The organism is Pseudoxanthomonas sp. 68-E7, from assembly GCF_057773145.1.
Map to the genome: position 1 here is coordinate 244285 of NZ_JBYMTI010000004.1, position 112062 is coordinate 356346.

Annotated in this window: 106 protein-coding genes, 1 tRNA gene and 1 pseudogene (2 of these 108 cut by a window edge); 67 read left to right on the forward strand and 41 right to left on the reverse strand. The window is 66.0% G+C overall.

Features of this window, described 5'->3' with window-relative positions; translation table 11 throughout:
- The 7 genes from AC3DE2_RS11970 to AC3DE2_RS12000 all read right to left on the reverse strand — a co-directional run.
- Positions 1 to 129, reverse strand: the 5' portion of a protein-coding gene (locus AC3DE2_RS11970) for a VOC family protein (RefSeq protein WP_295377943.1). It extends 255 nt beyond the left edge of the window; only the first 129 of its 384 coding nucleotides appear in the window; it begins with the start codon at positions 127 to 129; its stop codon lies beyond the left edge, outside the window.
- A gap of 41 nt (positions 130 to 170) precedes the next feature.
- Entirely contained in the window at positions 171 to 554 is a 384-nt protein-coding gene (locus AC3DE2_RS11975; protein ID WP_295377940.1) for a VOC family protein, read from the reverse strand.
- Positions 555 to 619: 65 nt separating this feature from the next.
- Complete coding sequence (locus AC3DE2_RS11980; RefSeq protein ID WP_488426357.1) at positions 620 to 1975, reverse strand: dihydrolipoamide acetyltransferase family protein; 1356 nt, start codon at positions 1973 to 1975, stop codon at positions 620 to 622.
- Positions 1972 to 2340: an SH3 domain-containing protein gene (locus tag AC3DE2_RS11985; RefSeq protein ID WP_295377937.1), complete on the reverse strand. Its 369-nt coding sequence runs from the start codon at positions 2338 to 2340 to the stop codon at positions 1972 to 1974. Before AC3DE2_RS11985 ends, AC3DE2_RS11980 begins: the two co-directional genes overlap by 4 nt.
- Positions 2340 to 3371 carry an alpha-ketoacid dehydrogenase subunit beta gene (locus tag AC3DE2_RS11990; RefSeq protein ID WP_488426505.1) on the reverse strand — a complete coding sequence of 344 codons (1032 nt, stop codon included), beginning with the start codon at positions 3369 to 3371 and terminating at the stop codon, positions 2340 to 2342. Before AC3DE2_RS11990 ends, AC3DE2_RS11985 begins: the two co-directional genes overlap by 1 nt.
- Before the next feature lie 8 nt (positions 3372 to 3379).
- The gene (gene pdhA, locus AC3DE2_RS11995; protein ID WP_295377935.1) at positions 3380 to 4456 is read right to left on the reverse strand and encodes a pyruvate dehydrogenase (acetyl-transferring) E1 component subunit alpha; all 1077 of its coding nucleotides are present in this window, start codon (positions 4454 to 4456) and stop codon (positions 3380 to 3382) included.
- Positions 4457 to 4793: 337 nt separating this feature from the next.
- Positions 4794 to 7991 (reverse strand): lamin tail domain-containing protein, encoded by a 3198-nt coding sequence (locus AC3DE2_RS12000; protein WP_488426358.1) that lies wholly within the window; start codon positions 7989 to 7991, stop codon positions 4794 to 4796.
- A 247-nt stretch (positions 7992 to 8238) separates the two neighbouring features.
- On the opposite strand from AC3DE2_RS12000, the gene AC3DE2_RS12005 reads away from it, so the two are divergent.
- Together AC3DE2_RS12005 and AC3DE2_RS12010 are read left to right on the forward strand one after the other, a co-directional pair.
- A complete protein-coding gene (locus tag AC3DE2_RS12005; protein ID WP_295377931.1) occupies positions 8239 to 9111 on the forward strand; it encodes a tryptophan 2,3-dioxygenase in 873 nt (290 codons plus the stop codon).
- Between the two features lie 181 nt (positions 9112 to 9292).
- The gene (locus tag AC3DE2_RS12010) at positions 9293 to 10798 is read left to right on the forward strand and encodes a peptide MFS transporter (protein WP_488426359.1); all 1506 of its coding nucleotides are present in this window, start codon (positions 9293 to 9295) and stop codon (positions 10796 to 10798) included.
- A gap of 82 nt (positions 10799 to 10880) precedes the next feature.
- Here AC3DE2_RS12010 and AC3DE2_RS12015 read toward each other — a convergent pair whose 3' ends face one another.
- Complete coding sequence (locus AC3DE2_RS12015; protein WP_488426361.1) at positions 10881 to 11408, reverse strand: MarR family winged helix-turn-helix transcriptional regulator; 528 nt, start codon at positions 11406 to 11408, stop codon at positions 10881 to 10883.
- Positions 11409 to 11507: 99 nt separating this feature from the next.
- Between AC3DE2_RS12015 and hppD the strand changes: the two genes are divergently transcribed.
- The 4 genes from hppD to AC3DE2_RS12035 all read left to right on the forward strand — a co-directional run bounded on the left by hppD (position 11508) and on the right by AC3DE2_RS12035 (position 15735).
- The gene (hppD, locus tag AC3DE2_RS12020; protein ID WP_488426362.1) at positions 11508 to 12602 is read left to right on the forward strand and encodes a 4-hydroxyphenylpyruvate dioxygenase; all 1095 of its coding nucleotides are present in this window, start codon (positions 11508 to 11510) and stop codon (positions 12600 to 12602) included.
- A gap of 106 nt (positions 12603 to 12708) precedes the next feature.
- On the forward strand, positions 12709 to 14004 hold the full coding sequence (gene hmgA / locus AC3DE2_RS12025) for a homogentisate 1,2-dioxygenase (protein WP_488426363.1): 1296 nt from the start codon (positions 12709 to 12711) through the stop codon (positions 14002 to 14004).
- A 62-nt stretch (positions 14005 to 14066) separates the two neighbouring features.
- Positions 14067 to 14705, forward strand: a complete 639-nt coding sequence (locus tag AC3DE2_RS12030) for a lectin (RefSeq protein ID WP_295382417.1) — start codon at positions 14067 to 14069, stop codon at positions 14703 to 14705.
- Positions 14706 to 14787: 82 nt separating this feature from the next.
- Positions 14788 to 15735, forward strand: coding sequence for a sodium:calcium antiporter (locus tag AC3DE2_RS12035; RefSeq protein WP_488426364.1), 948 nt, complete (start codon positions 14788 to 14790; stop codon positions 15733 to 15735).
- A gap of 39 nt (positions 15736 to 15774) precedes the next feature.
- Here the strand turns inward: AC3DE2_RS12035 and AC3DE2_RS12040 are convergent.
- The 6 genes and pseudogenes from AC3DE2_RS12040 to AC3DE2_RS12065 form a co-directional block, all read right to left on the reverse strand.
- A pseudogene (locus AC3DE2_RS12040) lies at positions 15775 to 16098 on the reverse strand (Na+/H+ antiporter subunit G); the annotation flags it as partial.
- Positions 16095 to 16379, reverse strand: coding sequence for a K+/H+ antiporter subunit F (locus tag AC3DE2_RS12045; protein ID WP_295382420.1), 285 nt, complete (start codon positions 16377 to 16379; stop codon positions 16095 to 16097). The gene AC3DE2_RS12045 and the pseudogene AC3DE2_RS12040, both read right to left, overlap by 4 nt.
- Positions 16376 to 16861: a Na+/H+ antiporter subunit E gene (locus AC3DE2_RS12050; RefSeq protein WP_488426365.1), complete on the reverse strand. Its 486-nt coding sequence runs from the start codon at positions 16859 to 16861 to the stop codon at positions 16376 to 16378. The genes AC3DE2_RS12045 and AC3DE2_RS12050 overlap by 4 nt, the downstream gene beginning before the upstream one ends.
- Complete coding sequence (locus AC3DE2_RS12055; RefSeq protein ID WP_488426366.1) at positions 16861 to 18399, reverse strand: monovalent cation/H+ antiporter subunit D; 1539 nt, start codon at positions 18397 to 18399, stop codon at positions 16861 to 16863. Before AC3DE2_RS12055 ends, AC3DE2_RS12050 begins: the two co-directional genes overlap by 1 nt.
- Positions 18396 to 18791 carry a Na+/H+ antiporter subunit C gene (locus AC3DE2_RS12060; RefSeq protein WP_295382423.1) on the reverse strand — a complete coding sequence of 132 codons (396 nt, stop codon included), beginning with the start codon at positions 18789 to 18791 and terminating at the stop codon, positions 18396 to 18398. The genes AC3DE2_RS12055 and AC3DE2_RS12060 overlap by 4 nt, the downstream gene beginning before the upstream one ends.
- Complete coding sequence (locus AC3DE2_RS12065) at positions 18791 to 21625, reverse strand: monovalent cation/H+ antiporter subunit A (RefSeq protein ID WP_488426367.1); 2835 nt, start codon at positions 21623 to 21625, stop codon at positions 18791 to 18793. Before AC3DE2_RS12065 ends, AC3DE2_RS12060 begins: the two co-directional genes overlap by 1 nt.
- Before the next feature lie 124 nt (positions 21626 to 21749).
- On the opposite strand from AC3DE2_RS12065, the gene AC3DE2_RS12070 reads away from it, so the two are divergent.
- The gene (locus tag AC3DE2_RS12070) at positions 21750 to 22619 is read left to right on the forward strand and encodes an NAD-dependent epimerase/dehydratase family protein (RefSeq protein ID WP_488426368.1); all 870 of its coding nucleotides are present in this window, start codon (positions 21750 to 21752) and stop codon (positions 22617 to 22619) included.
- A gap of 16 nt (positions 22620 to 22635) precedes the next feature.
- Here AC3DE2_RS12070 and AC3DE2_RS12075 read toward each other — a convergent pair whose 3' ends face one another.
- The 3 genes from AC3DE2_RS12075 to AC3DE2_RS12085 form a co-directional block, all read right to left on the reverse strand.
- A complete protein-coding gene (locus AC3DE2_RS12075; protein ID WP_295382426.1) occupies positions 22636 to 23115 on the reverse strand; it encodes an Mpo1 family 2-hydroxy fatty acid dioxygenase in 480 nt (159 codons plus the stop codon).
- 92 nt (positions 23116 to 23207) lie between these two features.
- Positions 23208 to 23543, reverse strand: coding sequence for a DMT family transporter (locus AC3DE2_RS12080; protein ID WP_295382427.1), 336 nt, complete (start codon positions 23541 to 23543; stop codon positions 23208 to 23210).
- Between the two features lie 101 nt (positions 23544 to 23644).
- Positions 23645 to 24571, reverse strand: coding sequence for a phosphoribosylaminoimidazolesuccinocarboxamide synthase (locus AC3DE2_RS12085; RefSeq protein WP_295382428.1), 927 nt, complete (start codon positions 24569 to 24571; stop codon positions 23645 to 23647).
- Between the two features lie 188 nt (positions 24572 to 24759).
- Here AC3DE2_RS12085 and AC3DE2_RS12090 point away from each other — a divergent pair, with 188 nt between their 5' ends.
- From AC3DE2_RS12090 to AC3DE2_RS12135, 10 genes are all read left to right on the forward strand, one after another.
- Positions 24760 to 25086, forward strand: coding sequence for a J domain-containing protein (locus AC3DE2_RS12090; protein ID WP_295382429.1), 327 nt, complete (start codon positions 24760 to 24762; stop codon positions 25084 to 25086).
- A 39-nt stretch (positions 25087 to 25125) separates the two neighbouring features.
- Positions 25126 to 25797 (forward strand): ribulose-phosphate 3-epimerase, encoded by a 672-nt coding sequence (rpe, locus tag AC3DE2_RS12095; RefSeq protein WP_295382430.1) that lies wholly within the window; start codon positions 25126 to 25128, stop codon positions 25795 to 25797.
- Positions 25798 to 26025: 228 nt separating this feature from the next.
- Positions 26026 to 26955, forward strand: coding sequence for a lipid kinase YegS (gene yegS / locus AC3DE2_RS12100; RefSeq protein WP_488426369.1), 930 nt, complete (start codon positions 26026 to 26028; stop codon positions 26953 to 26955).
- 571 nt (positions 26956 to 27526) lie between these two features.
- Complete coding sequence (trpE, locus tag AC3DE2_RS12105) at positions 27527 to 29002, forward strand: anthranilate synthase component I (RefSeq protein ID WP_488426370.1); 1476 nt, start codon at positions 27527 to 27529, stop codon at positions 29000 to 29002.
- Between the two features lie 28 nt (positions 29003 to 29030).
- Positions 29031 to 29798 (forward strand): SIMPL domain-containing protein, encoded by a 768-nt coding sequence (locus AC3DE2_RS12110; RefSeq protein ID WP_488426371.1) that lies wholly within the window; start codon positions 29031 to 29033, stop codon positions 29796 to 29798.
- Between the two features lie 40 nt (positions 29799 to 29838).
- Positions 29839 to 30417, forward strand: a complete 579-nt coding sequence (locus AC3DE2_RS12115; protein WP_295382434.1) for an anthranilate synthase component II — start codon at positions 29839 to 29841, stop codon at positions 30415 to 30417.
- A gap of 52 nt (positions 30418 to 30469) precedes the next feature.
- Entirely contained in the window at positions 30470 to 31510 is a 1041-nt protein-coding gene (gene trpD, locus AC3DE2_RS12120; protein ID WP_488426372.1) for an anthranilate phosphoribosyltransferase, read from the forward strand.
- 2 nt (positions 31511 to 31512) lie between these two features.
- On the forward strand, positions 31513 to 31854 hold the full coding sequence (locus AC3DE2_RS12125; protein ID WP_295382436.1) for an antibiotic biosynthesis monooxygenase family protein: 342 nt from the start codon (positions 31513 to 31515) through the stop codon (positions 31852 to 31854).
- Positions 31855 to 31901: 47 nt separating this feature from the next.
- Positions 31902 to 32696: an indole-3-glycerol phosphate synthase TrpC gene (gene trpC / locus AC3DE2_RS12130; RefSeq protein WP_488426374.1), complete on the forward strand. Its 795-nt coding sequence runs from the start codon at positions 31902 to 31904 to the stop codon at positions 32694 to 32696.
- Positions 32693 to 33415 (forward strand): haloacid dehalogenase-like hydrolase, encoded by a 723-nt coding sequence (locus AC3DE2_RS12135; RefSeq protein ID WP_488426376.1) that lies wholly within the window; start codon positions 32693 to 32695, stop codon positions 33413 to 33415. Before trpC ends, AC3DE2_RS12135 begins: the two co-directional genes overlap by 4 nt.
- 24 nt (positions 33416 to 33439) lie before the next feature.
- Here the strand turns inward: AC3DE2_RS12135 and AC3DE2_RS12140 are convergent, their stop codons facing one another.
- The 3 genes from AC3DE2_RS12140 to crp all read right to left on the reverse strand — a co-directional run bounded on the left by AC3DE2_RS12140 (position 33440) and on the right by crp (position 35421).
- Positions 33440 to 33814, reverse strand: a complete 375-nt coding sequence (locus AC3DE2_RS12140) for a TFIIB-type zinc ribbon-containing protein (protein WP_488426378.1) — start codon at positions 33812 to 33814, stop codon at positions 33440 to 33442.
- A gap of 65 nt (positions 33815 to 33879) precedes the next feature.
- Positions 33880 to 34629: a sulfite exporter TauE/SafE family protein gene (locus AC3DE2_RS12145; protein WP_488426380.1), complete on the reverse strand. Its 750-nt coding sequence runs from the start codon at positions 34627 to 34629 to the stop codon at positions 33880 to 33882.
- A gap of 105 nt (positions 34630 to 34734) precedes the next feature.
- Positions 34735 to 35421 (reverse strand): cAMP-activated global transcriptional regulator CRP, encoded by a 687-nt coding sequence (gene crp, locus AC3DE2_RS12150; RefSeq protein ID WP_447103380.1) that lies wholly within the window; start codon positions 35419 to 35421, stop codon positions 34735 to 34737.
- 182 nt (positions 35422 to 35603) lie between these two features.
- On the opposite strand from crp, the gene speD reads away from it, so the two are divergent.
- Together speD and sugE are read left to right on the forward strand one after the other, a co-directional pair.
- On the forward strand, positions 35604 to 36398 hold the full coding sequence (speD, locus tag AC3DE2_RS12155) for an adenosylmethionine decarboxylase (RefSeq protein WP_141455567.1): 795 nt from the start codon (positions 35604 to 35606) through the stop codon (positions 36396 to 36398).
- Between the two features lie 180 nt (positions 36399 to 36578).
- Positions 36579 to 36899, forward strand: coding sequence for a quaternary ammonium compound efflux SMR transporter SugE (gene sugE / locus AC3DE2_RS12160; RefSeq protein ID WP_488426382.1), 321 nt, complete (start codon positions 36579 to 36581; stop codon positions 36897 to 36899).
- Between the two features lie 205 nt (positions 36900 to 37104).
- On the opposite strand, the gene coq7 is transcribed toward sugE, so the two are convergent.
- Positions 37105 to 37749 (reverse strand): 2-polyprenyl-3-methyl-6-methoxy-1,4-benzoquinone monooxygenase, encoded by a 645-nt coding sequence (coq7, locus tag AC3DE2_RS12165; protein ID WP_488426384.1) that lies wholly within the window; start codon positions 37747 to 37749, stop codon positions 37105 to 37107.
- 223 nt (positions 37750 to 37972) lie between these two features.
- Here coq7 and rplM point away from each other — a divergent pair, with 223 nt between their 5' ends.
- From rplM to maiA, 6 genes are all read left to right on the forward strand, one after another.
- The gene (gene rplM, locus AC3DE2_RS12170) at positions 37973 to 38401 is read left to right on the forward strand and encodes a 50S ribosomal protein L13 (RefSeq protein WP_141455570.1); all 429 of its coding nucleotides are present in this window, start codon (positions 37973 to 37975) and stop codon (positions 38399 to 38401) included.
- A 2-nt stretch (positions 38402 to 38403) separates the two neighbouring features.
- Positions 38404 to 38796, forward strand: coding sequence for a 30S ribosomal protein S9 (gene rpsI / locus AC3DE2_RS12175; protein WP_447103377.1), 393 nt, complete (start codon positions 38404 to 38406; stop codon positions 38794 to 38796).
- Between the two features lie 21 nt (positions 38797 to 38817).
- Positions 38818 to 38892, forward strand: a tRNA-Gln gene (locus AC3DE2_RS12180).
- Positions 38893 to 38985: 93 nt separating this feature from the next.
- Positions 38986 to 39723 carry a 2OG-Fe dioxygenase family protein gene (locus AC3DE2_RS12185; RefSeq protein WP_488426386.1) on the forward strand — a complete coding sequence of 246 codons (738 nt, stop codon included), beginning with the start codon at positions 38986 to 38988 and terminating at the stop codon, positions 39721 to 39723.
- A gap of 58 nt (positions 39724 to 39781) precedes the next feature.
- On the forward strand, positions 39782 to 40771 hold the full coding sequence (locus tag AC3DE2_RS12190; protein WP_488426387.1) for a fumarylacetoacetate hydrolase family protein: 990 nt from the start codon (positions 39782 to 39784) through the stop codon (positions 40769 to 40771).
- Between the two features lie 99 nt (positions 40772 to 40870).
- Positions 40871 to 41530: a maleylacetoacetate isomerase gene (gene maiA / locus AC3DE2_RS12195; protein WP_488426388.1), complete on the forward strand. Its 660-nt coding sequence runs from the start codon at positions 40871 to 40873 to the stop codon at positions 41528 to 41530.
- Positions 41531 to 41570: 40 nt separating this feature from the next.
- Here maiA and AC3DE2_RS12200 read toward each other — a convergent pair whose 3' ends face one another.
- Positions 41571 to 42713 carry a PilT/PilU family type 4a pilus ATPase gene (locus AC3DE2_RS12200; protein WP_488426389.1) on the reverse strand — a complete coding sequence of 381 codons (1143 nt, stop codon included), beginning with the start codon at positions 42711 to 42713 and terminating at the stop codon, positions 41571 to 41573.
- 97 nt (positions 42714 to 42810) lie between these two features.
- Here AC3DE2_RS12200 and AC3DE2_RS12205 point away from each other — a divergent pair, with 97 nt between their 5' ends.
- The 11 genes from AC3DE2_RS12205 to AC3DE2_RS12255 all read left to right on the forward strand — a co-directional run bounded on the left by AC3DE2_RS12205 (position 42811) and on the right by AC3DE2_RS12255 (position 56480).
- Entirely contained in the window at positions 42811 to 43206 is a 396-nt protein-coding gene (locus AC3DE2_RS12205) for a DUF4398 domain-containing protein (RefSeq protein WP_488426507.1), read from the forward strand.
- On the forward strand, positions 43203 to 44102 hold the full coding sequence (locus tag AC3DE2_RS12210; protein WP_488426390.1) for an OmpA family protein: 900 nt from the start codon (positions 43203 to 43205) through the stop codon (positions 44100 to 44102). Before AC3DE2_RS12205 ends, AC3DE2_RS12210 begins: the two co-directional genes overlap by 4 nt.
- Before the next feature lie 356 nt (positions 44103 to 44458).
- Positions 44459 to 44677, forward strand: a complete 219-nt coding sequence (locus AC3DE2_RS12215) for an HP1242/YdcH family protein (RefSeq protein WP_183639152.1) — start codon at positions 44459 to 44461, stop codon at positions 44675 to 44677.
- Between the two features lie 115 nt (positions 44678 to 44792).
- Complete coding sequence (locus tag AC3DE2_RS12220; protein WP_488426391.1) at positions 44793 to 46163, forward strand: pyridoxal-phosphate dependent enzyme; 1371 nt, start codon at positions 44793 to 44795, stop codon at positions 46161 to 46163.
- A 99-nt stretch (positions 46164 to 46262) separates the two neighbouring features.
- Positions 46263 to 47456 carry a cystathionine gamma-synthase gene (locus AC3DE2_RS12225; protein ID WP_488426392.1) on the forward strand — a complete coding sequence of 398 codons (1194 nt, stop codon included), beginning with the start codon at positions 46263 to 46265 and terminating at the stop codon, positions 47454 to 47456.
- On the forward strand, positions 47410 to 48255 hold the full coding sequence (locus AC3DE2_RS12230) for an ABC transporter permease (RefSeq protein ID WP_488426393.1): 846 nt from the start codon (positions 47410 to 47412) through the stop codon (positions 48253 to 48255). The genes AC3DE2_RS12225 and AC3DE2_RS12230 overlap by 47 nt, the downstream gene beginning before the upstream one ends.
- The gene (locus AC3DE2_RS12235) at positions 48256 to 49506 is read left to right on the forward strand and encodes an ABC transporter ATP-binding protein (protein WP_488426394.1); all 1251 of its coding nucleotides are present in this window, start codon (positions 48256 to 48258) and stop codon (positions 49504 to 49506) included.
- Positions 49507 to 49514: 8 nt separating this feature from the next.
- Positions 49515 to 52745 (forward strand): glycosyltransferase, encoded by a 3231-nt coding sequence (locus AC3DE2_RS12240; protein WP_488426395.1) that lies wholly within the window; start codon positions 49515 to 49517, stop codon positions 52743 to 52745.
- A gap of 77 nt (positions 52746 to 52822) precedes the next feature.
- Complete coding sequence (locus tag AC3DE2_RS12245; protein WP_488426509.1) at positions 52823 to 54265, forward strand: UbiA family prenyltransferase; 1443 nt, start codon at positions 52823 to 52825, stop codon at positions 54263 to 54265.
- A 38-nt stretch (positions 54266 to 54303) separates the two neighbouring features.
- The gene (locus AC3DE2_RS12250; RefSeq protein ID WP_488426396.1) at positions 54304 to 54678 is read left to right on the forward strand and encodes an EamA family transporter; all 375 of its coding nucleotides are present in this window, start codon (positions 54304 to 54306) and stop codon (positions 54676 to 54678) included.
- Positions 54679 to 54680: 2 nt separating this feature from the next.
- Positions 54681 to 56480 (forward strand): hypothetical protein, encoded by a 1800-nt coding sequence (locus tag AC3DE2_RS12255; protein WP_488426398.1) that lies wholly within the window; start codon positions 54681 to 54683, stop codon positions 56478 to 56480.
- 24 nt (positions 56481 to 56504) lie between these two features.
- Here AC3DE2_RS12255 and wecB read toward each other — a convergent pair whose 3' ends face one another.
- From wecB to AC3DE2_RS12275, 4 genes are all read right to left on the reverse strand, one after another.
- Positions 56505 to 57653, reverse strand: a complete 1149-nt coding sequence (wecB, locus tag AC3DE2_RS12260; RefSeq protein ID WP_488426399.1) for a non-hydrolyzing UDP-N-acetylglucosamine 2-epimerase — start codon at positions 57651 to 57653, stop codon at positions 56505 to 56507.
- Positions 57654 to 57716: 63 nt separating this feature from the next.
- On the reverse strand, positions 57717 to 58655 hold the full coding sequence (locus AC3DE2_RS12265; RefSeq protein ID WP_488426400.1) for an electron transfer flavoprotein subunit alpha/FixB family protein: 939 nt from the start codon (positions 58653 to 58655) through the stop codon (positions 57717 to 57719).
- Between the two features lie 94 nt (positions 58656 to 58749).
- Complete coding sequence (locus AC3DE2_RS12270; RefSeq protein WP_488426401.1) at positions 58750 to 59496, reverse strand: electron transfer flavoprotein subunit beta/FixA family protein; 747 nt, start codon at positions 59494 to 59496, stop codon at positions 58750 to 58752.
- Between the two features lie 77 nt (positions 59497 to 59573).
- On the reverse strand, positions 59574 to 60506 hold the full coding sequence (locus AC3DE2_RS12275) for an ATP-grasp domain-containing protein (protein WP_488426402.1): 933 nt from the start codon (positions 60504 to 60506) through the stop codon (positions 59574 to 59576).
- 111 nt (positions 60507 to 60617) lie between these two features.
- Between AC3DE2_RS12275 and AC3DE2_RS12280 the strand changes: the two genes are divergently transcribed.
- The 3 genes from AC3DE2_RS12280 to AC3DE2_RS12290 all read left to right on the forward strand — a co-directional run bounded on the left by AC3DE2_RS12280 (position 60618) and on the right by AC3DE2_RS12290 (position 64489).
- On the forward strand, positions 60618 to 61358 hold the full coding sequence (locus tag AC3DE2_RS12280) for a CoA transferase subunit A (RefSeq protein ID WP_488426403.1): 741 nt from the start codon (positions 60618 to 60620) through the stop codon (positions 61356 to 61358).
- Complete coding sequence (locus AC3DE2_RS12285; RefSeq protein WP_488426404.1) at positions 61358 to 61990, forward strand: CoA transferase subunit B; 633 nt, start codon at positions 61358 to 61360, stop codon at positions 61988 to 61990. Before AC3DE2_RS12280 ends, AC3DE2_RS12285 begins: the two co-directional genes overlap by 1 nt.
- Positions 61991 to 62134: 144 nt before the next feature.
- Positions 62135 to 64489 carry a reprolysin-like metallopeptidase gene (locus AC3DE2_RS12290; RefSeq protein WP_488426406.1) on the forward strand — a complete coding sequence of 785 codons (2355 nt, stop codon included), beginning with the start codon at positions 62135 to 62137 and terminating at the stop codon, positions 64487 to 64489.
- 144 nt (positions 64490 to 64633) lie between these two features.
- On the opposite strand, the gene AC3DE2_RS12295 is transcribed toward AC3DE2_RS12290, so the two are convergent.
- Positions 64634 to 66259, reverse strand: a complete 1626-nt coding sequence (locus tag AC3DE2_RS12295) for an electron transfer flavoprotein-ubiquinone oxidoreductase (RefSeq protein WP_488426407.1) — start codon at positions 66257 to 66259, stop codon at positions 64634 to 64636.
- An 82-nt stretch (positions 66260 to 66341) separates the two neighbouring features.
- On the opposite strand from AC3DE2_RS12295, the gene AC3DE2_RS12300 reads away from it, so the two are divergent.
- Positions 66342 to 66965, forward strand: coding sequence for an alpha-ketoglutarate-dependent dioxygenase AlkB family protein (locus AC3DE2_RS12300; RefSeq protein ID WP_488426408.1), 624 nt, complete (start codon positions 66342 to 66344; stop codon positions 66963 to 66965).
- 28 nt (positions 66966 to 66993) lie between these two features.
- Here the strand turns inward: AC3DE2_RS12300 and AC3DE2_RS12305 are convergent, their stop codons facing one another.
- The 5 genes from AC3DE2_RS12305 to AC3DE2_RS12325 are packed head-to-tail and all read right to left on the reverse strand — an operon-like array spanning position 66994 to position 71353.
- Positions 66994 to 67620 (reverse strand): ABC-type transport auxiliary lipoprotein family protein, encoded by a 627-nt coding sequence (locus tag AC3DE2_RS12305; RefSeq protein WP_488426409.1) that lies wholly within the window; start codon positions 67618 to 67620, stop codon positions 66994 to 66996.
- A complete protein-coding gene (locus AC3DE2_RS12310; protein ID WP_488426411.1) occupies positions 67617 to 68543 on the reverse strand; it encodes an MlaD family protein in 927 nt (308 codons plus the stop codon). Before AC3DE2_RS12310 ends, AC3DE2_RS12305 begins: the two co-directional genes overlap by 4 nt.
- Before the next feature lie 3 nt (positions 68544 to 68546).
- On the reverse strand, positions 68547 to 69341 hold the full coding sequence (locus AC3DE2_RS12315; RefSeq protein ID WP_488426412.1) for an ABC transporter ATP-binding protein: 795 nt from the start codon (positions 69339 to 69341) through the stop codon (positions 68547 to 68549).
- A 3-nt stretch (positions 69342 to 69344) separates the two neighbouring features.
- Complete coding sequence (locus tag AC3DE2_RS12320; RefSeq protein WP_295379391.1) at positions 69345 to 70460, reverse strand: ABC transporter permease; 1116 nt, start codon at positions 70458 to 70460, stop codon at positions 69345 to 69347.
- Positions 70457 to 71353: a DMT family transporter gene (locus AC3DE2_RS12325; protein WP_488426413.1), complete on the reverse strand. Its 897-nt coding sequence runs from the start codon at positions 71351 to 71353 to the stop codon at positions 70457 to 70459. Before AC3DE2_RS12325 ends, AC3DE2_RS12320 begins: the two co-directional genes overlap by 4 nt.
- A gap of 90 nt (positions 71354 to 71443) precedes the next feature.
- Here AC3DE2_RS12325 and AC3DE2_RS12330 point away from each other — a divergent pair, with 90 nt between their 5' ends.
- Positions 71444 to 72688 carry a threonine/serine exporter family protein gene (locus tag AC3DE2_RS12330; protein WP_295379396.1) on the forward strand — a complete coding sequence of 415 codons (1245 nt, stop codon included), beginning with the start codon at positions 71444 to 71446 and terminating at the stop codon, positions 72686 to 72688.
- Between the two features lie 114 nt (positions 72689 to 72802).
- On the opposite strand, the gene AC3DE2_RS12335 is transcribed toward AC3DE2_RS12330, so the two are convergent.
- The 3 genes from AC3DE2_RS12335 to AC3DE2_RS12345 all read right to left on the reverse strand — a co-directional run bounded on the left by AC3DE2_RS12335 (position 72803) and on the right by AC3DE2_RS12345 (position 75538).
- Positions 72803 to 73183, reverse strand: coding sequence for an H-NS histone family protein (locus AC3DE2_RS12335; RefSeq protein ID WP_295379398.1), 381 nt, complete (start codon positions 73181 to 73183; stop codon positions 72803 to 72805).
- 147 nt (positions 73184 to 73330) lie between these two features.
- Positions 73331 to 75025 (reverse strand): proline--tRNA ligase, encoded by a 1695-nt coding sequence (locus tag AC3DE2_RS12340; RefSeq protein WP_488426414.1) that lies wholly within the window; start codon positions 75023 to 75025, stop codon positions 73331 to 73333.
- A 126-nt stretch (positions 75026 to 75151) separates the two neighbouring features.
- Entirely contained in the window at positions 75152 to 75538 is a 387-nt protein-coding gene (locus AC3DE2_RS12345) for a DUF4124 domain-containing protein (protein ID WP_295379402.1), read from the reverse strand.
- 106 nt (positions 75539 to 75644) lie between these two features.
- On the opposite strand from AC3DE2_RS12345, the gene pssA reads away from it, so the two are divergent.
- From pssA to rimI, 3 genes are read left to right on the forward strand one after another with little or no spacing between them, the layout of a single operon-like run.
- On the forward strand, positions 75645 to 76421 hold the full coding sequence (pssA, locus tag AC3DE2_RS12350; RefSeq protein WP_295379404.1) for a CDP-diacylglycerol--serine O-phosphatidyltransferase: 777 nt from the start codon (positions 75645 to 75647) through the stop codon (positions 76419 to 76421).
- On the forward strand, positions 76418 to 76894 hold the full coding sequence (locus AC3DE2_RS12355; RefSeq protein WP_488426416.1) for a hypothetical protein: 477 nt from the start codon (positions 76418 to 76420) through the stop codon (positions 76892 to 76894). Before pssA ends, AC3DE2_RS12355 begins: the two co-directional genes overlap by 4 nt.
- Positions 76891 to 77403 carry a ribosomal protein S18-alanine N-acetyltransferase gene (rimI, locus tag AC3DE2_RS12360; protein ID WP_295379408.1) on the forward strand — a complete coding sequence of 171 codons (513 nt, stop codon included), beginning with the start codon at positions 76891 to 76893 and terminating at the stop codon, positions 77401 to 77403. Before AC3DE2_RS12355 ends, rimI begins: the two co-directional genes overlap by 4 nt.
- Before the next feature lie 27 nt (positions 77404 to 77430).
- Here rimI and AC3DE2_RS12365 read toward each other — a convergent pair whose 3' ends face one another.
- The 3 genes from AC3DE2_RS12365 to AC3DE2_RS12375 form a co-directional block, all read right to left on the reverse strand.
- Entirely contained in the window at positions 77431 to 80334 is a 2904-nt protein-coding gene (locus tag AC3DE2_RS12365; protein ID WP_488426417.1) for a valine--tRNA ligase, read from the reverse strand.
- Positions 80335 to 80431: 97 nt separating this feature from the next.
- Positions 80432 to 80854, reverse strand: a complete 423-nt coding sequence (locus AC3DE2_RS12370) for a DNA polymerase III subunit chi (RefSeq protein ID WP_295379412.1) — start codon at positions 80852 to 80854, stop codon at positions 80432 to 80434.
- A gap of 97 nt (positions 80855 to 80951) precedes the next feature.
- On the reverse strand, positions 80952 to 82424 hold the full coding sequence (locus AC3DE2_RS12375) for a leucyl aminopeptidase (protein WP_488426418.1): 1473 nt from the start codon (positions 82422 to 82424) through the stop codon (positions 80952 to 80954).
- A gap of 127 nt (positions 82425 to 82551) precedes the next feature.
- Here AC3DE2_RS12375 and lptF point away from each other — a divergent pair, with 127 nt between their 5' ends.
- Both lptF and lptG read left to right on the forward strand, forming a co-directional pair.
- The gene (gene lptF, locus AC3DE2_RS12380) at positions 82552 to 83631 is read left to right on the forward strand and encodes an LPS export ABC transporter permease LptF (RefSeq protein WP_488426420.1); all 1080 of its coding nucleotides are present in this window, start codon (positions 82552 to 82554) and stop codon (positions 83629 to 83631) included.
- Complete coding sequence (gene lptG / locus AC3DE2_RS12385) at positions 83628 to 84728, forward strand: LPS export ABC transporter permease LptG (protein ID WP_295381880.1); 1101 nt, start codon at positions 83628 to 83630, stop codon at positions 84726 to 84728. Before lptF ends, lptG begins: the two co-directional genes overlap by 4 nt.
- Before the next feature lie 190 nt (positions 84729 to 84918).
- Here the strand turns inward: lptG and AC3DE2_RS12390 are convergent, their stop codons facing one another.
- Entirely contained in the window at positions 84919 to 85395 is a 477-nt protein-coding gene (locus AC3DE2_RS12390) for an RDD family protein (RefSeq protein ID WP_295381898.1), read from the reverse strand.
- Positions 85396 to 85484: 89 nt separating this feature from the next.
- On the opposite strand from AC3DE2_RS12390, the gene xerD reads away from it, so the two are divergent.
- From xerD to def, 21 genes are all read left to right on the forward strand, one after another.
- Complete coding sequence (gene xerD, locus AC3DE2_RS12395; RefSeq protein WP_295381877.1) at positions 85485 to 86438, forward strand: site-specific tyrosine recombinase XerD; 954 nt, start codon at positions 85485 to 85487, stop codon at positions 86436 to 86438.
- Between the two features lie 88 nt (positions 86439 to 86526).
- Positions 86527 to 87339, forward strand: a complete 813-nt coding sequence (locus AC3DE2_RS12400; RefSeq protein WP_488426422.1) for a thioredoxin fold domain-containing protein — start codon at positions 86527 to 86529, stop codon at positions 87337 to 87339.
- A 167-nt stretch (positions 87340 to 87506) separates the two neighbouring features.
- Positions 87507 to 91418, forward strand: a complete 3912-nt coding sequence (gene purL, locus AC3DE2_RS12405; RefSeq protein ID WP_488426423.1) for a phosphoribosylformylglycinamidine synthase — start codon at positions 87507 to 87509, stop codon at positions 91416 to 91418.
- A 154-nt stretch (positions 91419 to 91572) separates the two neighbouring features.
- Positions 91573 to 92859 (forward strand): M24 family metallopeptidase, encoded by a 1287-nt coding sequence (locus tag AC3DE2_RS12410; RefSeq protein WP_488426424.1) that lies wholly within the window; start codon positions 91573 to 91575, stop codon positions 92857 to 92859.
- A gap of 29 nt (positions 92860 to 92888) precedes the next feature.
- The gene (locus tag AC3DE2_RS12415) at positions 92889 to 93533 is read left to right on the forward strand and encodes a CerR family C-terminal domain-containing protein (protein ID WP_488426425.1); all 645 of its coding nucleotides are present in this window, start codon (positions 92889 to 92891) and stop codon (positions 93531 to 93533) included.
- Positions 93534 to 93687: 154 nt separating this feature from the next.
- Entirely contained in the window at positions 93688 to 95355 is a 1668-nt protein-coding gene (gene gspE, locus AC3DE2_RS12420; protein WP_295381896.1) for a type II secretion system ATPase GspE, read from the forward strand.
- Between the two features lie 256 nt (positions 95356 to 95611).
- Positions 95612 to 97456, forward strand: a complete 1845-nt coding sequence (locus AC3DE2_RS12425) for a family 43 glycosylhydrolase (RefSeq protein ID WP_488426427.1) — start codon at positions 95612 to 95614, stop codon at positions 97454 to 97456.
- 57 nt (positions 97457 to 97513) lie between these two features.
- Positions 97514 to 98731, forward strand: coding sequence for a type II secretion system protein XpsF (gene xpsF / locus AC3DE2_RS12430; protein ID WP_488426428.1), 1218 nt, complete (start codon positions 97514 to 97516; stop codon positions 98729 to 98731).
- A gap of 102 nt (positions 98732 to 98833) precedes the next feature.
- Complete coding sequence (gspG, locus tag AC3DE2_RS12435; RefSeq protein WP_488426429.1) at positions 98834 to 99277, forward strand: type II secretion system major pseudopilin GspG; 444 nt, start codon at positions 98834 to 98836, stop codon at positions 99275 to 99277.
- Positions 99278 to 99292: 15 nt separating this feature from the next.
- Positions 99293 to 99778 (forward strand): type II secretion system protein XpsH, encoded by a 486-nt coding sequence (gene xpsH / locus AC3DE2_RS12440; protein WP_488426430.1) that lies wholly within the window; start codon positions 99293 to 99295, stop codon positions 99776 to 99778.
- A complete protein-coding gene (gene xpsI, locus AC3DE2_RS12445; protein WP_488426431.1) occupies positions 99775 to 100197 on the forward strand; it encodes a type II secretion system protein XpsI in 423 nt (140 codons plus the stop codon). The genes xpsH and xpsI overlap by 4 nt, the downstream gene beginning before the upstream one ends.
- Positions 100194 to 100838, forward strand: coding sequence for a prepilin-type N-terminal cleavage/methylation domain-containing protein (locus AC3DE2_RS12450; protein WP_488426432.1), 645 nt, complete (start codon positions 100194 to 100196; stop codon positions 100836 to 100838). The genes xpsI and AC3DE2_RS12450 overlap by 4 nt, the downstream gene beginning before the upstream one ends.
- The gene (locus AC3DE2_RS12455) at positions 100835 to 101686 is read left to right on the forward strand and encodes a type II secretion system minor pseudopilin (protein ID WP_488426433.1); all 852 of its coding nucleotides are present in this window, start codon (positions 100835 to 100837) and stop codon (positions 101684 to 101686) included. The genes AC3DE2_RS12450 and AC3DE2_RS12455 overlap by 4 nt, the downstream gene beginning before the upstream one ends.
- Entirely contained in the window at positions 101683 to 102822 is a 1140-nt protein-coding gene (locus tag AC3DE2_RS12460) for a PilN domain-containing protein (RefSeq protein WP_488426434.1), read from the forward strand. Before AC3DE2_RS12455 ends, AC3DE2_RS12460 begins: the two co-directional genes overlap by 4 nt.
- Positions 102803 to 103456, forward strand: coding sequence for a type II secretion system protein GspM (gene gspM / locus AC3DE2_RS12465; RefSeq protein ID WP_295381808.1), 654 nt, complete (start codon positions 102803 to 102805; stop codon positions 103454 to 103456). Before AC3DE2_RS12460 ends, gspM begins: the two co-directional genes overlap by 20 nt.
- The gene (locus AC3DE2_RS12470; protein ID WP_488426436.1) at positions 103446 to 104237 is read left to right on the forward strand and encodes a type II secretion system protein XpsN; all 792 of its coding nucleotides are present in this window, start codon (positions 103446 to 103448) and stop codon (positions 104235 to 104237) included. Before gspM ends, AC3DE2_RS12470 begins: the two co-directional genes overlap by 11 nt.
- Before the next feature lie 9 nt (positions 104238 to 104246).
- Positions 104247 to 106451 (forward strand): type II secretion system secretin GspD, encoded by a 2205-nt coding sequence (gene gspD, locus AC3DE2_RS12475; protein ID WP_488426438.1) that lies wholly within the window; start codon positions 104247 to 104249, stop codon positions 106449 to 106451.
- Positions 106452 to 106462: 11 nt separating this feature from the next.
- On the forward strand, positions 106463 to 107293 hold the full coding sequence (locus tag AC3DE2_RS12480; protein ID WP_488426511.1) for a glycosyltransferase family 2 protein: 831 nt from the start codon (positions 106463 to 106465) through the stop codon (positions 107291 to 107293).
- The gene (locus AC3DE2_RS12485) at positions 107277 to 108134 is read left to right on the forward strand and encodes a glycosyltransferase family 2 protein (protein WP_488426439.1); all 858 of its coding nucleotides are present in this window, start codon (positions 107277 to 107279) and stop codon (positions 108132 to 108134) included. The genes AC3DE2_RS12480 and AC3DE2_RS12485 overlap by 17 nt, the downstream gene beginning before the upstream one ends.
- A gap of 93 nt (positions 108135 to 108227) precedes the next feature.
- Entirely contained in the window at positions 108228 to 109412 is a 1185-nt protein-coding gene (pncB, locus tag AC3DE2_RS12490) for a nicotinate phosphoribosyltransferase (RefSeq protein ID WP_488426513.1), read from the forward strand.
- Entirely contained in the window at positions 109409 to 109936 is a 528-nt protein-coding gene (def, locus tag AC3DE2_RS12495) for a peptide deformylase (RefSeq protein WP_488426440.1), read from the forward strand. The genes pncB and def overlap by 4 nt, the downstream gene beginning before the upstream one ends.
- Positions 109937 to 109952: 16 nt before the next feature.
- Here def and AC3DE2_RS12500 read toward each other — a convergent pair whose 3' ends face one another.
- Together AC3DE2_RS12500 and ettA are read right to left on the reverse strand one after the other, a co-directional pair.
- A complete protein-coding gene (locus tag AC3DE2_RS12500; RefSeq protein ID WP_488426441.1) occupies positions 109953 to 111266 on the reverse strand; it encodes an NCS2 family permease in 1314 nt (437 codons plus the stop codon).
- A gap of 206 nt (positions 111267 to 111472) precedes the next feature.
- Positions 111473 to 112062: the 3' portion of an energy-dependent translational throttle protein EttA gene (ettA, locus tag AC3DE2_RS12505; RefSeq protein WP_440471273.1), read on the reverse strand. It continues 1075 nt past the right edge of the window; 590 of the gene's 1665 nt are visible here — the last part of the coding sequence; the start codon falls outside the window, past its right edge; it ends in the stop codon at positions 111473 to 111475.

Consider the following 112062-nt stretch of genomic DNA (forward strand, 5'->3'; position numbering starts at 1 on the left):
GCCGACCCCTCCATCATCGGCGCTGACCACGGGCAGGCCCAGGGCGCGGCTCCAGAACGAGGAGGCGGCGCCGAGATCGTCGGCCTGGCAATCGATGATGAAGCCGGCAAGGCGGCTGTGATGGGCCATGTCGATGCTCCGGGAAGTGCGTTCCCGCGTGCGGTGGAGGATCAGTCCCAGTGGTTCGGTTCGACGCCGCGCTCGGGGTGGCGCATGCGCACCACGCAGAAGCGTTGTCCGGTCGGCGCTTCCATCACCCACCAGCGTTTGACGAAACCGATGCGCCTGGCGCCCAGTTTCTCCAGCCGATCCGCTTCCGCGTCCACGTCGTCGGCTTCGATGTCCAGGTGCACGCGCGAGGCATGCGCGACCTGCTGCACTTCCACATGCAAGCCGCCCGGTGCGCCTTCCAGTTCGGCGTAGTGGGCTTCGCCATCCTGGTAGGTTTCACCGCGCGGCAGGCCGAGCGCCTGGCTCCAGAACTGCGCGGCGGCCTCGTGATCGTGGGTCTGGCAATCGATGATGAAACCGGCGAGGCGACTGCGGTGCGCCATGTGCGTACTCCGCGGATGGAGGAGGACCCAGGCCCGCCGCCGGTGGGCGGCGGGCGCGTGCCGGCCTACGCCGGCAGGGCCAGATCGTCGATCAGGGTCTTGAGGAAACGCGCGGCCTCGCCGCCGGTGCAGGCGCGGTGATCGAAGGTGACCGACAGCGGGATGACCTTGTGCGACTCGAAACCGCCCATCACCGGGGTGACCTGGTGGCGGGCGCGGCCGGCGGCGACGATCGCCACGCACGGCGGCACCACCACCGGCGTGGCGTAGCGGCCGGCGAACATGCCGAAGTTGGACAGCGAGATGGTGTAGCCGCTGAGCTCCGAGGCGGGGATGCTGCGATCCTCGACCTGCGAGCGCAGGCGGTTGATGCCCTCGCGCACGCCGCGCGCGTCGAGGATGTCGGCGTTGCGCAGGGCCGGCACGAACAGGCCGTCATCGGTGTCCACCGCGATGCCGATGTCCACGTGCGGATGCAGGGTGCGGGTGAGCTTGTCGCCGTCGAACCAGGCGTTCATCGCCGGCACCGCCTTGCAGGCGCTGACGATGGCGCGGATCAGGCGCACGGTGACGTCGTTGCCCGGCGTCCAGGCGTGCACGTCGGCATCGTCGCTGAGCGTGGTCGGCACGACCTTGGCGTGCGCGTCGGCCATCACCCGCGCCATGTTGCGGCGGACGCCCTTGAGCTGTTCCGGCTGGCCGCTGACCGCCACGCCCGGCGGCTGGGTGCGCATGGGCTTGCCGGAGGCGGACAGCGCGGTGCGCTGCGGCGCCGCCACGGGCGCGGAGGCGACCACCGCGCGGGCCGGCGCGGCGGCGGCGGGTGCCGCGCCCGGACGGGCGGAACCGTCCGCGGCGGCCTGCTTCACGTCGGCCATGGTGACCGCGCCGTCGGCGCCGGTGGCGCGCACGCGGGCCAGGTCCACGCCCAGTTTCTTCGCCATCGCGCGTACCGCCGGCATCGCCTTGACGCCGCCGACGGCGACCGCCTGTTCCGTATGCACGGCGTTGGAGCTCTGCATCGCGCCGACCACGGTGCCGGCGTCATCGCGTTCGGTTTCGGCGGCGACCGCGGGAGCAGGCGCGGCGGCGGCCGGCGCGGGCTCGGGCGCCTGCGGCTTGGCCGGACCGTGATGGTGGCCGGTGTCCTGGCCTTCCGCGCGCTGCGGCAGGTTGGGATCGGGCTGGAACACCGCCAGCATGCTGCCGGTGACGACCACGTCGCCCGCGCCGCCGGCCAGCTTCAGCACCTTGCCGGAGACCGGCGACGGCACTTCCACGACCGCCTTGGCGGTTTCCATTGACACCAGCGGTTCGTCCAGCCGGATCACGTCGCCTTCCTTGACGAACCATTCGACGATGGTGGCGTCGGGCAGGCCTTCGCCCAGGTCGGGAAGATTGAAGGTCTTGCTGTCGCTCATTCGGGTTTCTCTTGTGCAGGTGTTGCTTGGAAAGGTTCCAGGTTGCGCGCGGGAATCCAGCCGGTCTGGCCGTGCGCGTTCTCCGCCCACCACCAGTCCGCCATTTCATGGTGCAGGGTCAGGATCTCGCCTTCCTCCGCATCCAGTTCGCGCGTGTCGTATTCATCCGTCGCCGTGGCCGCGCCGTGCTCGGCGTCGAACAGGGCGACCGGGATCCAGCCGCCGAGTCCGCTCGCCAGGCTGGTCCAGACGAACTGCGGCCAGTCGGTGTCGCGTTCACCCAGCGTCACCGGATCGCCGGCGGCGATCCGGATGGCCGGTCGTTCCGGCGCGCGGTGCCTGGCGATGACCCGCGCGCGTTCCATCAGCCGTTGGCCAGGGCGCGCTTGGCCGCGGCGACGATCTTGTCGACGCTCGGCAGGTACTTCATCTCCAGGCGGAACAGCGGGATGTGGGTGTCGTAGCCGGTGACGCGCTCGACCGGCGAGAGCAGGTCGTACATCGAATGCTCGGCCAGGCGGGCGGCGATCTCCGCGCCGAAGCCGGCGGTGCGCGGGGCCTCGTGCACGATCACGCAGCGGCCGGTCTTGGACACCGATTCGGCGATGGTGTCGAAGTCGAGCGGACGCAGCGTGGCCACGTCGATGACCTCGGCGCTGATGCCTTCGGCGGCCAGCTTGTCGGCGGCTTCCAGCGCTTCCTTGACCTGCGCGCCCCAACTCACCAGGGTCACGTCGGTGCCGTCGCGCAGCACGAAGCACACGTCCAGCGGCAGCGCCTCGCCGTCGTCGGCGACCACTTCCTTGTACTGGCGGTAGATCCGCTTGGGTTCCATGTAGATGACCGGATCCGGATCCCGGATCGCCGCCAGCAGCAGGCCGTAGGCGCGCTGCGGGGAGGACGGCAGGACCACGCGCAGGCCGGGTACGTTGGTGAAGATCGCTTCGTTGGCCTCGCTGTGGTGTTCCGGCGCGCGGATGCCGCCGCCCCACGGCACGCGCAGCACCATCGGGCAGTGCAGGCGGCCACGGGTGCGGTAACGCATGCGCGCGGCGTGGCAGATGATGTGATCGACCATCGGGTAGACGAAGCCGTCGAACTGCGCCTCGGCGACCGGCTTCATGCCCTGCACGGCCAAACCGACGGTGAGGCCGGCGATGGTGGTTTCGTCCAGCGGGGTGTCGAGGATGCGATCGGCACCGAAGCGCTGCTGCAGGCCGGCGGTGGCGCGGAACACGCCGCCGTTCACGCCGACGTCCTCGCCCAGCACGATGACCGAGTCATCGTGCGCGATCTCCCAGGCCAGCGCCTGGGTGATCGCTTCAATCAGGGTGATCGCGGTCGGGGTTGCCACGGTGTCGGCCGTCTTGTGGGTCGCGGCGTTCTTGGTTTCCATCACGGTGCTCATGAGCGGCCCTCCGCGGCAAGCGCGGCGGCCCGTTGCGCCAGCAGTTCCGGCGGCGGATCCGCGTACAGGTAGTCGAACATCGCTTCGACCGGCTGTACCGGGGTGTTGAGGTAGGCGTTCACTTCTTCGTCCACGCGCGCGCCGCACTCTTCCTTCCACGCGGTCTCTTCGGCCTCGCTCCACACGCCCTGCGCGACCAGCCAGGTGCGCAGGCGGGTCATCGGCTCGCGTTCCCAGGCCGCTTTCACTTCGGCGTCGTCGCGGTAGCGGCGGGCGTCGTCGGCGGTGGTGTGGTCGGACAGTCGATAGGTGACGAACTCCAGCACGGTGCCGCCCTGGCCCTTGCGCGCGCGCTCACCGGCGCGGCGCATCGCTTCCAGCACGGCGATGAGATCGTTGCCGTCGACCTGCAGGCAATGCAGGCCGCCGGCCAGGCCCTTCTGCGCCAGCGTCTGCGCTCCGGTCTGTGCCTTGCGCGGCACCGAGATCGCCCAGCCGTTGTTGACCACGCACAGGATCAGCGGCAGCTCGTAGGCGCCGGCCGAGTTCAACGCGGCGTAGAAGTCGGTCTTGGAGGAACCGCCGTCGCCGCAGGTGGCGACCGCCAGGTGCGGCTGGCCACGCAGCTTGAACGCCAGCGCGGCGCCGGCGGCATGCAGGCACTGGGTGGAAATCGGCACGCTCCAGGCGAAGTCGTGGCGGGCGATCTTGAAATCGTTGCCGCGCTCGTCGCCGCCCCAGTACATCAGCACGTCGCGCGGCTGCACGCCGCGCATGAACTGGGCGCCGTACTCGCGGTAGCTGGGAGCGAACACGTCCTCGGGCTTCATCGAGGCGCCGATGCCGACGTGGGTGGCCTCGTGGCCCAGGCAGGAGGCGTAGGTGCCCAGCTTGCCGGTGCGCTGCAGCGCGATGGCCTTGGTGTCGAAGGTGCGCACGAACAGCATCTGCTTGAACAGTTCGCGCAGGCGCTGGGTATCGCGCCCGGCTTCGGGCAAGTCGTCGCGGACGAGCTTGCCGTCCGGGCCGAGGTATTGGAGGAATTCGATTTCGAACTTGGCGGCGATGGTCATGCCGGGCGTCACTCTTCGGATGTTGCAGCGAATGTTGAGGGATCCAATGTTAAGGAACCGGAGCCGACCGGCCTTCCTGCGCTGCAACAACGCAGATCCGCACGGTGCGCGGAAATGCGGGGAAATCCAGTGGCGACAAGCGCTTGCCGACGCCGGCATGGCGTCCGCGCGGCGGTTGTCCGGATGTTGGACCAACCGGTTTCTGCGCGGAAAAACCCAGGCTTGACGCGCACCCGGGGATGGTGTGCAGGGAGCCGGCGAAAGTCCCGATGCGCCTTTCCCAAACGACAAGGGCGCGGCAGTGCCGCGCCCTTGTCCGCTCACGGGGGGCGACGCGTCAACGGATCAGTTGCGCGTGGTTGTTGCCGGTATCCGGGTCCTGCGTGGCGCTTTCCACCTGGGCGGTGAAGGCGAATACGATGCCGCGCTTGGGCCGGTTCGGCACCACCAGCGCGAATGCCAGCAGCTGGGTCGAGCCGGAGGTCATCGCGTCGCGCGTGCATTGCGCGGCCGAGCCGGTGGCGGTGTCGAGCACCCGGCCGCAGGACCAGCCGCGGGGCGCGGCGACCGCCATGTGACGCGCCTCGACGTTGCTGGCCAGCACCACCCTGACCTGTTCGGCGGTATCGGGACCGGCGTTGCGCACCGGCACCAGCAGGGTGGCGATGGCGCCGCGGCGGAAGCTGGCGGCACCGCCCAGCAGGCGCACCGACAGATCAGCCTGCGGCAGCGCGGCCACGCTGACCGCGACCGCCGCGGTGTTGTCGCCGTTGGCGGGATCCGGCACCGGCGAATTCGCCGACACGCCCAGGCCCAGCGCGCTGCCGGCCACGCTGTCCGGCACCACGGCCCGCAGGGTGAAGCCCACCTCGGCCCCGGCCGCCAGCGACGGCGTGGTGCAGCTCAGCCGGGTATTGCCGGCGACCCGTTCGGGTGCGGCGCAGGTCCAGCCCGGAGCGACCGGGCCCGGCACCGGCGCCACCTCTGCGGAGAACACGAACGCGACTGTCGCCGGCGTTGCCGCGCCGGGGCCGGCATTGCGCACGCTGGCGGTGTAGGACACGGTGTCGCCGACCGAAGCGCTGTCGCGATCGGCACTCACCGTCGCCGACAGATCGGCGCGGGCGAAGGCCGGCACGCGGATGCTCAGGCGGACCGGATCGTGATCCGAGGAACGCACCGCCACGCTGGCGTCACCGAAGTTGTCCACGCCGAAGTCGGCGTTGATGCGTGCGTGATCCACCCGCACGTCCGCGCCCAGCACCAGCGCCTCGTTGACCAGCACGTGATCCAGGGTCTGCGCATTGCCGCCGAACACGTAGGAGTAGCGCTGCGCCGGATCGGCAATCAGTTGCGAGCCGTCTATCAGCGGTGTGGTCACCGGACTCGGCGCCCACGACAGCACCTGATCGACCGGTGCCGCATTGCCGCCCAGGATGCCCATCACGTCGACGTAGCCGTCATTGAACTCGAACGCGTTGAAGTCGCCGACCAGCACGATTTTCTCGTCCGGATCGGCCTGCTGCATCTGCTGCACCAGTCCGCCCAGGTAGGCGGCCTGGGCGGCGCGCTTGGAGCGTACCCGCTCGCCGCCGGTGGGCCAGCCACTGCTGCCCGGCGCGGTGTCGTCCATGTCGTTGAGCGAACGCAGGTGGTTGACGATCACCGTGACCGGATAACCATCGCCGGCACCCTGGTGGATGCGGGCGCGCAGCCGCAGCGGCGGGCGGTCGTTGAGCAGGCTGGTGCTGCCGTCGGGATTGGCGAGCGTGGTGTTCTTGCCGAACTGGGCCACGTCCAGCACTTCCACCCGCGGCGTGCCGTCGCCGGTGGCGCGGGTGCTGACCAGGAAACCCACGTTGATGCCGCCCACGTCATTGCCCGGTTGCAGGTAGGGCACGTAACCGGGACGTTGCGGGCAGATCGCGTCGATGCGTTCGGACAGCAACTGCAGCACGCGCAGGTTCTCGACCTCCACCACGCCGAGGATGTCCGGCGCCTTCAGGAAGCCGCAGATCGCCAGCGCCGCCTTGGCCAGGCGCTTGTCCAGCGCGGCCGGGGTCAGGGTCACCGCGCCATTGCCGTCGGCGACGTCGTCGAACAGGCGCAGCAGGTTGAAGCTGCCGATGGTCGCTTCGTCGTAGCGCGCATCCGGCACCGCCTGCGGCGCCATGCCGCCGCTGACCGCCGGCGGCGTGGCCGGGTCCGGCAGCAGTGCCCAGGTGCCGGAGAAGTAATGGAGCACGCCGGACAGGCCGGCGACGTCCGCGCCGGTATCCACCGAGACCGGCTGCGCGCCGATCTGGCCGCGGCTGCGCACCATCAGGCGTTCCTGGTTGGTGTCGAAGCGCGGCGGATGCTTGTCGCCGGGAATCGGAATCACGTCCATGACGCCGATGCCGGGCTCGCGGAACGGACGGGCGACGCCGGGCAGGGTCACATGGAACACGCCGTCGCTGCTGGCGGTGGCGTCGTTCTCGTCGATGCTGCCGCCCGAGGGTGCCACCACCACCGCGCGGGCCACGCTCACGCGCATGCCTTCCCGCCGCTCCAGGGTGCCGGGCAGGGCGTCCGGCCCCAGCTCGGCGGCGGTCAGTTCGATCGGCGCCGGCAACGCCACACCGGTTTCCAGCACCTCCACGGTGGGACCGGTGATCTGGGTGATGGTCAACTGGTGCGGGTTGGACGGTGGCACGAATTCGGCGACGGTGCCGGTCACCCGCACCCGGTTGCCGACCGCGGCGGTGGCCGGTGGCGCGCTGCCGGTGAACACGAACAGGCCCTCGGAGGTCGCCGGATCGCCATCATCATTGGCGGCCTGCAGGAAGAAGCCGTTGTTGAACTTCAGCGCGGTGACGATGCCTTCGGTGATGACCCGCTTGTCCACGTAGGGCGAAGCCAGGCCGTTGCCCTGGATCTGAGGAATGGTGCGGGCCACCGGCGGATCCGGTGGCGCCGCGCCGCTGTTGCGCGGATTCGGCGCCGCGACGCTGAAGTCGGCGCCGTTGTCCTGGGTGTCGATGCTGCCGTCCCCGTTGCGCAGGGCGGCGGTGGTGTTGCCGAGCGTGCCGGTCGGGGCCGTGCCTTCGAAGCAGTTGGCGGCGCTGCCGAAGCCGACGAAGTCGACCAGGTTCGCATCGGCGAGCGGACAGGCGCCGGACAGCACGGCGGTGCCGCGGCTCAGCGCGACCTTGCCGGCGGAACCGGACAGGGTGAGCGTGCCGACCGCATCCGGGGTGGGCAGATCCACCGTGCCGCCGTTCCCCTGGGCCTGCTGGATCAGGAAGTAGCCGCCCGGCGCGATGCTGCCGGTGAGGTTGGTCCGGCTCCAGGTGGTGCCGGCGGAGGAGGCGTACTGCACGCTCCAGCCGTCCAGGCTCACCGCCGTGGCGCCGTTGTTGCGCAGTTCGATGAAATCGTTCTTCAGCGTGGCGCCACTGTTGCCGCCACCGCCGTACACCTGGCTGACCACCACCTGCGCCTGCGCCGTGGCGGCAAGCAGCAGGGTGGCGACGGAAAACAGCGTGACCGCCATGCGGCGGCTTCGAGGCATGCCCATCAACAGACTCTCCCTGACCGTGAATGCGTGCGCCGCTCACCGATGCTGCCGTGGCCGGCTCCGGTTGGCGCAATGTAGCGGAAGCCTCGGCGCCGCGCATTGCACCGCGATGACATAAGTCCCGGTTTTTGCTGGCAACCGCCGGCCGGACCGGGCGGGTCCACCGGTATCGGTTACGCTGGCGGCCCCGCTGCAGCCGCAGCCTTGCCCCGCCTGTCGACGGATGTCCGTAGAAAAGAACGAGCGAGCCCTGGAAGCAGGCATCCATACCGACCTGGAAGGACGCCTGACCTACGGCGGCTACCTGCGCCTGGATCGGTTGCTGGCGGCGCAGCAGCCGGTCTCCGATCCGGTCCACCACGACGAACTGCTGTTCATCATCCAGCATCAGGTGTCCGAGCTGTGGATGAAGCTGATGATCCACGAGCTGCGCGCGGCCATCGGCCACCTGCAGCGCGACGAGGTCTGGCAGACCCGCAAGGTGTTGGCGCGGGCCAAGCAGGTGCTGCGCCAGCTGACCGAGCAGTGGTCGGTGCTGGAAACCCTGACGCCGTCCGAATACATGGGTTTCCGCGATCTGCTGGGACCGTCCTCAGGCTTCCAGTCATTGCAGTACCGCACCATCGAATTCCTGCTGGGCAACAAGAACGCGGCGATGCTCAAGGTGTTCGCCCACGATCCCGCCGGGCAGGCGACCTTGCAGCAGGTGCTGGACGCGCCCGGCCTGTACGACGAGTTCCTGCGTTACCTGGCGCGCTTCGGTCACGCGGTGCCGGCGACGCACCGCGATCGCGACTGGCGCCTGCCGCATGTGTCGGATCCGGATCTGCTGCCGGTGTTCGAACGCATCTACGAGGACACCGATCGCTATTGGCGCGAATACTCGCTGTGCGAGGACCTGGTGGATCTGGAATCCCAGTTCCAGCTCTGGCGGTTCCGCCACATGCGCACGGTGATGCGGATCATCGGGTTCAAGCGCGGCACCGGTGGATCCAGTGGCGTGGGCTTTCTCAGGCAGGCGCTGGAACTGTCGTTCTTCCCGGAACTGTTCGAGGTCCGCACCTCCATCGACGGCGCCCGTCCGCCCGCGCCCTGAGCCCGTCCCCGGGCGGAATCCGCCCGGAAATCGCCGGGTTTTGCCGCCATTCCGGCGGTCCGATTCCCCCCGTATTCAGGAAAACCGGCATTGACGGAGCCGCGGGCGTCGGTAATTCTCCCCCGTCCCGCGCGGCTTTCGCGTGGATTTTTCATTACTGAACAACGAGGGGGGAGACCGCATGAGCGGTGCCGTCGATACGCAAAATCCGGGGCAACCGATACCGGAATTCCAGCAGGCACTGGGCCATCCGCGCCCATTGTGGATGCTGTTCATGACAGAATTCTGGGAGCGGTTCGCCTTTTACGGCATCCGCTGGGCACTGGTGCTGTATATCGTCGCGCAGTTCTACGGCGGCAGCGGAACCGGCGAGACGCCGGCCAACCAGGTCTATGGCGCCTACCTGGCGCTGGTGTACGCGGCGGCCATCTTCGGTGGCTACGTGGCGGATCGGATCATCGGCTACCAGCGCTCGATCCTGCTGGGCGCGGTGGTCATGGCCGCAGGCCTGTTCATGATCGCATTACCGGACCAGACCCTCTTCAAGGTCGGCCTGGCCACCATCATCGCCGGCAACGGCCTGTTCAAGCCGAACATCTCCACGATGGTCGGCAAGCTCTACACGGTGGGTGACGAGCGCCGCGATTCCGGCTTCACCCTGTTCTACATGGGCATCAACCTGGGCGCGATGATCTCGCCGCTGCTGACCGGCTGGCTGGCCGAGAAGGTATTCGGCACCGATGCGATGCCGGCCTACAAGGTCGTGTTCATCACCTCCGGCGTGGGCATGCTGATCAGCCTGGTGTGGTTCTGGTTCGGGCGTCGCCAGCTCAAGGGCATCGGCGTGCCGCCGGTCGGTGGCGAGAGCATCGGCCGCCTGGCGATCACCGCCATCTGCACGATCGCGGCGATTCCGGGCTTCTACTACCTTCTGAACCTGGGCGCGGATTCGCTGCAATGGATCCTGACCGTGATGTTCATCGGCCTGGCGATCCTGCTGCTGGTCGAAGGCATCCGCAACGGACCGAAGCAGCGCGACATGGTGATCGCGATGCTGATCATCTTCGCCTTCAACGTGCTGTTCTGGTGCTTCTTCGAACAGGCGGGCAGTTCCTTCAGCTTCCTGGCCGACAAGATCGTCAACCGCGATTTCGACGGCTGGATTTTCCCGGTCGGCTGGTTCCAGTCGGTCAACTCGATCGCCATCATCACCCTGGCGCCGATCATGGCGTGGCTGTGGGTCAAGATGGGCCGCGCCAACCCGTCGATTCCGCGCAAGTTCGGCCTGGGCCTGATCTTCAACGGCCTGGCCTTCCTGCTGTTGATGTTCGCGCTGTCCAGCCTGGTGGATCCGCAGAGCCTGAAGATTCCGTTCTGGACCCTGTTCGCGGTGTACTGGATCCAGTCGATCGGCGAGCTGTGCCTGTCGCCGATCGGCCTGTCGATGGTGACCAAGCTGGCGCCGGTGCGCCTGGTCGGTTTCGGCATGGGTGGCTGGTTCCTGTCCACCGGCATCGGCAACAACCTGTCCGGCATCTTCGCCAGCCACGTCAGCGGCGAGACCGGCATGACCACGGCGTCCGCGCTTTCCGGCTACACCTTCGGGTTCTGGACCCTGATGGGCTTTGGCGTGCTGCTGTTCCTGATCGCACCGCTGGTGCAGAAGCTGATGCACGGCGTGAAGTAAGCCGACGGCATCGGATACGAAAAAGGCGGCCTTCGGGCCGCCTTTTTTTTGCAGGAAGATCCCGCGCCGAACCGGACCCCGTTCAGTCCGGCTGCTTCCACGGCGTGGAGCCGGTCATGTGGACCACGCCGTCGGACAGCTTGTCGATCAGCAGGCTGATCTGCTCCCGCTCTTCCGGGCTGAACCCGGACAGCAGGCGGCGTTCGCATTCCAGGGTCATCGGCGCGACCTCGTCGTAGACCGAATAGCCGACCTCCGACAGCGCCAGCACCGAACGGCGGCGATCGTCGCCATGGGTGTCGCGCATGATCAGGCCGCGCTCCAGCAGCTTTGCGACCGCGCGACTCACCGCGACCTTGTCCATGGCCGTGCGTTCGGCCACCTCGCCGGCCGACAGCCCGGAGAAGCGCCCGAGCACCGCCATGATCCGCCACTCGGTGATGGCCAGGCCGAAGCGCTGGTCGTACAGGTGGGCGATGGTCTGGCTGATCCGGTTGGACAGTACGCTCAGGCGGTAGGGCAGGAAGCGCTCCAGTTCCAGCACGGCATGGGGATGCTCGGCCGTGGACGGGGCGGAAGGGGCGTCGGGGGTCGGGTTGGGGTCGTTCATGGGGCCGGATCGGAAAGGAATGGCGCGGCGCAGCTTGCAAGTAGTTTCAATTGAAACTATAAAGCAGGCTGTCCCATCGCAAGCCTAGCGAGGCGCTCCATGAACGCACAACCCAACCTCGGCATGCAGGTCACGACCTTCGAGAATCCGATGGGCATCGACGGCTTCGAATTCGTCGAATTCGCCGCCCCGGATGGCCAGGGCGAAGCCCTGCACGACTATTTCCGACGGCTCGGCTTCAGCGCCGTGCTGCGCCACAGGACCCGCCCGATCACCGTGTACCGCCAGGGCGGGGTGAACTTCCTGGTCAACGAGGATCCGGATTCGTTCGCCGCCGACTTCGCCCGCGCGCACGGCCCCTGCGCCTGCGGTTTCGCCATCCGTTTCAGCAAGCCGGCCGAGCAGGTGTTCGACACCGTCCTGCGCAACGGCGGCGAAGCGATCGGGCACAAGCCGGAAACCCGTGCGGTGTCCGCCCCGGTGGTCAAGGGCATCGGCGACTGCATGCTGTACCTGGTGGATCGCTACGGCAGCGCCGGCAGCATCTACAACGGCGACTACCTGCCGGTGCAGGGCGCGGAGCAGCATCCGAAGGGGTTCGGCCTGACCTTCATCGATCACCTGACCCACAACCTGTTCTTCGGCAACATGGACAAGTGGTCGGACTACTACGAGCGCCTGTTCAACTTCCGCGAGATCCGCTACTTCGACATCAAGGGCGCCAAGACCGGCCTGCTGTCCAAGGCGATGACCGCGCCGGACGGGATCGTGCGCATCCCGCTCAACGAATCCTCGGACCCGAAGTCGCAGATCAACGAGTACCTGGATGCGTACAAGGGCGAGGGCATCCAGCACATCGCCTGCTTCACCGACGACATCTACGAAACGGTGGAAGCCATGCGCGATGCGGGCGTGGAGTTCCTCGACACCCCGGACACCTACTTCGACGTGATCGATCAGCGCGTTCCGGACCATGGCGAGGACGTGCCGCGACTGGCGAAGAACAAGATCCTGATCGACGCCGATCCGGAAACCCACCAGCGCAAGCTGCTGCAGATCTTCACCCAGAACGCGATTGGCCCGATCTTCTTCGAGATCATCCAGCGCAAGGGCAACGAAGGCTTCGGTGAAGGCAACTTCCAGGCGCTGTTCGAGAGCATCGAGCGCGATCAGATGCGCCGCGGCGTGCTCTGACACCGGTGCGGTGGCGGCGGCCCGGGTGCGCCGCCGCATCCGCAGTTCAGGCAGAATCGCGTCATCGGCACCGTCGCGACGGACGTCGCGTCCACAGGCAGGCACCATGAAGAGCAGCGGCTACCAAACCGGTTTCGGCAACCATTTCGCCAGCGAGGCCGTGGCCGGCACGCTGCCGGTGGGACGCAATTCGCCGCAGCGCGTGGCCCACGGCCTGTATGCCGAGCAGCTGTCCGGCACCGCGTTCACCGCGCCGCGCAGCGAGAACCGGCGCAGCTGGCTGTACCGGATCCGGCCGGCGGCGATGCACTCGAACTTCGAGGCCTTCGCGCAGCCGCGCTTCCACAACGATTTCGGCGATGGCCCGGTGACCCCGGACCAACTGCGCTGGAACCCGCTGCCGTTGCCGCAAGCGGCCACCGATTTCGTCGACGGCCTGTACACCATGGCCGGAAACGGCTCGGCGGCGGGCCAGCATGGCGTCGGCATCCACCTGTACGCGGCCAACCGATCGATGCAGGGCCGCTTCTTCTACGACGCCGATGCCGAACTGCTGATCGTGCCGCAGCAGGGCCGGCTGTCGATCGCCACCGAACTGGGCGTGCTCGAGCTCGAACCGCAACAGATCGCGGTGATTCCGCGTGGCGTGCGCTTTCGCGTCGAGTTGCCGGAGGGCCCGTCGCGTGGCTATGTCTGCGAGAATTTCGGCGCCGCGCTGCGCCTGCCGGACCTGGGGCCGATCGGCGCCAACGGCCTGGCCAATCCGCGCGATTTCGAAGCCCCGCATGCGGCCTATGAGGACGTGGAAGGCGAATTCGAACTGATCGCCAAGTTCCAGGGGCATCTGTGGCGCGCGGCCATCGGCCACTCGCCGCTGGACGTGGTCGGCTGGCACGGCAACTACGCGCCGTATCGGTATGACCTGCGCCATTTCAACACCATCGGATCGATCAGCTTCGATCATCCGGATCCGTCGATCTTCACCGTGCTGACCTCGCCCAGTGATACCCACGGCACGGCCAACCTGGATTTCGTGATCTTCCCGCCGCGTTGGCTGGTGGCGCAGGACACGTTCCGTCCGCCGTGGTTCCACCGCAACATCGCCAGCGAGTTCATGGGCCTGATCACCGGCGTGTACGACGCCAAGGCCGATGGCTTCGCGCCGGGTGGCGCCTCGTTGCACAACTGCATGACCGGGCATGGTCCCGACGCGGCGACCTTCGAGAAGGCGAGCAACGCGGATCTGGCCAGGCCGGACGTCATCCGCGGCACCATGGCCTTCATGTTCGAGACCCGGGCAGTGATCCGGCCGGCTGCGCAGGCACTGGAGGCCGACCATCGCCAGCGCGACTACCTGGCCTGCTGGGCGGGATTGCAGAAACACTTCCGCAAGCCGGACTGATCCGTTCGCGACAGCTTCACGGCGACACGCTAGGCTGCGGCTTTCCCACGGAGCCGCCGCACATGACGTTCGCAACCAAGCCGGTCCTGCTGACTTTCGCGTTGACGCTGGCGCTGGCCGCCTGCAAACCGCCCGCCGCCCCGCCGCCGTCCGGAGCGGACGCGCCGACACCCGCACCGCCGGCGGCCACGGATATTCCGGCCGAATCCACGACACCTCCCGCGACGGACCCCGCCGCGCCGCCGGCATTGGCGCAGGCTGGCCTGGCCGGCTTCGGCGACATGAAGCTCGGCAGCAGCGAGGAGGAAGCGAAGACCGCCTGGGGGGGTGAACTCAAATCCCTGCCGTCCGGCGAAGGCAGTACCTGCCATTACCTGCTGCCGAAGTGGGCCAGGGACGGCAACGAACTGGCCTTCATGATCGAGGACGGCAAGTTCGTCCGTTACGACGTCGGCACCGATAAGGAGACGGCGCCCGGCGGCGGCAAGGTGGGCATGCAGGCCGATGCGTTGCAGAAGCTCTATCACGACAGCCTGCAGTCCACGCCGCACAAGTACGTCGAAGGTGGCCGGTACCTGTCGATGGATGCCAGCGGCGTGGCGCCGAGCAAGCTGGTGTTCGAGGTGGGTGCGGACGGCAAGGTCACCCGCTGGCGGGTCGGGTTGACCCCGCAGGCCGATTACGTGGAAGGCTGCTCCTGAGGAAACCGGCCCGCCGGCGTCCGGCTGGTGGCGGGCCGCCGGCCGGGCATAGAATCGCCCATCGACGCGAGGAGGCGCACGGATGGAAGCATGGGGATTTTTCCTGCTGGGCCTGGTGCTGCTGGCACTGGGGGGCGATTCCATCGTCAAGGGCGCCTCGGCGCTCGCGCAACGCCTCGGCGCCTCGCCGTTCGTCGCCGGCCTGCTGCTGATTGCCTTCGGCACCTCGCTGCCGGAACTGGCGATCAACGCGCGCGCGGTCTGGGTGGGGGCGCAGGATCTCGCGCTCGGCAACGCGGTCGGCAGCAACATCGTCAACCTCGGCCTGACCTTGGGCGTGGCGGCGCTGTGCGCGCCGCTGCTGGTGCGCATGCGGCTGCTCTCGCCCCTGTTGCTGCTGCTGATCATCGCCACGCTGGCGTTGATCGTGCTGGGCCTGGACGGGGTCATCGGGCGTATCGAGGGTGGCGTGCTGCTGCTGGCCTTCATCGCCATGCTGGGTTTCCTGCTTGCGCGCGGCGCACGCGAAAGCGAAGCGGTTCGCGGCGACGTCGCGGTGTATGCGGGCCCGGTGGTGGGCTGGGGACAGGCGCTGTTGCGCCTGGCCATCGCCATCGCGTTGCTGTACTTCGGCGCGAAGTTCATCGTCCAGTCGGCGACGACCATCGGCGCGGGCCTGGGGCTGACCCCGTTGCTGTCCGGCCTGCTGCCGGTGGCGATTGGCAGCGCGCTGCCCGAGGTCGCCGCCGGGGTCGCCGCGGCGCGGCGCGGGCAGGGCGACATGGTGGCCGGCCACGTGATCGGTTCCAGCCTGTTCAACCTACTGGTGGTCGTGGGCGGCATGGCGCTGTTCCGGCCGCTGCCGTTGCCGACCTCGTTCGTCCGCCTGGAATTGCCGGCGGCGATCGCCTTCGCGGTAATGCTGCTGCCGATGCTGCGCGGCGATCTGCGCGTCAGCCGCGGCGAAGGCGCCGTGCTGGTGTTGGCTTTCGTGGCCTGGGTGGTGCTGGAAATCGCGATGCTGGCCTGATCAGGCCGGCTCGTCTTCCGCGCGTTCGTCCGCCGCCGTCTGCGCCCGCCCCGGCTCGGGCGGGCGGGTGGCCATCTTCAGCGACAGCGCGGCCTTGGCCATCAGGTGCGCGCTGATCGGCGCGGTGATGAACAGGAACGCGGTGACCAGCAACTCGCGCGGCTGCGGATCGCTTCCGAGGGTGGTGTGATAGCCGACCGATGCCAGCAGCACGCAACCCACGCCCAGCGTGCTGGCCTTGGTCGGGCCGTGCAGGCGCTTGAAGAAATCCGAAAGCTTGGCCAGGCCGTACGAACCGACCAGGATGAAGAAACTGCCGGCGGCCAGCAGCGCGGCGAGCAGGATGGCGAACAGCATGTTCATTCGACGATGTCCCGGCGCAGGATGTACTTGCTCAGCACCACGGTACCCACGAAGCCGAGCATCGCGATGATCAGCGCGGCCTCGAAATAGATCGGCGTGTCCAAGTGCATGCCGAACAGCATCAGTTCGGCGATGGCGGCGACGAACAGCGTGTCTAGGGCCAGGATCCGATCCGGCACGGTCGGGCCACGCAGCAGGCGCCACAGCGCCAGCAGCATGGCCAGGCCGACCACGTGCATGGAAGCGACGATGGCGACGGCGACGATGGATTCGGGCGTCATGGGAATATCTCCATCAGGGGCGCTTCGTAGCGCTGCTTGATCTGGGCGATGACCGCCTCGGGGTCCTTCAGGTCGAACACGTGCACGAGCAGGTGGCGGCGATCGTCCGACAGCACCGCCGACAGGGTGCCGGGCGTCAGGGTGATGATGCTGGTCAGCGCGGCGATGCCGTGGATGTTGCCGATGTCCAGCGGCACCCAGATGAAACCGGGGGTGATCGCCGATTCAGGACCCAGCACCCGGCGCGCGACCTCGATGTTGGAGCGGACGATGTCCCAGCCCAGCACCCACAGCATCCGCGGCACCTGGCGCAGCCGGCCGATGCGCGCGAATTCGCGGTCCAGGCGGGCGGCGAACAGCGGAACCACGATCGCCAGCACCAGCGCCAGCACCGCGTGCCCCCAGCTCAGCGCCGAGTTCATCAGCAGCCAGAAGCAGAAGATGGTCAGGCTCAGCGGCCAGGACGGAATCCAGCGTTTCATCAGGGCGCCCTCATCGCGGGCGACTGCGCGCGGACCTGTTCCACGTAGGCGTCAGGTGCGAGCAGCTGCGCGGCGGCGGCGCGCGTGTAGTCCAGGATGGGCGCCGCGGCCAGCGCCATCGCCACCCCGTAGGCCAGCAGGAGCACGGTGGCTGCCGTTTCCAGCCTGCGGGCCGGGGCCGGCGGTGCATTGCCTGCCGGCGTGGCGGCAACGGCATCGTCAGGCACGCGCCAGAACAGCCGCGTCCCGGCGCGCGCCATCCCCACCAGCACCAGGAAGCTGCTCGCCAGCAGCACCGCCCAGACCCAGCGCTGCCCGGTCGTGGCCATCAGCAACAGCAGCTTGCCGATGAAGCCTGACAGCGGCGGCAGGCCGGCCAGCGAAACGGCGGCGATCAGGAACATCAGCCCTGGCAGGGTCTTGGCCGGTACCGGCAGGCCGCGATCGCCACGATCGCCATCCGCGCCGCGGCGGCGGCGGACCAGATCCGCGATCAGGAACAGCGAGGCGCCGGCGAACGTACTGTGGGCGAGGTAGTACAGGCCGGCGCCAATCGTGCCTTCGCGTGCCAGCGAGAACGCGATGAACAGCGTGGCCGCGGACACCAGCACCAGGTAGGCCGCCAGCGCGCGCAGGCGCACCGCCGCCATCACGCCCAGCGAGGCCAGCGCCAGCGTCAACACGCCTGCGGGCAGCAGCCAATCCCAGGCAAAGCCCGCCAGCGCACCGGCTGACGCGCCGAACAGCAGCAGGCCCACCCGCAGCACCGCGTACAGGCCGACCTTGGTCATGATCGCGAACAGCGCCGCGACCGCCGCCGGTGCGTGCGCATAGGTCTGCGGCAGCCACAGGTACATCGGCAGCAGCGCCGCCTTGGTGCAGAACACCAGCAGCAACAGGCCGGCGGCGGCCTTGATCAGCGCCAGGTCGGTGGCCGGCGCCTGCGCGATCCTGGCCGACATCTCGGCCATGTTGAGCGAGCCCAGCAAGCCGTACAGCAAGCCCAGCGCCATCAGGAACAGGGTGGAGGCGGCGATGTTGACGCTCACGTAGTGGAAGCCGGCGCGCATGCGATCGCCGCGCCCGCCGCTGAGCATCAATCCGTACGAGGCGATCAGCAGCACCTCGAAGAACACGAACAGGTTGAACAGGTCGCCGGTCAGGAACGCGCCGTTCAGGCCCATCAGCTGGAACTGGAAGAAGGCATGGAAATGCGGCGCGCGCCGGTCCCAGCCGGCACCGGCATGCAGCAGGCAGGCCACCGCCAGCAGCGCCGAGACCAGCACCAGCATCGCCGACAGCCGATCCACCATCAGGCTGATGCCCAGTCGCGCCGGCCAGTCGCCGAGCAGGTAGACCAGCACCGTGCCATCGGCGGCCGCGCGCAGCAGGCAGATCGCCACGCCCAGCTGCACGGCCAGCGACAATCCGGCGATCACGCGCTGCGGCACCATGCCGAAGCGGCGGTGTTCGGCGAACAGCGCCAGCGCCGCGGCGAACAATGGAACCACGACGGGCAGCAAGGGCAGGTGGTTCATGCCTTCCTCCGCCGGTCGTCGTGATAGGCATCCACGCGTGCCTCGTGGCGAAGCTCGCCGGCGCCGCCGTCGACATGGTCGCTGCCGTTGTCGGCACGGCTGCGGATGGCCAGCACGATGCTGACCGCGGTCATCGCGAAGGCGATCACGATCGCGGTCAGCACCAGCGCCTGCGGCAGTGGGTCGGTGTAGTAGGCGAGGGTCGCCGCCACGCCGTCGCGCAGTACCGGCGGCTTGCCGGCCACGACCCGTCCGCTGGCGAAGATCAACAGGTTGGTCGCATACGACAGCAGGGTCATCCCGAGGATGACGTCGAAGGTGCGCGCGCGCAGCAACAGGTACACGCCGGAGGCGGTGAGCAGGCCGATCGCGCTGGCCAGGGCGAGTTCCATCAGCGTTCCACCTCGCCGGTCCGGAGTGAGCGTTGGTCAAGGTCGATGACACCATCGCGGGCCACCCGGGTGCGCGAGGGCTTGATGGTGCCCAGCATCGACAGGATCAGCATCGCGCCGCCGAACACCACCAGGTACACGCCGGTGTCGAACACCATCGCGCTGGTCAGTTCCAGGTCGCCGATCAGCGGCAGGGTCCACACCACGTGCCCGCTGGTCAGGAACGGATAGCCCAGCACCAGCGGCGCGATGCCGCCCACGCCGGCGGCCAGCAGGCCCACGCCGATGCAGCGCACGTAGTCGAATCCGAACCGCGATTCCACCGAGGCCGCACCCTGCATGACGTACTGCATCAGCAGCGGCACCGCCAGCACCAGGCCGGCGACGAAGCCGCCGCCCGGCGCGTTGTGGCCGCGCAGGAACAGGAAGAACGAGACCGTCAGGGTCAACGGGAACATGATCTGGGCCAGGTCCGCCGGCACCGGCAACGGAATCGGCGGGCCCGGCATGATCTTCTCCGGCGCCATCCGCGCGCGCCGCAGCAGTGCATGCACCAGCAGCGCGGCGATGCCGAACACGGTGATCTCGCCGAAGGTATCGAAGCCGCGGAAGTCGACCAGGATCACGTTGACCACGTTGCGGCCGAAGGCTTCCGGCAGCGAGCGCGCCAGCATCTCCTCGCCGATGCCGCCGGCCGGCCGGGTCATCACCGCATAGGCCAGCACCGCCACGCCGAGACCGGCTGACAGCGCGATCGCGATGTCGCGCCAGCGCCGGAGCGGCTGGCGTTCCGGCGGCGAGCGGAACGGCAGGTAGTGCATGCCCAGCAGCAGCAGCGGCAGGCTGACCATTTCCACCAGCAACTGGGTCAGCGCCAGATCCGGCGCCGACAGGAACACGAAGGTCAGGCTGACCGCCAGTCCCGCGCCACCCAGCAGGATCAGCACCACCAGGCGTTGCCGATACCAGCGCAGCGAGGTGATCGCACAGGCGGCCAGCAGCAGCCAGAGGATCCAGCCCAGCGGTGGCATCGGTTGCGGCGCGCGCCACTCGATCCCGGCATGCCCGGCAAGGAACGGTGCCAGCCCGACCGCGATCGCGGCCAGCACCAGCCAGGCCAGGCTGCGCTGCAGGCTGCCGTTGGCGATGCGCCGGGTCAGCCGCTGCGCGAGCGTGAACAAGGCATCCACATTGAACAGGAAGATGCGCCGCCCCAGCGACTGGCGGACGATCGCGTGCAGATCCAGCAGCCGGCGCAGGCCGAAGTACAGCGCCACGCCACCGATCAGGCTGACCACGCTCATCAGCAGCGGCAGGTTGAGGCCATGCCACACCGCCAGGCTGTAATCCGGCGCGGCGGCGCCCAGGGTGCCGCGCACCGCCGCGCCGAGCACCGGGGCGATCGTCCAGGCCGGCACGATGCCGACGATCAGGCACAGCACCACCAGGATCTCCACCGGAATCTTCATCCAGCGCGCCGGCTCGTGCGGCGCATGTTCAAGCGCGCGCGGCCCCTTGCCGAAAAACGTGTCGTGGACGAAACGCAGGCTGTAGGCGACGCCGAAGATGCCGGCCAGCACCGCGACCAGGCTCATCGCCGAGCGCATGGTCGCGTGCGCGCCGCTCATGTCCAGCGTTTCGGCGAAGAACATTTCCTTGGACAGGAAACCATTGAGCAGCGGCACGCCGGCCATCGCCAGGCTGGCGATGATCGCCAGCGTGCTGGTGAAGGGCAGGTACCGGCGCAGTCCGCCGAGCCGGCGCATGTCGCGGGTGCCGGTCTCGTGATCGATGATGCCGGCGGCCATGAACAGTGACGCCTTGAATACCGCGTGGTTGAGGATGTGGAACAGCCCGGCCACCACAGCCATCGGCGTGGACAGGCCGAACAGCAGCGTGATCAGGCCCAGGTGCGAGATGGTCGAGTAGGCCAGCAGGCCCTTGATGTCCTGCTGGAAGATCGCCTGCCACGCGCCGATCAGCAGCGTCGCCGCGCCGATCGCGCTGACCAGGTAGAAGAACAGTTCGCTGCCGGCCAGGGCCGGATGCAGGCGCGCCAGCAGGAACACGCCCGCCTTCACCATCGTGGCCGAATGCAGGTAGGCCGACACCGGGGTCGGCGCGGCCATCGCATGCGGCAGCCAGAAATGGAACGGGAACTGCGCGCTCTTGGTGAACACGCCCAGCAGCACCAGCACCAGGGTCAGCGGATACAGCGCATGCGCGCGGATCTGCGGGCCGGCCGCGAGCACGTCATCCAGTTGATAGCTGCCGACGATGTGCCCGAGCAGCAGCACGCCCGCCAGCAGCGCCAGGCCGCCGCCGCCGGTGATCGCCAGTGCCATCCGCGCACCCTCGCGCGCATCCTGGCGATGGTGCCAGTAGCCGATCAGCAGGAACGAACTGATGCTGGTGAGTTCCCAGAACACCAGCAGCAGGATCAGGTTGCCGGCCAGCACCACGCCGAGCATGGAACCCATGAACAGCAGCAGGTAGGCATACAGCCGAATCGCCGAGTCGCGCGCGCTCAGGTAATAGTGCGCGTACATCACCACCAGCGCGCCGATCGCCAGCACCAGCCCGGCGAAGGTCCAGGCCAGGCCGTCCAGGCGCAGGTCGAAACCCAGGCCGATCTGCGGAATCCAGGCGTGTTCCGCGCGCACGATGCCGCCGTGCAGGATTTCCGGCGTCATCGTCGCGAGCAGGCCCAGGCCGAGCAGCGGTGCTGCCCCGGCCAGCCATGCCGCGGTGCTGCGCGATCGGGGACGCCCCAGTGAGATCAGCAGGGCGAACAGGAAAGGCAGGCACAGCAACAGGTCGAGAGATGCAGGCACTCGTCGGGATTCTATGGCGGGTGTTGACCCGAGTTTAACAGGGCCATGCACGCGGAATGGCGGCTTCGCTATGCTTTGCGCCGCCTCCGTCGATCTCGTTCATCCAAAGGGAAACGTGCATTCCATGTCTTCGCAGCCCCGCAGCGCCCTGGTTTTCGGCGGCACCGGCCAGATCGGCGCGGCCTTGCTGGCGCGGTTGCGCGCCGCTGGCTGGCACAGCTTCGCCGTGTCGCGGCAAGCGCGGGAGGAACAGGACGGCATCCACTGGCTGCGGGGCGAGTTCGATGCAATGCCGGCATTGCCGGAACACGTCGACGTGATCTTCAGCACCGGGCCGCTGGATCGTTTTTCGCGCTGGTACGCGGACGCCCGGATTGCGAGTCCGCGCGTGGTCGCATTCGGTTCCACCAGCGTGGGGACCAAGCACGATTCCAGCGATGCCGGCGAGCGCGATCTGGCCGTGCGATTGCAGGACGCGGAGGCACGGGTGTTCGCGACGGCGTCGGCGCGCGGCGCGCACGCCACCATCCTGCGTCCCACCCTGGTGTACGGCGCGGGCAGCGACCAGACCCTGTCGCGAATCGCGGCAATGGCGCGCCGGAGCGGATTCTTCGTGCTGCCCGCCAATGCGCGCGGCGGGCGCCAGCCGGTGCATGTCGCGGATCTGGCCGCGGCGGCGCAGGCGGTGGTCGATGTCCCGGCCACGCACGGGCAGGCCTACGCGCTGCCGGGCGGGGAGACGGTGGAGTACCGCGAGATGGTCCGGCGCACCTTGTCCGCGCTGGCGCCCACGCCACGCCTGATCGTGCTGCCGTCGCCGCTGTTCGCGCTGGCCGTGCGGGCAGCGCGCGCGACCGGGCGCCTGCAGGGCCTGACTGGCGCGGCGGTGGCGCGGATGCGCGAGGATCTGGTGTTCGACGCCGCGCCGGCGCGGCGGGACTTCGGCTACGCGCCGCGCGGATTCCGGCCGGACGCGGGCATGCTGCCGCGCTGAGTGCGGCGGGGCCGGCTCAGTAGCGCCAGCCCATCACCCGGTAGAACTTGGCCAGCACCCACGCCGGCCCGATCAGCAGGTAGGTCAGATCGGTGAGGAAGCTCGGCTTGCGGCCCTCGATCTTGTGGCCGATGAACTGCGCGATCCAGGCGATCACGAACACGCCCAGCGCCAGCCAGAACAGATTCGCCACGCCGACCAGGCCTTCGAGCCAGCGGGTCAGCCAGGCCATCGCCACGAAGATCGCCAGCATGCCCAGGCCCAGCGGGCGCGACATCCGGTTGTAGAACATCCACGCGCCGAACATCGCCAGCGCGGCCCAGATGCCGGATTTCATCCAGGTGCCGAACACCGGGATGCACCACAGCAGGGCCACGACGGTCCATAGGATGGCGGGGACCGCGAAGATGTGGATCTTCTGGTTGGTGACGTTCTGGTGATCGCCGGAATAGCTGGCGAACCAGCGGTCCACCGGGCGTTGCGCGGTCGCGTTCATTCATCCCTCCCGAGGATGTCGATGCGGCAGGGTATGGAGCATAGCGCAGGCGGGTCCGGCGTGCGCCCGCCGGGCGTCATCCGGCGCCGGGTTCAATGGCCCGACACGCGCGAGAACAGCTGGATCACCGCCACCCCGGCCACGATCAGGCCCATGCCGAGCACGGCGGGCAGGTCCAGGCGCTGCCCGAACAGCCGCCAGCCGATCAGCGCGATGAGCACGATGCCCGCGCCCGACCAGATCGCATAGGCGACCCCGACCGGGACGGTCTTCATGACCAGTGACAGGCAATAGAAGGCGATGCCATAGCCGGCGGCGACGATCAGCGAGGGGCCGGGCCGGGTGAAGCCGGCGGAGGATTTCAGCGCACTGGTGGCGACGACCTCGGCCACGATGGCGATGGCCAGGTAGAGGTAACCCGGATTCATGGGCGTGGCCGGCGGCGTGCGCAAGCACGGGAGGGCGATGCTAGCCCACGCGGCGGTGAACAGCGCCCGACAGGTGATGCCGGCCGGGCGCCTGGGCGATCTCAGTCGACGACGATGCCGCCCAGCTTGACCAGCGCTTCGGCGTACTTGGCGCGGGTGCGTTCGATGACCTCGGCGGGCAGGCGCGGGCCGGGCGCGGTCTTGTTCCAGTCCAGCGTTTCCAGATAGTCGCGCACGAACTGTTTGTCGTAGCTCGGCGGGCTGGTGCCGACCTCGTACTGATCCGCCGGCCAGTAGCGCGAGGAATCCGGGGTCAGCATCTCGTCCATGATGTACAGGCGGCCGTCGGCGTCGGTGCCGAACTCGAACTTGGTGTCGGCCAGCAGGATGCCGCGTTCGGCCGCGTATTCGGCGGCGTAGCGGTAGATGCGCAGGGTGGCGTCGCGCACGCGCTCGGCCAGTTCGGCGCCCACCGTCTTGACCATCGCGTCGAAATCGATGTTCTCGTCGTGGTCGCCGACCGCGGCCTTGGTGGACGGGGTGAAGATCGGCTCGGCCAGCCGCTCGGCCTGGCGCAGGCCGTCGGGCAGCTCGATGCCGCTGACCTTGCCGGTGCGCTGGTAATCCTTCCAGCCGCTGCCAATCAGGTAGCCGCGCGCGATGGCTTCCACCGGCACCGGCTTGAGCTTCTTGGTCACCACCGCGCGCCGCGCGTACAGCGCCGGATCGACGCCGTCGGGCAACACGCCGGCCACGTCGATGCCGGTCAGGTGGTTGGGCAGCAGGTGCGCGGTCTTGGCGAACCAGAAATTGGAGATCTGGCAGAGCATTTCGCCCTTGCCGGGAATGGGATCCGGCAGTACCACGTCGAACGCGCTGAGGCGATCGGTGGCGACCATCAGCAGGTAGTCGCCGGGGGGCGCGTCGGCGGGCAGGCGCTCGCGGGGGATATCGAACACATCGCGGACCTTGCCGCGGTGGCGCAACGGCAGGCCGGGCAGATCGGATTGAAGCAACGTCGTCGGCACAAATACTCCTCGGGGAGTCCGGATTTCGGTCGGAAGGGCGCGCCCAGCGCACCCGAAGTCCTCCCCCGTTCCCGTGGTCCCGCATGCCGCCTGGGCGTGCCCGGAACCCGGCCGGGCCGCGTAGTGTACGGCGATGCCGGGTCGCTGTGCCGTAAAATGGGCGCCAATTTCAGGGAAACCCCACCCGGATGAAGCGCTGGTACGGGAAATTGCTCGGATTCATCGCCGGCTGGCTGCTGATGCGGCACCCGGTCGGGGGCCTGATCGGCCTGCTCATCGGCCATGCCTTCGACGAGGACTGGTTCAAGCTGTCCCGGGACAACCCCTACCGGGTGTTCAACCTGACCAGCGACGCCACCGACGCCGAGATCGACCAAGCCTACCGCCGGCTGATTTCCCAGTACCACCCCGACAAGTACGCCGGTGTCGCCGAGGAACTGCGCCGGCAGGCCGAGCGCAAGGCCGGCGAGATCAACGCCGCCTACGATCGCATCAAGACCCTGCGCCGGCGCTGACCGCCCTCGCGCCTTCCGCATCCACCCGACGAGAGCCCCATGTCCGACTGCCTGATTGCCCCTTCCATCCTGTCCGCCAACTTCGCCAAGCTGGGCGAGGAAGTCGACAACGTGATCGCCGCGGGCGCCGACTGGGTCCATTTCGACGTGATGGACAACCATTACGTCCCCAATCTCACCATCGGCCCGATGGTCTGCCAGGCACTGCGCAAGCACGGCGTCACGGCGCCCATCGACGTGCACCTGATGGTGGAACCGGTGGATCGGATCATTCCGGATTTCGCCGAGGCCGGCGCCAGCATCATCAGCTTCCACCCTGAGGCCTCGCGCCACGTCCACCGCACCGTCCAGCTGATCAAGTCGCACGGCTGCAAGGCCGGGCTGGTGCTGAATCCGGCCACGCCGGTCGATGTGCTGGACTGGGTGCTGGATGATCTCGATCTGGTGTTGCTGATGTCGGTGAACCCGGGCTTCGGCGGGCAGGCGTTCATTCCATCCGCGCTCGACAAGCTGCGCGCGGTGCGCGCGAAGATCGATGCCTCGGGCAAGGCCATCCGGCTGGAAATCGACGGTGGTGTGAAGGCGGACAACATCGGCGAGATCGCCGCCGCCGGTGCCGACACCTTCGTGGCCGGTTCGGCCATCTTCAACGCGCCGGACTACGCCGACGTCATCCGCCGCATGCGCGCGGCCGTGGCCGCGGCGCGTTGACGGCGTTCCCGGGCGTCGTCCCGGCAACGAAGAAAAGGCGGCGACCCGCGGTCACCGCCTTCAGGAAAATTGGAGGCTGATCCTGCCTCCGCCCGTCGTCCCTGCTATGACGTTCCAAGCTACCGGCGCCGCGTGACACGCGGATGACAGGCGGCGGGCGATGTGGCCATCCGGCGGTCGACGCCGGCCGGCGCGGTAAGCTGGAGTTCCCATCGTCCGGGACGATCCATGGATTCGAATCGCTGGCGCCTCATCCTCAATGGCAAGTCCGCGGCTGACGACGCGCTGCGCGCGGCGGTGGCGCACTGGCGCGAGCGTGGCATCCGGCTCGATGTGCGGGTCACCTGGGAAAGCGGCGATGCCGCTCGCTACGTGGACGAGGCCGTCGCCGACGGCGTGGACACGATCGTCGCGGGCGGCGGCGACGGTACCCTGAGCGAGGTCGCATCCGCGCTGGCGCATCGGGAAGGCGCGGCGGAGACGCTGCCCTCGCTGGCGGTCATCCCGATGGGCACGGCAAATGATTTCGCGACCGCGGCGGACATTCCCGGGGAGCCGGAAAATGCGCTGCGCCTCGCCGCGGAGGCGCCCGCGGTGGCGATCGATCTGCTGCGGGTCGAGGCCGATGAAGGCATCCACTGGTGCATCAATCTCGCCAGCGGCGGTTTCGGCACCGAGGTGACCGTCGAAACCGACGAGAAGCTCAAGAAGATGCTGGGCGGCCTGGCGTACGTCATCACCGGCATCGCCCGGCTCGGCCGCATCGAGCCGGTCACCGCGGACCTGCGGGGACCGGATTTCACCTGGAGTGGCGGCTTCCTCGCGCTGGGTCTGGGCAATGGCCGCCAGGCGGGCGGCGGACAGGTGCTGTGCCCCGATGCCCGGATCAACGACGGCCAGATTGACGTGACCGTGCTGCCCGTCCTGAACGGCGATCTCGCGACCGTGGGGACCCTGCTGACCCGGCGCGATCTCGAGGCGCTGGAGCGGCTCACCCAACGCGCTCGTCTACCCTGGCTGGAACTATCCGCGGCCAAACCGCTAACCCTCAACCTGGACGGCGAACCCGTACGCTCGCGCCGCTTCCGCGTCACCTGCGTGCCGGGCCGGTTGCGCATGCACCTGCCGCCGGACTGTCCGCTGCTGGTACGGGCCTGACCCCGTTGTCCCGCCGAAGGCGAGGGCATTCGACCGCCCCGCGCATCGTCGTTCCGGCGCGCGCCGGGACCGCTGTCCCGGCGGGCAAAAAGGCAAAGTGCAAATGGATCCCGGCGTACGCCGGGATGACGGCACAGGCGTGATCGGTATCCGCAGCGGCGGCGGGCACCGCTCACGGGCGCCACTCACTCGCACTCCATTGATCCCGCGGATAACCAGCCCCGTCGTCCCAGCGAATGCTGGGACCCATTTCGCTGCTCGCTCCATGTGCAATTTTCCCGCCGGACAGTAGGCAAGATCGGAACCGATCCCGTACTCATGTCCCGCCCGTAACAGGCAGACCAAACCCAGACCATGACCGACGATGCCGGCGTGGCCCACCGCCCGCATCGGCCAACGCGCGCCACATCCGGTTCCGCCAAGGGGTGGTCGCCCGGCCCGCGCTTCGGGTAGAGTAGTCCCGTGTTCAGCCAGACGACCCCGCTTTCCGTTTCTTCCGCACGCCGCTGCTGGCGATGGTGGCCCGTTGCCGTCGTCTGCCATGCCCCCGCGTCCCGGAAGGAAAGCCGTCTTGATTTCGTTCGAGCAGTTCCAGCGCCACGCCGCTGAAGGTCATACCCGCATCCCTGTTGTCCGTGAAGTGCTGTCCGACCTGGACACGCCGCTTTCGGTCTACCTGAAGCTCGCCGACGCGCCCCACACCTACCTGTTCGAATCGGTGGAAGGCGGCGAGCGTTTCGGCCGCTATTCGATCATCGGCCTGCCGGCCCGGCGGGTGATCAGCTTCCGCGGGCATACGCTGGAGATTCGCGAAGGGGGAAAACTGCTGGAGACCCGCGAAGTCGCCGATCCCTTCGCCGAAGTCGAAGCCCTGCGCGCCGCGCACACGGTACCGCGGCTGGAAGGCCTGCCGGGCTTCACCGGCGGCCTGGTCGGCTGGTTCGGTTTCGAATGCATCGGCTACATCGAGCCGCGCCTGAGCGGCGGCGACAAGCCCGATGAACTGGGCACCCCGGACATCCTGCTGATGCTGTCGGAAGAACTGGCGGTGTTCGACAACCTCAAGGGCCGGCTGTACCTCATCGTGCATGCGGATCCGCGCGAGGACGGTGCATGGCAGCGCGCGCAGGCGCGCCTGGACGCATTGACCGCCAAGTTGCGCCAGCCCGGCGCGGGCTATCCGGCGCCGATCGCGCGCGACGTGCTCGACGAGAGCCATTTCGTTTCCGGTTTCACCCGCGAGGGTTTCATCGCCGCGGTGAACCAATCCAAGGATTACATCCGCGCCGGCGACATTTTCCAGGTGGTGCTTTCGCAGCGCCTGAGCGTGCCCTTCAATGCGCGTCCGGTGGACGTCTACCGCGCGCTGCGCGCGCTCAATCCGTCGCCCTACATGTATTTCCTCGATGTCGGCGATGTCCAGGTGGTCGGCTCGTCGCCGGAGATCCTGGTGCGCCTGCAGGACGGCGAGGTCACCGTGCGGCCGATCGCGGGCACCCGCCCGCGTGGCCGCACCCATGACGAAGACCAGGCGCTGGAAGCCGAATTGCTGGCCGATCCCAAGGAGCGCGCCGAACACCTGATGCTGATCGATCTCGGCCGCAACGACGCCGGCCGGGTGTCGGAGGCGGGCACGGTGCAGGTCGGGGAGCAGTTCGTCATCGAACGCTACAGCCATGTCATGCACATCGTCAGCGAAGTCACCGGCCGGCTGCTGCCGGGCCTGAGCTATGCCGACGTGCTGCGTGCGACGTTCCCCGCCGGCACCGTCAGCGGCGCGCCGAAAATCCGCGCGCTGGAGGTCATCCGCGAACTGGAACCGATCAAGCGCAACGTCTACGCGGGCAGCATCGGCTACATCGGCTGGCACGGCGACGCCGACACCGCCATCGCCATCCGCACCGCCGTCATCAAGGATGGCCGCCTGCACGTGCAGGCCGGCGCCGGCATCGTCTACGACTCGGATCCGGACAAGGAATGGGACGAGACGATGAACAAGGGCCGCGCGCTGTTCCGCGCGGTGGCCGAAGCGGCGAAGGGACTATGAGAATCCACGGAACGAAGGAGTTGTATCGATGCGAATGATCCATCGACTGGTGTGCGCGATGGCGCTGCTGTCCGCACCGATGCTGGCTTCCGCCCAGATGAACGCCTTGCCGGCCCAGCCGCACCTGCTGGTGAAGGGGCAGGGCGTGCGCACGGTGATACCGGATCGCTTCACCGTCGCCCTGGACTTGCAGGCGACGGACCTGGACACCGACGCCGCCAGGCAGAAAGTGCAGGCCAATGCCGCCCAGGTGATCGAAGCTTTCAAACGCAACCAGGTAATCCTGGACTCCCTGCAGGCGTCCTCCCTGAGTGTTGCTCCCGACTATGACTGGCGCGACAACAAGCGCGAGTTCAAGGGAACCCAGGTGCGCCGGAAAGTGCGCGGAACCTTCACCCGGCTGGAAGATACGCAAGCCTTCCTGGCGCAGATAAAGGCCAGCTCGGAACTCCAGATCGCCAGTCTCGAACCAGGCTATTCGGCCGAGGCAACATTGCGCGGGCAGCTCAAGCGCGAAGCCGGGGAGCAGACCCGGCACACGGCCGCGCGATTGGCGGAAGCGTACGGCGCCCGGATCCGCGGCTTGTACAGCATTTCAGACGTGGCGCCGGACTTTGCCTATGGCGTGCAGGCGGGAACGTGGCCCAGCGGTCCGGTGGAGGTCATCGAGCCCAGGCCCGCCGATCTCTACCAGCCGGCGGCTCCCGCGGCACCGCCAGCGCCCGCGGAAAGTCTCGCCGCCGGCACCCTCACCTTCACCGAAAACGTCTACGCGATCTTCCTGATCGCACCCTAGCCAACGCATTCCTCTTTCCGCCGAAAGAGGGGAGTCCCCCATGCTCCTGATGATCGACAACTACGACAGCTTCACCTACAACCTCGTGCAGTACCTGCAGTCGCTGGGCGCCGAGGTGAAGGTGGTGCGCAACGATGCGCTGACGGTGGAGGAGATCGCCCGCCTGCAGCCGGAACGCATCGTCATTTCGCCAGGGCCGTGCACGCCCAACGAGGCCGGGGTTTCGCTGGAAGTGATCGAGCGGCTTGGACAAGCCACGCCCATCCTCGGCGTCTGCCTGGGCCACCAGAGCATCGGCCAGGCCTATGGCGGCAAGGTGATCCGCGCCGGCCAGATCATGCACGGCAAGACCTCGCGCATCCGCCACGAGGGCCGCGGCGTGTTCGCGGGCCTGCCCGACGCCTACGAAGCGACCCGCTACCATTCGCTGGTGGTCGAACGCGGCTCGCTGCCGGATACGCTGGAAATCACCGCCTGGACCGAGAACGAGGACGGTTCCTTCGAGGAGATCATGGGACTGCGCCATCGCGAGTTCCCGGTGGAAGGCGTGCAGTTCCATCCCGAGTCGATCCTCACCGAGCACGGCCACGCGCTGTTGAAGAACTTCCTTGAACGATAGAGCCATCGGCCGGCGTCCCCACGCCGCCGCCAAGCCACGCGGAAACACCCCCATGCCCATCACTCCCCAGGAAGCGCTGCAACGGACCATCGAGCATCGCGAGATCTTCCACGACGAGATGGTCGACCTGATGCGCCAGATCATGCGTGGCGACGTTTCGCCGACCATGACCGCGGCCATCCTCACCGGCCTTCGCGTCAAGAAGGAAACCGTCGGCGAGATCGCGGGTGCCGCCACCGTGATGCGCGAGTTCTCGCGCCCGGTGCCGCTTGCCGATACCCGCTACCTGGTCGACATCGTCGGCACCGGCGGCGACGGGTCGCACACCTTCAACATCTCCACCTGCTCGATGTTCGTGGCCGCCGCGGCCGGCGCCAAGGTCGCCAAGCATGGCAACCGCAGCGTGTCCTCCAAGTCCGGCAGCGCCGACGTGCTGGAGGCCCTGGGTGCGGCCATCGAACTGCAGCCGGAACAGGTGGCGGCTTCCATCGAGCAGAGCGGCATTGGCTTCATGTTCGCGCCGGTGCACCATCCGGCGATGAAGGTGGTCGCCCCGGTGCGGCGGGAGATGGGGGTGCGCACCATCTTCAACATCCTTGGCCCGCTGACCAATCCGGCCGGCGCCCCCAATATCCTGATGGGGGTGTTCCATCCGGATCTGGTCGGCATCCAGGCGCGGGTAATGCACGAACTGGGCGCCGAGCGCGCGCTGGTCGTATGGGGCCGGGACGGCATGGACGAACTGTCGCTGGGCGCGGCCACCCTGGTCGGCGAATTGCGCGACGGCGTGGTGCGCGAATACGAAGTGCACCCCGAGGATTTCGGCATCGCCATGTCGGCCAGTCGCAACCTGCGCGTGGCCGATGCCGCCGAATCGAAGGCGATCCTGCTGGGCGTGCTGGACAACAAGCCCGGACCGGCCCGCGACATCGTCGCGCTCAACGCGGGCGCGGCCCTGTACGTGGCCGGCGTGGCCGACGGCATCGAGGACGGCATCGACCGTGCCCGCGAGGCCATCACCGACGGCCGCGCCGCCGCGCGACTGCACGACTTCATCGAGACCACCCGGCGACTGGCCGGGGGAGGGAAGTAGACATGTCCGGCGACGGTTTCGCGCAACTCCCCAAGCCGCCCTATTACGCGGTGATCTTTTCCTCGCAGCGCAATGGCCAGGACGACCCGGGCTATGGCGCGATGGCGCAGCGGATGGTCGAACTGGCCACGCAGCAGCCCGGGTTCCTGGGCGTGGAGTCGACCCGGGGCGCCGACGGCTTCGGCATCACCGTGGCCTATTGGGACAGCGAGGATGCCATCCGCGCCTGGCGCTTGCATGCCGAACACACTGCCGCCCGCGAGCAGGGCCGGCGCGACTGGTACGATCACTTCGAACTGCGCGTGGCCCGGGTGGAACGCGCCTATGGCTGGGATCGCGGATAGGCCTCCCGGCATCGCGCCACCGAAGACCGCAAATTGATCGGAACACCATGAGCGATATCCTCAATACCATCCTCGCCCGCAAGGTCGAGGAAATCGCCGAGCGCAGCGCCCGCGTGCCGCTGGCCGAACTGGCCGCGCGGGCGGCCGATGCCCCGGATACGCGCGGTTTCGCCGACGCGCTCAACGCGATGATCGCCCAGGGCGATCCGGTGGTGATCGCCGAGGTCAAGAAGGCCAGTCCGTCCAAGGGCGTGATCCGGCCCGACTTCCGCCCGGCCGACATCGCGGTGAGCTACGAATTCGGAGGCGCGGCCTGCCTGTCGGTGCTGACCGACGTGGATTTCTTCCAGGGCGCCGACGATTACCTGCGCCAGGCGCGCGAAGCCTGCACGCTGCCGGTCCTGCGCAAGGACTTCACCATCGATCCCTACCAGGTGTATGAGGCGCGCGTGCTGGGCGCGGACTGCATCCTGCTGATCGTCGCCGCGCTGGATGATCATCAACTGGTCGAACTGTCCGGACTGGCGATGCAGCTGGATCTGGACGTGCTGGTGGAAGTGCACGATATCGACGAACTCGAACGCGCCCTGCAGGTGCCGGTACCGCTGGTCGGCATCAACAACCGCAACCTGCGCACGTTCGAGGTCTCGCTGGAGACCACGCTGGCGATGAAGGACGCGGTGCCGCGCGATCGCCTGCTGGTGACCGAGAGCGGCATCCTGGTGCCCGACGACGTGGCCCGGATGCGCGCCGCCGGCGTGAATGCCTTTCTGGTCGGCGAGACCTTCATGCGCGCCGAGGAGCCGGGCGAGGCCCTGCGTCAGCTATTCTTCGCGCCATGAGCGACCAGCCCTATCCGAAGCCGCGCACCGATGCGCCGCTGGTGGTGTTCGATTTCGACCATACCCTGTACGCGGGCGACTCCGGCGGGCACCTGGTCACCTGGCTGCTCAGGCGCAATCCGCTGCGTGCCGTGGTGGCCGTGGCCGCGTCGGTGCTGCTCGGACCGATGGTGGCGTTCCTGCCCACGCGCCGCTACGGCATCTCCGGCTACATCTGGATTGGCACCTTCGGCCTGCATGGCCGCCGCAGCTTCGACTCGCTGATCGATCGCTACGTCGCGACCCACCGTGACGAGGTCCGCGAGCGCTTGCTGCCGGTGGCGCTGGAGGTGTTCCGCCAGCATCGCGCCGCGGGCGATCGGGTGGTGGTGGCCACCGGCGCGCCGCCGGAACTGGCGCGCGCGATCCTCAGCTTCGTCGCCCACGAGGATGTCCCGGTGGTCGGCACCGCGGTGGGGCCCCGCTTCGGCGCGGTGATCGCCACCCGCCACTGCCACAACGAGGAAAAGATGCGGATGCTGCGCGAGCGTGGCTACGGCGAGGTCGCCGTGGCCTATTCGGACAGCAGCGCGGACCTGCCGCTGCTGAAGGCCGCACGCGCGCCGGTGGTGGTCAACCCCAAGCCCGCCCGCATCGACATGTTCCGGCGGGTGCTGCCTGCAGGCACGCCGATTCTCAACTGGGGTTGCCGGGACCGCGGCGGCGAACCGGTGGCCTGAGCGGCGGCCACGCCGCCGGGAGATTCAGAGCCGTTCCGGCGTCTTCCAGTCCTTGATCAGGTCCATCAGGTCGTGGTGGACGAAATCCTGATACTCGCCGGCGTCGTAGAAGCGGCCGTAGCAGTTCTTGCAGCTTTCGAACCAGATGTGCGGCTGCTGCGGGTCGACCATGCGTACCAGGTCCCAGTCGCCGATGCAGATCGGGCATTTGATCCGATCGACCTCGTTGCACTTTTCACCCTGTGCCGGATCGCCGGTATCGATCTCGTCCACCCGGGCCTTCAGCAGCTCGTGGGTACGCATGTCGAACCACAGTCCCCGGCAGTGCGTGCAGCGGTGCACGTCGGCCTCGGGCAGGTTCACACGTTCCATCGCGTGGTGGCACTTGGGACATTGCATGGCGGGAGCTCGGGGGCAGGGGGCGTGCGGATACGTTAGCCGGCGCCGCCCGGCTTGCCCAGCACTCAGAACAGCCAGGCCGCGCCGATGTGGTACAGGCTGATGCACAGGACCAGCACGCCGACCACGGTCAGCACGATGCGCTCCGGAACGTGGCGCACCAGGTAGGCTGCCAGCGGCGCCGCCAGCACCCCGCCGATCAGCAGGCCCAGCACGATTTCCAGGTGCTGCAGGCCGATGGTCAGGAAGAAGGTCAGCGAGACGGCGAGGGTGATGACGAACTCGGCCGCGTTGACCGTGCCGATGGTGGTGCGGGCCTTGCCGCCGCCCGCCAGCAGGGTCGAGGTCGCCAGCGGCCCCCAGCCGCCGCCGCCGCTGGCGTCCAGCAGGCCGGCGAGGAAACCCAGCACCGGTACCCGCCGGATCTGCTTCTTCGGCACGAAACGGCCGAACGAGCGCAGCAGGATCAGCACCGACAGCACCAGCAGGTAGAGGTAGATGAAGGGGCGAATGGCCTCGCCGGGCAGGCGGGTCAGGACATAGGCGCCGATGACCCCGCCCAGCGCGCCGGACAGGGTCAGGCGCCAGAACAGGCGTTTGTCGATGTTGCGGAAGTAGGCGTGCGACGCGCCCGAGACCCCGGTAGTGAAGATCTCGGCCGTATGCACGCTGGCGCTCACCGCCGCCGGCGGCAGGCCCATGCCCAGCAGGATCGAGGAGGAGACCAGCCCGAAGGCCATGCCCAGCGCGCCATCCACCAACTGCGCGCCCAGGCCGATGAGGATGAACCAGTAGAACTCGCTTCCAAACGCCATCCAGCGCTTCCCGTGGGGCAGGAATGCCCGGTTTGCGGGGGCAGGATAACCGGAGGCGGGGAGGCCGGGTCCAGTCGGACCCGGCGGGGAATGCACTGCGACCGGTCAGCGGGTGCCGTACAGGACCACGGTCTTGCCGCGCGCGTGCAGCGTGCCGTCGGCCTGCAGCTTCTTCAGCACGCGCCCGGCCATCTCGCGGGAGCAACCCACCAGGCGGGCCAGCTCCTGGCGCGAAACGCGCAGCTGGGTGCCTTGCGGATGGCTCATCGCCTCCGGCTCGCGGGCCAGATCGTGCAGGGTGCGGACGATACGGTCGGTGACGTCCAGGAACGCCAGCCGACTGGCTTTCCTGCTGGTATCCAGCAGTCGTCGCGACAGCTGCGCGCCAATGGCGTAGAGCAGCTTGGGCGCATCGGCCGACAGCGAGCCCAGGAACAACTGGTGCAGGCGCTCGTAGCTGATTTCCGCCAATTCGCACTGGGTGCGGGTGCGGAGGATGACTTCCCGCCGGTCGGACTCGATGAACAGCCCCATCTCGCCGACGAACTCGCCGCCGCCGAAGTAGCCGAGCACCAGTTCGCGGTCGTCATCTTCTTCTGTGATGATGCTCACGGAACCGCTGACCACATAATAGAGTGTGCCGGCGGGATCCCCCGGACGGAACACATCGGCCCGGGCCGGGTACCGGCGGCGGTGACTGTGGGCGAGGAAACGCTCGATCGTGGCTGCATCCGGCGTCAGCGGGCTGGCGGCGATGCGAGCGGGGGCGGAAAGAGGCAGGCCAGGGCTCATGATGGTCGGGGCGGTGAATTCAGGAAGCTTAGTCCCAATACGGCCCGGACGGCAAACCCGGGCCATGCAAGCGCCGGGCCAAACCGGCGTCGGCCTGCCGTCGGGGCCGGACATTTCGTTGTCATGCGGTTTGCCCCATAATTCCGCCCCTTCCCCATGACCCCCAGAGAGGGACCGCTGCCGTGGTAAAACCACTGCCTCGCCTCCGGCTGCAAGGTTTCAACAACCTCACCAAGGCGCTGAGCTTCAACATCTATGACGTGTGCTACGCCGTTTCCGAAGACGAGCGCCAGCGCTACATCGAATACATCGACGAAGAGTACAACGCCGATCGCCTCACCCAGATCCTGACGGATGTGGCGGAGATCATCGGTGCCAACATCCTCAACGTGGCCCGCCAGGACTACGACCCGCAGGGTGCGTCGGTGACGATCCTGATCTCCGAAGAACCGGTGATCGACAAGAAGCAGGCAGGCAAGGAGATCATCTCCGACGCGGTGGTGGCGCACATGGACAAGAGCCACATCACCGTGCACACCTATCCGGAGACCCATCCGCAGCACGGCATCGCCACGTTCCGCGCCGACATCGACGTCGCCACCTGCGGCGTGATTTCGCCGCTGAAGGCGCTGAACTACCTGATCGAGAGCCTGGAGTCCGACATCGTCATCATGGACTACCGGGTGCGCGGCTTCACCCGCGACGTGAAGGGCAAGAAGCACTACATCGACCACAAGATCAATTCGATCCAGAACTTCCTGGCCAACAACATCAAGTCGCGCTACGAGATGTTCGACGTCAACGTCTACCAGGAAAACATCTTCCACACGAAGATGCACCTGAAGGACTTCGACCTGGACCAGTACCTGTTCGAGGAAAAGGCCAAGAACCTGTCGTTCAAGGAACGCATGAAGATCGAAGCGCTGCTCAAGCGCGAGATCGAGGAGCTGTTCCACGGGCGCAACCTGTCCGAGTGATCGCGGGCCCGCGCCGGTTGCATCCGGTTCGGGCGGCGTCATCCAGACTGGCTGGCAAACCAGGCGGGACGACCCGCCCGCGGCGACAAGCCGCGAATGCAGGACCGACGGCGGTCCGGAACCAAGTTCCGGGCCGCTTTTTCGTTGCGCGGTCCGGGCACGACCTGGAGGAAGCAAGACATGGCATGGGTATATCTGGTGTTGGCAGGCCTGCTCGAAGTGGTGTGGGCGATGGGCCTGAAGTATTCGGAAGGTTTCAGCCGGCTGTGGCCAAGCGTGGTGACCGTGGTGGCGATGGTGGCCAGTTTCTGGCTGCTGGCCACGGCCTTGAAGCAGATCCCGCTGGGTACCGGCTACGCGGTGTGGGTGGGCATCGGCGCGGTCGGCACGGCACTGCTGGGCATGCTGGTGCTGAAGGAGCCGGCGACCGTGGCCCGGCTGGTCTGCATCGGCCTGATCGTCGCCGGCATCGGTGGCCTGAAGCTCACCTCGAACGGATAAGACATCCCGGCCCCGTCCTCTTGCCGTCCGCGGTTGGCGGCCGGTAATGCTTCGTCGTTCCCTCTCGTCCCGGCGAAGGCCGGGACGATCTCCATGAAGCGCCCGGGAGGGACGAGCCGGCATGCCGCAATCGCTTCCTGGACCGGCGGAAGGACGGACCGGGCGATGCGGAAGCCGCCCCGGACAGGGGCCAAAGGCGCGGCCTTTACAGGCGGTAGGCCACCGTCTTCATGAACCGGGAGGCGGCCGCCATCAGCGTCGGGATGGGCTGCGGCAGCATGCGGGCGCCGGCCTGTTCGGCATGCTCGGCGTGGCGGGCCTCGTCGGCCTTCATCACCTTGAGGATTTCACGGCTGCGCAGATCCGCCTCCGGCAGTGTTTCCAGGTGCTCGTCCAGATGGGCCTCGACCTGGTGTTCGGTTTCCACCACGAACCCCAGGCTCCAGCCGTCGCCACGCAGGCCGGCCAACGCGCCCAGGGTGTAGCTGCCGGCGTACCAGAGCGGGTTGAACAGGCTCGGCCGGCTGTCCAGTTCGCGCAGGCGATCCGCGCACCAGGCCAGGTGATCGGTCTCCTCCTGGGCAGCTTCGAGCAGGTGGGATCTGGTCGCATCGTCGCGTGCGACGGCGGCCTGGCCGAAATACAGTCCCTGCGCACAGACCTCGCCGACGTGGTTGATCCGCATCAGTCCGGCCGCGTGGCGGCGCTCGCCGGCGTCCAGTTCGACCTCCGGGGTGTCCCCGGCGGGATTGGGCCTGTGCGCGGACGGATTGCCGAACACGGTTTCCAGCGCGCGCTGGGTTTCGATCAGGAACTGGTCCAGCGGGGTGTGCAGGCGGAGCGGAGGCATGGGTTGGAGCGGAGGGGAAGGGGCGGCCGGATTCTCGCCCCTGCCGGGGCGCCTGCCAACCCGCGGGCCGGGACCCGCGCCGCCATGGAACGGGCCGACTTGCACGCCGGCCATCCGGCCAGTACAATCCCGCTTCTTTCGTTCCGCCCTTCACAACGCGCGGCAAAGTTCCGTCGGCCCTGGCCGGCGCAATCCGCCCGACCAATCACCTCAGAGTTACGTCATGAAGACCTTCACCGCAAAGTCCGAGACCGTCCAGCGCGACTGGTATCTCGTCGACGCCACCGGCAAGACGCTTGGCCGTCTGTCCACCGAACTGGCCCGCCGCCTGCGTGGCAAGCACAAGCCCGTCTACACCCCGCACGTCGATACCGGCGACTATCTCGTCGTGATCAACGCCGAGAAGATCGCGGTGACCGGCAACAAGCTGGCCGACAAGAAGTACCACCGCTTCACTGGCTACATTGGCAACCTGAAGACGGAAACCCTGGCGCAGGCGCTGGAACGTCATCCGGAGCGCGTGATTGAAACCGCAGTGAAGGGCATGCTGCCGAAGGGCCCGCTGGGTCGCGACATGTATCGCAAGCTCAAGGTCTACGCCGGCCCGAACCATCCGCACGCCGCTCAGCAGCCGCAGGTCCTGGACATCTAATCATGGCTATCACTCAGAACTACGGCACCGGCCGTCGCAAGTCCTCCACCGCCCGCGTGTTCCTGCGCAAGGGCACCGGCAACATCACGGTCAACGGTCGTCCGCTGGACGAATTCTTTGGTCGCGAAACCGCCCGGATGATCGTGCGCCAGCCGCTCGAGCTGACCAAGAACACCGAGAATTTCGACATCGTCGCCACCGCCACGGGCGGCGGCACCACCGGCCAGGCCGGCGCCATCCGCCTGGGCATCGCCCGCGCGCTGGTGGAGTACGATGAAACCCTGAAGACCGAGCTGCGCAAGGCCGGCTTCGTGACCCGCGACGCCCGCGAAGTCGAACGCAAGAAGGTCGGTCTGCACAAAGCACGTCGTGCAACCCAGTTCTCGAAGCGCTAAACTACGCACCACAGGTTTTACAGCCCCGTCGCCAAGCGGTAAGGCACCTGACTCTGACTCAGGCATTCGGTGGTTCGAATCCATCCGGGGCTGCCAACTTGAAGAACCGGCCACTGGCGTCGTCCAGGCGGTCGGAACCCAGCAAAAACCCGCCTCGCGCGGGTTTTTGCTTTTGCCGAGGACCATGCGATGGTCGCGACGTTCCTGCCGCCCTTCACTGCCGCCGCGGACCTGCGGCCCCGGATGCGCCAGCGCGGCTATGCCGTGCTCGAGCCCGCCAGCGTCGGCGGACTCTGCGGATTTCCTGTCCAGGCGCTGGACGTATTCAAGCCCGACTGGGAACACCTGGCGGTCGATGCGTACCTGAAGGATGGCGGCCGATACCGGCGGCGCCTGCATTCCTGCTTCATCGCCAACGGGGAAGACCTGCGACAGGCGCCGCATCGCGCCCACTGGCAGTCGCTGGACTACAACGCGCTGCACGGCGGTATGCGGCGCTGGTTCGAGCCGATGCGCCCCGCGACCGCCGGTCATCCCCTGTGGCGGCACCTGCTGGTCGCATTGGGGCGCCTGTGTTCGGAGTTGAAGGGCGAGCGACCCTGGTACATCGAAGCCCACCAGTTCCGCATCGACACCACCGACGGCATCGGCCGGCCCACGCCCGAAGGCGCGCACCGTGACGGCGTGGATTTCGTCGCGGTGATGCTGGTGGATCGCGTGGGCGTGAAGGGCGGGGAGACCCGCGTGTTCGAGGCCGCCGGGCCGGACGGGCAGCGGTTCACCCTGGAAGCGCCCTGGTCGCTGATGTTCCTGGACGACGCCCGGGTCATCCACGAGTCCACCCCGATCCAGCCCGTCGCCGGCGAGCCGGGCCACCGCGATACGCTGGTGCTGACCTTCCGGGCGGACGGCTTCCAGGGCGACTGACACCGTGGCGCGTCGGTAGTTACAATTGAAACCATAGTCAGCAGAGGTCCGCAGAGCGATGAAACTGGGTTCTTTGAAAGAAGGCGGCCGCGACGGCACGCTGGTGGTGGTGTCCCGTGACCTGACCCGGGCGGTGCGCGCCACCGGCATCGCGACGACCCTGCAGCAGGCGCTCGAAGACTGGTCGAACGTCGCCCCGCGCCTCAACGCGCTGTCCGAATCGCTCAACCACGGCGATGCCGATGGCGTGTTCGATCTCGATCACAAGGCACTCGCGGCGCCGCTGCCGCGCGCCTACGAGTTCGTCGACGGCAGTGCCTATCTGCCGCACGTCGAGCGCGTCCGCCGCGCCCGCAACGCCGAGGTGCCGGAGAGCTTCTACACCGATCCGCTGATGTACCAGGCCACCAGCGCCGGCTTCTACGGCCCGCGCGATCCGGTCCGCGTGGTCAGCGAGGACTACGGCATCGATCTGGAAGCGGAAATCCTGGTGGTCACCGACGACGTGCCCATGGCGGTCACGCCGGAACAGGCCGCCGGGCATATCCAGCTGATCGGCCTGGTCAACGACGTATCGCTGCGCAACCTGATTCCGCCGGAACTGGCCAAGGGCTTCGGCTTCCTGCAGTCCAAGCCGCGTTCGGCGCTGTCGCCCGTATTCGTCACCCCGGACGAACTCGGCGAGGTATGGCGCGGCAACAAGGTGCACCTGCCGCTGCTGACGCACATCAATGGCGAGTGGTTCGGCGCGCCGGAAGCCGGCGTGGACATGCAGTTCGACTTCGCACAACTGGTGGCCCACGCCGCCAGGACCCGTCCGCTTTCGGCCGGCACCCTGGTCGGCTCCGGCACCATCGCCAACGAGGACGTCTCCAAGGGAGCATCCTGCTTCGCCGAGCGGAGGACTGTGGAGACGCTGCGGGACGGCAAGCCGAGCACACCGTTCATGAAGTTCGGTGATGTGGTTCGCATCGAGATGCTGAATAGTGATGGCGATTCCATTTTTGGTGCGATCGAACAACGGATTGAGCCCCAGTCCTTGCCTTGAGCCGGCCGGGAGGTGCAAATGGACCAGACTGTCGCGTAGGGGGGCTCATGGGCGTTCGGCAACAGGGATGGCGAAACGACGCGGAACGGAGTTTCCGCCATGGCTGAGCAACTGAAGCTCTATTCGTACTGGCGTTCCAGTGCGGCTTACCGCGTCCGCATCGGCCTGAACCTCAAGGGCCTGGCCTACGAAACGATCCCGGTCCATCTGGTTCGCGACGGCGGGCAGCAGCACCACCCCGACTACGCCGCCAGGAATCCGCAGCACCTGGTTCCCACGTTGTTGCACGGTACCCGCGTGATCCGGCAGTCGCTGGCGATCCTGGAATACCTGGACGAAGCCTGGCCTTCCCCGCGCCTGCTGCCGATGACCGCGCGCGATCGCGCGCGGGTGCGCGCGCTGGCGCAGATGGTCACCAGTGACATCCATCCGCTCAACAACCTGCGCGTGCTGCAATATTTCGAGAACACCTGGCACGTGCCGCACGCCGAGCGCGACGACTGGATCAAGCACTGGATCGTCGAAGGTTTCACCGCGATGGAGACACTGCTGTCGGGCGACGCGGCGACCGGTGCCTATTGCCACGGGCAGACGCCGGGCATGGCGGACTGCTGCCTGATCCCGCAGATCTTCAATGCGCGGCGCTTCGGCGTGGAAATGGAAGCATTCCCGACCCTGGCCCGGATCGAACAGGCCTGCCTCGCATTGCCGGCGTTCGACCAGGCGCGCCCGGAAAAGCAGCCCGACGCGCAAGCCTGAGGGCAACGGAGTCCGGAAACTCCCGCGCCCTGGACCGGAATCAGCTGAAACCGTGGGTGATGCGCGGCGACGCGGATGAACCCTGGGCCTCGTAGTCCGCGTAGGGATCGTGCTCGCCCTGGCTGCCTTCGGACAGGCGGAACTTGAGCGCGAGGCCATCGCGCGAGTCGGCCGCGCGCAATGCTTCCTCCTGCTCGATCTGCCCTTCCTTGGCCATCCGGAACAGGCACTGGTCGAAGGTTTCCATGCCTTCTTCCAGCGACTCTTCCATCGCCTGCTTGATCTCGTGGACCTGGCCGCGGCGCAGCAGGTCGCGGATCATCGGCGTATTGATCAGCACCTCGGCCGCGGGCAGGCGACGCCCGTCCGCGCCCTTGACCAGGCGCTGCGAGACCACCGCGCGCAGGTTCAGCGCCAGGTTCATCAATACGTTCTTGTGTGCGCTTTCCGGGAAGAAATTGAGGATGCGCTCGATGGTCTGGTCGGCGTTGTTGGAGTGCAGGGTCGCCAGGCACAGGTGGCCGGTCTCGGCGAAGGCGATGGCTGCCTCCATCGTGGTGGCGTCGAGGATCTCGCCGATCAGGATCACGTCCGGCGCTTCGCGCATCGCGTTCTTCAGCGCGTTGTGGAAGGCATGGGTATCCAGGCCGACCTCGCGCTGGTTGACGATCGACTGCTTGTGCTTGTGCAGGTACTCGATGGGATCCTCGATGGTGAGGATATGCCCGGTGGTGCTGCTGTTGCGGTGATCGATCATCGAGGCCAGGGTGGTGGACTTGCCCGAGCCGGTGGAGCCCACGATCAGCACGAGGCCGCGCGGAGTCATGATGATGTCCTTCAGCACCGGCGGCAGGTGCAGGTCCTCGATGGACGGGATCACGCTGCGGATCGCGCGGATCACCATGCCCACCTCGCCGCGCTGCTTGAACACGTTGACGCGGAAGCGGCCGGCGTCCTGCAGGGCGATGGCCATGTTCAGCTCCAGCTCGCGCTCGAACACCGGCACCTGGCCCTCATCCATCAGCGAATAGGCGATTTTCTTGACCATGCCGGGCGGCAGGCCGGTATTGCCCAGCGGATAGAGCTTGCCTTCAATCTTGATGTAGACCGGCGCCCCGGTGGTCAAAAACATGTCCGAGGCGTTTTTTTCGGTCATCAGCTTCAGGAAATAGCCGATGTCCATGTGCGAGCATCCCCATTTTGTGGCGGCCCACCGTTGCAACGGGGGCGCAGGCTTCCGACAATGGCCGCGCGATCCCCTGATACGTCACGGCACCCAGATGATTCGTAGCTTCGCACAAATCCGCTTGCCCCTGTATGTGATGGTGGCCGCACTCACAATCGCGGCCTGCCCGGTTTCGTCCGCCCTGGCCCAGTCGGCGACCACGCCGGAGCTGGAAACGGCCCGGCGGGCGGTCGAACGCGCCGATCAGGCCGACGCCGATCAGTACGCGCCCGACCGCATGGCCGCGGCCCGTCAGCTGCTGGCGCAGGCACAGGCCGCGCAAAGCGGCCGCGACAAGAAGGTGGCCCTGGATCTGGCCATCCGCGCCGCGGCCGACGCCGACGTCGCCCGCGCGCTGAGCCTGGAGGCGGTGGCAAATGCCGACCTCCAGCATCGTCGCGCCGAGATCGCCGACCTGCAGCGCAAGCTCGGCATGGAGGGCGGACAATGAGCCGGACTTCGCCGCGAGTCCGCACCCGCCTGCTGACCCTGCTGCTGGGCTTGGCCGCAGCTGGTCCCCTTCTGGCCGCCGACAATCCGGTGATCGCGCAGCTCAACCAGCGCCTGGTCGCCCTGCAGGCCAATCCGGAATTCACGGAATTGGCGGCGTTCGAGCGCCTGCAGGCCCAGCAGGCCATCAGCGAACTGGCCGAGGCGCGCCGTTCCGTCCGCGAGCGCGCCCAGTACGTGGCCGAGCGGCGGGTGGAGATCGCCGAGATCGCCGTCCGCACCCAGGCCGCGCAACGCGAGCTGGCACGACTGGACCGCACCCGCAGCGAACTGCTGGTGGAAGCCAGCCGGCGCGAAGCCGAACGTGCCCGCCAGGAAGCCGAACGTCTGCGCATCCAGGCCCAGATCCAGGCCGAAGAGAGCGAGCGCCTGCGCCAGGCGGCGGAGGCCGAGACCCTGGCCCGCCAGGATGCCGAACTGGCCCTGACCAGCGTCGCCGGACAGCAGAGCGCCAAGCTCAGTGCGGCTCGCCAGAAGGAAGCCCGGCTGGCGCGCGAAGAGGCAGAACTGGTGTCCGGCACCAAGCTGCCCGCGTCGAAATTCGAGGCGCGCGGCGAAGTCTTCACCCTGCCGGCCAGTACCTTCGCCAGCGGTTCGGCCAAGTTGTCGGCGGCGGGCCAGTCCAGCACCAGCGCGCTGGCTGCGTACCTGCAGGCCAGCCCGAAGGCCAAGGCCCGGATCGACGGTTTCGGCGACAAGCAGACCAACGGCCAGCGGCGCGCCGAAGCCATCCGCGACGCCCTGGTCGCCGCCGGCGTGCCGAAGGCGCGGATCCAGGCAGGCGGCAAGGGCAACGGAACCAGCGCCAAGGCCGTGGATGTGGTCGTTACGCAGTAAATAATCCTTCGAAAACAGTGGCATACACGAAGAATGGGGTGTTTCGGGCGACTGGCCTGAACGCTCCGTTTGCCGTTCTTGCCTTGTCGAATCAAGGACTTGTGAAGGGGCTTGTCGGGTATCGGGGCGAGGAGTAGGGTCATATACCCAAGCGACCCCCGTCGCTTGGCTCACCGGAGAGTCGAGCCGATGACGTTGTTCAAAGCCCCAGAGGAGAACGCCCCCGACGGCCAGGTCCGTGCGGGTGTTCCCGGTGGAGGCGCCCGCCATCCCGCTTCGACGTTCCGCTCCCAAGCCAACGCCCCGAGCCTGTCCAGGCCGGGGCGTTCGTTTTTCCGCTGAAGGAGGTACTCCCCATGTTCGAAGGTCAACCGCAGACTGAAATCGACGCACTGATCAAGGCCGACCCGGAATTCAAGCAGCTGTACCAGCGCCATCGCGAACTCGACAAGAAGGTCACCGATGCCGAGCTGGGCGTGCTGCCCATCGACGACAATCTGCTGGGACAGATGAAGCGCGAGAAGCTCGCGACCAAGGAACGGCTGATCCGCATCTACGACGCGAAGCCGCACTGACCCACGACCCGCTCCATCGTCGCGGGGGGGGGGGGGCGCCGCCGCGGGCCGCGGCGCCCCCCGCCCCCCAAGAGGAAAAACACGCGCCCAAACGATCCGTGAGCGCGAGTCCGCAATGGCGATCCAATCTTCCGTCCTCCAGCTGATCGGCAATACGCCGATGATCCGGGCCCAGCGCCTCGACACCGGCGTCTGCGAGCTGTTCCTCAAGCTGGAAAGCGCCAATCCTGGTGGATCCATCAAGGATCGTATCGGCCTGTCGATGATCGAGGCCGCTGAAAAGCGCGGCGATCTGAAGCCCGGCGCCACCCTGGTCGAGGGCACCGCCGGCAACACCGGCATCGGCCTGGCACTGGTGGCCCAGCAGAAGGGCTACAAGCTGATCCTCGTGGTCCCGGACAAGATGAGCCGGGAAAAGATCTTCAATCTCAAGGCCATGGGCGCGGAAGTCGTGCTGACCCGCTCGGACGTGGCCAAGGGACACCCGGAGTACTACCAGGACCTGGCCGCCCGTATTGCCAGCGAGACGCCGGGCGCCTACTTCATCAACCAGTTCGGCAACCCGGACAACCCGGCTGCGCACGAATTCGGCACCGGTCCGGAAATCCTGGCCCAGATGGACGGGAAGCTGGATGCGATCGTGTTCGGCTGCGGCAGCTCCGGCACCATGACCGGCCTGTCCCGCGCGTTCGCCAAGGACGCGCCGGGCGTGGAGATGGTCCTGGCCGATCCGGTCGGCTCGATCCTCACCCAGTACATCAACGAGGGAACCCTCAGCGAGAAGTCCGGCACGTGGCTGGTGGAAGGCATCGGCGAGGATTTCCTGCCGCAGATTTCCGATTTCAGCCGGGTGAAGAAGGCTTATTCGATCAGCGACCGGGAGAGCTTCTTGACCGCGCGCGAGCTGCTGGCGAAGGAAGGCATCCTCGGTGGTTCCTCCACCGGCACCCTGCTGGCCGCGGCCCTGAAGTATTGCCGCGAGCAGACCACCCCCAAGCGGGTCGTGGTGCTGGTGCCGGATACCGGCAACAAGTACCTGTCCAAGATGTACAACGACTACTGGATGCTGGATAACGGCTTCATCGAGCGCCCCCAGTACGGCGATCTGCGCGACCTGATCCTGCGCCCCTATAGCCAGCGGGATACCGTGGTGGTCAGTCCGACCGACCTGCTGACCACCGCCTACCAGCGGATGAAGCTGTACGACGTGTCGCAGCTGCCGGTCATGGAAGGCGACAAACTGGTCGGCATCGTCGACGAAAGCGACGTGCTGCTGCATGTCTACGGCGATGAGGCCCGGTTCCGCGACCCGGTGTCCACCGCCATGGTCAGCAAGCTGGATCGCCTGGACGTCCGCTCCCCCATCGAGGCCCTGCTGCCGGTCTTCGACCGCGGCCAGGTCGCCATCATCACCGACGGCGAGGCCTTCCTGGGCCTGATTACCCGGATCGACCTGCTGAACTACCTGAGGCGCCGGGCACAGTAGCTTCCCGGCCCCTGCCGGTCGGGCGGGGAAAGGCGTAAAAAGGACAGTACGTTAAGCCACGACTGCTAAAATTCGCGGTCGATTTTCTAAGGATTTTCCATGTCGGACCCCAAGCCCCATGACGAGGCGGGCGGAGCTTCGCTCGCCCTTGCCACCCTGGCCATCCACGGCGGCCAGACTCCGGATCCGAGCACGGGGGCGGTCATGCCGCCCATCTACGCCACCTCGACCTACGCCCAGGCCAGCCCGGGCGTCCACCAGGGCTTCGAGTATTCGCGTACCCACAACCCGACCCGGTTCGCCTACGAGCGCTGCGTGGCTGCGCTGGAAGGCGGCAGCCGCGGGTTCGCCTTCGCCTCGGGCATGGCGGCTACCTCCACGGTGCTGGAACTGCTGGACAGCGGCAGCCACGTCATCGCCATGGACGACATCTACGGCGGTAGCTATCGCCTGTTCGAGCGCGTGCGCAAACGTAGCGCCGGGCTGGAATTCAGCTTCGTCGACCTGACCGACCCGGCTGCGTTCGAAACCGCCATCCGACCGAACACCCGGATGGTCTGGATCGAAACTCCGACCAATCCGATGCTGAAGATCGTCGACATCCAGGCGATTGCCGAGGCTGCCCGCAAGCGCGGCCTGATCGTGGTGGTGGACAACACCTTCGCCTCGCCGATCCTGCAACGCCCATTGTTGCTGGGCGCCGACATCGTCATGCATTCGGCCACCAAGTACCTCAACGGGCATTCGGACATGGTCGGCGGCATGGTCGTGGTCGGCGACAACACCGAACTCGCCGAGCAGATGGCGTTCCTGCAGAACTCGATCGGCGCGGTCCAGGGACCCTTCGACAGCTTCCTCGCCCTGCGCGGCCTGAAGACCCTGCACCTGCGCATGAAAGCCCACTGCGAGAACGCGATGGCGCTTGCCGAATGGCTGCAGGAACAACCGGCCATCGACAAGGTCATCTACCCCGGCCTCAAGAGTCACCGGCACCACGCCCTGGCCAGCCGGCAGATGCAGGGCTACGGCGGCATCATTTCCATCGTCCTCAAAGGCGGCTTCGAAGCCGCCCGCAAATTCTGCGAAGGCACCCACCTGTTCACCCTGGCCGAATCCCTCGGTGGCGTGGAAAGCCTGATCAACCATCCCGCGGTGATGACGCATGCGTCGATTCCGCCGGAGCGGAGGGCGGCGCTGGGGATCAGTGATGGGCTGGTGCGGTTGAGTGTAGGGGTGGAGGAACTGGATGACCTGCGAGCTGACCTGGAACCGCACGGTGAGCGGACATATTAGTATTATGAAAATTGACAAAGTACAACTGCGACAGAGGATATACCTCCTTCAGCAACTAATACGTCGGGATGTCGAAAGACGCTACAAAGCCACCGTCGGTGGCATGGCATGGACGGTCTTGCAGCCTCTGGTCATGATCGGTATCTATACGGTTGTTTTTGGCCTGATATTCAAACCGCGTTGGCCGACCGTCGAAAGCCCCTGGGATTATGTGCTCATTCTGTTCCTAGGAAAAATCCCCTACATGTTCGTGACGGAATCGTTGGCGCGCTCGTCGGCCTTAATCCATGGGCATATCAACTTAGTCAAGAAAGCGGTTTTTCCTTTGAATCTGCTGCCCGGCGTCGCAGTAGGAGGGAGTGTCTATCATTCCTGCATTGCGCTAGCCGTTTGGTTGGTTTTCTTCCTTGTCATCAAACAATCGATTCCATTCGGAATGCTGCTACTGCCGTTGCTCTGGATACCCATATTCTTGTTCTGTCTGGGTGGGTGCTGGATACTTGCAGCACTGGGAGCATATTTCAGAGATACGGAGCAACTGGTTGGGTCATTCAATATCGCGTTGATGTTTCTCTCGCCGATCTTTTATCCAGCCGCAAGCGCACCTGGGCCGCTCAAACTCGTAATGGCTGTAAACCCACTTTCTTATGCGATCGAATCGGCCCGAGCGCTTATGTTATGGCCCGAGCACTTTTCATGGGATGGCTACTTCATCCAGCTCCTCCTATCCGTCTTCTTTGCCACTGTTGGATTAGCCGTCTTCAATCGGCTTCGTCCAGGGTTCGCGGACGCTGTCTGAATGAGATCGATTCTTGAAGTAGAGAATTTAGGCAAAGCCTACGCACAGACGCCCGCACCAGGCGCGTTGTTCCGCTCATTACTTTTTGACCGTCCACTCCCGACGAAGGAAGCCTTCTGGGCGGTCAGAAATGTCTCTTTTTCATTGGGGCGTGGTGAATCTGTCGGAATCATCGGCAGAAACGGAAGCGGCAAGAGCACTCTTCTGCAGCTTATCTGCGGGATCATGCCTCCCTCTGAGGGCATGGTTGAACGATATGGGAGGATCGCCAGCCTCTTGGAGCTGGGAGCAGGATTCGATCCTGATTTTACCGGCAGAGAGAACGTCTTTTTGAATGCCGCGCTCATGGGGCTATCACGAGAGGAAACCGAGCGAAGATTTGACGAAATTGCAGCGTTCGCTGAGATCGGTAGGTTCCTAGACGAACCAGTTAAAACCTATTCCAGCGGCATGTTCGTTCGCCTCGCATTCTCTGTTGCGTCACATGTTGAGCCTGACATACTCATCGTAGATGAAGCGCTCGCGGTGGGGGATGCACGCTTTTCGGCAAAGTGCATAAAACGGATTCGTGGACTGCGTGAAAACGGATGCACGCTCCTGTTTGTAAGCCACGATGTGGGAATCGTCAGGACGTTATGCGACCGAGCCATCTGGCTCGACAGCGGAAAGGTGATGGCGATGGGAGATGTTTTCTCAGTAACCTCGAGCTATATGGAACACTTGTTTGATGACGAAGATACACAGATAGCTCAAGAGTTGGGTAACGAAGTTGGTCGATCCGATGAAGAACCCGAACTTCGACATGCTCCTATCAATCACTGGGGATCCCACGTGGGGACGACCAAACGTTGGCGCTTCCTTGCGGCAGGAAGATTGGGAGCTGCGGTTGCGGAGTATGGAGATACCATTCGCTTTGAGGTCGATTTCGCTATTCCACAGGGGTTCGATCTCGCGCATCTAGCAGTTTCCATGTCGGTTAAAGACCTAAAAGGAACCGACTTGTTTGTTATTTCAACCGCGGATGAGAATCAGGGAATATTCAGCGGGCGAGAAGGTGTGGTGACCGTTAGTTTCGAATTCACTAACAGACTGACGGAAGGAAAATACCTTGCGGTCATTGCGATCGAAGATCGGTCAATCGAGGCGATTCAGTATTTTGAGTATATCGAGGGAGCTCACTATTTCTCGGTTACCTCAGAGATTAGACGCTTCGGGATATTCAACATTCCTTCTGTTGTGAAAGTGAAGTGAGGTGGCATATGAGCGAGATGAACAGCAAAGACTACTGGGACGGTCGCTTTAAGGATGATTGGGAGGAGAACCATGGCCGCCGCCAAAGCCGGTTCTTTTCCGGAATCGCTCTGCGTGCCTTTCCGGAATGGCTGAAGATGGAAATGAATGCAGGTGCGGAAGTCCTTGATTGGGGATGCGCGCTCGGAGATGGCACGGAGTACTTGGCTCAAGCATTGCCGGGTGCTCAGATATCGGGCTGTGACTTTTCCAATGAGGCCATCGACCAAGCTCTGCTGACTTATCCAACCATCAAGTTCTTCTCGGCCGATTTCGTTCAAGGTGAAATGGATGTTGCGAATTGGGACTTCATATTCTCGTCCAACACTCTAGAGCATTTCCACGAGCCGTGGAGGATTGTCGACGAGCTAGCTAGGCGAACTCGTAGAGGATTGGTGTTTCTTCTTCCATACAAGGAAGTGAACCGCATTGCAGAGCATCACTACACTTTTCTCGCCAGCAATATTCCACTAAGCCACGGCGAGTTCCGTCTTTGCTACTCAGCAGTCATTGATGCGGCAAATTTGCCGGAAACCGAGTGGGCCGGTACTCAAGTTTTTCTGATATTCCTTCGAAACCATGATCCACTCATCAGGAGATTGATGCTTGATGATGTAAAACTCGATTCGAACGAAGCGGTTCAGATGAGAGAAGAGTCCTCTGTGCTCGGCGATCTGCGCGCCCGAATAGATAATTTGGGGGCAGATGGTCTTGTCGCTCAGACTCGATTGAATGAGGCGCTTATTCATATCGCCGAGCTGGAGGGGCGGGTGACACTGGAGCAGCGTAGCGCCATGACTCGGATAGAAGAACGAGACAATCTCTTGATTGAGAATGCGTCGCTTTGCGAAGCTCTGGCTTCAGCCAATGGGGAAAAGGACCAACTGCGGGCAGACAACGCCCTCCTTCAAGCTGAGATTTTGTCCTTGAGGGCGCAGGCGACGCAGGTTCAAGAAGAGTTTGAAACGGTGCGAATGCGGCTTTCCGATGCCGAAACACTGTTGTCTGAAACGAGGCGGCGAGTGGAGTACTTCGAGCACATAGCCAAGAAAAATGAGTATGCTCAGGCTGCCAATAGTGAAGACCAGTTAATGAACGAACATGGGAAATCCCCACTAATCTTGAAAGACGAAGATGAACTCGTGGCTATTGCAAAGAAGCTCTCGGATGTCGCGGATAGTCTTCTGGTCAGATTAGCTAAAACTGAGTCTGATCTGGATTCGGTTCTTGCAAGCAGGTCTTGGCGCCTGACTGCTCCAATGCGACGATTCGTGGCAGGAATGAGAGGTACGGACCAAGGGATGGTGAATGCTCTCACGAATACACCTTTATTGGTACAGCGGCTAGGTGAGCTAAATGCTCAACTCACCGACGTAATCCGAAAGAACCATTGGAAAACTGAGCGAGAGCGGCGGGGGCGTCGAATCTTCATATTTACGGGAGTGCCTTACGACGATATCGGCGGCGGACAGCGGGCTGCACAGTTCGCTCGGGTGCTTCTCGAGCGTGGTGAAGTTGTCACCTATGTCTATGCTTATCCAAAATGGGAAAACGGCGGGCCGGCCGAGAGCAGGCTGTCTGTTCCAGGCTTGACTCATCTCTACGTAAACGCTACCGGTGCAGAGGAAGTTAAGGCGGATATACAGCGGGGCGATGTTGCAATCTTTGAGCTGCCGCATAAGGCGTTCCTCCCTTACCTGGAGAACTGCATCCGGGTTGGAGCCAAGACCGTCTTCGAACTGATAGACGCATGGAATTCTTCGTTGGGAGGCGACTGGTTCTCAGAAGACGTTATGCAGCAATACATCGACAGGAGCAATGTTGTTGTCGGGACCGCCAAGGTACTTGAGCAGAGCCTAGTGTCCAGAGGGCGAGGCGACGCCATGTATCTTCCGAATGCCGCCAACGAAGCTGTTTTTGATGGCTATCGTCAGTATCCTCGACCGAGCGAGTACAGCGATGGACATCGCGCGCTCCTGTATTTTGGTTCTCTTTACGGCGAGTGGTTTGATTGGGATAGCGTCAACGCCGCGGCCAGGCGATCCCCGGACGCGCGCTTTTATCTCATAGGTGACATCCCGAATTGCATCAGTGTTGAGGACAATGTTGTCTTCCTCGGACCTCGCCTGATAGACGAGCTTCCTAAGTATCTACAGCATTGCCACGCTGCAATACTCCCGTTCAAGCCTGGGCATATTTCCGACGCTGTTTCTCCCATTAAGATATTTGAGTATCTCGCGATGGGAATCAATGTCGTCGCCAACGATCTTCCCGAAATTAGGGAGTATCCGAATGTGTGGATTGCCAAGAATCCGGAGCACTTTGCGGAGCTGTGTGGTGAGGAACTTAGGGCGCAAGAAGCGGAAGTCGTCGATAGGTTCGTTATGGAAAATTGTTGGTCAGCGAGGCTTGACAGGATTATTCCGCCTCTTCAGTTCGGAAGAGTTGTCAGTGTCATCGTGCTCATGCATAACAATGCAAAGATTATTCGCAGATGCTTGGATAGTCTGAAGATGCACGGAGCTGAGTACATTAGGGAGATCATAGTAGTCGACAACTGCAGCTCAGATGGCGGTGATGAATTGGTCGAAGCTGAGTATCCTGAAGTGAAATTGATCAGGAACAAGCGCAACGGATGCAGCTCCGGCAGGAATCTGGGAGTGGCCAGTGCAACCGGTGACTACCTTGCGTTCTTCGATTCCGATCAGTGGATAACTGGACGTGGTGCATTCGAGGAAGCCCTGTTTCTGCTCCGCTCCAACTCCAGGCTTGGCGCGATCGGATGGGCAGCTGGATGGTTCTCGGCAAATAATGAGAATTTCGGTGGACCTATTGTCGATTATCTACCCGCACGCGGTACTAATGTCGCGGAGTACAGAGAGAAAGGTTATCGAACGGATATCGGCTACTTGGGCTCGGGGGGGCTCTTTCTCCGGCGGGAGGTATTTCACCAGGTGGGCGGGTTTGATGAGTTCTACGATCCGACCTGCTTTGAGGATACCGATTTTACCGTGGCGATAAAGGCCGCTGGATATTCCATTGGCTATCGTGACCTTCAAGGAGTTCGGCACCAGGCCCATCAGACAACAGGGGCGTCTGGGCAGAGCGATGCATACAAGGCAATTTTTGCACGTAACTCTGGGTACTTCGGGAAGAAGTGGAGCGCGCGCTCAGACTTGCTTGTTGACGCACCACTCTGATTGCCTGATGTCGACTGTTTTCCTGTAAGTAATAGTGCGGAGAGCCTGCTTTGAAGGTTGAAATTGACTGCTTTGACGTGGGGGGGAGTAGTGCCAACAGGAGGTCTCCGGCGCTCTGTATCGACTTAGATGGCACGCTGTTGAAGTCCGATTTGTTGCTGGAATCAGTGTTAGCTCTACTGGCCAAGAATCCGTTCTTGATCTTTGTCATGCCCTTTTGGTTGTTCGCTGGAAAGGCTGCTTTCAAGCGCAAGATCGCGGATCAGGTTGAGCTTGATGTGACAACGCTGCCCTATGATCAAAGGGTAGTTGAAATGTTGAGAAATGCTGAAGGAAGGACGCGTGTACTGTGTACAGCGTCAGATCGATTGCTGGTAGAGCCGATTGCAGAACATCTCGGATTGTTTGAATTGATTCTTGCCAGCGATGGTCGGACTAATCTTGCAGGGCGGAAGAAGGCCTTGGCATTGGTCGAGATATTCGGTGAACGCGGATATGACTACGCGGGCAATGCTCCTATAGATCGCTCGGTATGGAGTTCAGCGCGCGGAGCATGGGTAGTGAATGCGGGCAAGGCGGTGGTGGCGATAGCACGGTCGCAATGCGATTTGCTGGGGCATCTTCCACGTCAGCATCCCGTGTTCAAGGGATGGTTGAAAGCGATTCGTTTGCATCAATGGTTGAAAAACATATTGATTTTCGTGCCGTTGATAGCATCGCATCGCTTCATGGAGATACAGGCAGTTGGTGATGCATTGCTTGCTTTTCTCGGATTCGGCCTTTGTGCTTCCAGTGTTTATGTAGTCAACGATTTGCTAGATATACAGGTTGATAGAAAGCACAAGCGCAAGCGCCATCGCCCATTTGCATCAGCAGGCCTATCCATCCCCGCCGGCATGACGGGGGCTATCCTACTTGGCGCATGCGGCTTAGGGATCTCGCTTTTGGTTTCCAGAGGCTTCGTAGCCGTCTTGGGTACCTATTATGTATTGACCTTGGCCTATTCGTTGAAGCTTAAGCGGATGGCGGTGATTGATGTCGTTCTACTTGCGGGACTCTACACGGTCAGAATAGTGGCTGGAGCAGCGGCAATCGGTAGCGAGCTTTCGTTCTGGCTGCTGGCGTTTTCTATGTTTATCTTCCTGAGTCTTGCACTGGTCAAGCGTTACGCGGAGCTCGAGGCACTCATTCAAGACGGGCGGAGCAGGATCGCTGGGAGGGACTATCAGGCGTCGGACCTTGGGATTATTGGTTCTCTAGGGGCTGCCGCAGGCTATCTGGCGGTCCTGGTCTTGGCGATGTACATCAATAGCCCTGAAAGCTTGGAGCTGTACGCCTCCCCAAAGCTACTATGGGCTTTATGCCCGCTGTTCCTTTACTGGATCAGCCGAATGTGGTTCATCGCAGGAAGAGGTGGGATGCATGACGATCCCATCGTATTTGCTGTTGGTGATGTTGCGAGCCGTATTGTTGGGGGAGCGACGCTTGTAGTTGTTTTTGCCGCTACAGTCGCCTGGTGAGCACATGTGAGTGCGCCGCAGCGCACCGGAGGACTTCGATGAATATCAAATATATTCCCTTGATATTGTTTTCAGTGTTACTCAGTGCTGGCGCGCAGCTGATGCTGAGGAAAGGAATGAGCGAGACGGCGCTCGAAAGCTCACAAGCCATTTCAATCCTAACGGGGGTGGTGAGAGCCGTGCTTGAGCCTTGGGTCTTCGCAGGCTTGTCTTGTTATGTGATTAGCATTCTGCCGTGGATGTATGTGCTGTCGAAGGTGGAAGTAAGTTATGCCTATCCGTTCGTCAGCATCGGATATGTAGTGGTTGTTGCTGGTGCGTATTTCTTTTTTAGGGAGCCCATTAGTTTCATGAAGCTCGCTGGTGTTTTGCTAATCTGCGCTGGAGTTATTTTTGTCGCAAAGGGTGGTTAGACATGGTTGCGATGGCTGAGGCGAGCGGTCGGAATATGGAAAGCGAAGTAATCGGAAAAAATAGATTTGATGGAGGGCGGTTCGCAGCAACATTGTTGTGCATGGTGATAGGAATGGTCGCGGTAAAGGCCGCTACTGTCTACCTGGGAGGGTTCCAACTCGCCCCGTATTTGTTGCTGTTACTGCTGGCACCTTTTGTTCTTCTAAGTGGGGAAGGGCAGCGAAGAATACTGTTGTTGGCGATTTTCTGTGTTGTTGGCGCTTCTCTCGTCGCAGGAGCCATCCCGGATGCGACTTGGGACGGAAATATGTATCACAAGCCGGCCATCATCGCGCTTCATGATGGATGGAATCCATGGCTATTCCCCGAGTTCTCTGATTGGATAAAAACGAGGAGTGAACTCCACTACAGCGCGATTGTTTGGCAAAACAACGAAAACTCGCTCTGGGTCAGCCACTATCCAAACCTGTCCTGGTTGTATGCGGCTGCTCTCATGGATCTTGGATTTGGCTGGGAAAGCGGGAAGTCGCTGGGGCTGGTTGTCGCGATGGCCTTGTATTTCTACTCTCGTCAGATGCTGCTTCAGTATCCGATGTCTCGAGTGTTACGAGAGTTGATTGCAATCTTGCTGGTGGCGTGTCCGCCATGGCTGGTCCAGATTGTCACTAATTATGTGGACGGAGTTACATACATCGTTTCAGCGCTCATCGTCCTTGGTATCCTCGATAAGGAAAGGCGTGTTGAGATAAACGTAATTATTTGGAGTAGTTTTATTATCTTGGCCGGAGTTAAGTTCACCGGCGCGTTGTACGCTGCGTTGTTCACGGTTCCCTTTCTTCTTGTTCGGCGTCCAGACGTACGTCAGATAGCTGCTTGGGCGTTGCTGGGAGCCGTGGTTTTGTCCCATCCTTATCTAAATCATCTGGTGTCGGGCTTGAATGTCGGCTATCCGGTAACCGGAAGCAATCGCGTCCTGCAAGGGCAGGTTGAGGAGGATGTCGCACAGCGTACATCGCTAGTGGCGCTCACTCGATCCCTTATTGCAAGAACGTCCAATGGTCTTGACTACCCCGGCAGCAAGGTGCCGGGACGTCTGTATCCGGGTGAGGTTGTGGCAGCAGGTTCGCCGGATACCCGTCATGGGGGCTTTGGACCTTGGTACTCACTCGCGCTTCTAGTTGGTTTGGCCGCGGTGGCCCTCGCGATCATTGTCGGCGTGCGACGCAGGAGTATCACGCGAGAAGGAATGATGCTCCTGGGGGCGGGGCTATTTCTTCTGCTGTGCGTACTTATCCACCCGGCTGCGTGGTGGGCACGCTATGTTCCTTTCTTGTACGTCGGCCTACTCTTGCTTATGTTGTTCGCGTTATCCAGTGATTTCCTCTTGGCGCGTCGGTTAGGCGTCATTTCGCTTATCCTTCTGGCATGCAATGCCGTCTTGGTGATGATTGGTGCCGCGGGATACGCAAAGAACTATGCTGTACTTCAGGGATATGCGGTCGACCGTCAGATTGTGGGCTCAATGTCTAGGAATCGAACAATTCAAGTCAGGGCACCCGTCTTCGTTGCGTTCTCTGCGCTATATCATTTGCGCGAGACGTTAGGAATACAGCGGTTGGTATACGAGCCCGCAGACTTGGGGACTACGCCTGGTTGTCCTGTTGGAAAATCGCTAGGCGTCTGGATCGGATTGGCACAAGTCTGTGAGCTGGAATATGAGCTCCCGGAGATAAAGAAACCGGTCGGCGTTGAGGCTGGCTTGGATATGATTTCAGTGAGCAGTAAGGGGGAGGTGCGCTAGGCACCTCCAGAACCAAACAGTCGGTCAATTCCCGGAGTTGCTTGACTCGCCACTGATTAGTCGGGCAATACGGTAGGAAGCTTGACCATCCCCATAAGGATTGTGTGCGCGCGCCATTGCCTGGTAGCTGTTGTTATTATCTAGTAAGGCTTCAGATTCGGAGAGAATCTTGGCTCTGGACGTGCCTACCAAGCGTACTGTACCGGCATCAATGGCTTCCGGCCGCTCAGTTGTCTCCCGCATGACTAATACAGGCTTGCCCAGCGATGGTGCTTCTTCTTGGACGCCGCCCGAGTCGGTGATGATGAGATGTGCTTTCGTCATTAGGTAGACGAAGGGTAAATAGTCTTGCGGTTCAATGAGAGCGACATCCGGAACGCCTGACAGAAGGCGATTGACAGGTTCCCTAACGTTGGGATTCAAATGCATCGGATAGACGATCTGGGTATCGCCACGGGACGCAAGTGCTCGGAGAGCATGGCAGATGTTTTCGAAACCGTCCCCAAAGTTCTCTCGTCGATGCCCTGTTACCAAGACCAATCGCTTCGCCGGATTCAGAAATGGAAAGCGTTCAGCCATGGTTCTGGTTAGAGGCATGTTGTCTCTTAGCTTGTCTGCCACATGCAGGAGCGCATCGATAACGGTATTGCCGGTAACATGGACATGCTCTGCGGGCGTTCCTTCCCTCAGCAAATTATCACGAGAGCGGATCGTAGGAGCGAAATGAAGGGCTGCAAGTGGCCCGACCAATCTGCGATTCGCTTCTTCCGGCCAGGGTGCATAAAGATTGCCAGTCCTTAACCCTGCTTCGACGTGTCCGACGGCGACCTTGTTATAAAATGCGGCGAGGGCGCTCGCCAATGTGGTACTTGTATCACCATGCACCAGGACGAGATCAGGTTGGTGCTGAGCGATAACGCCAGTCATGCCGACGAGGATCTTGGAAAACAGTCCAGCCAGACTCTGATTGGGTTCCATTACGTCGAGATCGATATCTGGACGAATATCGAAAAGTTCCATTACTTGATCCAGCATCTGTCGATGCTGTGCTGTTACCGCGACAATTGTTTCAATGTGCGGTGTCTTTTTTAAGGCGTACACAACTGGCGCCATCTTGATCGCCTCCGGTCTCGTCCCGAAGACAACCATTATTTTCCTGTAGGGGATGCTCATCTCAATCCGCGTGTTTCGTTACTGTCGGGTGTCTTTAACTCTGCCGAAGATTTTCGTAACGGCTCAGAGTACGCTTTCCAACTCCGGCAACAGCTTGAACAAATCTCCCACCAGCCCGATGTCCGCGATCTCGAAAATCGGTGCCTCGGCGTCCTTGTTGATGGCGACGATGGTGCCGGCGTCCTTGATGCCGGTCAGGTGCTGGATGGCGCCGGAGATGCCGACGGCCACGTACAGCTCGGGGGCGATGATCTTGCCGGTCTGGCCGACCTGGAGTTCATTCGGAACATAGCCGGCGTCGACCGCGGCGCGTGAGGCGCCGACCGCTGCGCCCAGCTTGTCGGCCAGGTCGTAGATGATCTTGAAGTTCTCGGCCGAACCCACGCCGCGCCCGCCGGAGACCACGCGCTTGGCGCTCTGCAGGTCGGGGCGGTCGGACTTGCCGGCGGCCAGGCCGATGTAGCGGGTGTGTGAGGGCAGGGCGGCGTCGACGGTGACCGCCTCCACGCTGGCGCTGCCACCCTTGGCGGCTTCCGGCCAGGATGCGGTGCGGATGGTGGCGACGACGGCCTGATCGGCCGGGGCCTCGACGGTGATGATGGCGTTGCCGGCGTAGATCGGGCGCTTGAATACGTGGCTGGCTTCGACGCTCATGATGTCCGACACCTGGGCCACGCCCAGCAGCGCGGCGACGCAGGGCATCAGATCCTTGCCGAAGGTGGTCGAGGGACCGAACACATGGGTGTAGCCGGTGGCGAGCGCGGCGATCTGCGGAGCGAGCACCTGGGCGATGGCATTCGCATTGGCGGCATTGGCCACGGTCAGGACGCGGGCCACGCCGGCGATCTGCGCCGCTTCGGCGGCGACGCCGGCCGCTTCGGCGGCGAGCACCACCACGTCGATGCTGTCGGGTTTCAGGGCCTGGGCGGCGCTGACGGTCTTGGCGGTGGCGCTGTTGAGCTTGCCGTCCAGGTGTTCGGCGATGACGAGGACTTTGGACATTGCGGAATCTCCAGAATTCTGGCGGCGTCGCGCCGGCGTTTCCGCGTCGCGCCGCTGCCGCGACCCTCTTCCGCGGGGAAGAGGGAACGGTGGGTTACAGCAGGCCCTTGGCCTTGAGCGCGGCGACCAGTTCGGCCGCATCCTTGACCATCACGCCCTTGCTGCGCTTGGCCGGCGCGGCGTAGTGGGTGGTCTTCAAGGTATTGGCCGCCTGCACGCCGAGATCGGCCAGTTGCAGGGTCTCCAGCGGCTTGCTCTTGGCCTTCATGATGTCGGGCAGCTTGATGAAGCGCGGCTCATTGAGGCGCAGATCGGTGGTGACCACCGCCGGCAGGTCGACTTCCAGGGTTTCCAGGCCGGCGTCCACCTCGCGGGTCACCGTGGCCTTGTCGCCGGCGATTTCCAGCTTGGAGGCAAAGGTCGCCTGCGGTCGGCCCCACAGCGTGGCCAGCATCTGGCCGGTCTGGTTGGCGTCGTCGTCGATGGCCTGCTTGCCCAGGATGACCAGTTGCGGCTGTTCCCTTTCGATCAGCTTGAGCAGGGTGCGGGCGGCGGTCAGCGGCTGGATCGGCTGGTCGGTGACCACGTGGACGGCGCGGTTGGCGCCCATGGCCAGGCCATTGCGCAGGTGTGCCTGGGCGTCGGCCGGCGCGATGGTGGCGACCACGACCTCGGTGGCGATGCCTTTGTCGCGCAGCCGCAGGGCTTCTTCCAGCGCGATTTCGTCGAAGGGGTTGGCCGACAGCTTGACGCCGTCGGTGACCACGCCGGACCCGTCCGGCTTGACCTGGATGCGGACGTTGTAGTCCACCACGCGCTTGTAGGCGACGAGAATCTTCATCCTCTGGGAGTTCCTTCAGTGCTACGGAGAGGCCCGGCCGCGGCGGCTGGCCGAGGGCAGAACGCTGATTCTAGCGGTCAGCCGATATCCGTGCGAGTCCGTACGGTACCGTCCGCGAGCCGCGCCAGCAGCGCCTGCGCCAGGCGTTCGGCGGCTTCAGGGGCTTGGGCGAAGAACAGCGAAGGCTCGGTCAGTTCGAGTTCCAGCAGGCGGGGCGCCCCATCGGCCCCGCGCAGCAGGTCCACCCGCGCGTACAGCAGGGGAGACTCCAGTTTGAGCAATCGGCTGGCCGCCGCCAGGACCTGATTTGCCAGTTGCCGTTCGTCCTCGGCGGGCTCGCGGCTGCGGATGTCGCCGAATGCATGCGGATCCGGGGGCGCCGCGTCGCCGGTTTTCAGCAATGCCCCCTTGCGGATGGCATGGCTATAGCTTCCATCGATGTGGATGAGCGCGGTTTCCCCGTCCGCGTCCACGGCCGGCAGATACGGCTGCAGCAGGGCGCTGCGGTTGGCATCCAGCAGGCGGGCCAGGTGGTTGCCGGCGGCGAATTCCTGCGAGCGTTGGTAGCGCTGCGTATCGCGGGCCCCGGCGCTGACCGCGGGTTTGACCACGAACTCCTCGGCATCGTGCCGGGCGAGAAAGCGCTGCAAGGCCTCCATCGGTTCGGCATCCGGCTCGACGAATTCGGTCGGCACCACCGGCACGCCCAGCGCCGCCAGGTCCGCCAGATAGTGCTTGTCGGTATTCCAGCGGATGACCGGCAGGGGATTGATCAGCGGCACCGATTGCGCGGTCCGCTCGCACCAGGCCATGAACTCGGGCAGGCGCTCGGTGTAGTCCCAAGGGGAGCGGAGAAGGGCCGCATCGACCCGATTCCAGCCGACCGAGGCGTCATCCCACGCCAGCGCCCGGGCGGAAAGGCCGACGCGCTCGCAGGCGGCCAGCAAGGGGGGCAGATCTTCATCGTGGCCGGTGGCCGCGATGGCGGTGACGAGGGCGATGGTGGTCATGTGCGCAGTGTAGGCGGCATGGCCACACCAATGTCGCCATTGCCCGAAAGTACCTGTTGCGCTCCGGGGGCATGGGTAGAATGGCGGACATTTCCTAGACGGATCATGCCGATGGCCGAAACCGCGAACGCGGCCCCCAAGACGGGCAAGCAGAAACTCTACCCCAGCGCTGCCGCGGCCTTGGACGGCATCGTGGCCGATGGCCAGACCCTGGCGGTGGGTGGATTCGGGCTGTGCGGCATTCCGGAAGCACTGATCGCCGCGCTGCGGGATAGCGGGGTGAAAGGTCTGACCGCCATTTCCAACAATGCCGGCGTCGACGGTTTCGGCCTGGGCCAGCTGCTGGCGACCCGTCAGATCAGCAAGATGATTTCGTCCTACGTCGGCGAGAACAAGGAGTTCGAGCGGCAGTACCTGGCCGGTGAGCTGGAACTGGAATTCAATCCCCAGGGCACGCTGGCGGAGCGGCTGCGCGCCGGCGGCGCGGGCATCCCGGCGTTCTTCACCCGCACCGGCTACGGCACCGTGGTCGCCGAGGGCAAGGAAACCCGCCAGTTCGGCGAGCACTGGTACGTGATGGAAACCGCGCTGGTGGCGGACGTGTCGCTGGTCAAGGCCTGGAAGGCCGACAAGGCGGGCAACCTGGTGTTCCGCAAGACCGCGCGCAATTTCAATCCCGCCTGCGCCATGGCCGGCCGGATCTGCGTGGCCGAAGTGGAGCAGGTGGTCGAAGTCGGCGAGATCGACCCTGATCACGTCCATCTGCCGGGCATCTACGTGGATCGCATCGTCCACAACCCGAACCCCGAGAAGCGCATCGAACAGCGCACCGTGCGCCAAGGAGACAAGTGATGGCCTGGACCCGTGACGAAATGGCCCAGCGCGCCGCACGCGAACTGACCGATGGCGCCTACGTGAACTTGGGCATCGGCCTGCCGACCCTGGTCGCCAACCACATTCCCGCCGGCATCGATGTCTGGCTGCAGTCGGAGAACGGCCTGCTCGGCATCGGCCCCTTCCCGACCGAGGACGAGGTGGACGCGGACCTGATCAATGCCGGCAAGCAGACCGTCACCGCCCGCGCCGGCGCCAGCTACTTCGGCAGCCACGATTCGTTCGGCATGATCCGGGGCGGCCACATCGACCTGGCGGTGCTGGGCGCCATGCAGGTCACCGACCGCGGCGACCTGGCCAACTGGATGGTCCCCGGCAAGATGGTCAAGGGCATGGGCGGGGCCATGGACCTGGTGGCTGGGGTCAAGCGCATCGTCGTGCTGATGGAACACGTGGCGAAGGATGGCAGCCACAAGATCCTGCCCCAGTGCGACCTGCCGCTGACCGGAGTGGGGGTGGTGAACCGGATCATCACCGACCTGGCCGTGTTCGACGTGACCGCGGACGGCCTGGTCCTGGTCGAAACTGCGGATGGCGTCACGGTCGATGAGCTGAAAGCCAAGACCGGCGTGCCGTTCCGGACCCACTGACTGTTAGACGGTCGGGGGTGGCTTAAGGCAACCTGTACGGAGCCGCCCCGCCCGTCATGTGAAATCCGGCTTCACGGCAGTGGAGCCGGGAGCTGGGGTATATTTCCCCGTTCAGGGGCAACACCAGCCAGATTGAGGGTTCGCATGAAGTTTCGCCTCGGCGCATGCGCCGCCGTTGTTTTGTTGGCCGCTTGCAGTGGCCAGAAGTCCGACAGCCAGATGGCTGCGCTGCATGGCTCCGCAGGAGGCGATTCGCTGAAGTCACAGGCCCGGTCGGCCATGAAGCCGTCCGGTCGCGATATCCGTCATTCGATCGCCAGCGCCCCGGACCGCGGCGCGCTGATGGCGTACAAGAACCAGGGCAAGCCGGTGAAGCGTGAAGGCGCCTTCACCTATTACCCGGTGGCCATGAGCGAGGACCATGCGCTGAAGGGCGTGGTGACCGGCCACATGACCGTGCCGATGCCCGATGGCAGCGAAGTCAAGCTGAACTACGAACGGCACGATGAAGGCATCGATGGCAACTGGACCTGGGTTGGCCGCGTCGAAGGCGGCGATCCGATGCAGGAAGCCATCATCACCTTCGGTGAGGAGGCCGTGTTCGCGTCCATTCCGCAAGGAGCCGGCAAGCCGCCGCTGAACATCCGCACCCAGGGCGGCAGCCTGTATGCCGTCCAGATGGATCCGTCCAAGGTCCGCTCGCCGAACATCGGCCACAACGACATGGCGGTCCCGGAAGCGAGCACGCTTCGCGATGCGATGGCAGGACAGATCCTCGCGGCCAAGGCGCAGATTTCGCAAAAGGCAGTTGCGCAGGCGGCGCCGCCGACGTCCGCCAACACCATTGACGTGGCGGTGGGATATACGGCCGGTTTCCGGAACAAAGCGCTGCTGACTCAAGGCAGCGTGACGACGGCGCTGACCTATTTGTTGCAGATCGCGAACCAAGGGTTCAGCAACAGCAATGTAAATGGCTACCTACGGCTGGTGAATGCACAGGAAGTTTCATACACGGACAGCAACTCCAACGAGACCGCATTGCATGAGCTTACTGGCAGCAACGGAAAGGACAATGTGACGATTCCGACGGCTCTGGCGCCAATCCGCACTGCGCGTGATCAGTACGGCGCCGACATTGCGCTGCTTATTCGCGGCTTCCAGCAGCCCGAGCACCAAGGTTGTGGTATTGCGTGGTTGATTGGTGCCAATGGTGCCACGGTTAATCCGGCGCAGGACGAACGTTGGGGTTATGGCGTAGTCAGCTTTGGCGACGATACCGGCACCGATGGCAACAGCTACTACTGTGCGCCTGAAAGCATGGTGCACGAAGTCGGTCACCTGCTCGGATCGGCGCATGATCGAGCCAACTCTACGACGCCGGGGCGCTATCCTTATTCGTATGGTTACAAGAGCACTGCGGGCAACTTCTACACCATCATGGCGTATGGCGATCAGAACCAGACGCCATATCGCTTGTTCTCTAACCCGAACATTGCCACCTGTGGACAGACTAATCCTGGTCTTTGTGGTGTAGTGAACGAAGCGGACAATGCAAGGAGCTTGAACCAGACCATCCCGGTCGTAGCCCAATTCCGTCAGACAGTCGTACCATTCACTGGCGAACGAATGCACCACGATTTTGATGCCAATGGGTCTTCAGATGTCCTGTGGTTTAACCCTACCCAATCGACCGTCCAGTTTTCCTTGCTGAATGTTGGAACGTATATATCCTCGTTTGCCAGCTTCGGCGTACCTGCCGGATTCACAGTGAAAGCTAGCGGTCATTTTGACGAAGACGCGGCGAGTGATTTGCTGGTCGTGAATGAGGCGACGCGCTCTATTCGGCTCTGGTTGAACAGATCAGGTTTCTTTGAGGGACGAGATCTTGGCGGTTACGGTGTTGGTTGGACCGTAGCAGCGGTGGGTGACTTGGATGACGATGGCACCAGCGATATCGTTTTTCACAATGCAGCTACTTCAACCATCCAACTGACCAAAATAAAGGCTGGTGCAATTTCTGGAAGCCGTAGCTACACGATTCCTGCCGGTTATGTGGTAAAGGCAGTAGCGAATGTGGATGGGGCCGGACGGCAGGATCTAGTCCTTGAGAGGCCGGATACGCGTGACATCATTTTCTGGCTGGCCAAGGATGAGATATACGAGGCCCGCTCGTTCGCAAGATATGGTGCAGATTGGACGCTCGCAGGCTTTGGCGATTTTAATTGCGACGGAACGGACGATGTCATCTGGGACAGCGAAACGTTGCAGCGAATTGAATTCTCCTATGTCAGAAGTGCCGGTATTTTTCAGACTCGTGCTTTTTCGCGACCTGCTGGTCTAAAGGTCGCCAGCGTGGTCATGTTCTCTGGTGACAAGTGCTCTGACTTGATCATGAATGACACTGTTGGGCGAAATGCAGTGACGTGGATCAATAGCAATTCGGTTTTCTCTGGCTACACTTTGGGTGGATACGGAACCGGTTGGCAGTTGGTCAAATAGGTCGGCATAAGCATCAGGTGCAAAAAAGCCCCTTCAATTGAAGGGGCTTTTTTCATCGGTTACAGGAAGTTCTCACCTAGTTGCGAGCATGCACGGGCTGGCTTACCCGTGGCGGATGATGAAAACATCTGTCTACGTTGCTAATCATAGATTCTGATAATTCGGACCCGAGCCACCTTCCGGGGTTACCCAGGTGATGATCTCGTAGGGGTCCTTGATGTCGCAGGTCTTGCAGTGCACGCAGTTGGCGGCGTTGATTTGCAGGCGCTTGCCGCTGCTTCCGTCCGGCATGGTCTCTTCGATGATTTCGTACACGCCGGCGGGGCAGAAGCGGGTGCAGGGATTGTCGTATTCCTCGGCGCAGCGGGTGACGCAGATCGAGGTGTCGGCGACCTTCAGGTGGACCGGCTGGTCCTCGTCGTGTTCGGTGGCCGCGTAGTAGACGCCCTGCAGGCGGTCGCGGGGCGCGAGGGTCCGCTCGACGTAGTCGCGACGGGGTTCCTCGTGCTGGCCGATCCTCTCGAGTGAAGACCAGTCCGGCTTGACCTTGAGCGTCCACGGCGAGAGTCCAGCCGTCACGGTTTCCCAGGCGGCGTTGAGCAGGCCGAACCACATGCCTTTCTTGAAGCCGGGCTTGATGTTGCGGACCTGCTTGAGTTCCTTCATCGCGTCCGAGGCGCGCAGGCGCGCGTCGAAGCCGGCCGGTTCCAGGCCGTTGCCGGCCAGGTGTTCGGCGGCCAGCATGCCGCTGCGGATGGCTTGGTGGGTACCCTTGATCTTGGGCACGTTGAGCAGGCCGGCGGTGTCGCCGATCAGCAGTGCGCCGGGCATCTCCACCTTCGGCAGCGACTGCCAGCCACCGGTGACGATCGCGCGCGCGCCGGCGGACAGGATGTTGCCGCCTTCCAGCAAGGGCTTGATCATCGGGTGGTTTTTCCACTGCTGGAAGGCTTCCCACGGCTTGTACTCGGGATCGGTGTAGTCCAGGCCGCTGACATAGCCCAGCGCGATCTGGTTGTTGTCCAGGTGGTACAGGAAGCTGCCGCCATAGATTTTGCCGTCCGCGGGCCAGCCCATGGTGTGCACGATCTTGCCGGGGCTGACGCGTCCCTCCGGCACCTGCCAGAGTTCCTTGATCCCGATCGAATAGCCCTGCGGGTCGCTGTCCTTGTCCAGGCCGAAGCGTTTGACCAGCCGTTTGGTCAGGTGGCCGCGCGCGCCCTCGGCCAGCACCGTGACCTTGGCGCGGATGTCGATGCCCTGGGTGTAGCCCGGCTTGTGCGAACCGTCCTTGGCCACGCCCATGTCGCCGATGCGCACGCCCACGACCTTGCCGCTCTCGTCGTGCAGGGTCTCGGCGGCGGCAAAGCCGGGGTAGATCTCCACGCCCAATGCTTCGGCCTGCGGTGCCAGCCACGCGCACATCGCGCCGAGGCTGACGATGAAATTGCCGTGGTTGCGCATGCCGGGCGGCACGATCGGGGCCTTGCGGCCGCCGGTCTTGCTGAGGAACCAGAATTCGTCGTCCCTGGCCGGCACGCAGATGGGCGGCGGATTGTCGCGCCAGCCCGGCAGCAGTGCGTCGAGTGGCGCGGGTTCGATGACGGCGCCGGACAGGATCTGCGCGCCGACCGTGCTGGCCTTCTCGATCACGCAGACCGAGATGTCCGGGTTCAGCTGCTTCAGGCGGATCGCGAAGGCCAGGCCCGCGGGACCGGCACCGACGGTGACGACGTCGTACTCCATGACATCGCGTTCGGCTTCGGACATGGATGGGCTTCCTCGTGGCGTTAGGCTGCGGCTATTTTCGGGGTTTGCGCGGGGTGGGGCAAATCCGCGAGCATGGCGCGCGATGACCATACCCCTGTCGCTGTTGCCGGATGGAATGATCGACCTGCCCGATGCGCAACTGCGGCTGTGGCCGCAATGGCTGGAACCGGAAGAGGCCGATGCTCTGTTCATCGGCCTGCTGACCGGCTTGCCCTGGGAAGTGCATCGCATCCGCCTGTTCGGGCGGGAGGTGGATTCTCCGCGGTTGAGCTGCTGGATGGGGGATCCGGATGCCCGTTATCGATATTCCGGTGCGCTGTTCGAACCCTACCCGTGGCATCCGGCGTTGAAGCACCTGGCCAGACGCCTGCGCGATGCGCTGGACGTGCCGTTCAACAGCGTCCTGGTCAACCGCTATCGGAATGGACGCGACGCGATGGGATGGCACAGCGACGACGAGCAGGAACTGGGCAACGCCCCCGTGATCGCTTCGATCAGCCTGGGAGCGACCCGGCGCTTCCTGCTCAAACACCGGCAGCGGCCGGATTCACGTCTGGCGCTGGATCTGCCACGGGGCAGCCTGCTGCTGATGGCCGGGGATACCCAGCGGAACTACCGGCATGCCCTGCCGCGCACCACGCGCCCGGTGGGAGAGCGCATCAACCTGACCTTCCGCTGGATCCGGCCGGCTTCCCGCCGTCCATGACGGCAGGGTACGCCGGTGCGGTTGCGGATCAGCGCTGGCTGGCGTCCGCCTGGCCGCTCGTGAGTACCCAGCCGGCAAGGTCCCCGGTCAGCGCCGACAGCGCCTGTTCGAACGCGGATGCCACCTGGGCGACATCGGTGCCGCCGGCCGGCCGGGCCTGCAGGAAGGTGCGCGAAGCGACCACGCGCTGGCTGCGGTTCTGGACCAGCTTGGCGTTGACCTCGAGGGTCGCCGCCGGCACCGCCTGCCCGGCGTAGTCGGCCTCGAACCGGCGCACGTCCATCACCAGGCGGTAGTCGCCGAGGATGCCGGCGTCGGCGCTGGATACCGCCGGAATCCGGCCCGAGTCCTCCAGGGTCCGCTGGACCGCGTCCTGCAGCAGTTCGGTCGCCGGTTGCGACCATGACGCGCCCTTGTAGACCTGGAGTTCGCCCGGGGTCGGCCGCACCGAGATGCGCGGGCTGTCGACCACGCGCGCGGCGGTGGGCTTGGCGATGACCAGCGACCAGGCCACGGTCGGCCAGGCCGGGTCGGCCGCCACGCGCACTTCCGGCGCATAGATGGTGGTCGGTTCGCGCGGGCCGCTGCCCAGGATCGAGGAGCAGCCGGCCAGCGCGGCGAGCGACAGGATGAGGGGAATGCGCAGCGCCTTCATTTGGGTTCGAACTCCTTGGGTGCGTCGCGGCCGAGCAGGTAGCGGGTGGGATTGCCTTCGAGCCGATCGCTGACCCGGCGCAGGTCGCGGACCAGGCCGCGCAGTTCGGTCAGGGTCGGGCCCAACTGGCCCAGGCCGTCGTTGGCGAAGCTGTTGATGGCGGCGCGGTTCTCGCCCAGGATGGCGTCGGCGTTGCCGGCGGCGGAATCCAGCTTGGCGAGGGTGGCGTCCAGCTTGGTCAGCAGCGGCGGCAACTGCCGCACCAGGTTCTGATCGATGCGTTCGATGGCGCCGTTGGTGGTGGTCAGGGTGGCGTCGAGTTTCTGCGCCGCATCGCGCGCGCTGACGATCAACGACTGCAGGCCCTCGTCGCGATTGGCCAGGGACCCGCTGATGTTCTCCAGGTTCTGCAAGGTGGCGGCGATGCTGGCGACGTTCTTGTCGCTCAGCACTTCGTCCAGCCGTTCGACGATGCGGTTGGCGGTATCGGTGATGTTCTGCAGGGCGGAAGGCGCGGTCTGGATGAGTGGCGCCTCGCGCTTGTCCACCGTCGTCAGCGCGGGCGCCTGCGGGGTGCCGCCGCTGAGCTGGATGATGGTGGGGCCGGTCAGGCTGGTGATGGCCAGCTTGGCGCGGGTGTCGGTCTTGATCGGGGTGGAGGATTCCACCCGGATGAGCGCCACCACCTGGCGGGGATCGTTGGGAGCCAGCGACAGCTTGGTGATCGAGCCCACCGCGATGCCGTTGTATTGCACGGGACTGCCGACGGAAAGGCCGGTGACCGCCTCGCGGAACACGATCTGGTATTGCTGCCAGGTGCGCTCGGAGGAGTACTTCGCCGCCCACAGGCCGAACAGCAGCAGGGCCGCCGCGGTGACCAGGGTGAACGCGCCGATGAGGACGTAATTGGCTCGGGTTTCCATGTCTCAGACTTCCTCTTGTTCGGGCTCGCCGCGGGCGGCCCGGGCCCGGGGACCGTGGAAATACTCCTGGACCCAGGGATGGTCGAAGCGCTCGACTTCGGCCAACGGCGCGGTGATGACGACCTTGCGATCGGCCAGCACCGCGACCCGGTCGCAGATAGCGTACAGGGTGTCCAGATCGTGGGTGATGAGGAACACCGTCAGGCCCAGCGCTTCCTGCAGGGTCTTGATCAAGCGGTCGAAGGCGGCCGCGCCGATCGGATCCAGGCCGGCGGTCGGTTCATCAAGGAACAGCAGCGGCGGATCCAGCGCCAGCGCGCGGGCCAGGCCGGCGCGCTTGCGCATGCCGCCGGACAGCTGCGCGGGCAATTTGTTGAGGGCCTCGGCCGGCAGGCCGGCCAGCTTGATCTTCAGCAGTGCCAGCTCGTAGCGCCAGCTGTCCGGCAGTTCGCCGTGGTGCTCCTTCAGCGGCACCTGCACGTTCTCGCCCACGGTCAGCGAGGAGAACAGGGCGCCATCCTGGAACAGCACGCCGGTGTTGCGCTCGATGTGCAGGCGGGCCTGCGGATCCTCGGAGAGGGCATCGGTGTCGAGTACATGGATGCTGCCGGCCTGTGGCCGGCGCAGGCCGAGAATGGCCCGCATCAGCACCGACTTGCCGGTGCCCGAGCCGCCGACCACGCCGAGAATTTCGCCGCGCCGCACGTCCAGGTCCAGGCCATCGTGCACGACCTGCTCGCCGAACCGGTTGACCAGCCCGCGGACCCGGATGATCGCGTTGTCGTCACCTGTGCCCATCGCCTACCAGCCCATGTGCATGAACCACAACGCGGCCAGCGCGTCGATGATGATGACCAGCGAGATCGTCTGCACCACGCTGGAGGTGGTGCGCTCGCCGACCGACTGCGCGGTGCCTGTCACCTGCAGGCCCTGCAGGCAGCCGATCAGGCCGATCACTAGCGCGAAGATCGGCGCCTTGGACAGCCCGACCAGGAAATGCCGCACCTCCATGGTGTCGTGCATGCGGGCCAGGTACATCTGCGGGGGGATGCCCAGATCGAAGGCGCCGACGGTGACGCCGCCGGCCAGGCCCGCCATCATCGAGATGAAGGTCAGCAGCGGCAGGGTCACCAGCAGCGCGACCAGGCGCGGAATCACCAGCAGATCCACCGGGTCCAGGCCGAGGGTGCGGATGGCGTCGATTTCCTCGCGGCTCTTCATCGCGCCGATCTGGGCGGTGAAGGCCGAGGCGGTGCGGCCGGCCAGCACGATCGCGGTCATCAGTACGGCGAACTCGCGCAGGAAGGCGATGCTGACCAGTTCGACGACGAAGATCTCGGCACCGAAATCGCGCAGCACGGTCGAGCCGAGGAAGGCGATCACCGCGCCCACCATGTAGGACAGCAGGATGACCAGCGGTACCGCGTCCAGCCCCACCTGCTCCATGTGCGAGACGGTGGCGATGGCGCGGAAGCGGCGCGGCTCCTTCACCATCCGCAGCAGCTTGACCAGGTTCTCGCCGGTGAAGCTGAGCAGGGCGATGATCTCCTGGCCGTATTCGGTGACCCGCTCGCCCAGGCGCGACAGCGCGGCCAGGAAACCGTAGTCGCGCTTGCGCGGCGGGCGGTCGTCGGCCACGTCCTCGATGGTGGATACCAGTGCCTGGTGATCCTGGCGGAACAGCAGCGCGTCCGGCGACAGGTTGCGCCGGCTGGCGAAGCGCAGCAGTTGCAGCACGCCGGCCGAGTCGATGCGGGCGATGCCGGTGGCATCCAGTTCGGTCACGCCCTCGGGCACTTCGCGCAGGCGTTCGGCCACCACCAGGGCGGTGCTGAGCGTCCAATCGCCCGCCAGCCGCACCCGAGAGGGTTCGGAGGGGTCGGATTGGAATTGCGGGCGTGCGTCGGTTCGGGTCATGGCGTCGCTCGGCCCAGCAGCATACAGGCTATGCCGCTGAACGTAAGCAGGACGCCCACCACGCCGCGCCGACCCAGCGGTTCGCGCAGCCACAGGGCCGCCAGGATGACCAGGAACACCGACGCCGATTCGTTGAGGATGGCCGCGACCGAGGCCGAGGTGTACTTGTAGCCGCCGAGCCAGAACACCATCGACAGGCCCTGGCCGATCAGCGCGGCGAGGATCAGGCGGTGCCACGGCACCCGCCGCGCGTCGAAGGCGCGATGGCGCCGCATGGCGGGCCACGCGGCGATCAGCAGCAGGCCGCCGACCGCGCCGGCCAGGCGGAGCAGGGTGATCCAGAGCAGGGGTTGTTCTTCCAGGACCCGCTTGACCATGACGATGGCGATCGCCATCAGGGCAATCGCCGCCATGCCGATCAGCACGCCGCGCAACGTGTGGGCCGGCTGTGTCCGCCACTCGCTGGGCGGCCGGCTGACCAGCAGCACGCCCAGCCCGACCAGGCCGAAGCCCAGCCATTGCCGCGCGCCCAGGCGTTCGTCCAGCCACAGGAAACCCATCATCAGCACCAGCGGGCTGTAGAGATTGCCGATGACGCCCATGCGACCGGCGCCCAGTTCGTTGAGTGCGCGGAAATACAGGGTGTCGGCGATGGCGATGCCGAGCACGCCGCTGGCCAGCACCAGGGCGATGTCGCGCGGTGGCATCTGTGGCAAATGCCCGGCATGCAGGAACAGCACCACCGGCGCCAGCAGGGCCAGGACCAGGCCATTCTTCATCAGGTTGAGCGCCAATGGCGGCAGGGTCGCGCCCAACTGGCGCGCCAGGATCACGCCGACCGCCCAGGCGGCCGCGCTGCCCAGGGCAAGCGCCTCGCCGATACCAATACTCAACGTCCACCTTTATGCTGCGCCGACCGCGATCAGTTTACGCAATACTCTTCAGGCCCCTTACCCGGTGATGCCGGGTCCAATGTTTGCGAAATGACAGAAAACTCGGCCTCCGCCACCTACGCCCAGCGCATCGCCTTCGTCTGCGAGATCGCCAGCCGCCTGCACAGCTACGGCACCACCGCCCAGCGCCTGGAAGCGGCGGTGGCGGCACTGTCGCAACGGCTTGGACTGGATTGCGAACCCTGGTCGAACCCGACCGGGCTGATCCTGAGCTTCAACGATCCGTCGCGGCCATTGGGCGCGAGTGACACCACCCGGGTGATCCGGCTGGCGCCGGGCGAGAACGACCTGCACAAGCTGAGCGAGGCGGACCGGATTGCCGAGGACGTGGTGGCCGGGCGCATGAGCCTGGCCGAAGGACATACCGCGCTGCGCTCGCTGGACCGCAAGCCCAGCGCGCGCTGGCGGGCGATGCAGGTATTGGCCTCCGGCCTGGCTTCAGGCGCGGTGGCCGGCCTGTGGCGGCTGCCGTGGCTGGACATCGCCACGGCTGGATTGATCGGACTGCTGATCGGCCTGCTCGGGCACGCGATCGCGCGGCGACCGCAGATGAAGGAGGCCAGCGACGCGCTGTCCGCGCTGCTGGCCGGTTTCGTCGCGATCCTGATCGCCAACTTCATCGCGCCGCTGAACCTCAACACGGTCATCATCGCTTCACTGATCGTGTTGCTGCCGGGCATGGCGCTGACCAACTCGGTCAACGAGCTGACCAGCCAGCACCTGGTGTCCGGCGTGGCGCGCTTCGCCGGCGCGATGGCGACGATTCTCAAACTGACCGTCGGCAGCCTCATCGCAATCACCCTGGCCGAACTGGTGGGCCTGTACCCGGAGGTGCGCGCGTCGCGGCCGCAGCCGGAGTGGGTGGAATGGTCGTCGATGGTGCTGGCGGCCTATGCCTTCGCGGTGCTGTTCAAGGCGCACAAGCGCGATTATCCGTGGGTGATGGCCGCGGCGTTCGCCGGCTATGGCATCTCCCGTTTCGCGGGCGAGGCCTGGGGCGCGCCGGTGGGCATTTTCCTGTCGGCATTGGTGCTCACCGCGGCGGGCAATGCCTTCGCGCGCTGGGCCAACCGTCCCGGTGCGCTGATCCGTGTCCCCGGCATCCTGATGCTGGTGCCCGGCAGCGCCAGCCTGCGCGGACTGATGACGCTGGTCCAGCAGCAGGACGTGGGTGTCGGTCAGTCCGCCGTGCTGGGCGTGACCAACATCGTGATGGCGCTGATCGCGGGCCTGCTGTTCGGCAACCTGGTGGTTTCGGCGCGCAAGAATCTCTGAGCGCCCACGGGAACGCCTGGCGGCCCCGGGCCCGCCGCGGTTTCGCCGTCCTCGACGAAAAACGCCACGGATGTGCATCCGTGGCGTTTTTCTTGTGCTCCGTTCGCGAAGCGGTTACTTCTTCTTGATCAGGAAGTCTTCGACTTTCTTGCCCTTGGCGGTCGCCGCGGCCAGCCAGCGCGGCTGCTTGCCGCGGCCGGTCCAGGTTTCCTTGGGATTGGCCGGATTGCGGTACTTCGGCGCCACCTTGCCGAGCTTGCGCCCGGCACGCGATGCGGACTTGGCGGCGGCCTTGCGGCCACGTGCGGCGGGTGCCTTGCCCGGAGCACCGAACAGTTCCTCGATCGTATAGCCCTCGGCCTTGGCGAACTTGGTGATCTTGCTGCGAATGGTCGCAATGGGGGTGCGCTTGGCCAGCTTCGTCTGCTGTTGGCGGGCCTTTTCGATCAGGGTGCCCAGTTCTTTGGCCGACAGGCCACGCAAATCAATCGACATCGAGTTCTCCGGAAGTATGGAAAGGGAATATCACCTGTCCATGGCGGGAGTTGCATCTTAGGCCATGCGGCTTTCAATAAACAAATCGGAGCGGACAATGTCAATGAATCGACATATATCCACTCCGAATGTCATCCGGATTATCGATTAGCCGGCGAGGCGGCGGATCAGTTCGGATTTGTCGAGATTTTCCGCTTCGCTGGCCTTGCGGAAGCGATATTCATAGGTGCCGGCGGCCAGGCCGCGCTCGGACACGACCACGCGATGCGGAATGCCGATCAGTTCGATGTCGGCGAACATCGCGCCCGGGCGCAGGCCGCGATCATCGAGGACCGCATCGACGCCATCGCCGATCAATTCCGCCAGCAACTCATTCGCCGCCTGCGCCACCGCCGGATCGTTCTTCGGATTGATCACGCAGACCGCCACCGACCACGGCGCCATCGGCGCCGGCCAGATGATGCCGTTGGCGTCGTGGTTCTGTTCGATCGCCGCCGCGACGATGCGGGTGACGCCGATGCCATAGCAGCCCATCGCCGGGGTCGCGGCCTTGCCGCTTTCATCCAGCACGGTGAACTGCATGGCCTCGCTGTACTTGCGGCCCAGCTGGAATACGTGGCCGACCTCGATGCCACGCGCCAGCCGGATCTGGCCGCCATCGGCGGCGGTCTCGCCGGCGACGACGTTGCGGATGTCGGCGACGGTTTCCGGTTCGGCCAGATCCCGGCCCCAGTTGACACCGGCAAGGTGGAAGCCGGCCTCATTGGCGCCGACCACGAAATCGGCCATGGCCGCGACGTCGCGATCGGCGATGACGCGGATCGCCTGGCGCGGATTGATCGGGCCGAGGAAGCCCGGCTCGCTGCCCAGGTGGGCAAGGATTTCCGCTTCGCTGGCCAGGCGGTACCCGGCCATGCCAGCGATTTTCGCCAGTTTGATCTCATTGACCGCATGATCACCGCGCACCAGCGCGAGGACGAAACCACCCTCGGTCATCAGCGCGACCGACTTGACCGTGCGATCGAGCGCAATGCCCATCAGCGCGGCCACGTCCTCGCAGGTCTTCTGGGTCGGCGTGGCGATCCTGCGGAACTCCTCCGTGGCGGCCGGACGCGCGCCCGGCGCGGCGGCCTGCGCGGCTTCGACGTTGGCCGCGTAGTCCGAGCCGGTGGAAAACGCGAGCGCGTCCTCGCCGGATTCGGCCAGCACGTGGAATTCCTGCGAGGCGTCGCCGCCGATGGCGCCGCTGTCGGCCTGCACCGCGCGGAAATCCAGGCCCAGGCGGGTGAAGATGCGCGTGTACGCCGCATGCATGTTGCGGTACTCGCGCACCAGATCCTCATCGGTCAGGTGGAACGAGTAGGCGTCCTTCATGATGAATTCGCGCGCGCGCATCACTCCGAAGCGCGGCCGGATCTCGTCACGGAACTTGGTCTGGATCTGGTAGAAGTTCACCGGCAGCTGCTTGTAGCTGTTCAGTTCCTGCCGCGCGAACTCGGTGACCGCCTCTTCGGCGGTGGGGCTGTAGCAGAACTCCTGCTCCTTGCGATCCTTGAGCTTGAGCAACTGGTCGCCGAACTTGTCCCAGCGCCCGCTCTCGTCCCACAGCTCGCGCGGCTGGATGGTCGGCATCACCATTTCAATCGCGCCGGCGCGGTTCATTTCCTCGCGGACCACGGTTTCCACCTTGCGCAGCACCCGCAGGCCCAGCGGGGACCAGGTGTACAGGCCGGCGGCCAGCTTGCGGATCATGCCGGCGCGCAGCATCAGCTGGTGGCTGACCAGTTCGGCGTCGGCAGGGGTTTCCTTGGCGGTGCGGAGATGGAATTGCGACAGGCGCATCGAGATTCGGTCGTTCGGGGGAATGAGCCGTCTATTCTGCCAGCCTTGCGCAGCCGGTGCCCGCGCCGCGGCGGCATGGCCTGATCGTCATGGATCGGGTGGTTCCACCGGCGTGCGGCGGGAGGCTCAGTTGGTGGGCGGTGCGCAGTATGCCTTTTCGGCCGCCTGCGCCAGCGCGAGCTGATTGGCCCGCTGGGTGTCGTCCATCGCCTGGCCCGGCTTGCCATCCGCGCCAGCCTGCGCGACGGGCCCGCTATTGCGCAGGACTTCCAGATTCCTGCGGGCGGTGGCGCACTGCGGGTGTTCGACCGACTTGCCTGCGGCTGCGTCGGTCTGGGGAATCGGTTCCCCGCGTGGCGCGATGTGGCGGTCCTGGTACTGCTCGCCTGTCGGCGGCTTGTCCGAGTAATGGGTCACGCCCTTGGCGTCCTTCCACTGGTAGACCGGGGTGGCGAGGCAGGGCAGGCTGGCCACGGCCAACGCCAGCAGCAGGCCGGTAGACAGTCGGGGCATTGCGCGCACGGTCGGCTCCAGGCGGAAACGGCAGGAACCGGATTGCAGCACCCCTCCGCCGGCCTGGCAAGCCGGAGGCGGGGGGGCTTGGGCTAAACTGGGACGCATGGACGAAATCAAGCCGCCGCCGCGCTCCCGCGGCATCTACCTGCTGCCGAACCTGTTCACCACCGCCGGGCTGTTCGCGGGCTTCTACGCGATCATCGCCGCGGCCGACGGGCAGTTCGTCAATGCCGCCATCGCGGTGTTCGTGGCAGGCCTGATGGATGGCATCGACGGCCGGGTCGCCCGGTTGACCGGCACCAGCAGCGCTTTCGGCGTGCAGTACGACTCGCTTGCCGATCTGGTCAGCTTCGGCCTGGCGCCGGCACTGGTGATGTACCACTGGTCGTTGTCGGCGCTGAAGCTGGACAGCGCGGCGATGGGCCGGGTGGGCTGGGCGGTGGCGTTCCTGTATGCCGCCTGCGCGGCCCTTCGGCTGGCGCGTTTCAACACCCAGGTCGGCACTGTCGACAAGCGCTGGTTCGTCGGCCTGGCCAGTCCCGCGGCGGCGGGACTGATGATGTCCTTCGTGTGGGCGTTCGCCGACGGCAGCCTGGGCTGGAACGGCGACGAACTGCGTTACGTGGCGCTGGCGGTCACCATCCTGGCGGCGCTGCTGATGGTCAGCCGGATTCGCTTCTGGAGCTTCAAGGGCAGTGGCGAAGGCGGCGCCCGCGCCGACCGCGTGCCGTTCGTGGGCCTGTTCCTGGTCGCGGTGGTCATCGCGATCCTGTTCATCGATCTGCCGCGGGTGCTGTTCGCGGTGGGCGTGGTCTACGCGCTGTCCGGACCGGGTTACTGGCTGTGGCAGCGGGCGCGCCGCGGCGAGGCGCGGACGTGAGCCTGGCCGGACACGATACGCCCTGGTCGCCCGAGCAGCAGGGCTGGCTGGCGGCACTGGGCTATACGGTATGGGTGACGGGGCAGCCTGCTCCCGCCGACGCGGAGCCGGCGGAGAACCCGGCGCGTTCCGCCGCGACCGTGCCCGCGGCGAACTCCCCGCCTTCCCCGGACGGGCATCCGACCCAGGAACCGCGTTGCGCACCCGCAGCGGCCCGGGTCGCACCCACCCTTGATTCCACGCCGGCCGCCGAGCCCCCGCGCGCGCCGGCGCCGCGTTCGCGTCCGGCCTCGCGGCTGCCGGATCGCCTGCATTTCGCCCTGATCCGGGCGTCGGGTTGCAATCCGAACGCGGAAGGGGCCGCGGAAATCTTCGCGCAGTGGCCGGCTTCCTCCGAACTGCGGGGCAATCCGGCCGCCAAGCGCGCCTTGTGGCCGCGGCTGCGGGCGTTGCGCAGACCGTCCACGCTATGAGCGCGGTCAGCGTCGAGTCCACCAACGCCGTCCCTTCGGCTTCATTGCGGCCGATGCGCGATGGTGATCTCGACGCGGTGATGGCGATCGAACAGCGTGCCTACCCGTTCCCCTGGACCCGCGGCATTTTCCGCGACTGCCTGAAGGCGGGTTATCCGGCCTGGGTGATGGTCGAACATGGCCTGGTGATCGGCTATGGCCTGATCAGCATCGCGGCCGACGAAGCGCACATCCTCAACGTCTGCGTGACGCCCGAACGACAGGGGCGTGGCCTGGGCCGCCACCTGCTGCGCGCGCTGGTGAAGCAGGCGCGCGACCTGCGTGCCGGGCGGGTGTTCCTGGAGGTGCGTCCGTCCAACCTTGGCGCGATCCGGCTGTACCACAGCGAGGGATTCAACGAGATTGGCCGTCGGCCGCGCTACTACCCCGCGCGTGACGGCCGCGAGGACGCGCTGGTGATGGCGATCGAACTGGTCGCCGACGACATCGAGAAGATGCCGTCGCTGTAGGGTGAGCCTGCGCCCGCCCTGGGTGGCTTACAGCTTGGCGCGCTGCTCGCGCAGGGCGGTGAGCTGATGGGTCCACTCGGCCAGGCGCTGGCGTTCCTGTTCGACCACCGCCGCAGGGGCGTTCTGCACGAAGGTGGCGTTGCCCAGCTTGCCGTTGCACTTGCCGATCTCGCCTTCGACGCGTTTGATTTCCTTGTCCAGCCGGCTACGCTCGGCGTCCAGGTCGACCAGTCCTTCCAGCGGCACCAGCAGCTTCAGTTCGCCGACCACGGCAGCGGCGGACGCGGGCGCCGTCGCTTCGGCGGGCAGCCATTCGATGGCCTCCAGCTTCAGCAGGAACGACAACGAGGGCGCATGCCGCTCCACCCGCGCCCGATCCTGCCCGGTGCCGCCCTGCAGCAGCAGGCGCACGCTGCGCGACGGCGCGACGTTGAGCTCGCTGCGCACGCGACGCAGCGCCGAGACCATGGTCTTGAGCCATTCCACGTCGGCTTCGGCGACACCGAAATCCTGGCCGGCGAAATCCGCGGTCGTCGGATAGGCGCGCAGCGAGAGGGTCGCGTCGGTGATGCCCAGGCGCGGCGCCACCTGTTGCCAAAGTTCCTCGGTGACGAACGGGATCAGCGGATGCAGCAGGCGCAGCAGTGCTTCCAGTACGTGCAGCAAGGTGTGGCGGGTGCTCGTCGCGGCGATCGCGTCGTCGCCATTGAGCGCCGGCTTGGCCAGTTCGACGAACCAGTCGCAGAACTCATTCCAAGCGAATTCGTACAGCGCCTGCGCCAGCAGATCGAAGCGGTAGTTGGCGAAGTGGGTTTCGGTTTCGGCGGTGACCTTGGCCAGGCGCGCGAGGATCCACTTCTCGGCGTCGGTGGCGGGGGTGAGGACTGCGCTGCCCCTGGTCGCCGGGCTGCCCCCATCCGCCCTTCGGGCACCTTCCCCCGCTTGCGGGGGAAGGGAAGAAGAGATGGTCTCCCCCGCTTGCGGGGGAAGGGAAGAAGAGGTGGGCTCCCCCGCTTGCGGGGGAAGGGAGAAGGCGGCCGTGTTCATCAGCACGAAGCGGCTGGCGTTCCACAGCTTGTTGCAGAAATTCTTGTAGCCCTCGGCGCGGCCGAGGTCGAACTTGATGTCGCGGCCGTGGGTGGCCAGCGCGGCAATGGTGAAGCGCAGCGCGTCGGCGCCGTGCTGGGCGATGCCGTCCGGGAATTCCTTGCGGGTGGCCTTTTCGATTTTCTCGGCCATCTTCGGCTGCATCAGTCCGCGGGTGCGCTTGGCGACCAGGTCCTCCAGCGAGATGCCGTCGATGATGTCGAGCGGATCCAGCACGTTGCCCTTGGACTTGGACATCTTCTGGCCGTCCTTGTCGCGGATCAGGCCGGTGATGTAGACGTCCTTGAAGGGCACTTGGCCGGTGAAATGATCGGTCGCCATGATCATGCGGGCGACCCAGAAGAAGATGATGTCGAAGCCGGTGACCAGCACCGACGAGGGCAGGTAGCGATCGTAGCCGCGCGCGGCCATGGCCTGCGGATCCGGCCAACCCAGGGTGCTGAACGGCCACAGCTGCGAGGAGAACCAGGTTTCCAGCACGTCGCTGTCCTGGGTCAGCGCAACGTCGGCGGACAGGCCGTGCTTCGCGCGCGCCTCGGCCTCGTCGCGGCCGACGTAGCAACGGCCTTCGGCGTCGAACCAGGCCGGGATGCGATGGCCCCACCAGAGTTGGCGGCTGATGCACCAGTCCTGGATGTTCTCCATCCAGTGGCGGTAGGTGTTGATCCAGTTCGGCGGCACGAATTTCACGCTGCCGTTCTCGACCAGTTCCAGGCCGCGGCGGGCCAGTCCGTCCATCTTCACGAACCACTGGTCGGTCAGGTAGGGCTCGATCACCTGGCCGGTGCGATCGCCACGCGGCACCTGCAGCTTGTGCGGCTTGGTCTCCACCAGCAGGCCGGCTTCCTCCAGATCCGCCAGCACCGCCTTGCGCGCCTCGTAGCGATCCAGTCCGCGATACTTCTCCGGAGCGTTGTCGTTGATGGCGGCGACGGGAGTGAACAGGTTGATCAGCGGCAGCGAGTGGCGCACGCCGACCTGGTAATCGTTGAAATCGTGCGCCGGGGTCACCTTGACCACGCCGGTGCCGAATTCGCGATCGACGTAGTCGTCGGCGATGACCGGAATCTCGCGATCGGTCAGCGGCAGCTTCACGCTTTTCCCGATCAGATGCGCGTAGCGCTCGTCTTCCGGATGCACCATCACCGCGACGTCGCCGAGCATGGTCTCCGGGCGGGTGGTCGCCACGGTCAGGTGGCCGCTGCCGTCGGCGAGCGGATAGGCGATCGACCACAGGAAGCCGTCTTCCTCGACGTTCTCCACTTCCAGGTCCGAAATCGCCGTCTTCAGCACGGGATCCCAGTTCACCAGGCGCTGGCCGCGGTAGATCAGGCCTTCCTCGTGCCAGCGCACGAAGGCCTCGATCACCGCGCGCGACGGTTCCGGATCCATGGTGAAGGTGCTGCGCGACCAGTCACCGGAGGTGCCCAGGCGACGCATCTGCCGCTCGATCATGTCGCCGGATTCGGCCTTCCATTCCCAGACCTTGCCGATGAAGCCTTCGCGCCCGAGCCCGTCACGGGTCAGGTTCTCCTGGCTCAGATTGCGCGCCACCACCATTTCGGTGGCGATGCCGGCGTGATCGGTGCCGACCTGCCACAGCGTGTCGAAGCCGCGCATGCGGTGGTAGCGGATCAGCGCGTCCATGATCGTCTGCTGGAACGCGTGGCCCATGTGCAGGGTGCCGGTGACGTTCGGCGGCGGCAGCAGGATCGTGTACGGCTGGCCCTCGCCGCGCGGCTTGAAGTACCCGGCGCTTTCCCACTCGGCGTACAGGCGGGATTCGAAGGTCTTGGGATCGTAGCTGGAGGCGAGGTCGGTCATTTGGGACGGGATTCGGGATTGGGGATTGGGGATTCGTGATGGCGACGGGATGCATCCAACGGCATCTCCAATCCCCAATCCCGAATCCCGGCGACAACTACATGTCGTACTTGTTCACATCGAAGCCGCGCGCCTTGTATTGCTTCCAGCGCTCGCGCAGCGGGTCGCGCGCGGCCGGGTCGGCGGGCACCACTTCCAGCACGCGGTCGCAGGCGCCGGCATAGGCCGCGTCACGCAGGTTGATCACCAGCGTCCGCGACGGCGCATCGATGTCCGGCGTGGCGATCAGCACCGGGGTCAGATCGTCTTCCTCATCGGTGCCGGCGATCTGGTGCGGGATGTAGGCTTCCTCGTCGAACGACCACAACAGCTCGTCCAGTTCTTCGGCCTGTTCGGCATCACGCGCCAGGATCAGCGTCCAGTGGTTGCCGTCGTACGCCTTGCGCGCCAGTTCGCATACCAGCCGCAGCGGCTCCTCCAGGAACCGGGGCTTGGCGATGAGGTAGAAGTCGGCGCGCATGTCGGGGCTGGGATTCGTGATTGGGGATTGGGGATTTGCGAAAGCGTCTTCAGTGGATTCGGGATTCATGCCTGGCACGAATCCCGAATCCCGAATCTCAAATCCCGGCCCGGTCCAGCAACCACTGCGTCAGCAGGCCGACCGGGCGGCCGGTGGCCATGCCGCGCTTGCCCTCGTCATTGGCCACGCCGGCGATGTCCAGGTGCGCCCAGCGCTGGCCTTCGGTGAAGCGGGCCAGGAAGCAGCCGGCGGTGATCGCGCCGGCCCAGCGGCCGCCGATGTTGTAGACGTCGGCGAAGGTGGAATCCAGCTGGGTCTGGTACTCGTCCCACAGCGGCAGGCGCCAGGCGCGGTCGAACACCTGCTCGCCGGCGGCCAGCAGTTCGTTGGACAGATCGTCGTGCTTGCTCATCAGGCCGGTGGCATAGCGGCCCAGGGCGACGATGCAGGCGCCGGTCAGGGTGGCCGCGTCGACCAGGGCCTGCGGCTCGAAGCGCTGCGCGTAGGTCAGCGCGTCGCACAGGATCAGGCGGCCCTCGGCGTCGGTGTTGCCGACTTCGATGGTCTTGCCGGACATGCTGGTGATGACATCGGACGGACGATAGGCGTTGCCGTCGATGGCGTTCTCCACCGCCGGCACGATCACCACCAGGTTCAGCGGCAGCTGCATCTTCACCGCGGCCACGAAGGCGCCGATGACGCTGCCGGCGCCGAGCATGTCGTACTTCATTTCCTCGATGCCGCCCTGGGTCTTCAGGTTGACGCCACCGGTGTCGAAGGTGATGCCCTTGCCGACCAGCACATAGGGCTTGGCGTCGCCGCCGTTGTTCCACTTCAGCACGATCAGGCGCGGACGATTGGCCGAGCCGCGGGCCACCGCCAACAGCGAGCCCATGCCCAGGGTTTCCATCTGCGCCTCGTCCAGCACTTCGCATTCGGCGCCGTGGTCGGCCGCGAACTTCTGCGACTGCTCGGCCAGGTAGGCCGGGTTGCAAATGTTCGGTGGCAGGTTGCCGAGCTCGCGGGTGAACTGCACGCCGGCGGCGATGGCCATGCCCTGGGCCAGCGCCTGGGTGTCGTCGCCGGACACCGCGAAGCGGGCCAGGCCCGGCTCGTCGTTCTTCTTCTTGCCCAGGGTGGCGGTGTAGCGGTAGCAGGCGTGATCGGCGGCGATCACGGCCTGGCGGATCTTCCAGGCGGCGTCGCGGTCCTTGACCTCGACCTCGGCCAGGGTGAACAGCGCGCTGGCCGAGGGGCCGGTCTTGAGCGTGCGGGCGGCGTCGCCCACCGCCTTCAGGTACTGCGGGACCCCGAACTTGGCGGGCTCGCCCAGGCCCACCACCAGCACGCGCGGGGCGGTCACGCCCGGCAGGTCGTGCAGGAGGGCGGTGCGGCCGGTCTTGCCGCTGACGTCCCCGCGCGCGACCAGGGCCGCCAACCGGCCTCCGCTGGCGGCGTCGATGGCCTGCGCGGCCGGGGTCAGGGTCTTGTCGGCGTAAGCGCCAACCACCACGCAGTCGAAGCCGGCGCTGGCCGGGGCGTCATGGTTCAGGGTGAATTCCAGGGTCATTGAGCAGATTCCATGGCCAGTTCCGTACAATCGCGGGTCCTGTCGAAGGGCGGGCTTCCCGTGCGGAAGCGCAAGACCGCCGTCTGCCGACGCCAGCGAACGAACCCCGGATTGTAAAACAAGCACGATGCCGAAGCTGGACCGCTACCTGTTCCGCGAATTCACCCAGAGCTTTCTGGCCACGCTGATCATCCTGCTGATGGTCAGCGTGGGCGGGGTCATGGCCGACATCCTGGGCAAGGTGGCCGACGGCAAGGTGCCGGCCCGGCTGCTGCTGTCCCAGCTGGGCCTGCAGTTCCTGGGTTATCTGCCCTACATCCTGCCGCTGGCGCTGATGCTGGGCCTGCTGCTGGCCTTCTCCCGGCTGTACCGGGACTCTGAAATGGCGGTGTTCACCGGCACCGGCGTGGGCCCGCGCCGCCTGCTCAGGCCGCTGTTGATGGTGGTGGTGCCGGTGGTGGTCGCGGTCGGCCTGTGCTCGCTGTGGCTGGGCCCCTGGGCCAAGCGCACCGCCGAGAACATGCTGGACCAGGCCAACCGCAGCCTGGTGGTGTCCGGCCTGGAGGCCGGCAAGTTCACCGTGCTTTCGAATGGCACGGTGGTGTACGTCAGCGGGATTTCCGCGGACGGGACCACCCTGGAGCGGGTATTCATGCATCGCCAGAAGGACGACCGCCTGGACGTGGTGACGGCCCAGAACGGGCAGATGTTCTTCGAGGGCCAGCGCAAGCGCTACCTGCGCCTGACCGACGGATTCCGGGTCGAGGGCCCGGCCGGGGAGGGCCTGGACTACCGCCTGATGCGCTACGCCAGCAATGAATCGGCGCTGCCGGACCGGACCGACACCCTCGACCAGAACGACCCCGAGGTGCTTTCCACCGCCGCCCTGCTGGGCGACGAGCGGCCGGGGGCGAATGCCCAACTGCACGCCCGGCTGACCCCGCCGCTGCTGGCGCTGGCGTTCGCCCTGCTGACCCTGCCGCTGTCGCGCAGTTCACCCCGCCAGGCCCGCTATGGGCGGGTGATGCTGGGATTCCTGGGCTATCTGGTCGGAGTAAGCCTGATGTTCAACGGCACCCAGTTGCTGGCCGACGGCAAGCTGCCCGGACTGGTCGGCCTGTGGTGGCTGACCCTGCCATTGCTGGCCGGGGCCATCTGGTTCTACCTGCGTGATGGCAAGCTCGGCCGTCCGAGGGCGCGCGCATGAGGCTGCGTCCGAACCTGCACGATCTGTACGTCGGCCGGGTGGTGCTGGCGACGGTGCTGCTGACCTGGGCGGTGCTGGTCGGCCTGGACGTGGTGATGGCGCTGTCCAACGAGGTCAGCGACATCGGCAAGGGCAACTACACCTTCGGCCACGCCGTGGCCTGGATCGCCTACACCGTCCCGCGCCGCGCCTACACGATGTTTCCGACCGCCGCGGTGATCGGTTCGCTGATGGGCCTGGGCCAGCTGGCGGCGAGTTCCGAACTGACCGCGCTGCGTGCGCTGGGTCTGTCGCGCCGGCGCCTGAGCATCTCGGTGGCGGCAGCGCTCGGCATCCTGACCGCGGTGATGGTGTTCAGCGGCGAGACCCTGGGCCCGTGGGGCCAGCGCCAGGCCGACATGCTGAAGAACAGTGCGCGCAGCGGTGACGTGGCGATGGATCGCTTCTACGGGCTGTGGGCACGCGAGGGCAACACCTTCATGTATGCGCAGAGCGGCGAGGAGCGCAAGGAGGAGGGCCGCAACTGGCTGCAACTGCGCGATGTCCGCCTGTATGAGCTTGCCCCGGACGGGCGCCTGGCCTCGATCGCGCACGCGGCGACCGCCGAGCACCTGCAGGGGCATTGGCTGTTGAAGAACGTGCGCCGGACCACCTTCCACGCCCGTTCGGTGACCCAGCAGCAGGTGCTGGGCGAACGCTGGGAATCCAAGCTCGACGCGGCCGTGCTGTCGTCGGGACTGACCAAGGCGCGCAACTTGCCGACCCGCGAACTGGGCCGGAACATCGACTACCGCAAGCGCAACGGGCTGGATGCGCGCGAGTACGAGGATCTGTACTGGAGCCGCTGGTTCTATCCGCTCAACGTGCTGGCGTTGTGCCTGGCGGCGATTCCGTTCGCGTTCGGCAGCCTGCGCAGTGGCGGCATGGGCAAGCGGCTGTTCCTGGGCATCATCTTCGCGGTCAGCTTCTGGGCGCTGCAGCTGCAGTTCGTGCGCCTGGCCAGCGCGTTCCACCTGGATTTCCGCATCGCCTATGCGATGCCGCCAATCCTGCTGCTGGCGGTGTCGGCCTGGATGTTCCGACGGCGCAGCGCCTAAGCGTGGGCGCCGCGCGCATCCCGACCCACGAAATGCAGGTGGTGCGGGGCGCGCTGACGAAAGCACGAGTGAGCGTTCCTGCTTCGGCGGGCCGGTCGTTCGACCGCAGCCGGAACCTCATATGGCGCCTTGCTTCTCGTCGGAAGGACGGTGTTGAACGCGCCCCGTCGCGTCATTGAAAACGGACGTGTCAGCGCTTTTGCTTCGGCAACCGGATCATCCGCGTTCCGCTCGCGCGGTCATGCCACGTCAACCGTTCCCGGTCCATCCAGGCCCACCAGAACCCCAGTCCCGCCAGTGCCAGCGACAGGCTGGCGACGGCGAAGCGCACCCACAACGCACGCCTTGATGGCGCGCCGCCCCGCGCATCCACCACCTTCAATCGCCAGGGACGCATGCCCAGGGTCTGTCCGCCACGGGCCCAGCTGAGCGTGGCGTAGAGGCCGGCGACACTCCAGCAGCACAGCCAGAGCAGGAGTTGCAATGGGCTGTAGGGCGCGATGTTTTCGCGCGCGGCGTGATGCCCGAGGAAGGTGTAGCCCAGGGTGAAACCCAGGGAAATCAGCATCCACAACGCCAGCACCGGCCAGACGTCGTAGAGCAATGCCAGCAGGCGCCAGCCGATCAGGGCGCGGGGTTTGTCGGTGGATGCGGCGGTCGCGGTCATCGCGAAAGGATAACGTGCCACCAACCGGCGCGTATCCGCGAATGCATGCCGGCATGCGGGTTCCCAGCGATCTGTCCTAAGCTTGCGCGATGAACGCCCGCACTCCCGCCGATCGCCGCCAACGGGTACAGGCGCTGCCGCCCGTCCCCGACGCGGATGCGGATGTCATCGCGGCGTTCCTGGACGCCACTTGGGCCGAGAGCGGCCTGGCGCGACCGTCGCTGGACAGCTATCGACGGGATCTGGAAGGGTTCGCGCGCTGGCGCAACGGTGCGCACGGCGGTCTGGCGCGGGCCGATCGCGCCGCCTTGTTCGACTACTTCGCCTGGCGCACGCGGGAAGGCTATTCGCCGCGCAGCAATGCGCGCCTGCTGTCGTCCCTGCGCGCCTTCTTCGCCCATCGCCTGCGCCGCGGCGATCGCGCCGACGATCCGACCGCGCTGCTGGATCCGCCCAAGCTGCCACGCTCGCTGCCCAAGGCGCTGGCCGAGTCGGAAATCGACGCGCTGCTGGCGGCGCCGGCTGTCGACACGCCCGAAGGACTGCGCGATCGCGCGATGCTGGAACTGATGTATGCCGCCGGCCTGCGGGTCAGCGAACTGGTCAACCTGCCGGCGACCGCGGTCAACCTGCGCCAGGGCGTGATCCGGGTGACCGGCAAGGGCAGCAAGGAGCGGCTGGTGCCGCTGGGCGAGGAATCCCAGCATTGGCTGGAAACCTACCTGGCCGGGGCGCGGCCGGCGCTGGCCGGCAAGCGCAGCCTGGCGGCGCTGTTCCTGACCCCGCGGGGCGAAGCGCCGACCCGCCAGCAATTCTGGACCCTGGTCAAACGTTACGCGGCGGTGGCAGGTATCGATCCGGTCCGGATCAGTCCGCACGGCCTGCGTCACAGTTTCGCCACCCATCTGTTGAATCGCGGCGCGGATCTGCGCGCGTTGCAGTTGCTGCTTGGCCACAGTTCCCTGTCCACGACCCAGATCTACACCCTGGTCGCCCGCGAACATCTCAAGCAACTGCACGGCAAGCACCATCCCCGGGCCTGAGACGCGGTTAATCGAACCGGCAAGGTGCTGTGCGAGAATCGGCGGAATCCCGACTGGCCGCCTGCGGCGGAATGAACACGAAATGCCGATGACCCGCCTTCTCTTCGCCGCGCTGCTGGGCGCACTCAGCCTGAGCGCCTGTGCGCAGGCCCCGCAGGCGCCTGGCGCCGACGCCAAGGCCACGCCGGCCAATGCCGCCGTGGGCGGCAGCGCCACCGATGCCAAGGTGCGCGAGGCCATCAAGCGCCTCAACCCGCAGATCAGCATCGAGTACATCGGCGTCGCCCCATTGCCCGGTTTCCGCGAAGTGATCGCCGGCGGCCAACTGGTCTACATCAGCGATGATGGCCGCTACCTGGTGCAGGGCGCGGTGGTCGACTTGCAGGGCGGCAACCGCGAACTGATGAAGGGCAGCCCGGCGATGGCGCGCTACCGCTCCGAGCTGATCAAGTCGGTGCCGCACGCCGATCGCATCGTGTTCTCGCCGCCGAACGCCAAGTACACCGTCAGCGTGTTCACCGACATCGAATGCGGCTACTGCCGCAAGCTGCACAGCGAAATCGCCGAGATCAACCGCCAGGGCATCGCGGTGGAGTACCTCGCGTTCCCGCGCATGGGCCTGGGCAGCCAGGACCACAAGGACATGATCTCGGTCTGGTGCTCCAGCGATCGCAAGAAGGCGCTGACCGAGGCCAAGTCCGGCCGCCCGGTGCAGTCGCGCGATTGCACCAACCCGGTGACCATGGAATACAACATCGGCCAGCGGGTCGGCGTGGACGGTACTCCGGCGATCTTCGCCGCCGACGGCACCCAGCTGGGCGGCTACCTGCCGCCGGCGGCGCTGCGCAAGGCGCTGGACGAACTGGCCGCCGAGCAGGCCAAGGCCGGCGGCGCGCCCTGAGCCCCGCCCTGCAGGCCGGTCCCGTCACCGGGGCCGGCCTTTTTCATGTCCGCGACCCCGTCCGCCGGGCCGCCCGGGTCGGCCCGACCCCGGCATCGGGCCCGCGGACCCGGCCTCCGTTACAATAGCGGGCCCCGTCCTGACGGCACGCTCCCACGGTTCCGGACATGATCGTCCTCGAAGGCCAACCGGCCTTGTCGCAATTCCGCCGCGCGCGGCTCGAAAGCAAGCTCCAGTCCCTGGTCCCCGAAGTCCGCATCCGCGGCGCCTGGTACGTCTATTTCATCGATGCCGATGCGTCGGCCCGGCTCGATTCGACCACCCTGTGCCGGATCCTGCAGGCCCACGACCAGCCCGAGCCGCTGGCCGCCGGCAGCGTTTCCCGCTTTGTGGTGCCCCGCCTGGGAACGTTGTCGCCATGGGCCAGCAAGGCCACCGAACTGCTGCGTGGCGCGGGCCTGGACCTGCACCGGGTCGAGCGCGGCGTGCGCATCGACCTGGAAGGCTGGACCGACGATCTGCCCGCGCTGGCCAAGGCGCTGCACGACCCGATGACCCAGTCGCTGCTGGACGCGCGCGAGCAGGCCTCGGCGTTGTTCAGCACCCCGGCGCGCGGCGAGCTGGAACGCATCGCGCCGGCCGACCTGGAAAGCGCCAACGCGCGGCTGGGCCTGGCCCTGGCCGACGATGAAATCGCCTATCTGCGCGAGCGTTACCAGGAGCTCGGACGGAATCCGTCCGACGTCGAGCTGATGATGTTCGCGCAGGCCAACTCCGAGCATTGCCGGCACAAGATCTTCAACGCCTCCTGGACCATCGACGGCAAGGAGATGCTGGTCAACGGCGGCCCGCAGTCGCTGTTCCGGATGATCAAGCACACCCACGCGCAGACGCCGCAGTACACGCTGTCCGCGTACCGCGACAACGCGGCGGTGGTGGAGGGCTATCCGGCCGCGCGGTTCCGTCCGGATGCGCAAGGGCGCTACCAGGTCGAGGCGACCCTGGACTCGGCGTTCTGCATCAAGGTCGAGACCCACAACCATCCCACCGCGATCGCGCCGTTCCCCGGCGCCAGCACTGGCGCCGGCGGCGAGATCCGCGACGAAGGCGCGACCGGTCGCGGCGGCAAGCCCAAGGCCGGCCTGACCGGTTTCAGCGTTTCCCACCTGCGCATCCCGACCCTGCCGCAGCCCTGGGAAGCCGAGCGCGTGCTCAATCCGCGCATGGCCCCGGCGCTGGAAATCATGCTGGACGGCCCGCTGGGCGGCGCCGCGTTCAACAACGAATTCGGCCGCCCGAACCTGCTCGGTTACTTCCGCAGTTTCGAACTGGCGCAGGGCGACGCGCTGGCGCGCGCCTACGACAAGCCGATCATGCTGGCCGGCGGCCTGGGTGCGATCGATCGCGGCCAGGTGCAGAAGAAGACCCTGTCGCCGGGCGATGCGGTGATCGTGCTCGGCGGCCCGGCCATGCTGATCGGCCTGGGCGGCGGCGCGGCCAGTTCGGTTGCCTCCGGCGAGAGCGCCGAGGACCTGGATTTCGCCAGCGTGCAGCGCGACAACCCGGAAATGGAAAGGCGCTGCCAGGAAGTCATCGATCGCTGCGTGGCGATGGGCGAGGACAATCCGATCCTGTGGTTCCACGACGTCGGCGCGGGCGGCTTGTCCAATGCCATCCCGGAACTGCTGCACGACTCCGGTGTGGGCGGCGTGATCGACCTGGGCAAGGTGCCCACCGACGATCCTTCGCTGTCGCCGATGCAACTGTGGTGCAACGAATCGCAGGAGCGCTACGTGCTGGGCGTGCCGCAGGCGCGCCTGGCCGAATTCGCCGCATTGTGCGAGCGCGAGCGTTGCCCGTTCGCGGCGGTGGGCGTGGCGACCGCGGAGGAGCGCCTGGTCGTGGCCTACGGCGCCACCCCGGATTCGATTCCGGCCGACGCGCCGATCAACCTGCCGATGGACGTGCTGTTCGGCAAGGCGCCGAAGATGCACCGCGACACCCGCCATCCGGCGCCGGCGCCGTGGCCCGCGCTGGACACCGCGAAGCTCGATCTGCACGAGGCGGGCCTGCGCGTGCTGGCGCATCCGACCGTGGCGGCCAAGCAGTTCCTGATCACGATTGGCGATCGCAGCGTCGGTGGCCTGACCGCGCGCGACCAGTTGGTCGGTCCATGGCAGATGCCGGTCGCCGACTGCGCCATCACTCTGTCGGACTACAGCCGCTTCAGCGGTGAGGCGATGGCGATCGGCGAACGCACGCCGCTGGCGCTGCTGGATGCCGCCGCCGCCGCTCGCATGGCGGTGGGCGAGGCGATCACCAACCTGTGCGCCGCGCCGATCGAGTCGCTGGATCGGATCAAGCTGTCCGCCAACTGGATGGCCGCGGCCGGCCATGACGGCGAGGATGCGCTGCTGTTCGACGCGGTCCGCGCCATCGGCATGGAACTGTGCCCGGAAATCGACATCAGCATCCCGGTCGGCAAGGATTCCCTGTCCATGCAGGCGCAATGGCAGGGCGAGGACGGCGCGCGGAAATCGGTGTCGCCGGTCTCGCTGGTGATCAGCGCGTTCGCGCCGGTGACCGACGTGCGCGGCCAGCTCACTCCGCTGCTGCGGCGCGAGGAGGCCAGCGATCTGTGGCTGATCGGCCTGGGCGCGGGCAAGAAGCGCCTGGGCGGTTCGGTGCTGGCGCAGGTCCATCCCGATGCCGGTGGTCGCGACGGCCTGCCGGCCTTCGCCGGCGAGGATGCCGACGATGGCGTGCCGGATCTCGATGACCCGCAGCGCCTGCGCGATTTCTTCGCGCTGATCCGCGATGCGCGCGAGGCGGGCCTGCTGCTGGCCTACCACGACCGCAGCGACGGCGGTGCCTTCGCGACCCTGTGCGAGATGGCGTTCACCTCGCACCTGGGCTTGGACATCAACCTCGACGGTTGGGGCGACGATCCCTTCCGCACCCTGTTCGCCGAGGAACTCGGCGCGGTGGTGCAGGTGGCCGACGAGGACCGCGCCGCGTTCGCGGATCTGGTCGAACGCCACGCCCTGATCGAATGCGCGCAGCGCATCGCCCGCCCGACCACCGCGCCGGTGGTGCGCGTGCACCAGGATGGCGAGAGCCTGAGCGAATGGCGCTGGGAAGCCCTGTTCGATGCCTGGTGGTCGGTGACCCACGCGATGCAGAAACTGCGCGACAACCCGGAAGCGGCCGATCAGGAACGCGCCGCCGCGCGCCAGTTCGGCGGCGCCGGCCTGAAGCCGAAGCTGACGTTCGATCCGGCCGAGGACGTGGCGGGGCCGTTCATCGCCACCGGGGCGCGTCCGAAGGTGGCGATCCTGCGCGAGCAGGGCGTCAACGGCCAGATCGAGATGGCGTCGATCTTCGATCGCGTCGGCTTCGATGCCTACGACGTGCACATGAGCGATCTGATCGCCGGTCGTGTCTCGCTGGCCGACTTCAAGGGCTTCGCCGCCTGCGGTGGTTTCAGCTACGGCGACGTGCTCGGCGCCGGCCGTGGCTGGGCCACCTCGGTGCTGGAACGCAGCGCGCTGCGCGAGGCGTTCGCCGCGTTCTTCGCGCGTGGCGACACGTTCTCGCTGGGTGTGTGCAACGGCTGCCAGATGCTGAGCCAGCTGAAGGACATCATTCCCGGCGCGACCCACTGGCCGCGCTTCCTGCGCAACCGCAGTGAACAGTTCGAGGCCCGCACCTCGCTGCTGGAGGTGCTGGAGTCGCCGTCGATCTTCCTGCGCGGCATGGCCGGTTCGCGCATCCCGGTCGCGGTGGCGCACGGCGAGGGCCGCGCCGAGTTCGACAGCGGTGTCGACCAGGCCGCCGCGCGGGTCGCGTTGCGCTACATCGACGGCGACGGGCAGGTGGCCACGCAGTACCCGCTCAACCCGAACGGTTCGCCCGACGGCATCACCGGCCTGACCAGCGACGACGGCCGCTCCACCATCCTGATGCCGCACCCGGAGCGCACCCCGCGCAGCGTCAACCTGAGCTGGGCGCCAGCCGACTGGCCGGAGGATTCGCCGTGGCTGCGGATGTTCCGCAACGCGCGGGTCTGGGTGGGCTGAGCGCCCGCGTCATCACGACGAACGCAAAGCGGCGCCCCCGGCGCCGCTTTTTTCTGGGAACAGGCTAGTGCCCTGAGGCCGGATGCTTGGACCGCAAGCAAGGCAAAGCCACCAGGCAATGTGGATGCATATTAATTCATTCAAATGAATTAATATGCATCTCGAAACCCCCATGGAGCAAGACATGTCCCGCATTCCCGAACCCCTGTCGCTCGCAGAACGAGACCGGCGCTGGAACCTCGCACGGTCGCTGATGCAGGCCGAACGCCTCGATGCCCTGATCGTCTACGGAGACCGGGAGGCCGCCGCACCCGCCAACTTCTCCCCCGATTGCTACTTCACCAATGACCGGCCAGGCTCGATCGTGGTGTTCGTCGGCGACGAGGCCCCCAGGGTGCATACCTTCGCATCGCTCATGGTCGCCGACCACATCCAGGCGGCGTTGCGTGGAGACCTGCAATGGGTGCCGCCCGAACAGTTGTTCGTGGGCAAGACCGGCCGCGATGTCGGCGCGTGGCTGGCCAGCCGCAAGCTGGATGGCGCGCGCATCGGCGTGATCGGCCTGGAACCCTATCCACCGTTCTATTTCGACGGCGCGCTGCCCGCGCGAACCATGCAGGGCCTGAGCGAGGCCCTGCCGCGGTCGGAGTTCGTGCCCGTTTACCGCGCCTTCTTCCAGCGCGCATCGATCAAGAGCGAGGAAGAGTTGGGCCTGGTGCGCTATGCGGCGCATATCGGCGAGGCGATGAGCGAAACACTCCGGGCCACCGCGCGGCCGGGCGTGTCCGAGGCCGAGCTGGTGGCGGCGGTGAGCGGCACCTGTTTCTCCATGGGCGGCTATACGGCCGAGATCCTGCTGGGCTCGGGCCCGGACTACGTCGGCTGGGGGCCGCCCGCATGGCAGTACCGTGCGCAGCGGCCGCGGGTACTGCGGGAAGGCGATATCGTGTTGTCCGAGATTTTCGCGCTGTACGGCATGGTGGAGACCCAGCATCAGGCCGCCGTCGCCGTCGGCGAGGTCCATGCGGACATCCTGCGCGCCGCCGAAGTGGCGCGTGAGAGCTATGAGGCCGGACTGGCGGCTCTGCGCGCAGGCAACACATTCGGCGATCTGGTGGATGCCATGGAGGCACCATTGCTCGCATCGGGAGGCTGGCACGTCCACCCGCTGGTCCACAGCATCAATCCCTATGGCCCGGTCGGCTTCGGCACCGCGCCTGGCATAGAATCGCTGCCCGAGGCGGCGGCCTACAAGCAGCCCAGCCGGTTGCCCACGGTGGGCCGGGAAGTGCCGTTGCAGGCGGGCATGTGCTTCGCATTCGAGCCGAATTGTGCATTCGGACGCCATCTTGCCAACATCGGCGGTACGGTCGTCGTCGGCGAACGCGAAGGCGTGGCGCTCAACGAGAATTCGACGCGGTTGATGCACGCGCACGCTTAGATGCGCCAAGGCGGAAAGGAAAACAGGCAGTGACGACGCAGGACAGGGAAACTCCCAACGAACGCGCGGCGGAGACGCGGGAACAGCTCATCCGGGCGGGTCTTGTCCTGTTCAGTCGCCAAGGTCTGGAAGGGGTGCGGACACGCCAGCTCGCCGAGCACGCGGGGGTGAACCAGTCCGCCATCCCCTATCACTTCGGAGGAAAGGATGGCGTATATGCGGCGGTGCTGGAGCGCACCGCGGAGAGCATCGTCGGCCGGCTCCGCCTGCCGCGTCCGGCCGCGGGATCTCCCGAGGCGGCCGCGGACGCCCTGCGCGCGCTGATGCGCGAGTTCGTTTCGGCCCTGCTGGATTCCGATACATCGTCCGCGCACAGCCTGATGCTGGTACGCGAGCAACTCCAGCCAACCCCGACTTTCGACACGCTCCACCGCCTCCTGTTCCAGCCGCTGCACGAAGCGGTCACGGATCTGGTGGCGGCGATCCGGGATGAATCCCCCGGCGAGGAAGGGAACATCCTGCGGGCGCACGCCATCCTGGGCCAGGCCATCGCCTTCGCGGTGGCGCGCGAAGCCTTGCTCCGGCGGCTGGACCGATCCGCCCTGTCCGCCGACGCGGTGACCAGGATTGGCGAACTGGTCGGGACCATGGCCGTCGGTTCGGCCAAGGGCTAGCGCGCGTGGGCAGGCATCCGCACTTCGCTCGTGCCTGGCCATATCCAAGACGCCGGATGATGGTACACATTGGTAAAGTGGATGCTCGCAGCCGGAGTACGACGTGAACGCCCTGATCGAATCCCAGACCACCGGAGCCGGCGTGGAAGAGCGGATGGTCGATGCGCTGCTGGCGCGGGGAAAACTCAAGGATCCGGATCTGGCGCGGGCGCGGCGGGTGCAGGAGGAAACCGGCGGCAGCCTGCTGTCGTTGCTGTCGCGGCTGGGCCTGGTGTCCGAGCGCGATCACGCCGAGACCGCCGCCGAGGTGCTCGGCCTGCCGCTGGTCAGTGTCAAGGAACTGCCCGAACTGCCGCCGGAAGCCACGCCGCTGTCGGTGCGGTTCCTCAAGCAGTTCCATGTCTGCCCGGTGGGCGAGGACGAGTCCGGGGTGGATCTGCTGGTGGCCGATCCGCAGGACGGTTATCCGGTCGACGCCGTGCAGCTGGCGACCGGCAAGGCGGTGCGCCGGCAGGTGGCGCTGCGCTCGGAGATCGATGACCTGATCGAGCGCTACTTCGGCCAAGGCCGCAGCGCGATGGGCGCCATCGTGGAGAACGCCGACGGCGAAGCCGCGGGCGATCTGGACGACGTCGAGCACCTGCGTGACCTGGCCTCCGAGGCGCCGGTGATCCGGCTGGTCAACCTGATCATCCAGCGCGCGGTGGAACTGCGTGCCTCGGATGTGCACATCGAACCGTTCGAGAACCGGCTGAAGGTGCGCTACCGCGTGGATGGCGTGCTGGAGGAAGCCGAGAGCCCGCCCGCCAACCTCACCGCCGCCGTGATCAGCCGCATCAAGATCATGGCCAAGCTCAACATCGCCGAACGCCGCCTGCCGCAGGACGGCCGCATCATGCTGCGGGTGCAGGGCAAGGAACTGGACCTGCGCGTGAGCACGGTGCCCACCGCGCACGGCGAAAGCGTGGTGATGCGCCTGCTGGATCGCGAGACGGTGGTGTTCGATTTCAAGCGGCTGGGTTTCACCGATGTGTTCCTGCCGCAGTTCCAAAAGGTGCTGGAACAGCCGCACGGCATCCTGCTGGTCACCGGTCCCACCGGTTCGGGCAAGACCACCACGCTGTACACCGCGCTGAGCAAGCTCAATACCAGCGACGTCAAAATCATCACGGTCGAGGATCCGGTCGAGTACCAGATCGAGGGCATCAACCAGATCCAGGCCAAGCCGCAGATCGGGCTGGATTTCTCGCATGCGCTGCGCAGCATCGTCCGCCAGGATCCGGACATCATCATGATCGGCGAAATGCGCGACCTGGAAACCGCGCGCATTGCCATCCAGTCCGCGCTGACCGGCCACCTGGTGCTGTCCACGCTGCACACCAACAACGCCGCCGGCGGCATCACCCGCATGCTCGACATGGGGGTGGAGGACTATCTGCTGACCTCCACCATCAACGGCATCCTGGCGCAGCGGCTGGTGCGCCGGCTGGAGCCCACCCATGCCGAGCCGTACCGCGCCTCGCCCGAGGAAATCGAGAAGTTCGGCCTGCGCCGCTTCCAGCCGGAGGGCGACATCGTCCTGTACCGTCCGCGGCCGTCGGCGATCGCGCCGACCGGCTACCTGGGCCGGACCACCATCGTCGAGTTCCTGGTGATGAACGACGAACTCCGCCGCGCGGTGATGCGCCATGCCGGCATGGGCGAGATCGAGGAAATCGCGCGCGCCTCCGGCATGCGGACGATGTACGAGGATGGCATCGCCAAGGCGCTGGCCGGCCAGACCACCATCGAGGAAGTCCTGCGGGTCACCGAGGAATCCTGAGCGCCGCGTTCCCTGCGCTTTCGGCGCGGCCCTGGCGTCGCCATGGCCCCGGACCTGTCCCCGACCGGCTAAGCCGCCGCAGGCATGGGAACGGCAATGGGAGCGATGGCGTTCCCGGATTCCTGATCCGCCGTCGACCCCGCTCCGGCCCCGGTCATTCCCTTTCGCTGCACTGCGGCTTTCCCGCGCCGCAGGGGTAGGGAATACTCCAGCGCTGAAAACGTTTTCAGAAGCGGAAAAACCCCTGGAGGTCGAGGTGCGCATCATCTCCTGCCGGCTGGCCGGCGCGCTGTTGCTGATCCTGGCCAACCCGCTGCTGGCGGCCGATGCCTCCTCTCCCGGCGCGGCCCAGCGGCGCACCTACGCCAACCCGATCGACATCGACTACCGGTACAACTTCGAGCAGTTGAACGAGGGCATTTCCTATCGCACCGGCGCCGATCCGGTGGTGGTCCGGCATGGCGATGCGTATTACCTGTTCCAGACCCTGGCCGACGGCTACTGGCGTTCCACCAATCTGGTGGACTGGCGCTTCATCGAACCGAGCCGCTGGCCGTTCGACAGCATGGTCGCACCGGCGGCGATTTCCGATGGCGACCGCCTGTTGCTGATGCGCTCGATGTTCGCTCCCGGCGCGGTGCTGGTCAGTCGTGATCCGGAACACGGCGTTTTCGATTTCTTCACCCGCCGGACCCCGGAGCTGCCCAACGCGGTGCGCCCCGGCATGGACCAGTTCATGCAGCCCTGGCGCCCGGGCGATCCGCAACCCGACGAGGTTCCCCCGGGACCGTGGGACCCGAGCTTCTTCAAGGACGACGACGGGCGCTGGTACCTGTACTGGGGTTCCTCGGACACGTTCCCGCTGTATGGCATCGAACTCGACATGGACAAGGGCCTGCGCTACCTGGGCGAGCCGCGCGCGTTGATCGTCCTGGACCCGAAGCTGCACGGTTGGGAGCGCTTCGGCCAGGACCACCGCGAGGAAGGCCGCCCGACCTACATCGAGGGCGCATGGATGAACAAGGTCGGCGGCCGCTACTACCTGCAGTACGGCGCGCCCGGCACCGAGTACAACGCCTACGCCACCGGCGTGTACGTCGGCGAAGCGCCGCTGGGGCCGTTCGAGTACGCGCCCTACAACCCGGTGGGCTACAAGCCCGGCGGTTTCGTCCATGGCGCCGGGCACGGCTCCACCTTCCAGGATGCGCATGGCAACTGGTGGAACACCGGTACGCCCTGGATTGGCTACAACTGGAACTTCGAACGGCGCATCGCGATGTTCCCCGCGGCCTTCGGCGCCGATGGGCAGATGTCGGTCTCAACCCGCTTCGGTGATTTCCCGCACTACGTGCCCGATGCGGCGAACGCGGACCCGGAAGCGCTGTTCACCGGCTGGATGCTGCTGTCATACCGCAAGCGCGCGACCGCCTCGTCGGTGCACGAAAACTTCGCCGCCGCCCATGTCACCGACGAGAATCCCCGCACCTTCTGGGTCGCCGCGGACAAGGACGCCGGCCAGACCCTGAGCCTGGACCTGGGCGGCGTCCGCAGCGTGCGCGCGATCCAGGTGAACTTCGCCGATTACCAGTCCGGGCTCTATGGTGATTCGGACGAAATCTATACCGAGTTCCGCATCGATGCCTCGCTCGATGGCCGTCACTGGGAGCCACTCGTGGCCACGGGAGAACGGCGCCGGGATCGGCCCAACGCCTATCTGGAATTGCCGGAGCCGGTGCGTGCCCGCCATGTGCGCTATGTGCATGGCCATGTCGGCGCCGCGCACCTGGCGATCAGCGATCTGCGCGTATTCGGCCATGCAGACGGGAATCCGCCGCCGATTCCGCAAGGCCTGCGCGCGGAGCGCGACGCCGACCCGCGCCAGATGACCGTGCAATGGCGACCGGTCCGGGGTGCGGTGGGCTACAACGTGCGCTGGGGCATCGCGCCGGATCGCCTGCATTCGACCTACCAGGTGTTCGCCGACCAGCCCACGCGGCTGGAGGTGCGGGCGCTGAGCACGGGCGTGCCGTATCACGTTGCGGTCGAAGCCTTCGATGAGAACGGCGTCTCGCCGCTGAGCGGAACCGTGGCGATCCCGTAGCCAGGCAACCCGGCACGCGTATGCTTAGGGGCTCGGAGACCCAGGAAGCCCCCGCCGATGCCCCTGTACCGCTACAAGGCCCTGAACCCGCGCGGCGAATTGCTGGAAGGCCAGATGGAGGCCGTCAGCGACGCCGAGGTGGTGATGCGCCTGCAGGAACAGGGGCATCTGCCGGTGGAGGCGCGGCTGGCGTCGGAGGTGCGCGGTGGAGTTTCCTGGCGCGGGCTGCTGCGCGCGCAGCCGCTGGCCGGCGACCAGCTGGTGCAGTTCACCCAGCAACTGGCGACCCTGCTGGGCGCGGGCCAACCACTGGACAGGGCGCTGTCGATCCTGCTGGACATGCCGGAGGAAGGCCGCGCGCGCGACATCATCGCCGACGTGCGTGACGCCGTGCGCGGTGGCGCGCCCCTCTCGACCGCGCTGGAGCGCCAGCATGGCGTGTTCAGCCGCCTCTACATCAACATGGTCCGCGCCGGCGAGGCCGGCGGCAGCCTGCAGGACACGCTGGCCCGCCTGGCGGACTACCTGGAGCGCAGCCGCAACCTGCGCGGTCGCGTCATCAACGCGTTGATCTATCCGGCGATCCTGGTGGTCGTGGTCGGCTTCGCGCTGCTGTTCCTGCTGGGCTACGTGGTGCCGCAGTTCTCGCAGATGTACGAAAGCCTCGATGTCGAACTGTCCTGGTTCACCCGCGGGGTGATGGCGACGGGCGCGTTCGTGCAGCAGGGCTGGTTCGTGCTGATCGCCGTGCCCGCGGTGCTGCTGCTGTGGTTCGACCGCAAGCGCCGGGATCCGGCGTTCCGCGATCGCTTCGATCGCTGGATCCTGGAGCGCAGGCTGGTGGGACCGCTGGTGGCGCGGCTGGAGACCGCGCGCCTGGCCCGTACCCTCGGCACCCTGCTGCGCAACGGCGTGCCGCTGCTCGCCGCGCTGGGCATCTCCCGCAACGTGCTGTTCAACCGGGCCTTGTGGGCGGACGTGGATGCAGCCGCCGAACAGGTCAAGAACGGCCATGGCCTGGCCGCCTCGCTGGGGAAGGGCAAGCGGTTTCCGCGCCTGGCCCTGCAGATGATCCAGGTGGGCGAGGAATCGGGCGCGCTGGACAGCATGCTGCTGAAGACCGCCGACACCTTCGAGCAGGAGACCGGACAGGCGATGGAACGTCTGCTGGCGCTGCTGGTGCCAGTCATCACCCTGGTCCTGGCGCTGGTCGTGGGCCTGGTGATATTGGCGGTGCTGTTGCCGTTGTATGGTCTGACCAACGCCATCGGCTGAGCCCGCTCCGCCCAACAACCGGTTCAGGCACCATCCACCAGACTCCTTTGCGCTTCAAGCGGCTTCTCTTTCAACCTCCAACGCATGATCAGGACCACACCGATGCGCCAGCCTTCCCGAATCCGTTCCGGCTCCCGCCTCCGCTCGCCGGCCTCGCAGTCCGGCTTCAGCCTGCTGGAAATCATCATCGTGCTGATCCTGATCGGCGGCATCATGGCGCTGGTCGGCAGCCGCCTGCTGGGCGGCGCCGATCGCGGCAAGGCCAATCTGGCCAAGAGCCAGATCCAGACCCTGGCCGGCAAGGTGGAGAACTACCAGCTCGACACCGGCAGCCTGCCGTCGCGGCTGGATGACCTGGTCAGCGCGCCGGCCAACGCCGGTGGCTGGCTGGGCCCGTACGCCAAACCGGCCGAACTGAAGGATCCGTGGGGCCATCCCATCGAGTACCGGGCGCCGGGCGAATCCCAGGCCTTCGATCTGGTCAGCTATGGCAAGGACGGCAAGCCCGGCGGCGAGAGCTACGACGCCGACATCGCCTACCAGTAAGCCGGATACGGCGCGATGCGCGGCGGTCTTCGCCCTTCCTTCCGCACGCCGCGCCACGCCCGCGGCGTTTCGCTGCTGGAAATGCTGCTGGTGGTGATGCTGGTCGCCATCGCCGGCACCCTCGCGGCGATGGTGCTGACCGGCGGACTGGAAGGCATGCGCCTGCGTTCGGAAGCGCGCGAGATCGCCGCGCAGCTGCGCTACACCCGCGCCCAGGCGATGGCGACCGGCAAGCCGCAGCGCTTCGTCATCGATCCTGCCACGCATCGCTGGCAGGCGCCCAACCAGCACCGCGGCAGCGTGCCGGATTCACTGCGCATCGCCTTCATCGGCGCGCGCCAGGCGCAGCCGGCGCCGGGCGTGGGCGCGATCACGTTCTTCCATGACGGTGGTTCCAGCGGCGGGCAAATCCGCCTCAGCGGCGGTCGCGCGGTCTGGCATGTCGACGTGGCCTGGCTGACCGGCGAGGTCCAGGTGGTCCGCGGAGGCGGCGGAACATGAAGCGGCCGCATGGCTTCACCCTGCTGGAGGTGATCGTCGCGTTCGCGTTGCTGGCGCTGGCGCTGACCCTGCTGCTGGGATCCCTGTCCGGCGCCACCCGCCAGATCCGGGTCGCCGACGACGCCACCCGCGCGTCGCTGCATGCGCAGTCGCTGCTGGCGCAGATCGGCGTGGGTGAATTCCTGCAGCCCGGCCGGCGCCAGGGCGAATTCGAACGTGGCCGCTACCACTGGGACCTGGAGATCGTTCCCTACGAGGATCCCGCGAAGCGGGAGACGCCGGTCCAGGATCTTTCCACGCCGGAACTGATGCAGTTGCGGCTGACCACCCGCTGGGGTGACGGTGCCCGCGAGCGGATCGTGTGGGACACGCTGCGCCTGGTGCCGCCGGATCCCAACCGCGGACGGAGCGTGCAGTGAACCGGCGCGCGCGCGGCTTCACCCTGCTGGAGATGCTGCTGGCGCTGGTGCTGCTGTCGGCCGGCCTCGCGCTGGCGTTCGCCACCGTGCGCGCGGCCACCACGATGGTGGAACGCGGCGAGATCCGCGCCCAGCGCAACGAGCGCGCGCGCGCGGTGGAAGGTTTCCTGCGCCAGCGCATCGGCACCGCATTGCCGGTGGTGTTCGCCACCGATCCTTCCACCTTCCGCCAGTCGCGTTTCCTCGGTGAAGCGAAGCGGATCCGTTTCGTCGCCGATCTGCCCAATTACCTGGGCCGCGGCGGTCCGCATCTGTACGACCTGGCCTTCGATGACCGGGGACGACTGATGGCGCGTTTCTCCGTGGTGCAGGCCGGCCAGGCGGTCGAGGGACCCGATGGCATTGCTCCGGAGCAACTGGCCGACCGCCTGCGCGAGGTGCGTTTCCGCTATCGCGGGCTGGACGAGAAGGGACAACCCGGTCCGTGGCAGGACGCCTGGCGCACCGCGGAGATCCTGCCGCTGCAGGTGGCGGTGGACGTCGAAACCGAAACCGGCGCGCGCTGGCCGGAGCTGATCGTCACCCTGGTGCACAGCGAGGGCGGCGCAGGCGGTGGCGCGCAGCCGCCGGGAGGCCTGTGATGCGTGCGCGTGGCGCGGCCCTATTGCTGGTGTTGTGGCTGACCGCGCTGCTGGCGGCGCTGATCGGCGCGTTCGCGGTGACCGCGCGGATGGAATCGCTGCAGGGCCAGATCGTGCGCGACGGCACGGTGGCGCGCGAGCGCGCCCGCGCCGGCATCGACTACGCGTTGGTACGCATCGCCGACCCGCAGCAGAGGACCCGCTGGCTGCCCGACGGACGTGCCTATGACTGGATGTTCGCCGGCAGCCCGCTGCGGATCCGCGCGGTCGACGAAAGCGGCAAGGTCGATCTCAATCAGGCCGATGCCCGCCTGCTGGAACAATTGCTGCGGGTACGCGGCGTACCGGAGGAAACCGCACCCGGCCTGGCCGCGGCCATCCTCGACTGGCGGGATGCCGATTCACTCTCCCAGCCCCGGGGCGGGGCCGAGGATCCGGACTACGCCGCCGCCGGACTCGAATATGGCGCCAAGGACGCCCCGTTCGAGAGTGTCGCGGAACTGCAACAGGTATTGGGCATGACGCCGGAATTCTATGACCGCGTGGCGCCGTACCTGACCCTGTACTCCGGGCGTACCCTGCCGGACGCCAATTACGCGCCCGGGCCGGTACTGGTGGCGATGGGCCTGGATGCCGAGCGCATCCTCGCGCAGCGCGAACTGCCGCCGGACCAGGCGGGGGGGCAACTCGTCGGCGGCGGGAGCGGCACGTATAGTATCGAGAGCCACGCGAAGCTTCGCGATGGGCGGGAGGCGACGTTGCGCGCGGTGATACGGGCCGGCGGCGGCCCCGTACCGGGGATGGCGTACACCGTTTTACGCTGGGAAGAGGGAACTGCACCGCCATGAGCACGATCCGCGACAGCATGGACAGCCTGCGCGCGCGCCTGTTGCCGGGAGCGGGGGGGCTGTTCGAATGGTGGGGCAGGGCGCTGGCCAGCTGGCTGCCGCACCGCTGGCGCTCGCTGCTGGGACTCACCCAGGATCGCCTGCTGCTGAGCCTGCAGGACGAACACCTGTCGCTGGCCTGGCAGAGCACCGAAGGCGTGCGCGAACTCGCGCGCCTGCCCCTGCCGCTGGAAGCCGGCGATCTGGATGGCCTGCTCGGCAAGCGCATGGCCGGATTGCCGCGCTGGCTGTTGTTGCCGGCCGACGCGGTCCTGCGCAGGCCGCTGGTGCTGCCCGCGGCGGCGGCGGATCGCTTGCGCGACGTGGTGCGGTTCGAGATCGACCGGCAGACACCCTTCGCCGCCGCCGATGTCTGCCATGACGCCAACCTGCGCCAGCGCCGCGAGGACGGCCAACTGGAAGTCGACCTGGTGGTGATTCCACGGCAACGCTTCGACGCCGCGCTGGCGCCACTGGGAAGCCTGGCCGGCGAACTGGGCGGCGTGGACGTGGCCGGTCCGCAGGAACGGCCGCTGGGCGTGAACCTGCTGGCGCCCGCCGAACGCCGGGTGCGGCAGGCGCCGATGCGCGGCTGGCATCTTGCCCTGGGCTCGCTGGCCCTGCTGGCGGTGGTGTTCGCCGCGTGGACCGCACTGGACAACCGACGCGCCGCGGCCGATGCATTCGAGACTTCGCTGCGGACCCGGACCGAACAGGCGCGCCGGGTCGCCGCGCAGCGCCAGCAACTGGTGGATCTGGTCGAAGGCATGAACGCGCTGGAACGCGCGCGCGCGCAGCGCCCGACCGCGGTCGAGGTGCTCGACGAACTGAGTCGCCGCCTGCCGGACGGCACCTACCTGGAAAAGATGTCGATCGAAGGCGATCGGCTGGTCGTGATCGGCCTCAGCCAGGAAGCCTCCTCGCTGGTCGCCAAGCTGCAGGGTTCGCCGCTGTGGCGCTCACCCGCGTTGAGCGGCGCATTGCAGCCGGACCAGGCCCGTCGCCGCGATCGCTTCACCCTCACCGCGCAACTGGTCGGTGGCGCGGCTCCCCCCACCCCCGGCACCGGAGATCAGAATGGCAAGCGCGCTGACTGATCGTGATCGCTGGTTGGCGCTGGGGCTGCTGGCGGCGTTCCTGTCGCTGGGCTATCTGGCCCTGGTGCATCCCTGGTGGACCCAGCCGATGCTGGAGGTGAATGAACGCATCGAGGGTCTGCGCGAGCGCGAACTGCGCGTGCGCACGCAATTGCAGCAGGCGCCGGCGGTGGAAAAACAACTCGCCGCGGCGCTGGCCCTGCAGGCGCAGCGTCCCGGTTTCCTCGGCGAAGCCAGCACCGAACTGGCCACCGCCGGACTGGTCCAGCGGCTGGAAGCGGTGGTCAAGGAAGCCAGTCCCGGCAACCGCAGCTGCGGCATCGCCAACCAGTCACCGTTGCCGCAGGCCGCCGGCGAACGCTTCGCCCGGGTGGCGGTGCAGGTGCGCCTGCGTTGCGGCACGCCGGAACTGGCCGCGGTGCTGCATGCATTGGAATCCGGCAGTCCGCGCCTGTTCGTGGACAACCTCAACGTCCTCTCCAGCAACTACGCGTACATGGCGCCGGAAGGTGGCACGGGCGGACTGGACGTCACCTTCGATCTGTATGGCTACCTGAAGCCCGGGACGGTCGCGCCCGCGGCCCCGGCCGCACCCGCGGCGATGACGATGCCGGAGGGCGGCGATGCGCGTTGATTCGCTCGGACCGCGCACGCTGCTGCTGGGCACGGTCGCCGGCTGGGCGGTGCTGGTGGCGATTCTCGCCCTGGCCGGCCTGGGCGGCCGCATCACGCCGCTCGCGGACGATCCGGGCAGCGCGCCGCGCCTGCCGGCACTGCCCAGGCCCGCGCCGGAACGGCTGGGGCCATTGGCGCAGTATTCCGAACTGACCGCGCGCCCACCGTTCTATGAAGGCCGCCGGCCGCAACCGTTCTACCTGACCAATGAAGCCGAAGCGCAGGCGCCGAGTTTCGACTACGTGCTGACCAGCGTGTTGATCACGCCGGCCTTCCGCATGGCGATCCTGCAACCCAGCCAGGGCGGCGAGGGCGTGAGGATCAAGCAGGGCGAAGCGGCCAGCGCGGCGCCGCAGTGGACGCTGGTGGACCTGCAGCCGCGCGCGGCGGTGTTCGAGGGCCCGGAAGGCCGGCGAACCCTGGAACTGCGGGTGTTCGATGGCGCCGGCGGGCAGCCGCCCAGCGTGTCGGGAAGGCCACCGCCGATCGCCGCGCCGGTCCCCGTGCCGCAGTCCACCGGTGGCAACGCGCCGCCGCAGCCGGCACCGAATACCGGCACGGCGGTGATGCCGGTGCCGCCGGCCAATCCCGCCGCGGAGCCGGCCGAACAGCCGGCCATGACCACCGAACAGCAGATGGAAGCGATCCGCAAACGCATCGAGGCGCGCCGCGCGCAGATGCGCCAGCAGCAGGGCCAGGTGGTTCCCCCGCCCGCCCCACCACCCAATCCGAATCAGTAGAGTGCCGGCATGAAGTCACGCCTATTCCTGTTCTCCGTTTGCCTGGGCCTGCTGGCGGGTTGCGCCACCGCGCCCACGCCGGACATCCGGCGCGCGGGAGATACCCCGGCCACTCCGGGGACCGCCCAGACTTCGCCGCTGGCGGAGACCGAGGAGCCCGAAAGCGGGCCACGCCCGGTGATCCGCCGCGGCAGCGGCCAGATGATCAACCGTGGCGCGGCGGCCGCGCCGATGCCATCGCTGGGCGGCGCCAGCTCGGGTTCGGCCAGCTTCAACTTCGAAGGCGAATCCGTGCACGCGGTGGTGAAGGCCATCCTCGGCGACATGCTCGGCCAGAACTACGTGATCGCACCCGGCGTGCAGGGCACGGTCACCCTGGGCACGCCCAGGCCGGTATCGCCCGCGCAGGCGATGACCCTGCTGGAACAGGTGCTGGCGCAGAACAACGCGCGCATGGTCTACAGCGATGGCCGCTACAACATCATGCCGTCCGACCAGGCCATGGTCGGCACGGTCGCCCCGCGCACCGGTGGCGCCGCCAGCGCGCGCGGCTATGAAGTCCGGGTGGTGCCGCTGCGCTTCATCGGCGCGACCGAGATGAAGAAGGTGCTCGAGCCGTATGCGCGCCCCAATGCCATCGTCAACATCGACACGACCCGCAACCTGATCACCCTGGCCGGCACCCGTACCGAGCTGGAAAACTACCTGCGCACGGTCGAGGTGTTCGACGTCGACTGGCTCTCGGGCATGTCGGTGGGCGTGTTCCCGCTGGAAACCGGGCAGGCCACCAAGGTGGTCGCGGACCTGGAAAAGGTGTTCGGCGAAACCAGCAAGACCCCGAGCGCCGGCATGTTCCGCTTCATGCCACTGGAAGGCGCCAACGCCGTGCTGGTGATCACCCCGCAGCCGGCCTATCTGGATCAGATCCAGCAATGGCTGGAACGGATCGACAGTGCGGGCGAGGGTGCGCGGCTGTATTCGTACGAGTTGAAGTACATCAAGGCCAAGGACCTGGCACAGCGGTTGGCGGAGGTGTTTGGTGCAAGCGGCTCACGTGGCTCCGGCAACGACGGTGGCAACGCCTCCTTGATGCCCGGTGCGGATCCAACACAACTGGGTGACAGTGGACTGTTGGGGCAGCAGAACGATGGCTTTGATTCCGGCGGCGTGACTGGAGGCAGTAGCGCTGTTGGCGGCGGTTCGGGCGGACTGGGCAATGGCAGCTTCAGCCTGAACCCGCGCCGTGACGGTAACGGTTCGGTGACCCTGCAGGTCGAGGGCGACCGGGTGGGCGTGGCCGCAGTGGATGAAACCAACACGCTCCTTGTGCGCTCTAGCGCGAGCGCCTGGAAGTCGATCAAGGACGTCATCGAGAAGCTCGATGTCATGCCGATGCAGGTACACATCGAGGCGCAGGTGGCTGAGGTCAAGCTGACCGGAAAACTCAGCTATGGCGTGAGCTGGTTTTTTGAGAATGCGGTGACTGAGGAGGCGGGGCTTGCGAGCGCGTTGGGACGTCGCATATGGGGCGATATCAGCGGCAGCATTCGTGGCGATGCCAATGCGCCGGGCCTTGGTTGGACTTTCTTGGGAAAGAACGCAGCGGCGATCATAGAAGCTCTCGAGGATGTCACCGATGTACAACTGCTGCAGACGCCCTCTGTTCTGGTACGCAACAACGCAGAAGCAACGCTGAATGTAGGCACCAAGATTCCGATCAATTCGGTCAGCATCAATCCGGATCAGAACTCCAATACTTATAGTCAGGTCCAGTACCTGGATACGGGCGTCATTCTGAAGGTGCGTCCTCGCATCACCAAGGATGGCATGGTGTTCCTCGATCTCGTTCAGGAGGTCAGCTCGCCCGGAGCACGCCCCGCTAGTTGTGATGACACCACTACAGGCTGCAATGTACCGATCGATACTCGCAGGTTGAAAACCGAGGCGGCCGTGCGCACTGGTGACACCATCATGCTGGCTGGTCTTATCGGTGACTCGGTCGACAATGGATCTCGCGGTCTTCCGTTTCTCGCCAAGCTGCCCGTCGTCGGCGGTTTGTTTGGAAGCAAGCGACAGAACACCGATCGTCAGGAAGTAATCATCCTGCTGACGCCGACCATCATTCGCGACCCGCAGGAAGCCCGCAATCTGACGGATGAGTATGGTCGGCGTTTCCGGGCGATGAAGCCTTTGCATGACCCTGACAAGAAGTGAGCGTGCTCACAGTGTCCCTTCCCGTCATCCTGCTGCCCATTGGCGCGGATGACGATGCGCTGGACACTTGTCTAGGTTCATTGGATGTCGGCACACCCGCCGGCACGCGGATCTGGCTGGCCGACGACGCCCAGGCCGGTCCGCGCGGATTGGCCATCATCGAGCGCTGGCTGCAGCGCACGCGCCTGCAGGCCGACTACACCCGACGCCCGCGCCCGGTCGGAGAAGTCGCGCACCTGGAGGAAATGCTGCGCGCCTGCGGCGATGCGGACGTGGTGGTGCTGGCGCCGGACGCGCAGCCGCTGCCGGGCTGGCTGCAGCAGCTGGCTGCTTGCCTGGCGCGCGATGCCTCCATCGCCACCGCCACGCCCTGGTGCAATGCGGGCGAAGCCGCCGCGTGGCCCAGGCTGGGCGAGATTTCGCCGCCACCGGTGGACTTCGAACGCACCGCGCAGGCCTGCGCGGCAATGCCGCCGATGCATCCGGAACTCCCCGCGGGCATCGCCCATGCCGTGGCCATCCGGGGCAGTGCACGCAAGCGCGCGGGCGGACTGGATGCCAGCAGCTATGCGTCGTGGTATGCGGCGCTGATCGATCTCTCGTTGCGGCTGTCCGGCCTGGGCTGGCGCAACGCGCTGTGCGAAACCGCCTTCGTCGCCCGCGGCGGCGAAGGACTGCCCGGCGATGGCGACATGGATGCCATCAACGCGCGCTGGCCCGCCTGGCATTCGCGGTTGGCGAACTTCCTGATGGAGGATCCCGTGCGTGGTCCGCGCGAACAGCTGACATCGCTTTACCTGGAGGCCGGCGCGCCGGAGCCGCAACGTGAACTCTTCGACTGATTCGCGCGCTATCGCCGCGATCGTCGTTACCTACGAAAGCGCGAGCACCATCGACGACTGCCTGCAGCGCCTGCGCGATGCGCGGGACGTCGCGGAAATCCGGGTGGTGGACAATGCCTCCAGCGATGACACGCTCCAGGTGGTCCAGCGGCATGCGCTGGCGGACCCGCGGGTCCGCTTCGTCGCCAACCCGGACAATCCCGGCTTCTCGGTCGGCTGCAACCAGGGCGCGGACGATTCCTCGGCGCCGTGGCTGGCGTTCGTGAACCCGGATCTGCAGGTGCAGCCGGACAGCCTGGCCCGCCTGCGCGATCTGGCCATCGGCACCGGCCGGGAAGCCCTGCTGGGCGCGGATCTGGTGGACGAAGCCGGGGTGCGGGATACCGCCGCGCGTCGTCGCGACCCGGATTTCGCGGCCATGCTGACCGCGCCCGGGGCGGCGTCGCGCCTGGGCGTGGACGTGGACGATACGCAGGCGCTGCAACCGCTGGAGGCCTTGTCCGGCGCGCTGATGGTGATGCCGCGTTCGTTGTTCCGCCGGATTGGGGGATTCGACGAAGGCTATCGCCTGCATGCCGAGGATCTGGATCTGTGCCGGCGCGCGCGCATGGCCGGCGCATGGGTGGCGGTTGCCAATGGCGTGCGCGTGGTGCATATCCGCGGCGTGTCCAGCCGCGCGCGGCCATTCTTCGTGGAGTGGCACAAGCACCGCGGCCTGTGGCGCTACTTCGGCAAGTTCGAAGCCGGTCAGCGCGGCTTGGGGGTTCGTGTTGGCGTGTTCGCGGCCATCTGGGCGCATTTCGCGATGGTCGCGCTGAAGCTGTTGTTCCGCCGCCGCTGAGAGGCATCGACGACGCCACCCACGCCATCCGGGCGACCAGGGCACCACGATCGCGTGGAGTATGCTGGCATGGCTTCCGCACGGCCCGGCCCGATGATCATCACCTCGCTGCTCGACACCGATCTCTACAAGTTCACGATGATGCAGGCCGTCCTGCATCACTATCCGGCCGCGCAGGTGCAGTACCGTTTCAAGTGCCGCACGCCAGGCATCGCGCTGGCGGACCATATCGAGGAAATCTCCGCCGGGGTCGACGCGCTCTGCACGCTGCGCTTCCGGCCCGATGAACTGGATTACCTGCGCGGGCTGCGCTTCATCAAATCGGACTTCGTCGATTTCCTCGGCCTGTTCCACCTGGATCGGAAGTACATCCGGCTGCGGGCCTCGCGGGCGATACCCGGGGAAATCGAACTCGATATCGAAGGTCCCTGGCTGCACACCATCCTGTTCGAAGTGCCGCTGCTGGCGATCATCAACGAGGTCTGGTTCCGTCATGCCGGGCGTCCGGATGAAGGGGAGGGCGAGCGCAGGCTGGAAGCCAAGATCGTTCGCCTGCGCGAAGGCGGCGACGATTGCGTCATCGCCGACTACGGCACGCGCCGGCGCTATTCGCGGGACTGGCACGCGCGCGTGCTGCCCATCCTCAGGACCGGGCTGGGTGCGCAGTTCGTCGGCACCAGCAATGTGTTCTTCGCGCGCGAATACGGCATGACCCCGCTGGGCACGATGGCGCACGAGTGGCTGCAGGCCTTCCAGGCGCTGGGGCCGCGCCTGCGCGATTCGCAGGCGGTGGCCTTCGATGTCTGGGCCAAGGAGTATCGCGGCGACCTCGGCATCGCCTTGTCCGATGTGGTCGGCCTGAAGGCATTCCTGCGCGATTTCGATCTGTACTTCTGCAAGCTGTTCGATGGCATGCGCCACGATTCCGGCGACCCGTTCGCCTGGGGCGAGGCGATCCTCGCGCACCTGGAACGCATGCGCATCGATCCGCTCGCCAAGACGCTGGTGTTCAGCGATGGCCTGGACGTGGACAAGGTGCTGCACCTGCACGCGCGTTTCCGCGGCCGCTGCCGGCTGGCTTTCGGCATCGGCACCAACCTGACCAACGATCTGGGCCCGACGCCCCTGCAGATCGTCATCAAGATGATCCGCTGCAACGGGCAGCCGGTGGCCAAACTGAGCGACTCACCCGGCAAGAGCATGTGCGAGGACGAAGGTTACGTGCGCTATCTGCGGCAGGTGTTCGAACTGCCGGAAGAAACGGAGGAAACCCCATGATCCATCCCATCCTGAAAATGGGCGATCCGCGACTGCTGAAGGTCGCAAGACCGGTGGAGCATTTCGACACGCCGGAACTGCATGCGCTGATTGCCGACATGTTCCAGACCATGGCCGCCGCCGGCGGCGTGGGTCTGGCCGCGCCCCAGATCGGGGTGGACCTGCAACTGGTCATCTTCGGTTTCGACAGCAGTGATCGCTATCCGGAGGCACCGCCGGTGCCGCGCACGATTCTGCTCAACCCGGTCATCGCGCCGTTGTCCGACGAGATGGAGGACGGCTGGGAAGGATGCCTGTCGGTGCCGGGATTGCGCGGCGTGGTGCCGCGCCATCGCGCGATCCGCTATCGCGGCTTCGATCCCCGGGGCAATCCGGTTGATCGCGAAGCCGAAGGCTTCCACGCGCGGGTGGTGCAGCACGAATGCGATCACCTGATCGGCCGGCTGTATCCGTCACGCATCCGCGATTTCAGTCAGTTCGGCTATACCGAGATCCTGTTCCCCGGTTTGCAGGGCGACGACTGAGGGCAGGATCCGGCACTCAGCCCAGCGCGTAGCGCAGGATGAACAATCCGGCCACCAGCCACACGGCCGGGTGCACCTCGCGCCAGCGGCCGGTACCGAGCTTGAGCGCGGCGTAGGCGATGAAGCCGAAAGCGAGGCCGTTGGCGATGGAGTAGGTGAACGGCATCGCCAGCGCGCACAACGCGGCCGGCACCGATTCGGTCAGATCGCTCCAGTCCACGTCGACCAGCTCGCGCAGCATCAGGCCGGCCACGTAGAGCAGCGCGGGCGCCGTCGCATAGCCCGGCACCATCGCCGCCAGCGGCGAGAACAGCAGGGCGACCAGGAACAGCAGGGCCACCACCAGCGCGGTCAGGCCGGTGCGTCCGCCGACCTGCACGCCCGAGGCGCTCTCGGCGTAGGCGGTGGTGCTGCTGGTGCCCAGCAGCGAACCGGCGATGATGGCGCCGCTGTCGGCGAGCAGGGCGCGGCCGAAGCGCTTCTGCCCGTCCGCCAGTTTCAACAGGCCGGCGCGTCCGGCCACCCCGTAGAGCGTGCCGGTGGCGTCGAACACTTCCACCAGCACGAACACCAGCACCACCTGCAGCAGCACCGCCACCGGCGTGCCGTCGTCCCGGTGCAGCAGTCCGGGCAGATCCAGTTGCAGCCAGGTCGGGGCCAGGCTGGGCGGCGCGGCGACGATGCCCTGGTAGTCCACGTAGCCGAGCAGGCCGGCGAATGCGGTCACCACCAGGATGCCGATCAGGATCGCGCCGCGCACGCCGCGCGCTTCCAGCACCGCGATCAGCAGGAAGCCGCCGAGTGCCAGCAGCGGTTCGTGCGAATGCAGCGTGCCCAGCGCGACCAGCGTGTCCGGGTTGCCGACGATCACCTGCGATTTCTGCAGCGCGATGATGGCCAGGAACAGGCCGATGCCGGCGACGATCGCCGCGCGCAGCGAGGCCGGGATGCCGGCGACCAGCCAGGCGCGCACGCCGGTCAGGCTGAGCAGCAGGAACACCAGGCCGGAGATGAACACCGCCGCCAGCGCCTGCTGCCAGGGCAGGCCGGCCGCGCCCACCACGGTGAAGGCGAAGAACGCGTTCAGACCCATGCCCGGCGCCATGCCGACCGGGAAGTTCGCCGCGAACGCCATGATCAGCGATCCCAGCGCCGCCGCCAGGCAGGTGGCGACGAACACCGCGCCCGCGTCCATGCCGGTGGTCGAAAGGATTTCCGGATTGACGAAGACGATGTAGGACATCGTCAGGAAGGTGGTGGCGCCGGCCAGCAGCTCGGTGCGGACGGTGGTGCCGTGCTCGCTCAGGCGGAACAGGCGATCGATGGGCATGGAGGCGACCTCTTCATCCGGGGGCAGGGTACCGCAGGCGCGTGTTCGCGCGGTGGATGCGGCGTGCCTGGCGGATGAAAAAAGAAGAGCCGGATTCGGGGGAATCCGGCCCTTCGGGATTTACTGCCGGCAGGCAATGGATCCCCGCTTTCGCGGGGATGACGATTCGACGGGGCCGTGGCCGTCGCCGGCCACGGCCCGAATCGTCACTTCAGCGCCTTGAAGCGCAGGCGGTGCGGCTGCGCGCCCTCGGCACCCAGGCGACGCTTCTTGTCTTCCTCGTACTCACGGTAGTTGCCCTGGAAGAACTCCACGTGCGAATCGCCTTCGAAGGCGAGGATGTGGGTGGCGATGCGATCCAGGAACCAGCGATCGTGCGAGATGACGAAGGTGTTGCCGGGGAACTCCAGCAACGCGTCTTCCAGTGCGCGCAGGGTTTCGATGTCCAGGTCGTTGGACGGTTCGTCGAGCAGCAGCACGTTGCCGCCCTGCAGCAGGGTCTTGGCCATGTGCAGGCGGCCGCGTTCACCACCGGACAGCGAGCCGACCAGCTTCTGCTGGTCCTGGCCCTTGAAGTTGAAGCGGCCGATGTACGCGCGCGACTGGATTTCCACGCCGTTGATGTTGAGGATGTCCAGGCCGCCGGAGACTTCCTGGAACACGTTGTGGTTGCCTTCCAGCTTGTCGCGGCTCTGGTCGACGTAGGCCAGCTTGACGGTGGGACCGATGTTGATGGTGCCGGAATCGGGCTTTTCCTGGCCGGTGATCATCTTGAACAGGGTCGACTTGCCGGCGC

Excerpts from the sequence above, each read along its gene's own strand:
- AC3DE2_RS11975 (WP_295377940.1), bottom strand. The coding sequence starts at position 554 with ATGGCGCACCGCAGTCGCCTCGCCGGTTTCATCATCGATTGCCAGACC.
- AC3DE2_RS11980 (WP_488426357.1), bottom strand. The coding sequence starts at position 1,975 with ATGAGCGACAGCAAGACCTTCAATCTTCCCGACCTGGGCGAAGGCCTG.
- AC3DE2_RS11985 (WP_295377937.1), bottom strand. The coding sequence starts at position 2,340 with ATGGAACGCGCGCGGGTCATCGCCAGGCACCGCGCGCCGGAACGACCG.
- AC3DE2_RS11990 (WP_488426505.1), bottom strand. The coding sequence starts at position 3,371 with ATGGAAACCAAGAACGCCGCGACCCACAAGACGGCCGACACCGTGGCA.
- pdhA (WP_295377935.1), bottom strand. The coding sequence starts at position 4,456 with ATGACCATCGCCGCCAAGTTCGAAATCGAATTCCTCCAATACCTCGGC.
- AC3DE2_RS12000 (WP_488426358.1), bottom strand. The coding sequence starts at position 7,991 with ATGGCGGTCACGCTGTTTTCCGTCGCCACCCTGCTGCTTGCCGCCACG.
- AC3DE2_RS12005 (WP_295377931.1), top strand. The coding sequence starts at position 8,239 with ATGTCCGTAGAAAAGAACGAGCGAGCCCTGGAAGCAGGCATCCATACC.
- AC3DE2_RS12010 (WP_488426359.1), top strand. The coding sequence starts at position 9,293 with ATGAGCGGTGCCGTCGATACGCAAAATCCGGGGCAACCGATACCGGAA.
- AC3DE2_RS12015 (WP_488426361.1), bottom strand. The coding sequence starts at position 11,408 with ATGAACGACCCCAACCCGACCCCCGACGCCCCTTCCGCCCCGTCCACG.
- hppD (WP_488426362.1), top strand. The coding sequence starts at position 11,508 with ATGAACGCACAACCCAACCTCGGCATGCAGGTCACGACCTTCGAGAAT.
- hmgA (WP_488426363.1), top strand. The coding sequence starts at position 12,709 with ATGAAGAGCAGCGGCTACCAAACCGGTTTCGGCAACCATTTCGCCAGC.
- AC3DE2_RS12030 (WP_295382417.1), top strand. The coding sequence starts at position 14,067 with ATGACGTTCGCAACCAAGCCGGTCCTGCTGACTTTCGCGTTGACGCTG.
- AC3DE2_RS12035 (WP_488426364.1), top strand. The coding sequence starts at position 14,788 with ATGGAAGCATGGGGATTTTTCCTGCTGGGCCTGGTGCTGCTGGCACTG.
- AC3DE2_RS12045 (WP_295382420.1), bottom strand. The coding sequence starts at position 16,379 with ATGACGCCCGAATCCATCGTCGCCGTCGCCATCGTCGCTTCCATGCAC.
- AC3DE2_RS12050 (WP_488426365.1), bottom strand. The coding sequence starts at position 16,861 with ATGAAACGCTGGATTCCGTCCTGGCCGCTGAGCCTGACCATCTTCTGC.
- AC3DE2_RS12055 (WP_488426366.1), bottom strand. The coding sequence starts at position 18,399 with ATGAACCACCTGCCCTTGCTGCCCGTCGTGGTTCCATTGTTCGCCGCG.
- AC3DE2_RS12060 (WP_295382423.1), bottom strand. The coding sequence starts at position 18,791 with ATGGAACTCGCCCTGGCCAGCGCGATCGGCCTGCTCACCGCCTCCGGC.
- AC3DE2_RS12070 (WP_488426368.1), top strand. The coding sequence starts at position 21,750 with ATGTCTTCGCAGCCCCGCAGCGCCCTGGTTTTCGGCGGCACCGGCCAG.
- AC3DE2_RS12075 (WP_295382426.1), bottom strand. The coding sequence starts at position 23,115 with ATGAACGCGACCGCGCAACGCCCGGTGGACCGCTGGTTCGCCAGCTAT.
- AC3DE2_RS12080 (WP_295382427.1), bottom strand. The coding sequence starts at position 23,543 with ATGAATCCGGGTTACCTCTACCTGGCCATCGCCATCGTGGCCGAGGTC.
- AC3DE2_RS12090 (WP_295382429.1), top strand. The coding sequence starts at position 24,760 with ATGAAGCGCTGGTACGGGAAATTGCTCGGATTCATCGCCGGCTGGCTG.
- rpe (WP_295382430.1), top strand. The coding sequence starts at position 25,126 with ATGTCCGACTGCCTGATTGCCCCTTCCATCCTGTCCGCCAACTTCGCC.
- yegS (WP_488426369.1), top strand. The coding sequence starts at position 26,026 with ATGGATTCGAATCGCTGGCGCCTCATCCTCAATGGCAAGTCCGCGGCT.
- AC3DE2_RS12110 (WP_488426371.1), top strand. The coding sequence starts at position 29,031 with ATGCGAATGATCCATCGACTGGTGTGCGCGATGGCGCTGCTGTCCGCA.
- AC3DE2_RS12115 (WP_295382434.1), top strand. The coding sequence starts at position 29,839 with ATGCTCCTGATGATCGACAACTACGACAGCTTCACCTACAACCTCGTG.
- trpD (WP_488426372.1), top strand. The coding sequence starts at position 30,470 with ATGCCCATCACTCCCCAGGAAGCGCTGCAACGGACCATCGAGCATCGC.
- AC3DE2_RS12125 (WP_295382436.1), top strand. The coding sequence starts at position 31,513 with ATGTCCGGCGACGGTTTCGCGCAACTCCCCAAGCCGCCCTATTACGCG.
- trpC (WP_488426374.1), top strand. The coding sequence starts at position 31,902 with ATGAGCGATATCCTCAATACCATCCTCGCCCGCAAGGTCGAGGAAATC.
- AC3DE2_RS12135 (WP_488426376.1), top strand. The coding sequence starts at position 32,693 with ATGAGCGACCAGCCCTATCCGAAGCCGCGCACCGATGCGCCGCTGGTG.
- AC3DE2_RS12140 (WP_488426378.1), bottom strand. The coding sequence starts at position 33,814 with ATGCAATGTCCCAAGTGCCACCACGCGATGGAACGTGTGAACCTGCCC.
- AC3DE2_RS12145 (WP_488426380.1), bottom strand. The coding sequence starts at position 34,629 with ATGGCGTTTGGAAGCGAGTTCTACTGGTTCATCCTCATCGGCCTGGGC.
- crp (WP_447103380.1), bottom strand. The coding sequence starts at position 35,421 with ATGAGCCCTGGCCTGCCTCTTTCCGCCCCCGCTCGCATCGCCGCCAGC.
- sugE (WP_488426382.1), top strand. The coding sequence starts at position 36,579 with ATGGCATGGGTATATCTGGTGTTGGCAGGCCTGCTCGAAGTGGTGTGG.
- coq7 (WP_488426384.1), bottom strand. The coding sequence starts at position 37,749 with ATGCCTCCGCTCCGCCTGCACACCCCGCTGGACCAGTTCCTGATCGAA.
- rplM (WP_141455570.1), top strand. The coding sequence starts at position 37,973 with ATGAAGACCTTCACCGCAAAGTCCGAGACCGTCCAGCGCGACTGGTAT.
- rpsI (WP_447103377.1), top strand. The coding sequence starts at position 38,404 with ATGGCTATCACTCAGAACTACGGCACCGGCCGTCGCAAGTCCTCCACC.
- AC3DE2_RS12185 (WP_488426386.1), top strand. The coding sequence starts at position 38,986 with ATGGTCGCGACGTTCCTGCCGCCCTTCACTGCCGCCGCGGACCTGCGG.
- AC3DE2_RS12190 (WP_488426387.1), top strand. The coding sequence starts at position 39,782 with ATGAAACTGGGTTCTTTGAAAGAAGGCGGCCGCGACGGCACGCTGGTG.
- maiA (WP_488426388.1), top strand. The coding sequence starts at position 40,871 with ATGGCTGAGCAACTGAAGCTCTATTCGTACTGGCGTTCCAGTGCGGCT.
- AC3DE2_RS12200 (WP_488426389.1), bottom strand. The coding sequence starts at position 42,713 with ATGGACATCGGCTATTTCCTGAAGCTGATGACCGAAAAAAACGCCTCG.
- AC3DE2_RS12205 (WP_488426507.1), top strand. The coding sequence starts at position 42,811 with ATGATTCGTAGCTTCGCACAAATCCGCTTGCCCCTGTATGTGATGGTG.
- AC3DE2_RS12210 (WP_488426390.1), top strand. The coding sequence starts at position 43,203 with ATGAGCCGGACTTCGCCGCGAGTCCGCACCCGCCTGCTGACCCTGCTG.
- AC3DE2_RS12215 (WP_183639152.1), top strand. The coding sequence starts at position 44,459 with ATGTTCGAAGGTCAACCGCAGACTGAAATCGACGCACTGATCAAGGCC.
- AC3DE2_RS12220 (WP_488426391.1), top strand. The coding sequence starts at position 44,793 with ATGGCGATCCAATCTTCCGTCCTCCAGCTGATCGGCAATACGCCGATG.
- AC3DE2_RS12225 (WP_488426392.1), top strand. The coding sequence starts at position 46,263 with ATGTCGGACCCCAAGCCCCATGACGAGGCGGGCGGAGCTTCGCTCGCC.
- AC3DE2_RS12230 (WP_488426393.1), top strand. The coding sequence starts at position 47,410 with ATGACCTGCGAGCTGACCTGGAACCGCACGGTGAGCGGACATATTAGT.
- AC3DE2_RS12235 (WP_488426394.1), top strand. The coding sequence starts at position 48,256 with ATGAGATCGATTCTTGAAGTAGAGAATTTAGGCAAAGCCTACGCACAG.
- AC3DE2_RS12240 (WP_488426395.1), top strand. The coding sequence starts at position 49,515 with ATGAGCGAGATGAACAGCAAAGACTACTGGGACGGTCGCTTTAAGGAT.
- AC3DE2_RS12250 (WP_488426396.1), top strand. The coding sequence starts at position 54,304 with ATGAATATCAAATATATTCCCTTGATATTGTTTTCAGTGTTACTCAGT.
- AC3DE2_RS12255 (WP_488426398.1), top strand. The coding sequence starts at position 54,681 with ATGGTTGCGATGGCTGAGGCGAGCGGTCGGAATATGGAAAGCGAAGTA.
- wecB (WP_488426399.1), bottom strand. The coding sequence starts at position 57,653 with ATGAGCATCCCCTACAGGAAAATAATGGTTGTCTTCGGGACGAGACCG.
- AC3DE2_RS12265 (WP_488426400.1), bottom strand. The coding sequence starts at position 58,655 with ATGTCCAAAGTCCTCGTCATCGCCGAACACCTGGACGGCAAGCTCAAC.
- AC3DE2_RS12270 (WP_488426401.1), bottom strand. The coding sequence starts at position 59,496 with ATGAAGATTCTCGTCGCCTACAAGCGCGTGGTGGACTACAACGTCCGC.
- AC3DE2_RS12275 (WP_488426402.1), bottom strand. The coding sequence starts at position 60,506 with ATGACCACCATCGCCCTCGTCACCGCCATCGCGGCCACCGGCCACGAT.
- AC3DE2_RS12280 (WP_488426403.1), top strand. The coding sequence starts at position 60,618 with ATGGCCGAAACCGCGAACGCGGCCCCCAAGACGGGCAAGCAGAAACTC.
- AC3DE2_RS12285 (WP_488426404.1), top strand. The coding sequence starts at position 61,358 with ATGGCCTGGACCCGTGACGAAATGGCCCAGCGCGCCGCACGCGAACTG.
- AC3DE2_RS12290 (WP_488426406.1), top strand. The coding sequence starts at position 62,135 with ATGAAGTTTCGCCTCGGCGCATGCGCCGCCGTTGTTTTGTTGGCCGCT.
- AC3DE2_RS12295 (WP_488426407.1), bottom strand. The coding sequence starts at position 66,259 with ATGTCCGAAGCCGAACGCGATGTCATGGAGTACGACGTCGTCACCGTC.
- AC3DE2_RS12300 (WP_488426408.1), top strand. The coding sequence starts at position 66,342 with ATGACCATACCCCTGTCGCTGTTGCCGGATGGAATGATCGACCTGCCC.
- AC3DE2_RS12305 (WP_488426409.1), bottom strand. The coding sequence starts at position 67,620 with ATGAAGGCGCTGCGCATTCCCCTCATCCTGTCGCTCGCCGCGCTGGCC.
- AC3DE2_RS12310 (WP_488426411.1), bottom strand. The coding sequence starts at position 68,543 with ATGGAAACCCGAGCCAATTACGTCCTCATCGGCGCGTTCACCCTGGTC.
- AC3DE2_RS12315 (WP_488426412.1), bottom strand. The coding sequence starts at position 69,341 with ATGGGCACAGGTGACGACAACGCGATCATCCGGGTCCGCGGGCTGGTC.
- AC3DE2_RS12320 (WP_295379391.1), bottom strand. The coding sequence starts at position 70,460 with ATGACCCGAACCGACGCACGCCCGCAATTCCAATCCGACCCCTCCGAA.
- AC3DE2_RS12330 (WP_295379396.1), top strand. The coding sequence starts at position 71,444 with ATGACAGAAAACTCGGCCTCCGCCACCTACGCCCAGCGCATCGCCTTC.
- AC3DE2_RS12335 (WP_295379398.1), bottom strand. The coding sequence starts at position 73,183 with ATGTCGATTGATTTGCGTGGCCTGTCGGCCAAAGAACTGGGCACCCTG.
- AC3DE2_RS12340 (WP_488426414.1), bottom strand. The coding sequence starts at position 75,025 with ATGCGCCTGTCGCAATTCCATCTCCGCACCGCCAAGGAAACCCCTGCC.
- AC3DE2_RS12345 (WP_295379402.1), bottom strand. The coding sequence starts at position 75,538 with ATGCCCCGACTGTCTACCGGCCTGCTGCTGGCGTTGGCCGTGGCCAGC.
- pssA (WP_295379404.1), top strand. The coding sequence starts at position 75,645 with ATGGACGAAATCAAGCCGCCGCCGCGCTCCCGCGGCATCTACCTGCTG.
- rimI (WP_295379408.1), top strand. The coding sequence starts at position 76,891 with ATGAGCGCGGTCAGCGTCGAGTCCACCAACGCCGTCCCTTCGGCTTCA.
- AC3DE2_RS12365 (WP_488426417.1), bottom strand. The coding sequence starts at position 80,334 with ATGACCGACCTCGCCTCCAGCTACGATCCCAAGACCTTCGAATCCCGC.
- AC3DE2_RS12370 (WP_295379412.1), bottom strand. The coding sequence starts at position 80,854 with ATGCGCGCCGACTTCTACCTCATCGCCAAGCCCCGGTTCCTGGAGGAG.
- AC3DE2_RS12375 (WP_488426418.1), bottom strand. The coding sequence starts at position 82,424 with ATGACCCTGGAATTCACCCTGAACCATGACGCCCCGGCCAGCGCCGGC.
- lptF (WP_488426420.1), top strand. The coding sequence starts at position 82,552 with ATGCCGAAGCTGGACCGCTACCTGTTCCGCGAATTCACCCAGAGCTTT.
- lptG (WP_295381880.1), top strand. The coding sequence starts at position 83,628 with ATGAGGCTGCGTCCGAACCTGCACGATCTGTACGTCGGCCGGGTGGTG.
- AC3DE2_RS12390 (WP_295381898.1), bottom strand. The coding sequence starts at position 85,395 with ATGACCGCGACCGCCGCATCCACCGACAAACCCCGCGCCCTGATCGGC.
- xerD (WP_295381877.1), top strand. The coding sequence starts at position 85,485 with ATGAACGCCCGCACTCCCGCCGATCGCCGCCAACGGGTACAGGCGCTG.
- AC3DE2_RS12400 (WP_488426422.1), top strand. The coding sequence starts at position 86,527 with ATGACCCGCCTTCTCTTCGCCGCGCTGCTGGGCGCACTCAGCCTGAGC.
- purL (WP_488426423.1), top strand. The coding sequence starts at position 87,507 with ATGATCGTCCTCGAAGGCCAACCGGCCTTGTCGCAATTCCGCCGCGCG.
- AC3DE2_RS12410 (WP_488426424.1), top strand. The coding sequence starts at position 91,573 with ATGCATCTCGAAACCCCCATGGAGCAAGACATGTCCCGCATTCCCGAA.
- gspE (WP_295381896.1), top strand. The coding sequence starts at position 93,688 with ATGGTCGATGCGCTGCTGGCGCGGGGAAAACTCAAGGATCCGGATCTG.
- xpsF (WP_488426428.1), top strand. The coding sequence starts at position 97,514 with ATGCCCCTGTACCGCTACAAGGCCCTGAACCCGCGCGGCGAATTGCTG.
- gspG (WP_488426429.1), top strand. The coding sequence starts at position 98,834 with ATGCGCCAGCCTTCCCGAATCCGTTCCGGCTCCCGCCTCCGCTCGCCG.
- xpsH (WP_488426430.1), top strand. The coding sequence starts at position 99,293 with ATGCGCGGCGGTCTTCGCCCTTCCTTCCGCACGCCGCGCCACGCCCGC.
- xpsI (WP_488426431.1), top strand. The coding sequence starts at position 99,775 with ATGAAGCGGCCGCATGGCTTCACCCTGCTGGAGGTGATCGTCGCGTTC.
- AC3DE2_RS12460 (WP_488426434.1), top strand. The coding sequence starts at position 101,683 with ATGAGCACGATCCGCGACAGCATGGACAGCCTGCGCGCGCGCCTGTTG.
- gspM (WP_295381808.1), top strand. The coding sequence starts at position 102,803 with ATGGCAAGCGCGCTGACTGATCGTGATCGCTGGTTGGCGCTGGGGCTG.
- AC3DE2_RS12470 (WP_488426436.1), top strand. The coding sequence starts at position 103,446 with ATGCGCGTTGATTCGCTCGGACCGCGCACGCTGCTGCTGGGCACGGTC.
- gspD (WP_488426438.1), top strand. The coding sequence starts at position 104,247 with ATGAAGTCACGCCTATTCCTGTTCTCCGTTTGCCTGGGCCTGCTGGCG.
- pncB (WP_488426513.1), top strand. The coding sequence starts at position 108,228 with ATGATCATCACCTCGCTGCTCGACACCGATCTCTACAAGTTCACGATG.
- def (WP_488426440.1), top strand. The coding sequence starts at position 109,409 with ATGATCCATCCCATCCTGAAAATGGGCGATCCGCGACTGCTGAAGGTC.
- AC3DE2_RS12500 (WP_488426441.1), bottom strand. The coding sequence starts at position 111,266 with ATGCCCATCGATCGCCTGTTCCGCCTGAGCGAGCACGGCACCACCGTC.